At 69.4% G+C, this 112,350-nt stretch carries 106 protein-coding genes (1 of these 106 only partly in view); 62 read left to right on the forward strand and 44 right to left on the reverse strand.

Features of this window, described 5'->3' with window-relative positions:
• Positions 1 to 157 precede the first annotated feature (157 nt).
• Entirely contained in the window at positions 158 to 553 is a 396-nt protein-coding gene (locus ACLJPX_RS00005; protein ID WP_410598098.1) for a DUF5313 domain-containing protein, read from the reverse strand.
• 115 nt (positions 554 to 668) lie between these two features.
• Between ACLJPX_RS00005 and ACLJPX_RS00010 the strand changes: the two genes are divergently transcribed.
• Positions 669 to 1,112 carry a MarR family winged helix-turn-helix transcriptional regulator gene (locus ACLJPX_RS00010; RefSeq protein ID WP_101613097.1) on the forward strand — a complete coding sequence of 148 codons (444 nt, stop codon included), beginning with the start codon at positions 669 to 671 and terminating at the stop codon, positions 1,110 to 1,112.
• Positions 1,113 to 1,212: 100 nt separating this feature from the next.
• On the forward strand, positions 1,213 to 1,644 hold the full coding sequence (locus tag ACLJPX_RS00015; protein WP_101606922.1) for a DUF6292 family protein: 432 nt from the start codon (positions 1,213 to 1,215) through the stop codon (positions 1,642 to 1,644).
• On the opposite strand, the gene ACLJPX_RS00020 is transcribed toward ACLJPX_RS00015, so the two are convergent.
• Both ACLJPX_RS00020 and ACLJPX_RS00025 read right to left on the reverse strand, forming a co-directional pair.
• Positions 1,645 to 2,157 carry a YceI family protein gene (locus ACLJPX_RS00020; RefSeq protein ID WP_410598099.1) on the reverse strand — a complete coding sequence of 171 codons (513 nt, stop codon included), beginning with the start codon at positions 2,155 to 2,157 and terminating at the stop codon, positions 1,645 to 1,647. It lies immediately after the preceding gene.
• Entirely contained in the window at positions 2,154 to 2,750 is a 597-nt protein-coding gene (locus ACLJPX_RS00025; protein ID WP_410598100.1) for a hypothetical protein, read from the reverse strand. The genes ACLJPX_RS00020 and ACLJPX_RS00025 overlap by 4 nt, the downstream gene beginning before the upstream one ends.
• A 113-nt stretch (positions 2,751 to 2,863) precedes the next feature.
• On the opposite strand from ACLJPX_RS00025, the gene ACLJPX_RS00030 reads away from it, so the two are divergent.
• The gene (locus ACLJPX_RS00030) at positions 2,864 to 5,590 is read left to right on the forward strand and encodes an ATP-binding protein (RefSeq protein ID WP_410598101.1); all 2,727 of its coding nucleotides are present in this window, start codon (positions 2,864 to 2,866) and stop codon (positions 5,588 to 5,590) included.
• On the opposite strand, the gene ACLJPX_RS00035 is transcribed toward ACLJPX_RS00030, so the two are convergent.
• Complete coding sequence (locus ACLJPX_RS00035; RefSeq protein ID WP_410598102.1) at positions 5,580 to 6,326, reverse strand: thioesterase II family protein; 747 nt, start codon at positions 6,324 to 6,326, stop codon at positions 5,580 to 5,582. The two genes, ACLJPX_RS00030 and ACLJPX_RS00035, sit on opposite strands and share 11 nt — an antisense overlap.
• Before the next feature lie 159 nt (positions 6,327 to 6,485).
• Between ACLJPX_RS00035 and ACLJPX_RS00040 the strand changes: the two genes are divergently transcribed.
• Complete coding sequence (locus tag ACLJPX_RS00040; RefSeq protein WP_410598103.1) at positions 6,486 to 7,376, forward strand: TIGR03854 family LLM class F420-dependent oxidoreductase; 891 nt, start codon at positions 6,486 to 6,488, stop codon at positions 7,374 to 7,376.
• A gap of 19 nt (positions 7,377 to 7,395) precedes the next feature.
• Here ACLJPX_RS00040 and ACLJPX_RS00045 read toward each other — a convergent pair whose 3' ends face one another.
• Positions 7,396 to 8,916 carry an MDR family MFS transporter gene (locus ACLJPX_RS00045; protein WP_410598104.1) on the reverse strand — a complete coding sequence of 507 codons (1,521 nt, stop codon included), beginning with the start codon at positions 8,914 to 8,916 and terminating at the stop codon, positions 7,396 to 7,398.
• 111 nt (positions 8,917 to 9,027) lie between these two features.
• On the opposite strand from ACLJPX_RS00045, the gene ACLJPX_RS00050 reads away from it, so the two are divergent.
• From ACLJPX_RS00050 to ligD, 3 genes are read left to right on the forward strand one after another with little or no spacing between them, the layout of a single operon-like run.
• On the forward strand, positions 9,028 to 10,179 hold the full coding sequence (locus ACLJPX_RS00050) for a DUF1015 family protein (RefSeq protein WP_410598105.1): 1,152 nt from the start codon (positions 9,028 to 9,030) through the stop codon (positions 10,177 to 10,179).
• Positions 10,180 to 10,218: 39 nt separating this feature from the next.
• Positions 10,219 to 11,298, forward strand: a complete 1,080-nt coding sequence (locus ACLJPX_RS00055) for an ATP-dependent DNA ligase (RefSeq protein WP_410598106.1) — start codon at positions 10,219 to 10,221, stop codon at positions 11,296 to 11,298.
• Positions 11,295 to 12,302 (forward strand): non-homologous end-joining DNA ligase, encoded by a 1,008-nt coding sequence (ligD, locus tag ACLJPX_RS00060; protein ID WP_410598107.1) that lies wholly within the window; start codon positions 11,295 to 11,297, stop codon positions 12,300 to 12,302. Before ACLJPX_RS00055 ends, ligD begins: the two co-directional genes overlap by 4 nt.
• A 57-nt stretch (positions 12,303 to 12,359) precedes the next feature.
• On the opposite strand, the gene ACLJPX_RS00065 is transcribed toward ligD, so the two are convergent.
• Entirely contained in the window at positions 12,360 to 12,626 is a 267-nt protein-coding gene (locus ACLJPX_RS00065) for a hypothetical protein (RefSeq protein WP_101613101.1), read from the reverse strand.
• A gap of 119 nt (positions 12,627 to 12,745) precedes the next feature.
• Positions 12,746 to 13,762, reverse strand: coding sequence for a CobW family GTP-binding protein (locus ACLJPX_RS00070; protein WP_410598108.1), 1,017 nt, complete (start codon positions 13,760 to 13,762; stop codon positions 12,746 to 12,748).
• A 388-nt stretch (positions 13,763 to 14,150) separates the two neighbouring features.
• Between ACLJPX_RS00070 and ACLJPX_RS00075 the strand changes: the two genes are divergently transcribed.
• From ACLJPX_RS00075 to ACLJPX_RS00090, 4 genes are all read left to right on the forward strand, one after another.
• Positions 14,151 to 15,359, forward strand: a complete 1,209-nt coding sequence (locus ACLJPX_RS00075; RefSeq protein ID WP_410598109.1) for a nitric oxide synthase oxygenase — start codon at positions 14,151 to 14,153, stop codon at positions 15,357 to 15,359.
• Positions 15,360 to 15,447: 88 nt separating this feature from the next.
• Positions 15,448 to 15,954, forward strand: coding sequence for a flavodoxin domain-containing protein (locus ACLJPX_RS00080; protein ID WP_168214289.1), 507 nt, complete (start codon positions 15,448 to 15,450; stop codon positions 15,952 to 15,954).
• Between the two features lie 39 nt (positions 15,955 to 15,993).
• Positions 15,994 to 16,263, forward strand: a complete 270-nt coding sequence (locus ACLJPX_RS00085) for a DUF1905 domain-containing protein (RefSeq protein ID WP_101606931.1) — start codon at positions 15,994 to 15,996, stop codon at positions 16,261 to 16,263.
• The gene (locus ACLJPX_RS00090) at positions 16,264 to 16,734 is read left to right on the forward strand and encodes a hypothetical protein (RefSeq protein WP_410598110.1); all 471 of its coding nucleotides are present in this window, start codon (positions 16,264 to 16,266) and stop codon (positions 16,732 to 16,734) included.
• Positions 16,735 to 17,205: 471 nt separating this feature from the next.
• Here ACLJPX_RS00090 and ACLJPX_RS00095 read toward each other — a convergent pair whose 3' ends face one another.
• Entirely contained in the window at positions 17,206 to 18,693 is a 1,488-nt protein-coding gene (locus ACLJPX_RS00095; protein WP_410598111.1) for a sialidase family protein, read from the reverse strand.
• 177 nt (positions 18,694 to 18,870) lie between these two features.
• Here ACLJPX_RS00095 and ACLJPX_RS00100 point away from each other — a divergent pair, with 177 nt between their 5' ends.
• Complete coding sequence (locus ACLJPX_RS00100) at positions 18,871 to 19,464, forward strand: hypothetical protein (RefSeq protein WP_410598112.1); 594 nt, start codon at positions 18,871 to 18,873, stop codon at positions 19,462 to 19,464.
• Positions 19,465 to 19,512: 48 nt separating this feature from the next.
• Positions 19,513 to 20,073 (forward strand): hypothetical protein, encoded by a 561-nt coding sequence (locus ACLJPX_RS00105; RefSeq protein WP_101606935.1) that lies wholly within the window; start codon positions 19,513 to 19,515, stop codon positions 20,071 to 20,073.
• Here the strand turns inward: ACLJPX_RS00105 and ACLJPX_RS00110 are convergent.
• Positions 20,045 to 20,743: a Crp/Fnr family transcriptional regulator gene (locus tag ACLJPX_RS00110; RefSeq protein WP_101606936.1), complete on the reverse strand. Its 699-nt coding sequence runs from the start codon at positions 20,741 to 20,743 to the stop codon at positions 20,045 to 20,047. The two genes, ACLJPX_RS00105 and ACLJPX_RS00110, sit on opposite strands and share 29 nt — an antisense overlap.
• Before the next feature lie 61 nt (positions 20,744 to 20,804).
• A complete protein-coding gene (locus ACLJPX_RS00115) occupies positions 20,805 to 22,229 on the reverse strand; it encodes a PLP-dependent aminotransferase family protein (protein ID WP_410598113.1) in 1,425 nt (474 codons plus the stop codon).
• On the opposite strand from ACLJPX_RS00115, the gene ACLJPX_RS00120 reads away from it, so the two are divergent.
• A complete protein-coding gene (locus tag ACLJPX_RS00120) occupies positions 22,228 to 23,124 on the forward strand; it encodes a DMT family transporter (protein WP_410598114.1) in 897 nt (298 codons plus the stop codon). The genes ACLJPX_RS00115 and ACLJPX_RS00120 overlap by 2 nt on opposite strands.
• A 62-nt stretch (positions 23,125 to 23,186) precedes the next feature.
• Positions 23,187 to 24,362: an MFS transporter gene (locus tag ACLJPX_RS00125; RefSeq protein WP_410598115.1), complete on the forward strand. Its 1,176-nt coding sequence runs from the start codon at positions 23,187 to 23,189 to the stop codon at positions 24,360 to 24,362.
• Here the strand turns inward: ACLJPX_RS00125 and ACLJPX_RS00130 are convergent.
• Entirely contained in the window at positions 24,340 to 25,329 is a 990-nt protein-coding gene (locus ACLJPX_RS00130; RefSeq protein ID WP_101606940.1) for a YeiH family protein, read from the reverse strand. The genes ACLJPX_RS00125 and ACLJPX_RS00130 overlap by 23 nt on opposite strands.
• Before the next feature lie 71 nt (positions 25,330 to 25,400).
• Here ACLJPX_RS00130 and ACLJPX_RS00135 point away from each other — a divergent pair, with 71 nt between their 5' ends.
• From ACLJPX_RS00135 to ACLJPX_RS00165, 7 genes are all read left to right on the forward strand, one after another.
• Positions 25,401 to 26,306 (forward strand): LysR family transcriptional regulator, encoded by a 906-nt coding sequence (locus tag ACLJPX_RS00135; protein ID WP_101606941.1) that lies wholly within the window; start codon positions 25,401 to 25,403, stop codon positions 26,304 to 26,306.
• Between the two features lie 462 nt (positions 26,307 to 26,768).
• On the forward strand, positions 26,769 to 33,233 hold the full coding sequence (locus ACLJPX_RS00140; RefSeq protein ID WP_410598116.1) for an SDR family oxidoreductase: 6,465 nt from the start codon (positions 26,769 to 26,771) through the stop codon (positions 33,231 to 33,233).
• A 36-nt stretch (positions 33,234 to 33,269) separates the two neighbouring features.
• Positions 33,270 to 37,511, forward strand: a complete 4,242-nt coding sequence (locus tag ACLJPX_RS00145; RefSeq protein ID WP_410599068.1) for a beta-ketoacyl synthase N-terminal-like domain-containing protein — start codon at positions 33,270 to 33,272, stop codon at positions 37,509 to 37,511.
• Positions 37,501 to 37,800 (forward strand): acyl carrier protein, encoded by a 300-nt coding sequence (locus ACLJPX_RS00150; RefSeq protein WP_410598117.1) that lies wholly within the window; start codon positions 37,501 to 37,503, stop codon positions 37,798 to 37,800. The genes ACLJPX_RS00145 and ACLJPX_RS00150 overlap by 11 nt, the downstream gene beginning before the upstream one ends.
• Before the next feature lie 2 nt (positions 37,801 to 37,802).
• A complete protein-coding gene (locus tag ACLJPX_RS00155) occupies positions 37,803 to 38,600 on the forward strand; it encodes an alpha/beta fold hydrolase (RefSeq protein ID WP_410598118.1) in 798 nt (265 codons plus the stop codon).
• Positions 38,601 to 39,743, forward strand: a complete 1,143-nt coding sequence (locus tag ACLJPX_RS00160; RefSeq protein ID WP_410598119.1) for a glycosyltransferase — start codon at positions 38,601 to 38,603, stop codon at positions 39,741 to 39,743.
• Between the two features lie 186 nt (positions 39,744 to 39,929).
• On the forward strand, positions 39,930 to 40,475 hold the full coding sequence (locus ACLJPX_RS00165; protein ID WP_101606947.1) for a bifunctional nuclease family protein: 546 nt from the start codon (positions 39,930 to 39,932) through the stop codon (positions 40,473 to 40,475).
• An 80-nt stretch (positions 40,476 to 40,555) separates the two neighbouring features.
• Here ACLJPX_RS00165 and ACLJPX_RS00170 read toward each other — a convergent pair whose 3' ends face one another.
• The 5 genes from ACLJPX_RS00170 to ACLJPX_RS00190 all read right to left on the reverse strand — a co-directional run bounded on the left by ACLJPX_RS00170 (position 40,556) and on the right by ACLJPX_RS00190 (position 52,420).
• Complete coding sequence (locus tag ACLJPX_RS00170; protein ID WP_410598120.1) at positions 40,556 to 46,042, reverse strand: carboxyl transferase domain-containing protein; 5,487 nt, start codon at positions 46,040 to 46,042, stop codon at positions 40,556 to 40,558.
• A 757-nt stretch (positions 46,043 to 46,799) separates the two neighbouring features.
• Positions 46,800 to 47,972 (reverse strand): DUF222 domain-containing protein, encoded by a 1,173-nt coding sequence (locus ACLJPX_RS00175; RefSeq protein WP_410599069.1) that lies wholly within the window; start codon positions 47,970 to 47,972, stop codon positions 46,800 to 46,802.
• A 196-nt stretch (positions 47,973 to 48,168) separates the two neighbouring features.
• A complete protein-coding gene (locus ACLJPX_RS00180) occupies positions 48,169 to 49,611 on the reverse strand; it encodes a glycosyltransferase family 39 protein (protein ID WP_410598121.1) in 1,443 nt (480 codons plus the stop codon).
• A gap of 24 nt (positions 49,612 to 49,635) precedes the next feature.
• On the reverse strand, positions 49,636 to 50,934 hold the full coding sequence (locus ACLJPX_RS00185; RefSeq protein ID WP_369862443.1) for a sensor domain-containing diguanylate cyclase: 1,299 nt from the start codon (positions 50,932 to 50,934) through the stop codon (positions 49,636 to 49,638).
• Positions 50,935 to 51,175: 241 nt separating this feature from the next.
• A complete protein-coding gene (locus ACLJPX_RS00190) occupies positions 51,176 to 52,420 on the reverse strand; it encodes an MFS transporter (protein WP_410598122.1) in 1,245 nt (414 codons plus the stop codon).
• Between the two features lie 127 nt (positions 52,421 to 52,547).
• On the opposite strand from ACLJPX_RS00190, the gene ACLJPX_RS00195 reads away from it, so the two are divergent.
• Positions 52,548 to 52,838: a hypothetical protein gene (locus tag ACLJPX_RS00195; protein WP_101606953.1), complete on the forward strand. Its 291-nt coding sequence runs from the start codon at positions 52,548 to 52,550 to the stop codon at positions 52,836 to 52,838.
• A gap of 18 nt (positions 52,839 to 52,856) precedes the next feature.
• Here the strand turns inward: ACLJPX_RS00195 and ACLJPX_RS00200 are convergent, their stop codons facing one another.
• Positions 52,857 to 53,795: a GlxA family transcriptional regulator gene (locus ACLJPX_RS00200; protein WP_410598123.1), complete on the reverse strand. Its 939-nt coding sequence runs from the start codon at positions 53,793 to 53,795 to the stop codon at positions 52,857 to 52,859.
• Positions 53,796 to 53,887: 92 nt separating this feature from the next.
• Here ACLJPX_RS00200 and ACLJPX_RS00205 point away from each other — a divergent pair, with 92 nt between their 5' ends.
• Positions 53,888 to 54,304, forward strand: a complete 417-nt coding sequence (locus ACLJPX_RS00205; protein ID WP_410598124.1) for a DUF6010 family protein — start codon at positions 53,888 to 53,890, stop codon at positions 54,302 to 54,304.
• Between the two features lie 84 nt (positions 54,305 to 54,388).
• Here ACLJPX_RS00205 and ACLJPX_RS00210 read toward each other — a convergent pair whose 3' ends face one another.
• On the reverse strand, positions 54,389 to 55,273 hold the full coding sequence (locus ACLJPX_RS00210) for an NAD(P)-dependent alcohol dehydrogenase (RefSeq protein ID WP_410598125.1): 885 nt from the start codon (positions 55,271 to 55,273) through the stop codon (positions 54,389 to 54,391).
• Between the two features lie 92 nt (positions 55,274 to 55,365).
• On the opposite strand from ACLJPX_RS00210, the gene ACLJPX_RS00215 reads away from it, so the two are divergent.
• The 3 genes from ACLJPX_RS00215 (at position 55,366) to rnhA (ending at position 57,906) form a co-directional block, all read left to right on the forward strand.
• Positions 55,366 to 56,070, forward strand: coding sequence for a TetR/AcrR family transcriptional regulator (locus ACLJPX_RS00215; RefSeq protein WP_410598126.1), 705 nt, complete (start codon positions 55,366 to 55,368; stop codon positions 56,068 to 56,070).
• Between the two features lie 135 nt (positions 56,071 to 56,205).
• Entirely contained in the window at positions 56,206 to 57,396 is a 1,191-nt protein-coding gene (gene dinB, locus ACLJPX_RS00220) for a DNA polymerase IV (protein ID WP_410598127.1), read from the forward strand.
• 21 nt (positions 57,397 to 57,417) lie between these two features.
• Positions 57,418 to 57,906 carry a ribonuclease HI gene (gene rnhA, locus ACLJPX_RS00225; RefSeq protein WP_410598128.1) on the forward strand — a complete coding sequence of 163 codons (489 nt, stop codon included), beginning with the start codon at positions 57,418 to 57,420 and terminating at the stop codon, positions 57,904 to 57,906.
• Here the strand turns inward: rnhA and ACLJPX_RS00230 are convergent.
• From ACLJPX_RS00230 to ACLJPX_RS00245, 4 genes are all read right to left on the reverse strand, one after another.
• Complete coding sequence (locus ACLJPX_RS00230; RefSeq protein ID WP_410598129.1) at positions 57,903 to 58,577, reverse strand: hypothetical protein; 675 nt, start codon at positions 58,575 to 58,577, stop codon at positions 57,903 to 57,905. The genes rnhA and ACLJPX_RS00230 overlap by 4 nt on opposite strands.
• A 196-nt stretch (positions 58,578 to 58,773) precedes the next feature.
• Positions 58,774 to 59,268 (reverse strand): GerMN domain-containing protein, encoded by a 495-nt coding sequence (locus ACLJPX_RS00235; RefSeq protein WP_410598130.1) that lies wholly within the window; start codon positions 59,266 to 59,268, stop codon positions 58,774 to 58,776.
• Complete coding sequence (locus ACLJPX_RS00240) at positions 59,268 to 60,677, reverse strand: ATP-binding protein (protein ID WP_410598131.1); 1,410 nt, start codon at positions 60,675 to 60,677, stop codon at positions 59,268 to 59,270. The genes ACLJPX_RS00235 and ACLJPX_RS00240 overlap by 1 nt, the downstream gene beginning before the upstream one ends.
• The gene (locus ACLJPX_RS00245; RefSeq protein ID WP_410598132.1) at positions 60,674 to 61,366 is read right to left on the reverse strand and encodes a response regulator; all 693 of its coding nucleotides are present in this window, start codon (positions 61,364 to 61,366) and stop codon (positions 60,674 to 60,676) included. The genes ACLJPX_RS00240 and ACLJPX_RS00245 overlap by 4 nt, the downstream gene beginning before the upstream one ends.
• A 110-nt stretch (positions 61,367 to 61,476) precedes the next feature.
• On the opposite strand from ACLJPX_RS00245, the gene ACLJPX_RS00250 reads away from it, so the two are divergent.
• Complete coding sequence (locus tag ACLJPX_RS00250) at positions 61,477 to 62,424, forward strand: phosphatase PAP2 family protein (protein ID WP_410598133.1); 948 nt, start codon at positions 61,477 to 61,479, stop codon at positions 62,422 to 62,424.
• 75 nt (positions 62,425 to 62,499) lie between these two features.
• Here ACLJPX_RS00250 and ACLJPX_RS00255 read toward each other — a convergent pair whose 3' ends face one another.
• On the reverse strand, positions 62,500 to 63,993 hold the full coding sequence (locus tag ACLJPX_RS00255) for a diguanylate cyclase (protein WP_410598134.1): 1,494 nt from the start codon (positions 63,991 to 63,993) through the stop codon (positions 62,500 to 62,502).
• Positions 63,994 to 64,134: 141 nt separating this feature from the next.
• On the opposite strand from ACLJPX_RS00255, the gene ACLJPX_RS00260 reads away from it, so the two are divergent.
• Positions 64,135 to 65,355, forward strand: coding sequence for a cytochrome P450 family protein (locus tag ACLJPX_RS00260; protein WP_410598135.1), 1,221 nt, complete (start codon positions 64,135 to 64,137; stop codon positions 65,353 to 65,355).
• On the opposite strand, the gene ACLJPX_RS00265 is transcribed toward ACLJPX_RS00260, so the two are convergent.
• Entirely contained in the window at positions 65,352 to 67,634 is a 2,283-nt protein-coding gene (locus ACLJPX_RS00265) for a tetratricopeptide repeat protein (protein ID WP_410598136.1), read from the reverse strand. The two genes, ACLJPX_RS00260 and ACLJPX_RS00265, sit on opposite strands and share 4 nt — an antisense overlap.
• Before the next feature lie 456 nt (positions 67,635 to 68,090).
• On the opposite strand from ACLJPX_RS00265, the gene ACLJPX_RS00270 reads away from it, so the two are divergent.
• Complete coding sequence (locus ACLJPX_RS00270; RefSeq protein WP_410598137.1) at positions 68,091 to 69,026, forward strand: DMT family transporter; 936 nt, start codon at positions 68,091 to 68,093, stop codon at positions 69,024 to 69,026.
• Here ACLJPX_RS00270 and ACLJPX_RS00275 read toward each other — a convergent pair.
• Positions 68,951 to 69,430 (reverse strand): GNAT family N-acetyltransferase, encoded by a 480-nt coding sequence (locus ACLJPX_RS00275; protein ID WP_410598138.1) that lies wholly within the window; start codon positions 69,428 to 69,430, stop codon positions 68,951 to 68,953. The genes ACLJPX_RS00270 and ACLJPX_RS00275 overlap by 76 nt on opposite strands.
• 149 nt (positions 69,431 to 69,579) lie before the next feature.
• Between ACLJPX_RS00275 and ACLJPX_RS00280 the strand changes: the two genes are divergently transcribed.
• A complete protein-coding gene (locus ACLJPX_RS00280; protein WP_410598139.1) occupies positions 69,580 to 69,780 on the forward strand; it encodes a hypothetical protein in 201 nt (66 codons plus the stop codon).
• Between the two features lie 411 nt (positions 69,781 to 70,191).
• On the opposite strand, the gene ACLJPX_RS00285 is transcribed toward ACLJPX_RS00280, so the two are convergent.
• Together ACLJPX_RS00285 and ACLJPX_RS00290 are read right to left on the reverse strand one after the other, a co-directional pair.
• Positions 70,192 to 70,551 carry a VOC family protein gene (locus ACLJPX_RS00285; protein WP_410598140.1) on the reverse strand — a complete coding sequence of 120 codons (360 nt, stop codon included), beginning with the start codon at positions 70,549 to 70,551 and terminating at the stop codon, positions 70,192 to 70,194.
• Positions 70,552 to 70,587: 36 nt separating this feature from the next.
• Entirely contained in the window at positions 70,588 to 71,199 is a 612-nt protein-coding gene (locus ACLJPX_RS00290) for a TetR/AcrR family transcriptional regulator (protein ID WP_101606968.1), read from the reverse strand.
• 109 nt (positions 71,200 to 71,308) lie between these two features.
• Between ACLJPX_RS00290 and ACLJPX_RS00295 the strand changes: the two genes are divergently transcribed.
• The 5 genes from ACLJPX_RS00295 (at position 71,309) to ACLJPX_RS00315 (ending at position 76,432) form a co-directional block, all read left to right on the forward strand.
• Positions 71,309 to 72,532 (forward strand): lipase family protein, encoded by a 1,224-nt coding sequence (locus ACLJPX_RS00295; RefSeq protein ID WP_410598141.1) that lies wholly within the window; start codon positions 71,309 to 71,311, stop codon positions 72,530 to 72,532.
• Between the two features lie 19 nt (positions 72,533 to 72,551).
• The gene (locus ACLJPX_RS00300) at positions 72,552 to 73,079 is read left to right on the forward strand and encodes a hypothetical protein (protein WP_410598142.1); all 528 of its coding nucleotides are present in this window, start codon (positions 72,552 to 72,554) and stop codon (positions 73,077 to 73,079) included.
• Between the two features lie 44 nt (positions 73,080 to 73,123).
• Entirely contained in the window at positions 73,124 to 73,600 is a 477-nt protein-coding gene (locus ACLJPX_RS00305) for a DIP1984 family protein (protein ID WP_410598143.1), read from the forward strand.
• Between the two features lie 355 nt (positions 73,601 to 73,955).
• On the forward strand, positions 73,956 to 74,960 hold the full coding sequence (fgd, locus tag ACLJPX_RS00310) for a glucose-6-phosphate dehydrogenase (coenzyme-F420) (RefSeq protein WP_410598144.1): 1,005 nt from the start codon (positions 73,956 to 73,958) through the stop codon (positions 74,958 to 74,960).
• Positions 74,961 to 75,061: 101 nt separating this feature from the next.
• Positions 75,062 to 76,432, forward strand: a complete 1,371-nt coding sequence (locus ACLJPX_RS00315; RefSeq protein ID WP_410598145.1) for an LLM class flavin-dependent oxidoreductase — start codon at positions 75,062 to 75,064, stop codon at positions 76,430 to 76,432.
• Here ACLJPX_RS00315 and ACLJPX_RS00320 read toward each other — a convergent pair.
• The gene (locus tag ACLJPX_RS00320) at positions 76,429 to 76,959 is read right to left on the reverse strand and encodes an AAA family ATPase (protein WP_410598146.1); all 531 of its coding nucleotides are present in this window, start codon (positions 76,957 to 76,959) and stop codon (positions 76,429 to 76,431) included. The genes ACLJPX_RS00315 and ACLJPX_RS00320 overlap by 4 nt on opposite strands.
• Entirely contained in the window at positions 76,959 to 77,372 is a 414-nt protein-coding gene (locus ACLJPX_RS00325) for an SsgA family sporulation/cell division regulator (protein ID WP_410598147.1), read from the reverse strand. Before ACLJPX_RS00325 ends, ACLJPX_RS00320 begins: the two co-directional genes overlap by 1 nt.
• A 539-nt stretch (positions 77,373 to 77,911) precedes the next feature.
• Here ACLJPX_RS00325 and ACLJPX_RS00330 point away from each other — a divergent pair.
• The 6 genes from ACLJPX_RS00330 to ACLJPX_RS00355 all read left to right on the forward strand — a co-directional run bounded on the left by ACLJPX_RS00330 (position 77,912) and on the right by ACLJPX_RS00355 (position 83,608).
• Entirely contained in the window at positions 77,912 to 78,835 is a 924-nt protein-coding gene (locus ACLJPX_RS00330; RefSeq protein ID WP_410599070.1) for a tetratricopeptide repeat protein, read from the forward strand.
• 60 nt (positions 78,836 to 78,895) lie between these two features.
• Positions 78,896 to 79,411, forward strand: coding sequence for a winged helix-turn-helix transcriptional regulator (locus tag ACLJPX_RS00335; protein WP_410598148.1), 516 nt, complete (start codon positions 78,896 to 78,898; stop codon positions 79,409 to 79,411).
• Between the two features lie 48 nt (positions 79,412 to 79,459).
• A complete protein-coding gene (locus tag ACLJPX_RS00340) occupies positions 79,460 to 79,978 on the forward strand; it encodes an SRPBCC family protein (protein ID WP_410598149.1) in 519 nt (172 codons plus the stop codon).
• Positions 79,978 to 81,015, forward strand: a complete 1,038-nt coding sequence (locus tag ACLJPX_RS00345; protein WP_410598150.1) for an LLM class flavin-dependent oxidoreductase — start codon at positions 79,978 to 79,980, stop codon at positions 81,013 to 81,015. The genes ACLJPX_RS00340 and ACLJPX_RS00345 overlap by 1 nt, the downstream gene beginning before the upstream one ends.
• A 143-nt stretch (positions 81,016 to 81,158) precedes the next feature.
• Positions 81,159 to 82,904, forward strand: a complete 1,746-nt coding sequence (gene kstD / locus ACLJPX_RS00350) for a 3-oxosteroid 1-dehydrogenase (protein ID WP_410598151.1) — start codon at positions 81,159 to 81,161, stop codon at positions 82,902 to 82,904.
• Positions 82,905 to 83,038: 134 nt separating this feature from the next.
• A complete protein-coding gene (locus ACLJPX_RS00355) occupies positions 83,039 to 83,608 on the forward strand; it encodes a TetR/AcrR family transcriptional regulator (protein ID WP_410598152.1) in 570 nt (189 codons plus the stop codon).
• Between the two features lie 70 nt (positions 83,609 to 83,678).
• Here ACLJPX_RS00355 and ACLJPX_RS00360 read toward each other — a convergent pair whose 3' ends face one another.
• The gene (locus ACLJPX_RS00360) at positions 83,679 to 84,386 is read right to left on the reverse strand and encodes an IclR family transcriptional regulator (RefSeq protein WP_410598153.1); all 708 of its coding nucleotides are present in this window, start codon (positions 84,384 to 84,386) and stop codon (positions 83,679 to 83,681) included.
• 229 nt (positions 84,387 to 84,615) lie between these two features.
• Here ACLJPX_RS00360 and ACLJPX_RS00365 point away from each other — a divergent pair, with 229 nt between their 5' ends.
• Entirely contained in the window at positions 84,616 to 86,010 is a 1,395-nt protein-coding gene (locus ACLJPX_RS00365) for a serine/threonine-protein kinase (protein WP_410598154.1), read from the forward strand.
• Here the strand turns inward: ACLJPX_RS00365 and ACLJPX_RS00370 are convergent.
• On the reverse strand, positions 85,991 to 86,848 hold the full coding sequence (locus tag ACLJPX_RS00370) for an LLM class F420-dependent oxidoreductase (protein WP_410598155.1): 858 nt from the start codon (positions 86,846 to 86,848) through the stop codon (positions 85,991 to 85,993). The two genes, ACLJPX_RS00365 and ACLJPX_RS00370, sit on opposite strands and share 20 nt — an antisense overlap.
• Positions 86,849 to 86,874: 26 nt before the next feature.
• Positions 86,875 to 88,065 (reverse strand): cytochrome P450 family protein, encoded by a 1,191-nt coding sequence (locus ACLJPX_RS00375; protein WP_410598156.1) that lies wholly within the window; start codon positions 88,063 to 88,065, stop codon positions 86,875 to 86,877.
• Between the two features lie 96 nt (positions 88,066 to 88,161).
• On the opposite strand from ACLJPX_RS00375, the gene ACLJPX_RS00380 reads away from it, so the two are divergent.
• The gene (locus ACLJPX_RS00380) at positions 88,162 to 89,247 is read left to right on the forward strand and encodes a TetR family transcriptional regulator (RefSeq protein ID WP_410598157.1); all 1,086 of its coding nucleotides are present in this window, start codon (positions 88,162 to 88,164) and stop codon (positions 89,245 to 89,247) included.
• On the opposite strand, the gene ACLJPX_RS00385 is transcribed toward ACLJPX_RS00380, so the two are convergent.
• Positions 89,244 to 89,768: a GNAT family N-acetyltransferase gene (locus ACLJPX_RS00385; protein ID WP_101606986.1), complete on the reverse strand. Its 525-nt coding sequence runs from the start codon at positions 89,766 to 89,768 to the stop codon at positions 89,244 to 89,246. The two genes, ACLJPX_RS00380 and ACLJPX_RS00385, sit on opposite strands and share 4 nt — an antisense overlap.
• A 78-nt stretch (positions 89,769 to 89,846) precedes the next feature.
• Here ACLJPX_RS00385 and ACLJPX_RS00390 point away from each other — a divergent pair, with 78 nt between their 5' ends.
• Genes ACLJPX_RS00390 through ACLJPX_RS00400 form a run of 3 tightly spaced genes read left to right on the forward strand, consistent with a single transcriptional unit; the run spans position 89,847 to position 91,645 of the window.
• Positions 89,847 to 90,212 (forward strand): winged helix-turn-helix transcriptional regulator, encoded by a 366-nt coding sequence (locus ACLJPX_RS00390; RefSeq protein WP_410598158.1) that lies wholly within the window; start codon positions 89,847 to 89,849, stop codon positions 90,210 to 90,212.
• A 41-nt stretch (positions 90,213 to 90,253) separates the two neighbouring features.
• Positions 90,254 to 90,850 (forward strand): TetR/AcrR family transcriptional regulator, encoded by a 597-nt coding sequence (locus ACLJPX_RS00395; protein ID WP_410598159.1) that lies wholly within the window; start codon positions 90,254 to 90,256, stop codon positions 90,848 to 90,850.
• Between the two features lie 24 nt (positions 90,851 to 90,874).
• Positions 90,875 to 91,645 carry an SDR family NAD(P)-dependent oxidoreductase gene (locus tag ACLJPX_RS00400; protein ID WP_410598160.1) on the forward strand — a complete coding sequence of 257 codons (771 nt, stop codon included), beginning with the start codon at positions 90,875 to 90,877 and terminating at the stop codon, positions 91,643 to 91,645.
• 3 nt (positions 91,646 to 91,648) lie between these two features.
• On the opposite strand, the gene ACLJPX_RS00405 is transcribed toward ACLJPX_RS00400, so the two are convergent.
• The 4 genes from ACLJPX_RS00405 to ACLJPX_RS00420 are packed head-to-tail and all read right to left on the reverse strand — an operon-like array spanning position 91,649 to position 93,904.
• Complete coding sequence (locus ACLJPX_RS00405) at positions 91,649 to 92,938, reverse strand: NAD(P)/FAD-dependent oxidoreductase (RefSeq protein WP_410598161.1); 1,290 nt, start codon at positions 92,936 to 92,938, stop codon at positions 91,649 to 91,651.
• 2 nt (positions 92,939 to 92,940) lie between these two features.
• Positions 92,941 to 93,207 (reverse strand): DUF4235 domain-containing protein, encoded by a 267-nt coding sequence (locus ACLJPX_RS00410; RefSeq protein WP_101606991.1) that lies wholly within the window; start codon positions 93,205 to 93,207, stop codon positions 92,941 to 92,943.
• Positions 93,204 to 93,509, reverse strand: coding sequence for a DUF3618 domain-containing protein (locus ACLJPX_RS00415; protein WP_410598162.1), 306 nt, complete (start codon positions 93,507 to 93,509; stop codon positions 93,204 to 93,206). The genes ACLJPX_RS00410 and ACLJPX_RS00415 overlap by 4 nt, the downstream gene beginning before the upstream one ends.
• Positions 93,506 to 93,904: a phage holin family protein gene (locus tag ACLJPX_RS00420; protein ID WP_410598163.1), complete on the reverse strand. Its 399-nt coding sequence runs from the start codon at positions 93,902 to 93,904 to the stop codon at positions 93,506 to 93,508. Before ACLJPX_RS00420 ends, ACLJPX_RS00415 begins: the two co-directional genes overlap by 4 nt.
• A gap of 135 nt (positions 93,905 to 94,039) precedes the next feature.
• On the opposite strand from ACLJPX_RS00420, the gene ACLJPX_RS00425 reads away from it, so the two are divergent.
• A complete protein-coding gene (locus ACLJPX_RS00425; protein WP_101606994.1) occupies positions 94,040 to 94,501 on the forward strand; it encodes an SRPBCC family protein in 462 nt (153 codons plus the stop codon).
• Between the two features lie 97 nt (positions 94,502 to 94,598).
• Positions 94,599 to 95,063 (forward strand): hypothetical protein, encoded by a 465-nt coding sequence (locus ACLJPX_RS00430; protein ID WP_410598164.1) that lies wholly within the window; start codon positions 94,599 to 94,601, stop codon positions 95,061 to 95,063.
• A 562-nt stretch (positions 95,064 to 95,625) separates the two neighbouring features.
• Here the strand turns inward: ACLJPX_RS00430 and ACLJPX_RS00435 are convergent.
• The 3 genes from ACLJPX_RS00435 to ACLJPX_RS00445 form a co-directional block, all read right to left on the reverse strand.
• Positions 95,626 to 96,414, reverse strand: a complete 789-nt coding sequence (locus ACLJPX_RS00435) for a SigB/SigF/SigG family RNA polymerase sigma factor (protein ID WP_101606996.1) — start codon at positions 96,412 to 96,414, stop codon at positions 95,626 to 95,628.
• Positions 96,411 to 96,863 carry an anti-sigma factor gene (locus tag ACLJPX_RS00440; protein ID WP_101606997.1) on the reverse strand — a complete coding sequence of 151 codons (453 nt, stop codon included), beginning with the start codon at positions 96,861 to 96,863 and terminating at the stop codon, positions 96,411 to 96,413. The genes ACLJPX_RS00435 and ACLJPX_RS00440 overlap by 4 nt, the downstream gene beginning before the upstream one ends.
• 64 nt (positions 96,864 to 96,927) lie before the next feature.
• On the reverse strand, positions 96,928 to 97,260 hold the full coding sequence (locus ACLJPX_RS00445) for a plasmid stabilization protein (protein ID WP_410598165.1): 333 nt from the start codon (positions 97,258 to 97,260) through the stop codon (positions 96,928 to 96,930).
• Between the two features lie 110 nt (positions 97,261 to 97,370).
• On the opposite strand from ACLJPX_RS00445, the gene ACLJPX_RS00450 reads away from it, so the two are divergent.
• Positions 97,371 to 98,333 (forward strand): TIGR03557 family F420-dependent LLM class oxidoreductase, encoded by a 963-nt coding sequence (locus ACLJPX_RS00450; protein ID WP_410598166.1) that lies wholly within the window; start codon positions 97,371 to 97,373, stop codon positions 98,331 to 98,333.
• 118 nt (positions 98,334 to 98,451) lie between these two features.
• The gene (locus ACLJPX_RS00455; RefSeq protein ID WP_101607000.1) at positions 98,452 to 98,643 is read left to right on the forward strand and encodes a hypothetical protein; all 192 of its coding nucleotides are present in this window, start codon (positions 98,452 to 98,454) and stop codon (positions 98,641 to 98,643) included.
• A gap of 20 nt (positions 98,644 to 98,663) precedes the next feature.
• Here ACLJPX_RS00455 and ACLJPX_RS00460 read toward each other — a convergent pair whose 3' ends face one another.
• Complete coding sequence (locus tag ACLJPX_RS00460) at positions 98,664 to 100,457, reverse strand: sigma-54-dependent Fis family transcriptional regulator (RefSeq protein ID WP_410598167.1); 1,794 nt, start codon at positions 100,455 to 100,457, stop codon at positions 98,664 to 98,666.
• Positions 100,458 to 100,688: 231 nt separating this feature from the next.
• On the opposite strand from ACLJPX_RS00460, the gene ACLJPX_RS00465 reads away from it, so the two are divergent.
• The 9 genes from ACLJPX_RS00465 to groL all read left to right on the forward strand — a co-directional run bounded on the left by ACLJPX_RS00465 (position 100,689) and on the right by groL (position 109,833).
• Positions 100,689 to 100,934, forward strand: coding sequence for a hypothetical protein (locus ACLJPX_RS00465; RefSeq protein WP_410598168.1), 246 nt, complete (start codon positions 100,689 to 100,691; stop codon positions 100,932 to 100,934).
• A 94-nt stretch (positions 100,935 to 101,028) separates the two neighbouring features.
• Positions 101,029 to 102,678, forward strand: coding sequence for a methane monooxygenase (locus tag ACLJPX_RS00470; RefSeq protein WP_410598169.1), 1,650 nt, complete (start codon positions 101,029 to 101,031; stop codon positions 102,676 to 102,678).
• A 69-nt stretch (positions 102,679 to 102,747) separates the two neighbouring features.
• The gene (locus tag ACLJPX_RS00475) at positions 102,748 to 103,788 is read left to right on the forward strand and encodes an FAD-binding oxidoreductase (protein ID WP_410598170.1); all 1,041 of its coding nucleotides are present in this window, start codon (positions 102,748 to 102,750) and stop codon (positions 103,786 to 103,788) included.
• Positions 103,785 to 104,954 carry a toluene hydroxylase gene (locus ACLJPX_RS00480; RefSeq protein ID WP_410598171.1) on the forward strand — a complete coding sequence of 390 codons (1,170 nt, stop codon included), beginning with the start codon at positions 103,785 to 103,787 and terminating at the stop codon, positions 104,952 to 104,954. The genes ACLJPX_RS00475 and ACLJPX_RS00480 overlap by 4 nt, the downstream gene beginning before the upstream one ends.
• Entirely contained in the window at positions 104,951 to 105,322 is a 372-nt protein-coding gene (mimD, locus tag ACLJPX_RS00485) for a propane 2-monooxygenase effector subunit MimD (protein ID WP_101607005.1), read from the forward strand. Before ACLJPX_RS00480 ends, mimD begins: the two co-directional genes overlap by 4 nt.
• A 33-nt stretch (positions 105,323 to 105,355) precedes the next feature.
• The gene (locus tag ACLJPX_RS00490) at positions 105,356 to 106,393 is read left to right on the forward strand and encodes an amidohydrolase family protein (protein ID WP_101607006.1); all 1,038 of its coding nucleotides are present in this window, start codon (positions 105,356 to 105,358) and stop codon (positions 106,391 to 106,393) included.
• Positions 106,390 to 107,088 carry an iron-sulfur cluster assembly protein gene (locus ACLJPX_RS00495; RefSeq protein WP_410598172.1) on the forward strand — a complete coding sequence of 233 codons (699 nt, stop codon included), beginning with the start codon at positions 106,390 to 106,392 and terminating at the stop codon, positions 107,086 to 107,088. The genes ACLJPX_RS00490 and ACLJPX_RS00495 overlap by 4 nt, the downstream gene beginning before the upstream one ends.
• A complete protein-coding gene (locus tag ACLJPX_RS00500; protein ID WP_410598173.1) occupies positions 107,085 to 108,110 on the forward strand; it encodes an NAD(P)-dependent alcohol dehydrogenase in 1,026 nt (341 codons plus the stop codon). The genes ACLJPX_RS00495 and ACLJPX_RS00500 overlap by 4 nt, the downstream gene beginning before the upstream one ends.
• Before the next feature lie 31 nt (positions 108,111 to 108,141).
• The gene (gene groL, locus ACLJPX_RS00505; RefSeq protein ID WP_410598174.1) at positions 108,142 to 109,833 is read left to right on the forward strand and encodes a chaperonin GroEL; all 1,692 of its coding nucleotides are present in this window, start codon (positions 108,142 to 108,144) and stop codon (positions 109,831 to 109,833) included.
• On the opposite strand, the gene ACLJPX_RS00510 is transcribed toward groL, so the two are convergent.
• Both ACLJPX_RS00510 and ACLJPX_RS00515 read right to left on the reverse strand, forming a co-directional pair.
• Complete coding sequence (locus ACLJPX_RS00510; protein ID WP_101607010.1) at positions 109,830 to 110,042, reverse strand: helix-turn-helix domain-containing protein; 213 nt, start codon at positions 110,040 to 110,042, stop codon at positions 109,830 to 109,832. The genes groL and ACLJPX_RS00510 overlap by 4 nt on opposite strands.
• Positions 110,042 to 110,521, reverse strand: coding sequence for a DUF2975 domain-containing protein (locus ACLJPX_RS00515; protein WP_410598175.1), 480 nt, complete (start codon positions 110,519 to 110,521; stop codon positions 110,042 to 110,044). Before ACLJPX_RS00515 ends, ACLJPX_RS00510 begins: the two co-directional genes overlap by 1 nt.
• 394 nt (positions 110,522 to 110,915) lie before the next feature.
• Between ACLJPX_RS00515 and ACLJPX_RS00520 the strand changes: the two genes are divergently transcribed.
• Together ACLJPX_RS00520 and ACLJPX_RS00525 are read left to right on the forward strand one after the other, a co-directional pair.
• Positions 110,916 to 111,323: a VOC family protein gene (locus ACLJPX_RS00520; protein WP_101607012.1), complete on the forward strand. Its 408-nt coding sequence runs from the start codon at positions 110,916 to 110,918 to the stop codon at positions 111,321 to 111,323.
• 144 nt (positions 111,324 to 111,467) lie between these two features.
• Positions 111,468 to 111,824 carry a hypothetical protein gene (locus ACLJPX_RS00525; protein ID WP_410598176.1) on the forward strand — a complete coding sequence of 119 codons (357 nt, stop codon included), beginning with the start codon at positions 111,468 to 111,470 and terminating at the stop codon, positions 111,822 to 111,824.
• Here the strand turns inward: ACLJPX_RS00525 and ACLJPX_RS00530 are convergent.
• Positions 111,821 to 112,350: the 3' portion of a dihydrofolate reductase family protein gene (locus ACLJPX_RS00530; protein WP_410598177.1), read on the reverse strand. The gene runs 19 nt beyond the window's last position; 530 of the gene's 549 nt are visible here — the last part of the coding sequence; its start codon lies off the right edge, out of view — the gene reads right to left on this strand; it ends in the stop codon at positions 111,821 to 111,823. The genes ACLJPX_RS00525 and ACLJPX_RS00530 overlap by 4 nt on opposite strands.

The following is a 112,350-nucleotide window of genomic DNA, read 5'->3' on the forward strand; positions in this document are numbered from 1 at the left end:
TGATCACGCTGGACAGTTCTTTCACAAGCCAGCAAGGCAGTGGCTTTCTGAGTCACCACGCGACCAAGACCGGACCCTAACCACACAACAAGCGGTCACACCAACCCTGACACTGAGTGGCTTTCGCGACACCGCGACCGGCACGTCGCGAGCGAGGTCAGGAGTTCGGCGAGCGGTAGCGCGCGAGATATCGCTCGGTGATATCCGCCTCCGCGACCGCGATGGCCTCGGCGCGGGTCCGGCGGCCGGTGCCCGGCGGGAAGCCGTTCTTGGCGAGCCGGTGCTCGATGCTCTCCTCCATGTAGGCCATCGAGTAGAAGTACGCCACGAGCGCGGCCATCAGCACGATCGCCAGCCGCAGGGGGAGCGGGCCGGGCAGGAGCAGCCACACCGCGCACAGCGGGGCGATCATCACCGTGCTGCGGGCGACGTGCCGCCAGCGCCAGCTTCCGGTGGTCGCGTCGTGGAGGATCCAGTCGTGGTAGCGCTCGGGCAGCCTGCCGCCGAGTGAGTACCACAGCCAGCGGAACACATCCGGGCGCATGCGGGGCATCGGACGACTCCCTTCCTTCGATGTTCGCCACAGTACACTAACGGTTAGTACGCTAATCATTAGTGTCGTGCACGCCACGGCTAGGATCGGCGGCATGAACTCGGAAGGGCCGGAGATGAAGTCGATCGATCTGGGCGAGGACCCGCTCGCGCTGGAACGTCAGGTGTGTTTCGCGCTGTCGGTCGCGTCGCGCAGTGTCATCGCCATCTACCGTCCGCTGCTGGAGCCGCACGGGCTCACCCATCCGCAGTACCTCGTCATGCTGGCGCTGTGGGAGCGGGGACCACAGGCGGTGAAGGACCTGAGTGTCGCTCTGCGCGCCGAGCCCGCGACGCTGTCACCGCTGCTCAAGCGACTGGAGGCGATCGGTTACGTCACTCGCCGGCGTAGTGCCGAGGACGAGCGGCTGCTGACGGTCGAGCTGACGGAATCGGGTCGCGCGTTGCGCGCGGAGGCCGAGAAGATCCCGTACCGCGTAGTGGAGAAGCTCGGCATGGAGGTCTCCGAGCTGGAGGCGCTGCACAAAGCACTGACCCGCGTCATCGAGGCCACGGCTTGAGCGAACCGAAACCGGGGTGTGACGAAATGAGGGTGTGAAGCCGCGCCCGGGTGGGTAATTCCCGTCACGCCAACTCAAGATGACAGGAAGCTGAGGGACCGTGACCACCTCGACCCCCGCCCCCACGGAAGCAGGTCTGGATCTCATGACCAGGCTGAACGCCTATCTGGAGGACGTGGCATCGGCGCTGGGGATACGGATGGATTCGTGCACGGCCGACCTCACCGGCCCGGTCACCGCCCGGATGAGGCTGAACTGGCGCCTTCCCGGCTTCCCCGAACGTGACGTCGATCTGCTGTGGCACGAGGAGCACGGCTGGTCGGCCGCGGTCGCGACGCACGCCGGCGACGAGCACCACGTCGTCGTCGCCTATCTCGGCGGACGGTCGGCCGCGTCGCCGCCGCGGCTGGTCGCGCGGTTCGCCGAGACCCTGCGCACCGGCGACCACCAGGACTGCTGGCCCGGTCCGCCGACGTTGCGCACCGCCGGCGGACCGTCCGCACTGGCCAAGGAGCTCTCCGCCTGGGCCTGATCAGCCAGGCGGGGCGAGGGCCACGTCGAGCGCGATCGCGATCTCCCGGCCGATCAGGAACCTCGGCGCGCGGAGACCGATCGCCTGCCGGTCGAAGACGCCCCGGGCACGCACCCGCCAGGTGCCGTCGCCGTTGTCTTCCGGCCCGGTCGCGGTCAGCGTGAGCGAGCATGACTCGCCGCGTGCGCCGAGGGTGCCTTCGACCGACCACTCGCCGGGGCCGCCTTCGATCCGGTCCGCCGCGAAGGTCAGCACAGGATGCGCGTCGATCGCGAGCAGACCGGGTTTGCGCAGGTCGGCGTCGCGTTTGGCGTGCCCGGTGTCGATCCGGTCGAGGTTCAGCGCCGCTTCCACCGCGGTGACACCGCTCGCGGAGACCTTCACCGAGCCCAGACTGACCGGGATCGAGCCGTGGACCTCGCGGAATCCGAAGTTCCGGACGGTGAACGCGGCCGAGGTCTTCTCGGCGAGCACGGTCCAGGTACCGGTGCGCGAGGACGTCCCGGCGGTCATCGCGGCTCACCCACCAGGCCGTGTGCGGGCAGGGACGTGTGGAGCACGCGGTGGACGTCGACCCGGTCCGGGCCGGGGAGCAGCGCGGGATCCTCACCGGGCAGCAGCTCCGTGCTCATCACCGCCTTCTGGACGGCTTCCAACGCCTCGATCGACTCGGTGAAGCCGAGCACGAGGCTGGACCGGTCTTCGGCGGTCAGGACGTAGAACCCGCCGACCCCGTCGAGCTTCCGGACGGCGGGCCAGATCCGTTCACGTCCGCCGAAGTCGGCGGCGTCGGCCTCGGCCTGGGTGAGCGGGCGGTCGAACCAGGTCGCCTGCGCGATCCGGGGTTCGGCCGCGCCGCTTTCGACGTCGGAGACCTCGTACACGCGAGCGTCGGACGTGCCGGGAGTGCGGCGGTCGGCGGCGGCGAGCGCGGACCCGCGGTCGCGCCACAGCACGACGACGAGCCCGGTCGTCCCGCCGACCTGGGCGAGGGTGCAGGTGCCCGGAGAACCGGTGCCGGGGTGCAGCTCGGCGGCGAGGGCGTGGCCCCAGCCGTCGGACTCGTCGGCGTGCGAACGCCGGAACTGGTGGACGGTGGCGTACATGGGCTTTCCTTTCCCGTCGGACGCCCTCGACTCTGCGCCGGCGGAGGCCCCCGGACATCAGTGCCAGTACGCAGAGGGATACGGAATCGGGCCCGGAGAGCGATACTCCTTCCGTGAACCGGGAACCGTTCGTGGGCCGGGCGGGCGAACTGGCGACCCTGCGCGGCAGGCTCGCCGACGCCGCCGCGGGCTCCGGCGGGCTCGTGCTCGTCTCCGGGCCGCCCGGGATCGGCAAGACCCGCCTGGTCGAGGAGGCGACGGCCTCGGCGTCCGGAGTCGTCTGGGGGCGGTGCGCCGACGACCCGGGCGCGCCGCCGCTGTGGCCGTGGCGGCGGGTCGTCGAGGCGCTGCCGTCGGTCGATTCGGCCGTGACGGCCGCGTTCGCCGAGACCGAGGGTGCCGCCGACGTCCAAGCGGCACGCTTCCGGCTGGTGGCGGCCGCGGCCGACGCGCTGGTGGCCGCCGCGGAGCCGTCGGGCCTGGTCGTCGTCCTCGAAGACCTCCACTGGGCCGACGAGGCTTCCTTGCGCCTGCTGCGGCATTTGGCGGGCGAGTTGCGGCGCTCGAAGCTGGCCGTGATCGCGACGCATCGGGACACCGGGCACACCCCCGCGCTGGACGCCGCCCTGCCGGATCTCTTGCGCCGCCCTGGCGCGCGGAGCATCTCATTGCCGCCGCTGGCCGAGCCCGACGTCCGGGTGCTGCTCGCCGAACTGGCGGGATCGCCGCCCGCCGAGGGAGACGTCCGCGAGGCGCATCGCCGCTCCGGCGGGAATCCGCTCTATCTCGGTGCGATCGCGCGTTCGGCGGGCAGGTCGGAACTCGGGCACCTCGTGCGCGCCGCGGTGGCGGCTCTGGAGCCCGGAGTGCGGCGGCTGATCGCCATCGCGGCGGTCCTCGGCGAGGACGTCGACGCCCCCGTGCTGGCGGAGGTGTCCGGTCTTCCGCTCGGAGACGTCGTCGATGGACTCGACCAAGCCGTCCAGGCCGGGGTGCTGGGTTCCGGCCGGTTCGCGCACGCCGTCGTCCGTGACGGTGTCTACGCGGATTTGGGCCAAGGTGAGCGGGAAGCGTTGCACGGCCGGGCCGCGGCCGCGCTCGAGGAACGCGCCCGGCGTGATCCCGCCTTGGCCGGGACCGTCGCGGGGCATTGGCTGCGCTCGGCGTCCGCGCCGGAGAAGACGGCGGAGTGGGCGGCGCTCGCGGCCGCCGAAGCGAACCGGGCGCTGGCCTTCGACGAAGCGGCGCGGTTCCTGGCGATCGCGTTGGACGCGCGCGCGAAGGCCGGACTGTCCGAAGTGGACCGTGGCGGGTTGCTGCTCGATCTCGCCGTCGCCGAATACCGGACCGGCCGGTTCGCGCGCAGTCTCGACCACGCCCGGCGTGCCGCCGATGCCGGTCTGGTCGCCCGCGCGGCGCTGGTGGTCCGCGACGTCGCGGCGCCGGATCTCCTGCCGGGCATCCGCGATCTCGCCGCCCGCGCGCTCGCCGCGGACGGGGTCGACAAGGCGACGCGGGCCCGCCTGCTGGCGCACAGCGCGTCGGTGGAAGCCGACTACGGCCGGTTCGCCGAAGCGGGGAAGCTCGCCGACGAGGCTTTCGCGCTCGCTGAAGAGGACGGTGATCCCGAGGCGCTGGTCGACACCGTCCGCGCGCGGATGAAGGTCGCCCCGGAGACCCTGCCGCCGGCCGAGCGGCTGCGCCTCGGGGCACTCGCGGCCGAACTGGGCGCGCGGACCGGGCAGCCGCTGGTTTCCTTGTGGGGCCACAAATGGCGGATCGACGCCGCGCTGGAGGACGGGCGGATGGCGCTCGTCGACGACGAACTCGTCGCGGTGACGACGCTGGCGCGGCTGACCAGGCTGCCGCTGGTCCGCTGGCACGATCTGCGGCTGCGCAGTTCGGTGCTGGCGTTGCGGGGAGATCTGGCCGAGGCGCGCGAACTCGACTTCGAGGCGGAGGAACTGGCGGACACCGAACTCGCGGACGACTTCTCCGCGAAAGGGATGTCCTACGCGTTCCGTACCCAGCTCGTGTTGCTCACGGGGGATCCTCGCGACCTGCGTGGGGACTACGCGGCTTTGCTCGACCGGGCCCCGCATCTGCCGGTCACGCTGGTTTCACGGCCGTTGCTGAGCCTGATCACGGGCAACATCGACGAGGCGAGGGTCCGGTACGAGCAACTGGTGCCCTTGGTGCGGAGCCCGGAGTTCGCACTGCACACGACCGGCGCGCTGCCCAACCTCGTGCCGCTGGTCGAGGCCTTCGGTGACGTCGAGATGGCGGAGTACCTGTTGCGGCGCCTCGAAGAGGTGCGGCCGATCGTGTCTGGCGGCGCCGGCGTCTTCTGCACCGGTTCGACCCTGGAACAGCCCGCGCGGCTCAACGCCCTTCTCGGCCGCCACGACGAGGCGGTGCGGCTGTACGAGCAGACCATCGCCGTCAACGAAAGCATCGGCGCCCGGCCGGGTGTCGCTTCGGCGAGGCTGCTGCTCGCCGAAGTCCTGGTCGCCCAGGGCGATCTCGTTCGTGCGCAAGGGATCGCGCGCGAAGCTCTCGACGAGTTCCGTCGGCTGGTGATGCCGGGCCCACTCGCGCGGGCCACGGCACTGCTCGACCGGATCCGCGCCGGACGCCGCGCCGCCGACCCGCTCACCGGCCGGGAACGCGAGATCGTCGTCCTGCTCGCCGACGCGCTGAGCAACCGCCGGATCGCCGAGAAGCTCGTGCTTTCCGAACGCACGGTGGAAAGCCACGTCCGGAGCATCCTGGCGAAACTGGGGCTGGCGAACCGGACCGAGGTCGTCGCGTGGGCGAACAGGGAAGGCGTCAGGGACTGACGGTCAGCTTGCCGAGGACGCGGGCCACGATGGCGTCCAGATGGTCGTCGAGGAAGAAATGCCCGCCCTCGAACACCTCCGTCTCGAAGGTGCCGGTGGTGTGCTCGCGCCAGTTTTCGAGATCGGGCACGTCCAGGACCGGGTCCGCGTCGCCGGCGAGCGCCACGATCGGGCAGCTCACGTCGGGGCCCGGCCGGTAGCGGTAGGTCTCGACGGCCTTGTAGTCGCCGCGCAGCGCGGGCAACGCGAGGGCGCGGATGTCCGGGTCGTCGAGGATCATCGCGGCCGTGCCGCCGAGACGGCTGACCTCGGCCAGGAACGTGGCGTCGTCGGCGAGATGGTGCATTTTCTCCTTGTGCAGGTCCGGCCCGCGGCGGGCCGAGACGAACAGCGCCGCCGGAACCAGGCCGCGCGCTTCGAGCAGCCGGGCGACCTCGAACGCGACGATGGCGCCCATGCTGTGGCCGAAGAGGGCGAAGGGCTTCGGGAGCGCGGCGACGACGTCCACCAGCTGCTCGGAGAGGGCGTGCAGATCGTCGATGACCGGCTCGCCCATGCGGTCCTGCCGTCCCGGGTACTGGGCGGTGTGCACCTCGAGGGTGGGGGAGAGGGCCGCCGCGAGCGGGCGATACGCGCTCGCCGAGCCACCGGCGTGCGGGAAGACGACGAGCCGCGTCTCGGCCGCCGGTGCCGGGTGGAAGCATCGCGTCCAGCCGCGTAGAGCCTGCCCTGCCATCGAAAAATCCCCCAATCCGTGCGGGAACGGCCCGCACAACACTGGAATGTACGGGGGATTCGCGGGGCGAGTCCATGCTTGTGCGGGGTTGTTCACGCCGGGGCCGGGTGGGAACACTGGACACCGGCCCGCATCCAGGGCCCGCGGAAGGGAGCGAGTGTGGCGGAGGACCTGAAGATCAGGGTCGGCGCGGGATTGGGGACCGGGACGGCGCCCGAGGAGTTCGGTGCCGCTGTCGACCTGCTGGAGCAGGCGGGCATCGATTCGCTCTGGCTGCCCGAGGCGGTGTACTCGCCCAGGATCGACCCGGTCGTCGGGCTGACGCACGCGCTCGCCCGCACCTCGAAACTGAAGGTCGGCACGGGCGTGATGGTGCTGCCCGGCCGCGACCCGGTGCTGGTCGCCAAACAACTCGCCTCCCTCGCCGCGCTCGCACCGAAAAGGGTCCTCCCGGTCTTCGGCCTGAAGCCCGCGCGCGACGCGGAACTGCCGCTGTTCCCGGTGCCGCCCGGCCGCCGCGCCGCGGTGTTCGACGAGTCGTTGCTCCTGATCAAGGCGCTGCTGGAACAGGAAGAGGTGACCTTCGAGGGCGAGTTCTTCCGGGTCGAGGGCGTGGGGCTCGGCATGCGCCCGCTGAAACGGCTCGACCTCTGGCTCGGCGGGAAGGCACCCGGCGCGCTGCGGCGGATCGGCAGGCTCGCGGACGGCTGGCTGGCCAGCTTCCTGACACCGGAGGAGGCGCGCGCGGGCCGCGAGGCGATCCAGGAGGCCGCCGCCGAGGCGGACCGGGAGGTCGAGGCCGACCACTTCGGGATCAGCCTCATCGTCGCCGAGGACGGGATCCCGGACGCGCTCGCGGCCTCGGTCGCGGCACGGTCCGACGCGGATCCGTCGCGGCTGATCGCGGGCAGCTGGAGCGACGCCCGCGACCTGATCGCCGAGTACATCGACGCCGGGCTGAGCAAGTTCGTGCTCTACCCGGCCGGGCCGGAGCCGATCGAGCGGTTCGTGGAGAACTTCGTCGAGCACGCCGTCCCGATGCAGAACTAGCCGGGGGCCTTCACGTACTTCAGTCGAACTTCAGCTCTTCGGTCCGCCGCGGCATCAGCAGCAGCGCGCCGACGCTGAGCACGGCGACCACCAGCATCGCCAGGAAGACGTGGTGCGTGGCGTCCGCGAGGGCGCCGCGCACGAACGTCGTCGTCGGGGTGTCCGGGCCATGGCCCTCCAGGACGACGCTGGTCGCGTCGACGCCCGACGGCAGGCCGACGACCCCGGCGGGCGGGTTCGCGAAGCGGTTCGCGAGGGTGGCGTTCGCGATCGCGCCGAACATCGCCACGCCGACCGCGCTGCCCAGCGAGCGGCTGAACATGTTGGTCGCGGTGACGACCCCGCGGCGTTCCCAGCCGATGGTGGACTGCACGGCGATCAGCGTCGGGCTCGACGCCAGGCCCAGCCCGATCCCTAGGACGAACGCGGCCGCGGCCGCCAGCCAGATCGACGAACCCGACGCCAGGAACACCGTGAGCGCCGCGCCCGCGATGACGATCCCGCTGCCGATCAGCGCGGTGTCCCGGAACCCGATCCGCATGTAGATCCGGCCCGCCAGCGACGCCGAGATCGGCCAGCCGACGGTCAGCGCCGCCAGCGCGAATCCGGCGACGAGCGCGCCGGTGCCGAGCACACCCTGCGAGAAGGTCGGCAGGTACGAGGTGAGGCCCATCAGCAGCATGCCGACGACGACGGCGACCAGGTTCCCGCCGATCAGCGTCCGTTTGGTGAAGATCCACAGCGGCAGGACCGGTTCTTCGGCCTTGCGTTCCACGAACACGAACGACACCAGCAGCACCACCGCGCCGGCGAAGATCCCCAGGCTCGGTGCGGACGCCCAGCCCCAAGCCACCCCGCCTTCCAGCAGGCCGAGGATCAGCAGCGAGCAGCCGAGGGTGAGCAGCGTGGCGCCGAGGTAGTCGATGCGGTGCGAGCGGCGTTCGACGCGCTCGCGGAAGTTCCGGTGCAGCATCCACGCCGCCAGCGCGCCGAGTGGCAGGTTGATGAAGAAGATCCAGCGCCAGTCGAGGTACTCGGCGAACACGCCGCCCAGTGTCGGGCCGATCACCGACGAGATGGCCCACACGCTGGCGAGGTAGCCTTGCACCCTGGCGCGTTCCTCGACGGTGTACATGTCGCCGACCATGGTCAGCGCGATCGGCTGGATGGCGCCCGCGCCGATGCCCTGCACCGCGCGGGCGGCGATCAGCACCGGCATGCTCCAGGCCGCGCCGCAGAGCACCGAGCCCAGCAGGAACGCCGCGATCCCGAAGAACATCACCGGCCGCCTGCCGAGCACGTCGGCGAACTTGCCGTACAGCGGCACGGTGACCGCCTGGGTCAGCAGGTAGATCGAGAACAGCCACGGGAACTGCGAGAACCCGCCCAGGTCCGCGACCACCGACGGAACCGCCGTCGCGATGATGGTCGAGTCCAGGGCGATCAGGCCGGAGCACAGCATCACGGCGATCAGGACGGGGCCGCGTGCGGAGCGGAAACCGACCCCTTCCTTCGCGGTGACCGGGGCCGGGGTGGTCATCTGTGGCGGTCTCCTCGGGCTCATGAAGGGCGTCAACTGCTTCGCATGGGTAAGCATTCCATGGAGACACCCGGTCATGGGATCGATTTGTTCCGTGAGGTTTCCCGCAAAATGGGTCGGATGAGCACTTGGATCCGCCCGATCGACCGTGGCTGGGTTGTCCGCGACACCGTCCCGGGGCCCGACGTCGACGAGTTCGCCGACCCGGACCGGGTCGTCGCCGCGCTCGCGGAGGCGCGAGGTGACACCCTGCTGGCGGTCCAGCATCCGGCCAGAACCCCGGCCGCGCTGGCGGGCGGCCTCTCGATCGAGGCTGCGCTGCCGCAGGCCAGGGCGACGTTCGAGCGTATCCGCGAACGGCACTACCGTCCGGTCACCGCCGTCGTCGCGCCGTACCGCATCGACGGGCCGGACGGCGTCGCGCTGGGTGTGCTGTGCCTGGTCGACCCCGCCGCGGTCCGGGACGACGGGGTGACGCGGGTCCGGCACACCGAGGACGTCTATCCGGACGTCGTCGCGGAGCGTGCCGCGATGCTCGCCGGACTCGGGGTCGCCACGAGCGCCGCCATGCTGGTGCCCGCGACCGGTGGCCGTGAGCTGACCGCGCTGATCGAACGGACCTGCCGGGGGCAGGTGCCCACGCTGTCCACAGTGGACGGCGTGGGCCGCAAACACCAGCTGTGGCTCACCGGTCCCGGCGACGGCCAGTCCGAGCTGCTGGCGGCCCTGGACGAGATGGATCTCCTGGTCGCGGACGGAAACCACCGCGTCGCGGCCGCCGCGGAGTCGGGGCGCGGCGCGCTACTGGCGCTGGTCACCGGGGGACCGGGACTGCGGATCGGGCCCATCCACCGGGCGCTCACCGGCACCGGCCTCGACGCGGGCACGCTGGTCCGGCGATGGACCGAGGCGGGGTTCGACGTGCACCCCGGCAGTCCGGATCCGCCCGCCGAGGCCGGTGAGGTGACCGTGCTGGCGGGAGCGTCGGCATTCCGGGTCGTGCTCGGCAAGGCGGGTCTCGACCACGCCCTGGTCGAGCAGGAGCTGCTCCGCGGGGCGCTCGGCGTCGATCCGGAAGGGCCGAACCTGCGGCCGCTGCTGCCGGGAGCCCCGGTGCCCGAAGACGCGGACGCGGTGTTGCTGCTGGCCCCGGTCCCGTACGCGGAGGTACTTGCCGTGCACGCGGCAGGGGCGCGGATGCCGAGGAAGGCCACTTATTTCACGCCGAAACCACGCAGCGGATTGTTGCTGGCGGAGCTCTGACGTCGCGCTTTTGTCGGTGGACCGGCCTAGGATCACCTCGTGGAACTGCCCGTGATGCCGCCTGTGAAGCCGATGCTGGCCAAGGCCGTGCACGAATTGCCGCGCACGCCGGGGCTGCTGTACGAGCCGAAGTGGGACGGCTTCCGCTGCGTGGTCTTCCGCGACGGTGACGAGGTCGTCCTGGGCTCGCGCAACGACAGGCCACTGACGAGGTACTTCCCCGAGCTGGTCGGCCTGCTCAAGGAGGCGCTGCCCGAGCGCTGCGTCGTCGACGGCGAGATCGTGCTGGTCACCGAGGGCGGGCTCGACTTCGAGGCGCTCCAGCTTCGCCTGCACCCGGCGGCGTCCCGGGTGAACAAACTGGCCGAGGAGACACCGACGAGTTTCGTGGTGTTCGACCTGCTCGCCCTCGAAGACCGGGATCTGACGCCGGAGCCGTTCGGGGAGCGGCGGAAGCTGCTCGAAAGCGTCGTCGACACGAAGTTCGCCCGGGTGCACCTCACCCCGCTGTCCGAGGATCCCGACGTCGCGCAGGACTGGTTCACCCGCTTCGAGGGCGCGGGTTTCGACGGGGTGATGGCCAAACCCGCCGACGCACCGTACGAACAGGACAAGCGGGTGATGTGGAAGGTCAAGCATCAGCGGACCGCGGACTGCGTCGTCGTCGGGTTCCGGTGGCACAAGGACGGGGTGGGCGTCGGTTCGCTGCTGCTCGGGCTCTACAACGACGAGGGCGTCCTGCACCACGTGGGCGTCGCGAGCAGCTTCACCGCCGCGAGGCGTCGTGAACTGGTGGACGAACTCGCGCCACTGCGGGAAAACGCACTGGAGAACCACCCCTGGCGCTCGTGGGCCGAGGCCCACGAGGAGGCGGGCGGCCGCATGCCCGGTGCGGGCAGCCGGTGGGCGCCTCAAAAGGATCTGAGCTGGGAGCCGCTCCGCGTCGAATGGGTCGCCGAGGTCCGCTACGAGCACGTCGAGGGCACGCGGTTCCGCCACGGTGGCAGGCTCGTGCGGTTCCGCCCCGACCGCGAGCCGGAGTCCTGCACGTACGCGCAACTCGAAGAGGTTCCGCCCGCCGAGCTGGCCACGTTGTTCACCGAGCTGGGGGAAACATGAAGTCGGAACCGGTCACGCTGGACCTCGAAGGCGTCGAGTTCACGGTCTCCAATCCCGGCAAGGTCTACTTCCCGGAGAACGGCGAGACCAAATTGGACCTCGTCGAGTACTACCGCGCGGTTTCGGTGCCGCTGCTGGCGCAGCTCGGCGGACGGCCCTTGCTGCTGGAGCGCTATCCCGACGGCGCGGGCGGGAAGTCGTGGTTCCAGAAGCGGGTCCCGAAGAACGCGCCGGACTGGCTGACCACGACGGTGGTGTCCACTCCGAACGGCACCACGTCGGACGCGCTCGTGGCGAAAGACCTCGCGCACGTCATCTGGGCGGTGAACCAGGGCTGCCTCGGGTTCCACGTCTGGCCGAACCGGGCCGACGCGCCGGACATCAGCGACCAGCTGCGCGTCGACCTCGATCCGTCGCCCGGGATCGGGTTCCCCGAACTGAGGCACGGCGCGGTCCTGACGAAGGCGTTGCTCGAAGAGCTCGGCATCACCGCGCAGCTGAAGACGTCGGGCTCGCGCGGCCTGCATCTTTACGTGCCACTGGAGCCGAAGTGGGACGCGTACCAGGTCCGCGCGGCCGCCGTCGCGCTCGCCCGCGAACTCGAGCGCCGTCATCCGGAGGAGATGACGGCGCAGTGGTGGAAGGAAGAGCGCGGCTCCCGGGTGTTCGTCGACTTCAACCAGAACGCGCCGCACAAGACGGTGTTCGGCGCGTGGTGCGTGCGGCCGCGTGTCGGCGGGCAGGTTTCGACGCCGATCGGCTGGGACGAACTGGAGACCGTCGAGCCGGACAAGCTCACGCTGTCCACCGTTCCCGCTCGGTTCGCCGAACGCGGGGACCCTTGGGAGGAAACGAAACCGCAGTCGATCGCGCCACTGCTGGAAATGTCCGAAAAGGACATGGAGAACGGGCTCATGGACGCGCCTTGGCCGCCGGTCTACCCGAAGATGCCGAACGAGCCGCCCCGGGTCGCTCCCAGCAGGGCCAAGAAAGAGAGCAATTAGTCCTCTAGTTGCGGTAATTGCGCGTCGCAAGTACCGCAACTAGAGGACGAAACGCGGTCAGAGCGGTAGGTCGAAGGCGAGTTGCGTGTTCGCGGCCGGCTCGGCCTTGCGGGTGGAGCGGTGGCCCGGCAGCGTCGCGGCGCACCTCGGGCACGGCGCGACGTCGGTGGTGGTGAGATCCACCGGCGTCCACATCCGGGATTCCTTGTCCCCGCAGGCGGAACGCCGGTAGCGAAGGTCTTCGGAGCGGGTCATCAGGTGCGCGGCGGGAGAATCCTCCGGCAGCGCGCCGACCAGGTACCAGCGTCCGGCGGTGTTCGTCATGGAACTGTCCTCCCGATACAGGTGGTCCAGCTCGAGATTCCTTCCGGAAAACAGTGTCAAGCAGACGCGCCGCGATTCCCGGTATTTCGGCCTTCGGCGTGTCTGTCTTGTCGGTCTTGTCAGTCCTGAATGAAACGCAGGACGCGCAGCATGCCCCGCTCGTCCACGACGTCGGAACCCTCCGAGACGCATTCCTCGAGACGCGCGGTGACGGCCTCGGTGTCGATTCCGGAGCCGATCAGCACCAGTTCGCTCCGCCGCGGACCGCCGGACGGCCACGCCGACCGTTCCAGCTGGATGAACGAGCCCACCGTGTGCAGCCCGAACCGGGACCGCGGGCCGTTCGGGCCGAAGTCGAGGAAACCCTTGATCCGGTAGAGCCCGCCGGGGCGCTGTTCGAGGAAGTCCATCAGCCGTCGCGGGTCCAGCGGGCGCTCGGCGGTGAAGGCGAGGCTGTCGTACGCGGTGTGGAAGTGGTGCTCGTGGTCGTGCTCCTCCTCGCGGAGGTCGTCGAACGACATCTGCCCGGCCCGGTCGCGCGGCCGGGCGTCGAAGAAGAGGGTGGGGTCGATCCGGCCGTGGGAGGTCGCGATGACCGGGGTGCCGGGCGCGATCTCGTCGATCGTGCCGCGCAGCTTGGACAGGGCGTCCTCATCGGCGCGGTCGGTCTTGTTGAGCACGACGAGGTCGGCGAACCCGAGGTGCTCGTCCAGTTCCGGGTGCCGCTTCCTGGTCGCCTCGAACTCGGCCGCGTCGACGAGTTCGACCAGGCCGCCGTAGGCGATGGCGGGGTTCTCGCTGGCGATCATCAGGCGGATGAGGTCACGCGGTTCGGCGAGGCCGCTGGCTTCGATCACGATGACGTCGATGCCCGCCTCGGCCTCGGACAGCTTGGCGAGCATGGCGTCGAGACCGCTCGCGTCGACGGCGCAGCACAGGCAGCCGTTCCCGAACGACATCATGGTGTCGACCTGGCCGGAGACGGCCATCGCGTCGACCGCGATGCTCCCGAAGTCGTTGACCACGACACCGATCCGCGCGCCCTGGCGGTTCGCCAGCAGGTGGTTGAGCAGGGTGGTCTTCCCGGAGCCGAGGAAGCCCGCGACCAGGATGACCGGAATCCGCCTGTCCACCACGAGCCTTCCTTTCCACCGGAGATCACCGCACTCTAGCGACGGCGGGCACGGGTCAATACACCGGGACCGGGAAAGAGGAGAAGACCTCGTGAAAGAATACGCTCGAAAGAGTGAAGAATAACTTCTGATAGAACGATCATAAGGTGATCTTGCGACGTGTGATCATTTCTCCGGATCCCATTCCGTGAATATCCCGCGAAGTCGCACTCAATTCCAAATGTTGTCGTCATCAAGCTTTCTACCTGCTGAAATGTCATCCATGGTGGAGCTTCTGCCATTTGGTGGATCGGGCTCGTCTTTCTGTGGGGTATCGTCTTTCGTCTGGTCCGGACCCGGCCGTCTCGCCGCTCAGACGTGATCCTCCGGGCATTTCCGAGTGCAGGAGGAAATGGTGATCGTTCCCGCCGCCGGTGCCGGCGTCGAATTCGGAGAGTGGGAGGCCGAAGTATCGACGGCCTCCATGCGGGTGACGGATATCCCCCGCTTGCCTCCGGAAGTGAGGCCGCGGGGACGGAGCGTGGACCTGGCCGAGGCGGAGGACTTCCTCCGGCTCTTCCACACCGAGACAGAGGCCGGGGAGACGCGGCTGCGCGAACGGCTGGACGGGGTCCGCGCCGAGATCGACGAGACCGGCACGTACCGGCACACCACCGGCGAACTGGAGTTCGGCGCCCGGGTGGCCTGGCGGAACTCCGCGCGCTGTATCGGCAGGCTCTACTGGCAGGGATTGAAGGTGCGGGACCGCCGTGACGTCGCGGGCGCCGCCGCCATCGCCGACGAGTGCGTCACCCATTTGCGCGAGGCGACCCGGGGCGGCCGGATCCGTTCGACCATCACCGTGTTCGCGCCGGACGGCCCCGCCGGGCCCGGTCCGAAGATCCACAACGACCAGCTCATCCGCTACGCGGGCTATCGGCTCAGTGACGGCTCGGTGCTGGGCGATCCGCGCCACGCCGACTTCACCGAGACCGTCCGGGAGCACGGGTGGCGCCCGCCCGAGCGCAAAGGCTCGTTCGACGTCCTCCCGCTGCTCATCGAGTCCGAGCCGGGGGAGCGGCGCCTGTTCCGGCTGCCGTCGGACGCCGTGCTGGAGGTCCCGCTGTCACATCCCGACCACCGCTGGTTCGCCGGGCTCGGGCTGCGCTGGCACGCGGTACCGGCGATCAGCAACATGCGGCTGGTCATCGGCGGGATCACCTACCCCGCGGCCCCGTTCAACGGCTGGTACCTCGCCACCGAGGTCGGCGCGCGCAACCTGGCCGACACCGACCGCTACGACCTGCTGCCGGTGATCGCGGACCTGATGGGCCTGTCGACGGCGTCGGAGCGCACCCTGTGGCGTGACCGCACGCTGGTCGAACTGACGCTGGCCGTCCAGCACTCCTTCGACGCGGCGGGCGTGACCGTCGCCGACCATCACTCCGAATCGCGGCGGTTTCTCACGCATATCGCCAAGGAAGAACACGCGGGCCGCCGTTGTCAGGCTGAGTGGAGCTGGATCGTCCCGCCGCTGTCCGGCGGGCAGACCGCGGTGTTCCACCGCTACTACGACGAACCCGACCCGGCCGCGAGGCCGGCCTTCCTGCCTCCCGGGTAACGCCCCGACGGGTGAAGAGGTGAGCCGAATGCGGCGTGTCGATGTGCCGGACGGTGGCACGGGTTGCGGCCGCGCGGACAATGGAGGCATGACCGCAGTGCTCGTCGCCCATGCCGGCCGGTCCGGCGGGACAAGGGAGATCGCCGAGGTGATCGTCGCCGAGCTGCGCGAGAGCGGTCTGACGGCCGATCTGCTGGACGCCGCCGAGGTCGAGGACGTCGAACCGTACGGCGCGGTGATCTTGGGGAGCGCGCTGCACCACCGGCGATGGCGGCCGGAAGCGGTGCGCCTGCTCACCGAACACGAGGAAGCGCTCCGGAACCGCCCGGTCTGGCTGTTCCACAGCGGGCCCTGCGGACCGCTCGCCGCGGGCAAACGGGTCAGCCTGCCCGCAGGAGTCGCGCTGCTGGCCGCACGGATCGACGCCGAGCGCACGGCCACCTTCGGCGGCAAGCTCACGCCCGCCACCGCGAGCGGTTTGTTCTGGAAGATCATGGCGATGGGCCCCTGGGCCGGAGACTTCCGGGACTGGCCGTCGATCCGGGCCTGGGCACGCGATGTCGGCCGACGCGTGCGTATTCGCGTCACCCTTTGACAGCACAGTTTCATAAGTGTCCTGTTGTAGGGTGTTTGCATGGACAAAAAGTTCACCGCGAAGCTGCTCAAGAGCCCGGAAAAGGGCGGCTGGACGTACGTGATCATGCCCGGCTCCGCCGAGTACTTCGGCACCAAAGGGCTGGTGAAGGTGCGCGGCACCATCGACGGACATCCGTTCCGGAGTTCGTTCATGGCACTCGGCGACGGCACCCACAAACTCCCGGTGAAGGCCGACGTGCGCAAGGCGATCGGCAAGGGAGAGGGTGACACGGTCGACGTCGTCCTGCTCGAACGGTTAGAGGGCTGAGTGGTCGCGGACTGGAAGCCTTCCCCGGTCATCAAGATCTACGAGGCGCTCGGCGCGGTGGCCGACGGGCGGGTCGAGGTCGACGGTGACACGGCGCGTGTCGCGTCGTCGGACAAGGCGAAGACGTACGACGTCCGCCACGATCCGGCCGCGGGCTCGATCACGGCCAACGACAACGGGTCCTACTGGCAGGGATACCTCGGATACCCGGGTATCGCGTACTTGATGGTGCGGGGCGTGCTGACCTACGACAGCGGCCTCGCCGTCGAGCTGGCGGGCGTGCCGTGGAAAGAACTCGCGACCAAGTACCGCAACGACTGGGCGAAGGTCGAGAAGCACGTCCGCGACGACCTGACCGGCCGGGGCGTGGACCTGGACCGGTTCGACGCCGGGCTCGCGGAGATTTCGGAACAGCTGGAAAAGCTGGCGCTCACCAAGCTTTCTCCACGGTTGCGCCCGCCCAAGTCGTGAGTGGTAAGGACGGTTCTGGTGGACCGGTGTTTGCCTACCCACTGGATCCTGATGCCATCTCGGTGAGCTTGTGGGGCTTTGTTCTGGATGCCGGTAGGCGAGTGGGGAAGATTTGAGACGTTCAACGTCCCAAATCCTCCCCACTCGACTGCCGTCCGCGAGGTTGTGGGGTGGCACGGTCTTGATCAACGGAGGATCGGGGACACTCAACGTCCCCGATCCTCCGTTGATCAAGTACCAAGACCGGAGCGACCCCTCGACGATGAAGGAATCGGGACGCTCAACGTCCCAATTCCTTCATCATCAAACATCCTCCACACTCGAACGTGCTGCGGTGAGATTCCGGTGTCATCGAACTCCGAGACCTGAGCGATCCCCTCGACTCCCGCACACCATCTTCGCCCTGGTCACGCGTAGGTAGGCGAATACCGGTCCGCTCTAACCGTCCTTACCACTCACGAGACCCAGTGCTCAGCCGCAGTGTTCCGAAGGGCTGTCGTACTTCGTCCCGCCCGCGGAACCGCCCCACTTCACGCATTTGTCCGCCGCGGCCGCCCGCACCGGACCGGCGAACCACGAGAACGACCCGGAGTCGGTGAGCCGGGCCGACCCCTGGACCTCGAGGTAGGCCGACGTCGCGGTCGCGGTGCCCGCGGACGCGCTCTTCATCGTGCTGACGCAGTTCTGTCCGTTGGAAGCGTTGTAGGACAGGTAAACCGTGCCCGTCGTGCCGAGCGGCGCCGAGTCGATCACGCCGTATCCGCTGCCGCACGCCGGGGCGCCGAGCGTCGCCTCGGTGACGGTCGAGAAGCGGATGGTCTCGTTGGCGTTGCCCGCCGGGCCCGCTTCGTAGAGCACGCCGACCGAACCCGACGACAGCTGGACCATGTCGGAGTACGCGGCATCGCCGCTCCACACCAGCGTTCCGGCGGAGTTGCCCTGCCAGTTCGCGCCTTCGTCGAACGACGAGCGCACGACGAGTTCCTTGCGGCGGTCGCAGACCGACGGCGCGGCGAACAGGATCCGGTTGTACTTGCCCGCCTTGTCGGTCGCGGTCATCCGCGCGGTCGAGGCCTGCACGACCGGGGTGATCAGGTCCTCTTCGAAGGTGAACTTGGTCGAGAAGCTCGCGCCGCCGTCGGAACTGAGGGCGTACGCGCGGTTCTTCGCGCCGCCGCTCAGGCACTTGTCGCCGTTGTTGGCCTGGTTGCGCGCCGCGGCGTAGACCCGGCCGTCGAGCAGTTCGGTGACGCTGATCTCCTGCGGGTTCAAGGTCGCCGCCGGGCTGTCGGTGGCGCCGCGTTTCCAGGTGACACCCTGATCGTCGCTGTAGATGAGCGCGCCGCTGTTCTTGCCGCCGGTGGTGTAGCTCATCCCGGCGACGATCCGGCCGGCGTGCGCGCCGCGTGTCAGCACGATGCCGTGCGACGGGCCGGTCGCGAGCCACTCCGGCGCGGTGGCGAACCCGAGTTGCGTGGTGAGCACCTTGGGCGCGGCCCAGGTCTTGCCGTGGTCGTCGCTGATCGAGACGCGCGGAATCCGGTTGCAGTCGGGGTTCTTGACGCATTCCATCACCGAGAGCAGCACGATCCGCCCGGTGGAGGGGATCACGATCGGCGTCGGGTTTCCTTTGGTGTCACCGAAACCTTCGATGACGACCTTCGAGGCGCTCCAGCTCTTCCCGTTGTCGGCCGAGCGTTTCACGACGAGATCGATGTCGCCGCGGTCGTTGCAGAAGCTGGCACCGCCCTTGCGGGCCTCGGCGAACGCGAGCAGTTCGCCGTTGTTCGCCTTGACGACGGCGGGGATTCTGAAACAGTCGTAACCTTCTGTTTTCTCTTTGTACACCACCGTGTTCCCCACGGCGGCGGTCGCGGCCGGCGCGGCGGGGGAGGCGCCGACCGCCGCGATGGCGACGAGGGCCACGAAAAGGCCCTGTGCGACGCGAGAGATCTTCACGAGAATGCTCCGTCCTGGATCGTGTTCCGGGTGACGGGACATCAGAGTCCTTCCCGGTCGTACAAGGCGCGTACAACCCGGTTTCGCGTTCTGTGTCAGGTGACGCAGAACGAGAGGCCGTTCCCTGTCAAAGTTCCTTCAGCCGGCCACGGCGCGACATCGGAAGGGGAGGGCCGCATGAAGGTGATCGATGCCGAGGGGCGTCAGTGGGAGATCATTCGCCGTTTCGCGCCGTGGCGCCGGTGGGTTCAGCCGTTCGCGTTCCTCAAGGGTGGTTACCGGCATTACAAGATCACCGCGGACTGGACGCTGTATCTCAAGGACCTGCCCAACGACGATCCCGAGGACGGGCCCGTGAACAAGGCGGCCGTCGGACTGCTCGGCGTGCTGGTCTTCCTGGAAGCGCTCGTCGAGATCCCGTTCTATCTGCTCTTCGGGCTGCTGCTGGTGCCGGTCCGGTGGCTGGAGATGCTGGCGCAGGGCGTCGCGGGGTCCGTCGCGCAGGCCGTCCGGTGGTTCCGGAAGGCACCCGAGCGGGTCGATGTCGCCGGTTGGAACAAGGATCGGACCGGCCTGGTCTCGCTGGCGATCCTCAAGGTCCACCGTGACCTCGCCGACCCGTTGGCCACCGAACTGCGCGCCCTGTTCCGTGACCGGATCATGTTCGATCCGGGTGATCCCGCGGTGCGTGCGGTACTCACCCGCTTCGACGTGCGAGTGGAGAAGCACCGCACCCTGCTCCGCCGCCGGACTGCCGCGATCGCCACCTGACGGCGGGCGATCTGTGCCAGGATCCGGTCACCGGTGAGGGGGAACGTGATGCGGGTGACCGATACCGACGGCGGCGAGTGGCTGATCGTGCGCCGGTTCGCGCCCTGGCTTCGCCGGATCCGCCCGCTCGCCATCGTCACCGAGAGCGAGAGCTACCGGGAAGTGTCGTTCACCCGGCTCCGCGGCGGGCCCGCCGCCGGGAAACGACCGGGCTTCGAGGACTGGCTGATGCTGGGGTTCGCCGTCGCGCAGGCGGCCGGGCTGGCGCTGATCCTGTCCCCGGTCATCCTGGCGGAGCTGGTGGCCTGGGCGGCGGTGGGCGCCTTCCTCTGGCTGGCGAGGCTCACCGGTCTCATCCGGGCCCGGATCGATCTCATCGCGCCGCCACCGGCCGTGCGCAGCCTCGCGCCGGTGCGGGTCCTGCTGGTACCGGGGAGCGCCGCGGCCAGGCTCACCCGCGAACTCGGCGAACTGATCGGGACCACGCCGGACTTCGACCCGGAGAACGAGCCGCGCGTGCGGAAACTGTTCTCCGCCACCGGAGCGCGGGTGGAGCGCCATTTCGGCCTGCCGTGGCGGCTCAGCGGTCGTCGGGTGCCAGCTGCCTGAGGTCCTTCAGGCTCCGGACGACGAGCCGCTGGCGCCCGGTGCTGAGCAGCCCGTCGGTGCGCAGGGTCCGCAGCGTCCGCGCGACGGCTTCCCGCGACGCGGACGCGAGTCCCGCCAGATCCTGCTGGCTGATCCGCAGGGCGATCAGGGTGCCGTCGGGGACGGGGACGCCGTACCGCTCGGCGAGATCGACCAGGATCGCGGCGATGCGTTCGGCGGCGGTGCTGTCGCCGAATTCGGTACGGCGAGAGTTGGCGTAGCGCAGCCGGGAGGTGATGATCCGGAGCAGGACGACGGAGATGCCGGCGTGTTCGCGGAGCACGGAGTTGAACGCCCGCGAGGACAGCCACAGCCCGGTGACCGGTTCGACGGCGATCGCCGTCGCCGAGCGCAGGGCGCCGTCCATCGACGCCATCTCGCCGATGATGTCGCCCGGATCGCGGACGGCGAGCACCGCGTCGTAGCCGCCGGTGGACACCGACGTGATCTTGACCCGCCCGGTCATCAGGATCAGCACCCAGTCCGACCGGTCGCCCTCGCGGATGATCACCGTCCCGGCCGGGTACCGACGCAGCTCGGCCTCGGCGCGCAACGCCTTGCGCTGGCCGTCGTCGAGCAGTTCCCAGAGCCTGCCGGGTGAATCGTGCGGCTCCGCCGCCGGCTGTGTCATGCCTGTTCTTCGCCTCCGTGCGCGATGGTACGAGCACGGGCCGCATGCCGCTCGGGCAGGGTTAACCCGAGATCTCTTGGTATGCCTGGGAAAGGCGTTTGATCCCGTCCCGCACCTGCGCGCCGGTCGCGGTGCTGACGTAACTCAGGCGCAGATAGGGCCCCGGAGCCTCGGCCGCGAAGTAGAGCCTGCCGGGCGTGACCGCTACTCCGGCGCGGAAACCGGCGCTGGTCAAAGCGACTTCGTCGACGAAACCGGGCAGAGGCTGCCACAGGTGATATCCACCGGTCGGGACCGGGACCGCGCGCCACGAGGGCAGGAACTCCCGCAGCGCCGAGACGGCGACGTCGCGGCGTTCGCGCAACGCGACGGCGAGGGTCCGCAGATGGCGTGTCCACGCGGGGGAACTCACCAGCTCGAGGGCGGTTTCCTGCAGCGGCCGCGGGACGAAGAAACTCTCGACGGCGTGGAGCCCGCGCAGCCGTTCCAGCGCCGGGCCGCGGGCGGCCAGCGCGCTGATCCGCAAGCTCGGTGACGCCGGTTTCGTGAGCGACCGGATGTGCACCACGACACCGTCGGGGTCGTCGGCCACCAGCGGCGGCGGGGGAGCGGGGCTGCCGGGGTGTGCCATCAGGCGCGCGAAATCGTCCTCGATGACGAAAGCGCCCGCGTCACGGGCGATCCGCAGGACCTCGGCCCGGCGTTCGGCGCACAGCACGGCGCCGGTCGGGTTCTGGAAGGCGGGCTGGCAGACGAACAGGCGGGCGCCGGTGTCGCGGAAGGCGTCGGCGAGCAGTTCGGGCCGGACGCCGTCGCGGTCGATCGGCACCGGTACCGGCCGCAGCCCCGAAGCCCTCGCGATGGCCAGCATCCCCGGGTACGTCGGCGATTCCACCAGCACCGGCGCGCCGGGGGCGCCGAGCGCGCGCAACGCCGTGGTCAGCGCGCTCTGCCCACCCGCGGTGACCAGCACGTTCTCGACGTTCACCGGGCTGCCGATGTCGCGGGCGAACCAGGCTCGCAGTTCGGGCAGGCCGCAGATCGGCGGCCGGGTCCACGCGCCGGGACGGCGTCCGGCGCGGGCCGACGCCGTCGCGAGTTCGCGTTCCGGGTGGAGGCTCGGATGCGTGTAGCCGCCGTTGAGATCGATGACACCCGACGGTGGGTCGCTCAGCGCGGCGAGCACTCCGGTCGCGTCGATCGCGCGGATCCCGGTCTGTGAGCTCAGCGCCACCTCCTGCCACGAGACGTCGCCGGTCACCGCGACCTCGCGTGGGGGCGGGGCGCGGAAGACGCCGGCGCCGGGACGGCTGGTCACCAGGCCTTCCGCGGCCAGCGCGGCGATGGCGCGCGACACCGTCACCGGGCTGACCTTCAGCTGCCGGACGAGCTCCCGGCTGGACGGGAGCTTTCCTTCAATCGGATAGCGCTCAAGCTCGGACCGCAGCTGGGTGACCAGGCTGGTGACACTGCTACCATCGGACATGAGACTGGATGATAGCGCTATCGCGGACCGGGCAGTAGCGGTCCGCTCCGGGACCGCCCTGGCGGCGCTGGGTGTCTTCGCCTTCTCCTTCACGTTCCCCGCCACCGTCTGGGCGCTCAAGGGCTTCGGCCCGTGGACCGCCACCGGTGTGCGGAGTGTCCTGGCCGCGCTGGTCGCGGCCGCCTGTCTCCGCGCCTTCCGGGTCCCGCTGCCGAAGCGCGAGCAGTGGCGCGGCCTCGCCGTGGTCGCCCTCGGTTGTGTCCTCGCGTTCCCGGTACTGACCACGCTCGCCCTGCAGACGTCGTCGACGGCGCATTCGGCGGTGGTGATCGGGCTGCTGCCGATGGCCACCGCCGTCGTCTCGTCGAGACTCACCGGGCACCGGCCGTCCCGCCGGTTCTGGCTCGCAGCCGCGGTGGGCGCGAGCGCCGTCGTGGTGTTCACCGTCGGCCAGAGCGGCGGCGGACTGTCCACAGCGGACCTGTTCCTGTTCGGCGCGCTCGTGCTGTGCGCGTTCGGGTACGCCGAGGGCGGGCGGCTCGCCAGGAAAATGGCGGGCTGGCAGGTGATCGGCTGGGCGCTGGTGCTCGCGCTGCCGGTGACCGCCGCGTTCGCCGTCTTCGGTCTCGTGACCGAGCCGCTGCACGTCACCGGTGAGGGGATCGCCGGTCTGCTGTATGTCGCGCTCATCTCGCAGTTCGGCGGGTTCTTCGCCTGGTACAAGGGAATGGCCGAGATCGGGGTCACGCGGGCGAGCCAGTTGCAGCTGGCCCAGCCGTTGCTGACGCTGGTCTGGGCGGTCCTGCTGCTCGGTGAGCACCTTCCGGCGGCCGCGCCGGTGACGGCGTTGATCGTGGTCGCCTGCATCGTGGTGACCCAGCGGTCCCGGAGTTAGCAACACGGCCACGTCGCGATTCCGCCAGACCGCGGTGTCCGCGCGGTGATGGGCTGGGGCACATGATCACCCCGGCCCTCGACACCACCGCCCGGACCCCGCTGAAGGGATGGCTCGCCGTCCTCGCGGTGACACTGGGGATCTTCTCCCTCGTCACCACGGAGATCCTGCCGATCGGCCTCCTGACCCCGATCGGCGAGGACTTCCGGATCACGCCGGGGACGGCGGGCCTGACCATGACCCTGCCCGGGTTCCTCGCCGCGCTCGCCGCACCGGCCGTCACCGTCGCCGCGGGCCGGATCGACCGGCGCGCCCTGCTGTGCGCGCTGATGGTGGTGCTGGCCCTGGCCGACGTCCTCGCGGCCACCGCGCAGGCCTACTGGGCGGTGCTCGTCTCGCGAGTCCTGGTCGGCCTGGTCATCGGTGCGTTCTGGGCGATCGGTTCCGGGCTCGCCGCGCGGCTCGTCGGTCCCGCACGCGCGGGTACGGCGACCGCGGTGATCTTCTCCGCCGTGCCGCTCGGCTCCGTTCTGGGAGTTCCGGCGGGGACGTTCGTCGGCGAACTCTTCGGCTGGCGGGCGGCCTTCGCCGTGATGGCCGTCTTCACGTTCGGCGTGCTCGCGGCGCTGGCACTCACGCTGCCTCTACTGCCGCCCGCGGGCACCACCCGGCTCGACGTCCTGCGCGAGCTGACCCGCGGCCGGGCGACCCGGCTCGGCCTGCTCGTCACGGTGCTGGTCGTGCTCGCCCACTTCGGGACCTACACCTACGTCACGCCGCTCCTGCGCCAGGTGACGCAGGTGAGCCCGGAGCTGATCACCGTCTTCCTGCTCGCCTACGGAACCGCCGGGATCGCGGGCAACTTCGTCGCGGGCGTGGCGATCGCCCGCGATCTGCGGCTCACTTTCCTCGCCGCCGCGGGCCTGATCGGTCTCGCGACACTCGCGTTGCCGTTCCTCGGCGACTCGAAAGCAGCCGCGCTCGTCTTGCTGGTCGTCTGGGGCTTCGCCTACGGTGCGGTCCCGGTCTGTTCGGGAACGTGGTTCGCGAAGGCGGCACCGCGGGCGCCCGAAGCCGCGTCGGTGCTGTTCACCTCGTCGTTCCAGGCGACCCTCTCGGCGGGCGCGCTCCTCGGCGGGATCGTCGTCGACTCGGTCTCCGTCCCGGCCGTGATGGTCGCCGGCGGGGTGGTCGCGCTGCTCGCCGTGGCCGTTCTCAGCCGAGCACGGACAGCGTGACCAGGGCGGTGGTGCCGACCAGCAGGGTGGAGAGCAGGCCGAGCACCAGGGCGCGGCCCCCGGTGCGGACGAGCGTGCCGATCCGCACCGCGCAGCCGAGCCCGAACAGCGCTCCGGCCAGCAACAGTGTGCAGGCGACCTTGGCGACGTCGAGCGCGAAACCCGGCACGATCCCGGTGCTGCGCACGGCGGCCATCGCCAGGAAACCGAGGACGAACAGCGGGACCAGCGGCGGTCGCTTCCCGTCGGCGGGACGGTGGCGTTCGGCCACGCCGACCGCGGCGACCATCGGGGCCAGCAGGACCACCCGGCTGAGCTTGATCACGATGGCGACCGCGATGGCCGCGCTGCCCGCGGGGGTGGCCGCGGCGACGACCTGCGCGACCTCGTGCACGCTGAGCCCGGCCCATTCGCCGATCCGGGCCGCGTCGAGGCGCAGCCAGCCGCCGAGCAGCGGGACGGCCGCGATGGCGAGCCCGCCGTAGAAGGTGACCAGCGCGACCGCGGTCGCGACGTCGGAGTCCTCCCGTTTGACGACGCCTTCCATCGCGGCGATGGCGGACGCGCCGCAGATCGAGAACCCGGTGGCGACCAGCATCGCCAGTCCCCGCGGCACCCCGAGGAGCCTGCCGAGGCCGATCGTGCCGAGGAACGTGATGCCGACCGTGAGCACCACGGCGAGCAGGGTGCCGGGGCCCAGCGCGAGGACCGACGGGAGCGAAAGCTGCAGGCCCAGCAGCACGACACCGGCGCGAAGCAGCTTCTTGGTGACTCCGGAGATCGCTTTCCGGGTCTCGTCCGGCAACGACGGCAGCGAGCCGGCGAGGATGCCGAGCACGACGGCGATGGTGAGCGCGCTGACGACCGGGACCGCGGTGCCGACCAGGTACGCGGCGGCCACTCCGGCGCCGGTGATGGTCAGCGCGGTCAAGTAGGGCTTCGCCGGTCTCACGTGCGTCTTGCTCATGGTTCGAGCCTCGCCCGGCCGGGGCGGCCTCGGTAGCCGGGAGTACCAGGGGTAGGTCATAGACTTGGGCTATGACCACACCCGATCTGGACTCGCTGCGCCTGCTGGTCCTCGTGGACGAACTCGGCAGCATCGGGCAGGCCGCGACCAGGCTCGGGATCGCGCAGCCGTCGGCGAGCAAACGACTGTCCACAGTCGAGCGACGGCTCGGACTGGTGCTGGTCGACCGGACGCGGCGGGGTTCCGTGCTGACCCCCGACGGCCAGGTCATCGCGGGCTGGGCGCGTCGTGTGCTGTCCGAAGTCGACGGCCTGCTCGACGGTGCCGAAGCGCTGCGCACCCAGCACGAGGCGCAACTGCGGGTCGCCGCGAGCATGACCCTGGCCGAGTATCTGGTGCCGGGCTGGATCGGCGAGCTCAAACGCGGCGACCCCGGGCTGTACCTCGGCCTGGAGGTCACCAATTCCGATCAGGCCGCCGAACTGGCGAGGGAGGGCAAGGTCGACCTCGGGTTCGTCGAGTCGCCCGGCTCGTTACCCGGCCTTTCGTCGAAGCGGGTGGCCACCGATCGACTGGTCCTCGTCGTGCCCGGAAACCATCCATGGGCCCGCAAGCGACGGCCCGTGACCGCGGCCGAACTGGCGATCACGCCACTCGTGGTCCGCGAACCGGGTTCCGGGACCAGGGAGACCGTGGACACCGCGCTGCGCAAGGCCGGTGTCGGACCGGCGAAACCGTTGCTGGAACTGGGTTCGGCCTCCGCGGTCGGCAACGCCGTGATCGCGGGTGCCGGTCCGGCGGTGATCAGTGAACTCGCCATCGTCCGGGACGTCGCCGAAGGCAGGCTCGTCCCGGTCGCCGTCGAGGGCGTCGACTTCGGCCGGGAACTACGGGCGGTCTGGCCCGCCGGGCGGCGGCTGGCCGGTCCGGCCGCCGCGCTGCTGGCCATCGCGGTGCGGAATGCGAAATCCCGCTGAGTCCTTTCACGTTTCTCTGTGAACGGTCCGTTAATCGCGCGTGATACCGAAAGCCCCGCCGGGGTGATACCGACGATAGGGCGAATCGTCGGCAATTCCCCGGAATGGCGGTGGACCACCATTTCCGGTGGTACTGGCTAAAGCGGAATGGTGAACTCCGGGTAACAGGCCGGATGGCGTATCGGGTGTTGGGACACCTGGTCGTTGACGGTTCTTCCCTGCTACTGCGGGAAAACCGCGCGTCGTGGATGTCCGCCCTGTATCCGGAACGCTAATTTTTCGCGACGATCCTCGCGTTTCGCAGGTCGGCGTACCGCCATCCGGTTCCTGTGACCGGAAACCCTACTGTCGAGTATTGACGTGAAGCCCCGCCTGCGTTTAAGTACGCCCGGTAACCAAATCACTCTTCCGTGTGCTCGGAGGCTTCCCGTGGGTAAGTCGCTTCGTGGCGCCGATGCCTCAATGTCGACCGGTACGGCGGATCTGCTCATCGCGGTGCATCCCTTCGGTGTGCCCTCCGCTCGGTTCGCCGCGGCGGCGACGCGTGCCGGTGCGCTCGGTGTCCTGGACCTGACCAGCGGAAACCGGGCCGCGCGCGAAGAACTGGACTTGGCGGAGAGTCTGCTCGAAACCGGCTTCGGCGTCCGCGTCGCGAGACCGGCGGAGCTTCCCCTGGCGGTGCACACGGTTCTACTCGCCGCGGGCACCACACTGTCCACTATGGACTTCGGTGACCGGCGGGTACTCACCGAAGTCACCAGCCGGGACGAAGCCGTACGAGCCGTCGCCGCCGGGGCGGACGGTCTCGTCGCCCGAGGTCACGAGGCGGGCGGCAGGATCGGCGAACTCGGCACCTTCGTCTTCCTGCAGCAGTTGCTGGCCGACCCGGCGATCGGCGTCCCGGTCTGGGCGTACGGCGGGATAGGCGTGCATACGGCGGCCGCCGCGGTCGCCGGTGGCGCCGCCGGTGTCGTGCTCGACACCGCGTTCGCGCTGCTCCCCGAAGCGGAACTCCCGTCGGACGTCACGATGGCCCTGGAAGGTCTCGACGGTTCCGAGACCATTGTGGACGGCGGAATACGGGGCCTCCGCCGGCGCCCGGACCTGGAAGTGGGGCAGGACGCGTTCCTGCCCCAGCGTTTCCGTGACACCTGGGGAACGCTCCCGGCCGTCCACGCGTCGATCACCGGTGGCCTCACCGCTTCGGGCGGTGTCCTGCCGCTCGCGCAGGGTCCGATGACGCGGGTCAGCGATCAACCCGAGTTCGCCGGAGCCGTCGCCGCCGGGGGAGCGCTGCCGTTCCTGGCACTGGCGTTGTCCGGGCCCGCGCAGACTCGCGAGATGCTCGAAAAGACCAAGGCGACGCTGGGTGACGCGCCTTGGGGTGTCGGCGTCCTCGGGTTCGCCGCGGAGGAGGTCCGAGCCGCGCAACTGGAGGTGATCCGCGAGGTCCGGCCGAGTCACGCGATCATCGCCGGAGGCCGCCCGGCGCAGGCGAAGGCGCTGGAAGACGCCGGTATCTCGACGTTCCTGCACGTCCCGTCACCGGGACTGCTACGCCAGTTCCTCGAAGCGGGGGCGCGCAAATTCGTCTTCGAGGGTGCCGAATGCGGCGGGCACGTCGGCCCGAGGGCCAGTTTTCCGTTGTGGGAAGCCCAGATCGGTGTGCTTCTCGAGTACGCGGGCGAGGTCGAGGTGTACTTCGCGGGTGGAGTGCACGACGAGCGGTCGGCCGCGATGGTCGCCGCGGCCGCGGCGCCGCTGACCCGGCTCGGCGCGACCGTCGGCCTCCTGATGGGGACGGCGTACCTGTTCACCGAAGAGGCCGTCCGCGCGGGCGCGATCCTGCCGTTGTTCCAGCGCCAGGTCGTCCAAGCCACGCGCACCGACCTGCTGGAGACTGCTCCGGGCCACGCGACGCGGTGCGTGCGTTCGGCCTTCACGACCGAGTACGCGGAGCTCAAACGCGAGTTGAAAGACCGGGAAGTGCCGGATCGTGCGGCGTGGGAGCGGCTGGAGAAGCTCAACGTCGGACGGCTTCGCCTGGCCAGCAAGGGAATCGAGCGGATCGGGGACGCGCTGAGCCCGGTCGCCGAAGACCGGCAGCTCGCCGAAGGCATGTTCATGGCGGGTGACGTCGCGGTCCTCCGCTCCGAGGTCACCACGATCGCCCGGTTGCACGAGGCCGTCGGTCCCGGGGCGCTGGCGTTCCGCGAAGCCCGCGCGGCCGAACTGCTCGGCGAGCGGGACGACGAGCCCGCCCCGGAACCGCTCGACATCGCCATCGTGGGGATGGCCTGCGTGTTCCCGCAGGCGGGCGATCTCCCGTCGTTCTGGTCGAACATCCTGTCCGGAGTGGACTCGGTCACCGAGGTCCCGCCCCAGCGCTGGGATCCGTCGCTCTACTACGCGCCCGATGGTGACGGCGAGAAGACACCGTCGCGGTGGGGCGGCTTCCTGCCGGAGATCCCGTTCGACCCGCTCGACCACGGCATCCCGCCCGCGTCGCTCGCGAGCATCGAACCCGTCCAGCTGCTGGCACTGGAAGTGTCGAGGCGGGCGCTCGCCGACGCCGGCTACGCCGAACGTGCCTTCGACCGGTCCCGCACGTCGGTGATCTTCGGCGCGGAGGCCGGGAGCGACCTGTCCAACGCGATGACCCTGCGGACCGTGCTCCCGTCCTACCTCGGCGAACTCCCGGCCGACCTCGACCGCCAGCTGCCGCGCCTCACCGAGGACTCGTTCCCCGGCGTACTCGCCAACGTCATCGCGGGCCGGATCGCGAACCGCCTCGACCTCGGCGGCGCGAACTACACGGTCGACGCGGCTTGCGCGTCTTCGCTGACCGCCGTCGACGCCGCCTGCAAGGAACTCGTCACCGGTACCAGCGACCTCGTCCTGTGCGGCGGCGCCGACCTGCACAACGGCATCAACGACTACCTGCTGTTCTCCTCGGTGCACGCACTCTCCCCGTCCGGCCGCTCGGCCACCTTCGACGGCGCCGCCGACGGGATCGCGCTGGGCGAGGGTGTCGGATGCGTCGTCCTGAAGCGGCTCGCGGACGCCGAACGCGACGGCGACCGGGTCTACGCCGTCATCAAGGGCGTCGGCAGCGCCAGCGACGGCCGGGCGCTCGGGCTCACCGCGCCCCGGCCCGAGGGCCAGCACAACGCGCTGACCAGGGCGTACCGCAACGCCGGGATCTCGCCGTCGCGCGTCGGGCTCGTCGAAGCGCACGGCACCGGCACCGTCGTCGGCGACCGCACCGAACTCGGCACCCTCACCCAGGTCTTCACCGAGGCGGGCGCCGAACCCGGCCGGTGCGCGCTCGGTTCGGTGAAATCCCAGATCGGCCACACGAAATGCGCCGCCGGGCTGGCCGGGCTGATCAAGGCGAGCCTCGCGCTGCACACCGGCGTCAAACCGCCGACGCTGCACCTGGAGCGGCCGAATCCCGCGTGGGATCCGGCGAGCAGCCCGTTCGCGTTCCACACCGAAGCGCGGCCGTGGGCCGAGGACGAGCGCGTCGCCGGGGTGAGCGCCTTCGGCTTCGGCGGCACCAACTTCCACGTGGTCCTCACCGCCCACGAAGGCGCCGTTCCGCCCGCGAAGACCCTCGACGACTGGCCCGCGGAACTCTTCCTGTTCGCGGGCGAGGACGACGCGGCCGCGATCAAGGCCGCGCAGGATCTTCTCGCCGCCACCGGCGAAGGCTGGCACCTGCGCGATCTGGCGCTCGCCGCGTCCCGCCGGGCGGAAGGGCGGGGTGGCCGTTCGAGGTTCGCGGTCCTCGCGTCCACTGTGGACGAACTGGCCGCCCTGCTCCGCCGGGTCATCGCGGGGGAGCGGGACGAGAACGCGGGGATCTTCACCGCCGACGGTGAACCGGCGGGCGAGATCGCGTTCCTCTTCCCCGGGCAGGGCAGCCAGCGTCCCGGGATGTTCGCGGACCTGTTCGTCGCGTTCCCCGAACTGCGGCGGTACCTCGCGCGCGCAGGGAACACCGTCGACGCCCTGTTCCCGCCCGCCGCGTTCGACGAGGCCGGACGCGAGGCTCAGCTCGCCCGGCTGACCGACACCCGGGCCGCGCAACCCGCGCTCGGGATCGTGGGCCTCGCTGCGCACCATCTGCTGGAGAAGGCAGGGGTGCGGCCCTCGATGGTCGCGGGCCACAGTTACGGCGAACTGGTCGCGCTGACCGCCGCGGGCGCGTTGAGTTCGGCGTCGCTGCTCGCGTGCAGCGAGGCACGGGCGGAGGCGATCCTCGGCGCGACCGGCGGCGGCGACCCGGGAGCGATGGCGGCCGTCGCCGCGAGCGCCGACGACGTCACCGCCGCGCTCGTCGCCGAGGGCCTCGACGAGACCGTCGTCCTCGCCAACCGGAATTCGCCGAAGCAGACGGTGATCTCCGGTCCGACCGCCGCCGTCGGCGTCGCCGTGGAACGGTTGCGGGAGCGCGGGGCCGGGGTCAAGACGCTCCCGGTCGCCTGCGCGTTCCACAGCCCGCTGGTCGCCCCGGCGGAGACGGAGTTCGCCCGCGTGCTCGACACCGTCCCGGTGACCGGACCGGAGATCCCGGTGTGGGCCAACCGGACGGCAGGCACCTACCCGTCGTCGCCGGACGGGATCCGTGCCGAACTGGCCGCGCAGCTCGGCGCGCCGGTGCGGTTCGCGGACCAGATCGAAGCCATGTACGAGGCAGGCGCCCGGACGTTCGTCGAAGCGGGTCCAGGATCCGTCCTCACCCGGCTCGCCGCCGCCGTTCTCGACGGCCGTCCACATCGGACGGTCACCTTCGAGAGCGGCCGCCGCACCGGGATCCCCGGATTCCTCGCCGCCCTGGCCAGGCTGGCGGTGGCGGGCGTGGACGTCCGCACCGGCAGGCTGTTCACCGGGCGCGCGTGCACGGACGCGCTGTCCGCGCGGCCGGTGAACAAGGCGGGCTGGACCGTCGACGGACAGCTCGTCCGCACCGCCGACGGCCGGATCCCCGCCGCGGCACTGCATCCAGCCCAGCGAATCCCCACGGAGGCGATCGTGACATCCCGGCCCGGCACCGACGGCGGTGAGGCGCTCGTTTCGGAGTTCCTCCGCACCAGTCGTGAGATGATCGCCGCGCAACGGGACGTCCTGCTCGGCTATTTCGGCACGGACCCCGGCGTCCGCCCGCCCGCGCCCGCTGCCCTCCCCGCTCTCGTCACGTCGCCCGAGCCGGTACCCGAGCCCGTTCGCGCCGCGGTCGCTCCCGAACGTTCGGTGTTCGACGTCGTCGTCGAGGTGATCGGGGAGCGGACCGGCTATCCGGTCGACATGATCGAGCCCGATCTGGATCTGGAAGCCGACCTGAGCGTCGACTCGATCAAACGCGCCGAGATCGCCGGCGAGCTGGCGACCCGGCTGGGCCTCACCGGCGGCGATCCCGAGGAACTGGCCAAGGCCAGGACCGCCGCCGCCCTCGCGGACCTGATCACCGGCGGCGGCGCCGAAGCCGCCCCGCCCGCTGTCGAGACCGATGCCGTCGTGGTGGCGCCCAAGCGTTATCTGATGCGGGAATTCGACCTCGCCGACGCCGTCCCCGCCGACGAAGAACTCGCCGGGCTCCGCTTCGCCGTCGTCGGCGAAGGCCAGGTCGCCGAGATGCTCGTCGCCCGCCTCACCGGATACGGCGCAGAGACCGAACTGGTCCATGGTGTGCCGGAGCATGGCGCGGACGGGGTGTTCCACCTCGCACCGTCGTTTCCCGACGACTTCCCGCTGTACCAAGCCGTTCTGGCGCGCGGACCGCGCTGGCTCATCGCGAACGGCCCCGTCGACGGAGCCCGGGGCTTCTTCCGCACGGTGGCCAAGGAGTACCCGGACACGGTCGCCCGCGTGGTCGAGCAGCACCCTGAATCCACTGTGGACGAACAGGTCGAGACCCTGCTCGCGGAGTTGTCCGCCGGTGATTGGGAACCGGTCGTCGTCCGCCGTGACGGCGCGCGGCGCGGGTTGCGGATGACCGAGGAAGGTCTCGGCCTGCTCGGCAGCACGGGTGCCGGTCCGGCGGGCGACGGGACCGCCGAAGCCGAAGCGCTCGGCCTGGACCGGGATTCGGTCGTGCTCCTCGTCGGCGGGGCGAAGGGCATCACCGCCAGGCTGGCCACCACGCTCGCCTCGGTGTCGCGATGCCGGATCGAGCTGTTCGGCCGCACGGCCGTGCCCATCGAGGGCGAGGAACCGGACATCGCCACGGCGAAGACGACGGCGGAACTGCGCGCGGCCCTGATCGGGAGCGGGCTGGCCAAACCGGCCGAGATCGAGCGAACCATCCGGATCATCGAGGCCGAACGGGAGGTCCGCGGCACCCTGCGGCGGATCGGCGCCCTCGGCAGCCCGGTGCGCTACCACTCGGTGGACATGCTCGACGCGGAGGCCGTGCACCGCGCGGTCAAGGAGATCCACGCCGAGCACGGCCGGATCGACGGCATCGTCTACGCGGCGGGCGTCATCGAGGACAAGCTGATCGCGGACAAGGATCCCGCGTCGTTCGACCGCGTCTTCGGCACCAAGGTCGAAGGGGCGAGCACCCTGCTCGCGGCAGCAGGCGAACTGCCGGAGGCCCCGAAGTTCGCCGTCCTGTTCGGCAGCGTCGCCGCGACGCTGGGCAACCGGGGACAGTCCGACTACGCGGCCGCGAACGACGCGCTGGAGGCGCTCGGGCACCGGTGGGCCACCGTGTACGGCCGCCGCGGGCTCACCGTCCACTGGGGACCATGGGCGCCGACCGGGGTCAACAACGGGATGGTCACCCCGGAACTGATGCGGGACTACGCCCGGCGCGGGATCGAACTGATCGACCCCGAAGAAGGCACGCTGAGCCTGCTGCGCGAACTGGCGTGGGGCGACGAGGACCTCACGGCCGTCACCTACACCGCGTCGGGGTGGTGACCGGTGGCCGAAACACCGCCGATCGCGATCGTCGGGATGTCGGTGCTGTTCCCGGGCGCCCCCGATCTCGAGACCTACTGGCGCAACATCGTCGGCGGGGTCGACGCGATCACCGAGGTACCGGCGGACCGCTGGGATCCCGGCTACTACCAGCCCGACGCGGAACCGCGGGCGGACCGGATCTACTGCCGTCGCGGTGGTTTCGTCGGTGAACTGGCCGAAGTGGACGTCACCGGCTTCGGCGTGATGCCGTCGTCGGTCCCGGGTACCGAACCCGATCAGCTGATCGCGCTGCGGGTGGCCGCGCAGGCCATCGCCGACGCCGGTGGCGAGCACCGGCTGCCCGCCGACCGGCAGCGAGCCGGTGTCATCCTCGGCCGCGGCGGCTATCTCACTCCCGGCCTGGTACGGCTCGACCAGCGGGTCCGGACGGCCACCCAGGTCGTCCGCACCCTCGGCGAACTGATGCCCGAACTCGGCGGCGAGCGGCTGGAGGAACTGCGCCGGGCCTTCACCGACCGGCTCGGCCCCGAAGCTCCTGACGCCGCGATCGGGCTCGTGCCCAACCTCGCCGCCTCCCGCCTGGCGAACCGGCTCGACCTGCGCGGACCCGCGTACACGGTGGACGCCGCCTGCGCCTCCTCGCTCGTCGCGGTCGACCACGCCGTGCGCGAACTGGCGACCGGGCGCTGCGACGTGGTGCTGGCGGGCGGCGTGCACCATTGCCACGACGTCACCTTCTGGAGTGTGTTCTCCCAGCTCGGCGCGTTGTCCCGGAGCCAGCGGATCCGGCCGTTCCACCGGGACGCGGACGGGGTGCTGATCGGGGAGGGCACCGGTGTCGTGGTGCTGAAGCGGCTCGCGGACGCCGAACGGGACGGTGACCGGGTCTACGCCGTCATCACCGGTACCGGCGTGGCCAGTGACGGCAGGACCGCCGGACTGTCCAATCCGGACTCCGCCGGTCAGGTCCGCGCGGTCCGGCAGGCCTGGACCGCGGCTGGAGTCGATCCCGCCACGGTCGGGCTCCTGGAAGCGCACGGGACCGCCACGCCCGCGGGCGACGTCGCCGAACTGGCGACGATCGCGGAGGTCTTCGGGCAGGCCGACGAGCCGACGGCGGTGCTCGGTTCGGTCAAGTCGATGATCGGGCACACCATGCCCGCGGCGGGCGTCGCCGGACTGGTCAAGGCCGCGTTGGCCGTGTACCACGGTGTTCTCCCGCCGACCTTGCACTGCGAGCGGCCGCATCCGGCGCTGGCCGCGACCCGGTTCGAGACGCTCGGCACCGCGAAGGCATGGGAGACCGACGACCGGCGGCCGGTGCGGCGGGCCGGGGTCAACGCGTTCGGGTTCGGCGGGATCAACGCCCACGTCGTCCTGGAACAGGCCGCGACGCGGGCGGTGGCCGAGGTCCGAGAACCCGAACGGGTCCTGCGGCTGTCCGCGCCGACCATCGCCGAGATGGGCTGCCTGCTGGAGCGGGACGACCTCTTGACCAGCGGTGACACCGGCCGCGGTCGATGCAGGCTCGGTCTCGTCGACCCGACGCCCAAGCGGCTCACCCTGGCCAGGAAGGTGGTCGCGAAGGGCAGACCCTGGCGCGGCCGCAACGACCTCTGGTTCGTTCCACGACCGCTGCTCGGCGCGGGCCGCGGCAAACTCGCGTTCGTCTTTCCCGGTCTGGAGAACGAATTCGAGGCCGACGCCGACGATCTCGCGCGGCATTTCGGCATTCCCTGGGAAACGCCGGACGTCCTCGTCGGCGATGTCGGCAGGCACGGCAAAGGCGTTTTCCAGCTGGGCAGGCTCCTCGACAAGGCGCTACGCGGGCTGCGCGTGACCCCGGACGCGCTCGCCGGGCACAGCCTGGGGGAGTGGACCGCGATGGCCGTCGCCGGGATCCACGCCGGCGACGAGGTCGACGCGTTCCTGGCCGCCTTCGACCCGGACACGCTCAAGGTGCCAGGACTGGCCTTCGCGGTGATCGGCGCGGGCGCGCCCGCGGTCTCCGAAGTCCTCGAAGGACAGTCCGAAGTGGTCCTTTCCCACGACAACGCGCCTAACCAGGCGATGATCTGCGGCCCGTCGGAAGTCGTCGAACGCTTCGTGCGCGGCTTTCGTGCCGAGGGAGTGATCTCCCAGGTCCTGCCGTTCCGGTCCGGGTTCCACACCCCGATGCTCGCGCCGTATCTCGGCCCGATCCGTGAGGCGGCCGAACGCTATACCCTGCACCCGGCGAAACTCCCGGTCTGGTCGGCCACGACGGGAAGGCCCTATCCGGCGGCTGCCGGGGAGGTCCGCGAGCTGTTCGTCCGGCATCTGCTGGAACCGGTGCGGTTCCGCGGTCTCGTCGAGAACATGTACGCGGCCGGGTTCCGCGCGTTCGTGCAGACGGGCGCCGGTCAGCTCGGCTCGCTGATCGGGAACACCCTGCACGACCGCGAACACCTCGTCGTCGCCGCCCATTCCGCGCACCGGCCCGGCCTTCCGCAACTGCTGCGGGTCGCCACCGCCCTGTGGGCCGACGGTGCCGATCCGGCTTTCGAACTCCTGCCAGGTCAAAGCGGCGGGAAACGCGGCCGGGCGATCCGGCTCGACCTCGGGGGCGCGCTGGTCTCACTCGACGAGAGCGTCAGGCGCGGCTTCCGGCCCGGCGCGGCCAAGACGTCCACTTTGGACAAACTCGGGGAACGGAACCCGCTGGCAGCCGAGTTTTCCGGGCTGCTGGCCGACACCGCCGGTCTGGCGGCGGAACTGTTCGCCGCCAGGCCGGTGCCCCGGATCCGGCCGTTGCGCACCGAACTCCGGGTCTCGGTCGAGACGATGCCGTATCTGCTCGACCACTGCTTCTTCAAGCAGCCACCGGGGGCGGATCCCGCCGACTCGTGGCCGGTCGTCCCTGCCACGACGGTGATCGGGCACCTGATGGACTTCGCCGAACAGGCGGCGCTGGGCAGGCGCGCGGTCGCGCTGGAGGACGTCCGGCTGAACCAGTGGATCGCCGCGACACCCGCGCTGGACGTGCCGGTGACCGTGGTGCCCGAGAGCCGGTCCCGGGTCAGCGTGTCCTTGGGCGAGTACTCGCGGGCCGTCATCGAGCTGGACGACGGATTTCCCGCCGGCCCGCCCGCGCCGTGGACGTTCCCCGCCGAGGACGAACGGACGCCGGACCTGCGCGCCGAACAGCTCTACACCGATCGCTGGATGTTCCACGGCCCGAAGTTCCAGGGTGTCGCGGAACTGGTCGCGGTGGGGGAGCGGCACGTGCGCGGAACTCTGCGGACGCCGGAGGCGCCGGGGGCGCTTCTGGACAACGCCGGTCAGCTGCTCGGGTACTGGATCATGTCGAGGCTTCCCAGCCGCACCACGGTGTTCCCGGTGGGGATGCGGCGGATCCGGTTCTACGGCGAGCATCCGGTGCCGGGGGAGTGGCTCGACTGCGTCGTTCGCATCGTCTCGGTCACCGACGCGGAACTCGAAGCGGACGTCCAGCTGATCCGCGGCGGCCGGGTCTGGGCGGAGGTCGAGGGCTGGCGCGATCGCCGGTTCGACAGCAATCCGGCGATCCGCGCGATGGACCGGCGACCGGAGCGCGCCACGCTGTCGGAAGACCGGCCCGGTGGCTGGGCGCTGGTCCGCGAGCAGTGGCCGGATCTGGCGACGCGGGACCTGATCATGCGCAACGTGCTGGCCGGTGGGGAACGGAAGGACTACGCCGTCCAGCAGCCGCGCGGCAAACGGGCGTGGCTGCTCGGGCGGATCGCGGCGAAGGACGCCGTGCGCCGGATGCTCTGGCGGGACGGCGAAGGCGACATCTTCCCCGCCGAACTCCGGGTCGGGAACGATCCCTCCGGAGCGCCTGTCGTCTCGGGCGCCTATGGCCGCGAGCTGCCCGGCCTCACCGTCTCGATCGCCCATCGGGACGCGCTCGGTGTCGCCATCGCGCGCCCCGGGCCGTGCGGGATCGACGTCGAGGCCGTGGAAGACCGGACTGAGAGCACGGTCGACGCCGCGCTCGGCGAGGCGGAACGAGCGCTGCTGCGTGCGCCGGAAGCCTTGTGGTTCACCAGGTTCTGGGCCGCGAAGGAGGCCGTCGCGAAACGGCTCCGCACCGGCCTGCGCGGCGACCCGCGCGCTTTCGCCGTCGTCGGCGCGGACGGCGGGCGGCTCACCGTGGAGGTGGGCGGTACCCGGTATCCGGTGTGGCACACCACGATCGCCACGCCCGCGAAGGACTACGTCGTGGCTTGGACGGAGAACGAAGATGACCACTGAAACCGTGCCGGCCGAGACGGTCTTGGCCGACATCGCCGTGATGCTGCGTGAACTGCTCGAGGAATACGGGCTGGACGACGCGGAGATCGGCCGGGACACGAAGTTCCACGACGACCTCGAACTGGAGAGCATCGACCTCGTCACGCTGTCCGGCAGGCTGCGGGACCACTACGGCGACAAGGTCAACTTCGCCGAATTCATCGCGGACCGTGAACTGGACGAGATCATCGCGCTGACCGTGGGCGAACTCGTCGACCACGTGGTCGCGTCCCTGACCGGGAGGGCTTGAGCATGGCGAAGGTCAAGGTCGGAGACCTCGACGTCCATGTCCAGCGCCTCGGGCCCTCGGACGGCGAAGCGCCGGTCGTGGTGTTCGTCCACGGCCTCCTCACCGACAGCCTGGCGAGCTACTACTTCACCCTCGGGCATACCTTCGCCGAGCAAGGGATCGACGTCGTCATGTACGACCTTCGCGGGCACGGGCGCACCACGCGGCCCGCCACCGGTTACCGGCTGGAGGACTTCGTCGGCGACCTCGACGGCCTGCTCACCGCGCTCGGGATCGACCGGCCGGTGCACGTGGCCGGGAACTCGTTCGGCGGCTCCGTTGCCTTCGGGCTCGCGGCTTCACGTCCCGAACGTGTCGCGAGCGTCATCGCCATCGAGGCGGAACCACCGGTGCGGGCCTGGCTCGGGCATATGGCCGAAGGGCTGGCCGACGCCAAGAACCGGCTCGCGCACGACGAGGTGATCGGCTGGATCGCCGAGAACCACGGCGCGCACACCGCCCGGCTGTCGAAAGCGGCGTACAAGATCCTGGCGGCCACCACGCTGGCCGAAGACATCCCGCTGAGCCGGACCATCGACGACGACCTCGCGGCGGTGCGCTGCCCGGTGTTCGCGCTGTTCGGCGACCTGTCCGGGCTCGCGGCGCAGGTCCCCGACCTGGAGGCGAACCTCGGCACCTGTCTCACGGTCGTGCTGCCGGACCAGGGACATTCGGTACTCGTCGAGCGCACCGAGGAGACGTCGGAGCTGATCCTGGGCTGGCTCCGGAAGCACACGCGCGAAACGGTGAGGGCCGAGTAGGTGGGCAGATTCCTCTTCGTCACGCCGCCGCTGACCGGGCACGTCAACCCGGCGGTGGGGGTCGCGGCGGCGCTGACCGCGCGCGGGCATCAGGTCGCCTGGGCCGGGCAGCCGGAGGTCATCCGATCGCTCGCGGGCGACGGTGCCGAGGTGTTCCCCTGCGCCGTCCCGCGTTGCCTGCCCGAGCGCGACGCGAGCCTCAAAGGTCCGGCGGCGTTCCGGTTCCTGTGGGAGGAGTTCCTGATCCCGCTGGCCGAGGCGATGGCGCCCGGCGTCCGCGCCGCGATCGGCCGGTTCCGCCCGCAGGTGGTGATCGCCGACCAGCAGGCCATCGCGGGCGGTCTCGTCGCCGACGGGCTCGGCCTGCCGTGGGTCACCTCCGCGACGACGTCCGCGGAGCTCGTCGACCCCCTGGCCGGGATGCCGAAGGTGGCGGCCTGGCTCGACGACCTCCTCGACGGCCTGCGCACGCGGATCGACGGCGGCCCCGCCGACCCCAGGATGTCCCCGCACGGCGTACTCGCCTTCACCACCCGGGAACTGCTGGGCCCGGCCACGCTGCCGAAGCGGGTCCGGCTGGTCGGGCCGTCGATCGGCGGTCGCGCGGCCATCGGCGACTTCCCGTGGGACCGGCTCGACCCGTCGGTGCCGACGGTGTTCGTCACCCTCGGGACCGCGAACGCCGACGCCGCCGGGGACTTCCTCGGCGCGGCCGCCCGGGGACTTTCCCGGGTCGGCGGGATCCGGACCGTCATCGCCGATCCCGGTGGTGCCGTGGGGCGTACGGGGGACACGGTGCTCGTGGTGCCGCAGGTGCCCCAGATGGCGCTGCTGGCGCGCGTGGACGCCGTCGTCTGCCACGGCGGGCACAACACCGTCTGCGAAAGCCTGTGGCACGGGGTGCCGCTCGTGGTCGCGCCGATCCGGGACGACCAGCCGATCGTCGCCGGGCAGGTCGTCGACGCGGGCGCGGGCGTCCGGGTGCGGTTCGGCCGCGCGAAACCCGAACGGATCGCGACCGCCGTGACCAGGGTGCTGGACGATCCGGCCTACCGTTCGGCCGCCGAGAAGGTGGGTGCCTCGTTCCGGGAGGCGGGCGGCGCCGCGACGGCCGCCGACCACCTGGAGGCTCTACTCCTCTAGCTCTTGAAAAGCGGGCGTGTAGGGACTCTCCTGGAGGGGTACCAGCTTTCCGAAGGTGTGTCCTCGTGCTGGGAGTCGTCGTGACCACAGTGAAGACATCGCCCCGCGCCGCCAAGGGCTTGGCGCTGCCGTACGCGACCCCGGCCGGTGTTCGAACTCCGCGACCGAGGGAATGAGGTACCGCGCATGATCCCGATGGACGTCGAAGGGATGGCAGTGCTGGCTCCGGAAGCGGCACCGGTGATGCTGCTGCGGGAGCGGGAGGGCGAACGCCGCTGGCTGGCGATCACGATCGGCGGACCCGAGGCGAGCGCGGTGGCGCTCGCGCAGGAGAAGATCCGGCTGCCCCGTCCCGGCACGATCGAACTGATCGGCCAGGTGGTCGAGTCCTTCGGGCACCGGGTCACCGGGGTCGAGGTCACCGCGCTGCGGGACGGCATCTTCTTCGCCGACCTGGTGCTCGATTCCGGCATCCGCGTCTCGGCCCGGCCGAGCGACGCGGTCGCGATCGGCCTGCGCGCCGGGGTGGGGATCAAGGTGGCGGACTCGGTGCTGGAGGTCGCTTCGGTGCGGGTCGAGATCGTGGGGTCCGGACCCGACGCGGAACTGCCGTCGGTGCCCTCGGATCCGGTCGAGCAGGAACGTGAGGTGGAGGAGTTCCGGGCGGCTTTGGACAGGATCGCGCCGGAGGACTTCGGGGAGCCGCCGCCCGATCCTCCCGCTGATTCTTAGGTCCAGGGACGCTATGAAAGGCCCGTTACTTGCAAAATTTGCAAGTAACGGGCCTTTCATAGCACTTGGGGAGCGGGAAGTTACTGCTTCGCCAGGCCCTGCTCGATCGCCTCGATGATGCGCGGCCGCATCTCGGCCGCGCTGATGATCGCGTCCACCGAACCGACCTTCACCGCGCGCTCGATGCTGTGCACGCCGTCGAACTCCGCCGCGACCGCGCCCAGCTTCTCGGCTCGCACCGATGACCGGACCTCGGCGAGTTCCGCGGCCAGCGCGGCGCGTTCGGCACCGGTCGCGCCGCTGAGCTTCTCCGACAGCGACCGCACCCGCTGATCCGCCGCGGTCCGCGCGTTGACCTCACCGGCGAACACGACCGCCGCGGCGGGCGCGCCGCCGAGCACGGAGGCGAACGAGCCTTCCAGCGCCAGCACGGTCATGTTCGGGTTCAGCGCCTTCGAGAAGACCACGAACGCGCCGCCGTGGTACCGCGAGATCACGGTGAACACGATCGGGCCTTCGAAGTTGACGATCGCCCTGCCGATCTCCGCGCCGTACTCCAGCTGCAGTTTCCGCATCGACTCCGGCGAACCGTCGAAGCCGGACAGGTTCGCCAGCACCACCAGCGGCCGGTTGCCGCTGGCCGCGTTGATCGCCCGGGCCGCCTTCTTCGACGAACGCGGGAACAGCGTGCCCGCGGTGTAGGTGTCCGGGCCGTCGGTGGGCGGGAAGCCGCGGCGCGGCACCGAACGCGACTCGATCCCGAGCAGGCACACCGGTCGCCCGCCGAGGTGCACGTCCTGCACGGCCGCGGTCTCCGCGTCGGCCATGCCCGGCCAGCGCTCCAGCACCGGGTGGTCCTGGTCCGACAGCGCGCGCATCACGGTGCGGATGTCGAACGGCTTCTTGCGGTCCGGGTTGGCTTCCCGCGAGAAGATCTGGCCGACCGTGGTGAAGTCGCTGTCGACGGCCGCGTGCGGGAACGGCGAGATGTCCCGCTCGATCGGGTCGTTCGTGACCGCCTTGCGCGGGCCGGTCTCGTCCGGTGCCACGTAAGTGTGGTCGTAGTGCGACATCAGCACGTCGCGGGCCGCGGCGAGGTTCGGCGCCCAGTACTGCGCCTGGCCGTTCGGGCCCATGACGCGGTCGTAGCCGCCGATGCCGAAGTTGTCCTCGGCCGAGACGCCACCGGAGAAGTCGAGCGACTGCTTGCCGGTCAGCACCATCGCGGAATCCGGCGTCATCACCAGGATTCCCTTGGTGTGCATGAGCATCGTCGCTTCGGCGTTCCAGTACGGCTGGGCGCCGACGTTGATCCCGGCCACGACGATGTTGATCTCGCCGCCGTCCTGGGTGAAGTGCACGATCCGCTTGAGCGCGGCCGCGACCCAGTCCATGTTCTCGGTGCCGGACTCCATCGAGATCCGGGCGCCCGCCGAGAGCGCGTACCACTCCAGCGGAACCCTCAGCCGCTCGGCGAGGTCCAGCGCCGCGATCACCCGCGAGCACTCCGGCTCCGAGAGCGCGCCGAGCGCCTTCGTCGGGTCTCCCAGCAGCACGACGCGCTTGACGCCCTCCGGGTGACGCTCGGTCGGCGTGGTGACCACACCGGCGACGATCGCCGCCGTGTTGCGGCCCTTCTTCCGGTCGACCGGAACCAGCGTCTTGCTGTCGTCCATGTCGTACTCGGTGAACGAACCGAGCATCTTGGTCAGCTCGTACGGGTACACCGTGTCGCGGCGGCGGGCCCGCAGGACGTTCTGGCGGTAGTCGTCGAGCGGGAGGATCGGCTCGGTCGTGGGCTCGGACAGCGACATCTGCACGCCGCCGCTGACGTCGTAACCGATCCGCACGGCGACCTCGCCGACCTCGCCGGTCGCGCGATCGCGCTGCCTGCCGAGGAACTGGACCTCCTCGAGACCCGCGCCCGCCGTCGACGGCTGCACGCGCTGCGCGACCGTGTCCAGTTCCTCGCCGGTGAGTTCACTGGTCGGCCACACGTACAGCATGATCCGGTTGGTGTCGAAGCGCTTCTTCGGCGGAAGTTTCGCCTGCACTTCGCGGATCGCGTCGAGGCAGCCCGCGAGGGTGCCTTCGACCGCGGGCAGGGCCAGCAGCTTGCCGTCGTTGTCCCGCAACGGGGTCAGGTCACGGACCTGGGCGAGTGCGACCAACCGCTGGTCCGACGGGTTCATCGGCGCGACGCACTTGAACAGGTACACGTCCTCGTCGCCGGACGGCAGCCGCGTCAGGTCGAAGTTCGCCAGCCGCTGCAGCTGCATCCGCTGGGCGATCAGCGGGTGGAGGCCGCGGATCAGCCTTTCCTCGCTGAAGCCGGTCGAGGACGGGCGGAAGGTGAAGTGGTGGTGCATCACGGCGCCGCTGTGCCCGGCGACCGTGGTGGTGATGCGCCGGATCCGGCTCGGCAGCGACTCGGCCGTGAGGATCTCGCGCAGCCCCGCGGCCATCGCGTCGTCGTCGGCCGATTCGTCGTCCCAGGTCAGGTAGAGATCCGCTTCGACGTCGGTGTCGGCGGGCAGCCCGGCGGCGAGATCGGCGACCGCCTTGATCGCCCCGGGCAGCCCGGCGCGGTCGACGGCGGTGGTGGCCATGTGGAACCGCTCGTCCTCGTCGGTGTAGTCACCGGTGACGAAGGTGCAGCCGCCGACGGTGACCTGCTGGACCCCGGTCAGCGCGCGGTTGCCGTAGTAGCGGCGGCTCAGCACCTCGAGCAGCGGGGTGTGGTCGGTGCCGGGACGCCCGATCCGCTGTCCGAGCAGGCGCACCAGCGGTTGCGCGCTGGCCAGCATGCTCGCGATCCGCTCGGCGCGGTCCGGCGAATCCGGGTGCTGGTCGAGGTGACGCAGATGCTTGCGGACCTCGCTGTACACCTCGGCGCGGGTGCGGCGGAGCAGCGGCTGGGCGAACCAGCGGAACACCACGCTGCGCGCGAGGTCGCTGACCACCGGGAAGCGGAGCTGGGTCGCGGCGATCAGCTGCTCCAGCGCCTTGCCCGCCGGTTCGCGCATCGCCTCGAACGGCTGCGCCTCGGTGAGCCACTGCCGCAGCAGCGCGGTGACGACCGTGACGTCCGAAGCGGTCCGCTGCTGGGCGAGGAAGATGCGGAAGACCGCCTCCTCCAGTTCCGGCGTCCGCTCCAGGTCCTTGATGCCGTAGTGCGCCAGCACCTTCTTGAGCTTGTTCTGGAACGACTCCGACAGCCCGGCGCGTTCGACGTCGAGGCTCTGCAGGTAGGTGTGGAAGAACTCGCGGGCGCTGTGCACCCGGGTGTCCGTCTTGGCCTCCTCGCGCGCCGGCTTGTTGCGGATCAGCTCGGACAGGTCGGCGAACACGGTCAGCAGTTCGACCTCGCCCTCGAGCGGGCGGTCGCCGTTGGCCTCGAGTTCGGCACGGGCGGCCAGGTACGCGCTGAGCGTGCGGCGGTCGTCGTGCGGGTCGACGTCGAAGCCGAGCAGGAGGCTGCGCAGGTCCTGCTGCCCCCGCGTGATCCGCTGCGCCGTCGAAGCGCCGTCCGGTTCCACGGGCAGCTCGATCTCGACGCTGCCGGCGTCCTCGGCGACCTCTTCGCCCTCCTCCGCCAGCGGTTCGAGCCGCAGCAGGGGCGCGCCGGTCTCGACCTGGCTGCCGACCGAGACGACGCACTCGCGCAGCTTCGCGCGGAACGGCGCGCGAAGCACCGTCTCCATCTTCATGCTTTCCAGCACCAGCACGGGTGCGCCGGCCTCGACCTCCGCGCCGACCTCGAGCGGCGTCGCGACGACGAGCGCGGGCGCGGGGGAGCGGACGACGCCGCCCTCGTCACGGCTGATGCGGTGGGTGACGCCGTCGACCTCGACCAGGTGGATCGGCCCGTGCGTGCCGGTGACCAGGCGGAAGCGGGTGCCGTTGACGGTGATCTGGCCGGTGTGCTCGTCGAACCGGTCGACCTCGACGTCGGCGGGGTGGATGTCGCCGCCCGCGGAGACGCCGACGCGGAACCGGCGGTGACCGATCCTGGCCACGCTCACGCGGTACGCGGCGCCGCGCAGCTTCAGGTCGAGCGGACGGCCGCTTTCGTGCTGAACCTGCGGGCGGCCACCGTGCGCGGTGGAGAGAAGTCGTTGGCGCTCAACGGCTTCCTCGTCTTCGTAGGCCTCGATCGCGGCGGCCGCGAGCGCGATCGCCGAGTGCCGGTGGGTGACCAGCTTGCCCTCGCCGCGGACCCGGTCGATCCAGCCGGTGTCGGCGCTGCCGTCGATCACCTCGGGCTGGTCGAGCAGGTCGAGGACGAAACTCTTGTTGGTCGCGCCGCCCTCGATGATGACCGTGGTCTGCGCCATCGCGCGGCGCAGACGGCCGAGCGCCTCGTCGCGGTCGCGGCCGTAGGCGATGATCTTCGCGATCATCGAGTCGAAGTCGGCCGGGATCGTGTCGCCTTCGCTGACCCCGGTGTCGACGCGGATACCGGGTCCGGCGGGCAGGTCCAGGCGCGCGATGCGGCCGGGCGACGGTGCGAAGTCGCGATCCGGGTCTTCGGCGTTGAGTCGCGCCTCGACGGCGTGACCGAACTCGGCGGGCTGGGGGCCTTCGAGCTTGCCGCCGGAAGCGACGTGCAGCTGGGCCTTGACCAGGTCCATGCCGGTGGTCAGCTCGGTGATCGGGTGCTCGACCTGCAGGCGGGTGTTGACCTCGAGGAAGGCGAACAGCTTGTCGCCGGGGTGATAGAGGAACTCGACCGTGCCGGCGCCGCGGTAGTCGACAGCGAGCGCGAGCCGCTCGGCGGACCGCTTGAGCTCGTCGGCCTGCTCGGGGCTCAGCACCGGGGAAGCGGACTCCTCGATGATCTTCTGGTTGCGGCGCTGCACCGAACAGTCGCGGACGCCGAGCGCCCACGCGGTGCCCTGGCCGTCGGCGATGACCTGGACCTCGACGTGCCGGGCGCCGGTGACCAGGCGCTCCAGGAACACGACGCCGCTGCCGAAGGCCCGCTCGGCCTCCATGCTGGTGCGCTCGTAGGCGTCCTCGAGCTCGTCAGCGGAGGTGATGACACGGATACCGCGCCCGCCGCCGCCGGCGGTCGCCTTGAGCATCAGCGGATAGCCGATCTCCTCGGCCGCCTTGATGGCCGCGTCGAGGTCCGCGACGGCGCCTCGGCTCCACGGCGCCACGGGCACGCCGACCTCTTCGGCGATCAGCTTCGCGCCGATCTTGTCGCCGAGCTGGCGCATCGCGTCCGCGCTCGGGCCGATGAAGGTGATGCCCAGCCGCTCACACAGCTCGGCGAAGGCCGGATCCTCGGCCACGAAGCCCCAACCGACCCAGGCCGCGTCGGCCCCGGTCTCGGTCAGCGCCCGCTCCAGCACGGCGAAGTCCAGATACGGACGCGCCGACGCGGGACCCAGGTTGTGACTGAGGTCGGCTTCCCGCACGAACGTCGCCGACCGGTCGGAATCCGTGTAGAGAGCGACGGTCTCGATCCGCTGTCCGGTCTCCGCCGAAAGCTCGCGGACGGCGTGGATGAGCCGCATCGCGGCTTCTCCGCGGTTGACGATGGCGACACGACTGAACACCGACTGAGCCTCCCAAGTACACAGCACATCAGGTGACATCCCGCCGGATCACGCGCGGGACAGTCCCCTCTATCTGCCTACAGCCTGCCTCTTACCGGCCGGTACGAGAATGTCGTCGGTGACGCATGCCGAGGGCCGGGGCTTGTAGGAACCCGCCAAAAAGTGTCCTGGAACACCTAGTCGAGGGGGCGAATGACGTCATGAAGTGGACAATCGGGGGCTGGAGCGGGTAGCCGGGTCGGACGGGTGTCACCAGGTGTTCACGCCGGTTTCATCGGGGTTGGCGGGTAGGTCGCGGGCTGTGAGCCTCGGCTGGTTGGAAGTGAGCTTCGGGGGTCTCGCGCGGAGGGTGCGTTGCCGTTTTCCGGCGACGGGCGGGTGTGGACGCCTGTTGCCGCGATCGGGTCGTGGCCGTTTCCCGGCAATGGCGCAGGGCGGTGGCTGCTCTTCGGACTTGGGGTGCGGGGGTGCCGTGGTGATGGTGGCTGTTGTGGGGCTGGTGGCCGCGATCGGGCCGTGGCCGTTTTCCGGTAACGGCTCTGGACGGGGCGGCTCCCCATGTTCGGGTCCGGGGTTGCCGTGCCGCAGTGACGACGACTGCTTGGGGTGCTGGTGTCGTTGGCTGGTTACAGGACAGGCCGGTGGCCGATTTTCGGCAACGTTGGCGGCTCCTCACTGGAGTTGCCGTGACGTAGCGACGGTAGTGGTCGCGGGGTCTGGTTCTTGACGAGGGCCGTGGCCGTTTTGCGGCAACGGTTCAGAACGGTGGTGGTTTCTCAGCTGGGCGGGGTTCGTGTAGCGGCGGCGGCGTGCTGTCATAGGACTGCCCAGTAGGCGTGGTGATGGTAAGAGTCCCATCAGCCGCGAGTCGGTAGACCCACCCAGGTTCATCCTTCAAGCGATGATCACGACGGCAGAGGTCGATCAGCTCGTCAGCATCGGTATGGCCCCCGAATTCCCACGGCACCGAGTGGTCGAGATCGCAGGCCTGCGCCGGCCGGCGACAGCCCGGTCTTCGGCACTCACGATCCCGCACCCGAACAAACTCGCCTTGGCCCGCCGACGGCCGATACCGACCCCGGCCCAGATCCAGGACCTGCCCGGACAGCGGGTCGGTGATGATCCGCCGCAACACCGTCTCCGACCCCGTCGCGATCCGGCGGGCCAACGACGCCGGGATATGACCGTGTCCGGCCAGCTCCGCCGGATCCTCGTTCACCCCGAGATAGGTGAACAAATCCATATAGAGGAACACCTCGGCGCGTTCGCCCTTGCCACCCTGACCACCGAGCAGGAGATCGAGTGCGACGTCGGCCCGTAACTGGTCGAGCGTGCGGGTCTCGTCGCCGGTCTTCAACGCTCGTGCTTCACGGTCGATCCGGACATATGCGGCGGTGACCTTTTCGACCGGGCCGTCCTCGACCTCGATCGACGCCACCCCCGTCTCACCCTGCCGCACCGCCAACCGGCGGCCTTCACGATGGTGCTCGACCCGCCGAGCAGCGCCCTCACGATCCACCGTCAACGCCGCATGACTCGCCGCCTTGCGGATCTGCTCGGAATTCCTTTCCTCCAAACGATCCTCCAACAGGGCGTCAGCGGCCAGAGCGTTCTCGTCCGACAGCCACGCGGTGGCAGCGGCGACCTTCATCGCCCCGAAACCACTCACCCTCCCCTGCTCCATCAACCCCAGCGTGCGGGGCAGGCGGGTGGTCAACGCCTCGGCCGCCGAGACCATCGTACCCGCGTGACTGTCCACAAGAGACAACGCGAACGCGACCTCCTGCACCACGCTCCGCGCACCTTCGCGATGCCGCGACAACTGCGCCAGCGCCCGGAACCGCACCGCCTCCAACCGCGCGATATCCGCCGACACCGCCTGCGCCAAAACGACACATTCCTCGGCACCCAAAGCGCGAGGATCAGGCATTTCCTTTAATAGAGCCGAAAAGGCTTCAGTGGTATCCACACCAAGAACCTACAACCGGCCACCGACACTTTTGGCACTCAAGAACGCCGTCGCCGGAATTCGGCAACACTTGTTGAGGGAAAGTCAAACGTGGCGCGGTCACGCCTCCCGACACGAGCACGGTCGCCTTACCTCTCAATAGGAACCCGGCCTCGGATCAGTAGAAGCGTCGCAGCTCGGGCCACAACGAAGACCACTGCCGAGAAGGCCTGGTACACAAGGAAATCTTCACTCCCTGCTCCTCGTTGTCCACCCCGAGACCGCTGTCGTGAACCGCCCTCTCACGACATCCGGCGAACCACTCCGGACGATACTGTCCCACCACGACGACCGGGCCGAAGGAGCTGTTCGGCGGCGGCCCCCAGTCCGCATAGGACATATGTCCCGAGTACACCGAGGGAAGGCCGTAGTACTGCAAAGCGCCTGCCTGCCCGTAATTCCGCGTGAAGATCACCGAGATCGAACGTCGCTCCGCGGGGATTTCCGACCAGGCCCGGCTGACCGTCGTGGCCAGCTCGGGCCAGCCCGCCTGCTCGCCTTGTTCCTTGTTCACCGCCAGAATCGGCCCCAGCGCCGAGACCGGCAGCAGCGGTAGCCCGACCAGGAGTGACACGGCCGCGCCTTCGACAGCCAAGAGGATGGCCACTACGCGGCGCCAGGTCCGGTCGAGCCAGTGCAGGCACGGTTCCGCGCCCGCGGCCGCGAGCAGCAGCAGGAACGGCGCCGAGTAGTAAGGTTTTCCGCCCAGTAGCAACAAAAGTACGCACAACACCGGATAGGCCACGGCGAAGGAGCGTGCCCAGCGCAGCTCGGGATCACGCCAGAGCCGGAGGGCGCCGGCGATCCAGACCGGCACGACGACGGGGGAGAGGTAGAGCAGTTGCATCGGCACGAACAGGATCCGGTTCTCCGCGCCGTCGTCCACGCTGATCCCGTGAGCGACGCTCAGCATCGGGAGATCGTGGGCCATTTGCCAGACGAACCCGGGTGCGGCCAGCGCCAGCGCGAGGAGGACCCCGACGGGGAGCCAGTCACTGCCGAGCACCGTCCGCGGGCCGACGGCGAGTACCGCGAGGCCGATCGAGGCGATCATCAGCAGGACGAGCCACTTGCTCTCCATCCCGATCCCGGCGACGGCGCCGATCGCGAGCCACCACCGTCCGTCGCCGGTGCGGAACAGGCGCAGGAAGACCAGGCCCAGCGCGCTCCAGACCAGCATGTCGACGGTGGCCGTCGACAGCATGTGCCCGTCGACCACGACGAACGCCGCCAGTGCCGTGATCGCGGCGGTGAGTACCTGGGGTCCGCGTCCGCCGCCGAATTCGCGGGCGACCAGGGCCAGGGTGACCACCGTCGCGGCCGCGCACAAGGTCGCGGCCACGCGCAGGCCGGCAGGGGTCTCGCCGAAGATTTCGGTGGAGATCCGCGCGAGCAAGGGCGTCAGCGGTGGTTGATCGGTGTAGCCCCAGGCAAGCCGCTTTCCGGCGGCGAGGAAGTACAACTCGTCCCGGTGGAAGCCGTACCTTCCTGACAGCAGGGTCAGCACCACCACCTGCGCAGCGACGACCAGACCGACCGGAACCCGAGCGAATCGCTTCATGGCGCCTCCCCAGAGGAGGGAACCTTACTGCGTCGGCTGAGCCAGTTCGACCCTGTTGCGGCCACCTTGCTTCGCGCGGTAGAGCGCGGTATCGGTGGCCACGAGGAGGTCGTCGACGCTGCTGATGTTGGCCGCCGGGTACAGCGCCCCGCCGATCGACACGGTCAGATCGGTCAGCACCGTGTCGCGATCGGGCAGCGCGACCGAGACCACCGCCACCTGGTGCCGGATCCGTTCGGCCACCTGGCGCAGGTTCTCCTCGCTGTGGACGTCCGGGATGACGATCGCGAACTCCTCGCCGCCCCACCGCCCGCAGACGTCCTGTTCGCGGATCTCGGCGCGCAGCGCGTCACCGACGGCGCGCAGGACGAGGTCGCCGTTGGGGTGGCCGTAGGTGTCGTTGATCGTCTTGAAGTTGTCGAGGTCGAGGAACAGCACGCCGAGTTTGCGCCCGGCGCGTGTCCGGCCGAGGAGCTCTTCGGCCAGCTGACGCCAGCGGCGTTTCGTGACGAGCCCGGTGGTGGCGTCGGTGTGCGCGTCGCGCCGGTACTGGGTCAGCAGCAGCCCGCGGTGCAGCGCGACCAGCGCGATGACGACCCCGACCAATACCAGCGGGTTGGCCTGGACGAGGACGACGGCCGTCACCAGGCCGAGGCCGAGCGCGCCCGCTTCGAGGATCTGGTCGCCGAAGCCGGAGAACAGTTCGCCGATCGACTTCGGCGGCGAAGACAGCGCGATCGCGATCATCACCAGCACGGTGTTGATCGCCCAGCGCAGGGCCGCGGCCACGATGATGACGGCGAGGTCGCCCAGCCCGGCGAGCAGTCCGGAGTCGGGCGAACCGGGGTAGTGGCGCATGCCGAGGCTGAGGACGACGACGGCGGCCTGCGTGCCGCAGAGCACCGTCGCGGCGGAAAAGATCCACCGATGGGGGAGAACCGGCCGTTGGTGTGGCCAGATCCGCAGCCATGCGATGGTGTAGGTCACCACGACCATCGCGGCGGCGAGCACCGGCGGCAGCGCGATGACGGCGGCGACGCTCCAGACCGCCTTGGTGTCGACGTAGGCGACCGACGGGGCCCTGTCGTACTCCCGTTGGCGTTCGATCTGCCGGGTGCCCTCGATCGCGATGGCCGCGCACAGCGTCAGCACGCCGAACCGGACCAGGTCGGTGCCGGTGACCGGGATCAACCGGGCCGTGGCGGCGGTCGAGAGGACTGCGATGAGATTCACGACCAGGACGTAGGAACGCACAGGTCGCGGCAGGCTCCACAGGTGCCAGGCCTTGAGCCGCCGTCGCGCGCCGCCTAGTCGTCCGTTCACGCACCCTCTTCCGTCGGTGATCTACACCGTAATCGAACCGGGACGGCGACGACCGTCGTTGCCCGGACGATAAGAAGCGCGGCCGGGAATTCCCCCGGACAGCCCAACCAAAACCAAGGAGGTGCACCGATGCAGGACAACAACTGGTGAACGTTTTGCCGGATAGATCGCAATTTCGAAGGAGGTGAACGGCATGCGGGACAACAACTGGACCACTCGGCGTGACAACAACTGGACGTGATCAGGAACCGTGCTCACCCACGGGTGTCGTCCCGCCGACCGGATCCACCGGATCCCCCTGGCGGGACGACACCGCCCGTGACCAGCCCGCCCCGGCGACGCAGGCGACCACCACGCCCGCGACCGCCGCGACGGTGATCACGGTGGTCGGCGCGAAGATCTGCGCCATCAGCCCGGCCGCCGCGATACCGGCCGCCTGCGCCGCCCGCAACGCCGCGATCGCGACCCCGATCACCTGGCCTCGCCGGTCCGGCGGCGCGGCGAGGCTGTACTGCGTCTGGGTGATCATGTCGTGCGCGGAGAACACGCCCGAGATCGTCCACAGCACGACGATCGTGACCAGGCCCGGCGCCCAGGTGGTGGGGATCAGCACCAGGCTGCTCGCCACCGCGAGCGCGCCCAGTACCCGGACCTGCCGTTCCCGCGGGATCCGGCTCAGCAGGATCCCGCCGAGCACCGAGCCGACCGGGTTCGCGGCCAGCAGCCAGGGCAGCGCGCCCGTGCCGCCCAGTTCGGCGGCGACCGGGACGGCGAGGCCCTCGGGTACGACGTAGAAACCGCAGCAGCAGGCGATGAGCAGCAGCCACCGCAGTTTGCGGTCCCGGGCGACCAGACGGCAGCCCGCGATCAGCGACGGACGCCGGTGGTGGCTTGGCGCCGAGGGCGGATATCGCTCGATGCCGAAGCGGAGCATGAGCGCCGACAGGGCGAAAGTCCCCGCGTCGATCAGCAAGGCACCGGGTACGCCGAGGCCGGTGACGACGGCGGCGCCCGCGCCGAAGCCCACCACCAGTCCGGCCTGGTACGTCGACGAGATGATGGCCTGGCCGACGACCAGCCGGTCCGGGTCGAGCAGATCCGGCAGCATCGCCTGGCGTGCCGCGTGGAACGGGCCCGCCATGAGCTGCACGAGGAACAACAGCGCGGCCGCGGCGGGCAGCGGCAGGCCGGGGACGGCCATCAGCGCGATCAGGACCGCGCGGGCGACGTCGGTCACCACCATCACGGTGCGCCGTGAGAACCGGTCCGCGATGCCACCGAGCGCTCCGCCGAGGAGATCGGGCACGAACGTCAGCGCGTACGCCGCCGAAGCCCACCCCGCCGACGACGTCCGGTCGAACACCAGCACCGTGAGGGCGACCCTGGCCAGCTGGTCGCCGGCGACCGAGAGCAGATGCGCGAGCCAGATCCGGCGGAACCCGGCGACCGCGAACACGCTGCGGAACGACGCCGCCCGGGCTGGCATGCGCTTCAGGCTGTCGTGAAGCGGCCACTTTGCGCAACCCCCGAAGAAGTTCGAAAAATATCCGTGGCCGTGTCGAACCGCGGGGTACCCGTTCGACGTGTCAGTAAGAGAAGGAACGGAGAATCCGATGTCGCATTCACTGGGGCCGCTGGCGAACAACCTGGCCGCCTATGCCATCTACTCGACCGCGCAGACCGAGATGCGTCACGCCTACAAGCTGATCGAGGCCGGTGACTACCTCGGCGCCGCCACGGAGATCGATTCCGCCGCGCACGCCGCCGAGGTGCTCGCCCGCGCCACCTCCGATCTGGACGCGGAGCGCTCCGAACGATGGCTCAGAGTCGTCGCCGCCCGGAGGCGGTTCGCCGAACAGGCCAGGGTCCGGGCCTCGGACCTCGCGTTGCCGCTCGCCGCCTGACCCGGGCACCTCGCCGTATCAACGGAAAGCGCGCCGGTAGGTGACGGGGCTGACGCCGGTCGTGCGTTTGAACCGGTCGCGGAACGACGTGGGCGAACCGAAACCGACTTCGGCACCGATCCGCTCGACGGCGTCCTGGGTGGTCTCCAGCAGATGCTGCGCCTGCCGGACACGCGCCCGGTGCAACCACTGCAACGGTGTCGTCCCGGTCTGTTCGCGGAAATGCCGGATCAGGGTGCGCGTGCTCATCCTGGCGTGCGCGGCGATGTCTGCCAGGCTGAGGTCGCGCGCCAGGTTTTCCTGCATCCACAGCAAAGTGGGTTCCAGCGCCGAGCCGCGAGGAGCCGGGGGATGCCGCAACGCGATGAACTGCGCCTGGCCGCCCTCGCGTTCCAGCGCCATCACCGAAAGGCGGGCCGCGTCGGCCGCGATCGCTGAGCCGTGGTCGCGGCGGATCAGGTGCAGGCACAGATCCAGCCCCGCGGCGGCACCCGCCGACGTCAAGATCTGCCCGTTGTCGACGTAGAGCACGTCCGGATCGACCTCGACGTCCGGGTAGGTCTCGGCGAGCAGGCCCGCCGCGACCCAGTGGGTGGTGGCACGGAGGCCGTCGAGCAGCCCCGCGGCGGCGAGGACGAAGGTGCCGGAGCAGATCGAGGCGATCCGCTTGCCTTTCGCGGCGGCCGAGGTGAGCGCGTCGTGGACGGCTTCCGGCAACGGCCGGTCCGGTTCGGCGGTGCCGGGCACGATGATCGTGTCGGCCTCACGCAGCGCTTCGAGCCCCCACGGCGCGCGCAAGGTGAAGTGCCCGGCGTCGACTTCCGGATGTTCGGCGCAGACGAGCAGCCGGTAACCCGCGCTCCCGTCCGCCAGCCGTGTCCTGGTGAACACCTCGATGGGCGTCGACAGATCGAACGGGATCACCTGGTCGAGGGCGAGCACGGCGACGGTGTGCATGACCGCACGCTAGCGCGCGCGTGGCGAGATCCCGTCGGAAGGCGTCGTTCACGCCACTGGGAGCGGACGTGGCGCGGTTCTAGCGTCGGACCATGATGATCATCGCGCCGATTCTGGTCGGCCTCACCTACGTCGTGCTGATGTCGCTGATCCACGAACCGCATCGCCGCCGCTTCAACGCGATCATGGTGGCGGGCGCCGGAGCCGCGTATCTGAGCGGCGGCGGGCTCGGGATCTGGGAGCTGGTCTTCACCGCGGTGATGGCCTACGTGGCGTACCGCGGCCTCGAGTCCTGGACGTTCATCGGCGTCGCCTGGCTGCTGCACACCGCTTGGGACGTCGTGCACCATCTCAAGGGCGCCCCGATCATCCCGTTCCTGGGCGACTCCTCGTTCGGCTGCGCGATCTGCGATCCGGTGATCGCCGTCTGGTGTTTCGCCGGCGGTGGTGGTCGAGCCTGGGCTGGTGTGGTCGCACGCGTGCAGCTGGGCGGATTTGGCGTGGAGTGAGTCGTCGTTCGTCGGTGGCTCCGCGCGGCTGCCGCCTGGAGCGCTAGCTCGTCGGGATCGTCGTGTGTGCTTATTCCTGCAGGTTCAGGCGATCTGCACGACGATCTTGCCCTGCACGCCTCCCTGCTCCAGCGCACGATGCGCGGCAGCGATGTCGGCCAGTGGGAACACCCGGTCGACCTGCGGGCGGATCGCCCCGGCATCGACCCACCGGCCCAGTTCGGCCAATAGCGAGGCGGTCGGGTTGCCACTGAAGCCCCGAACCCACCGTCCGCGGCGCATCGCGTGGGCCGCGATATAGCCCAGTGAGCGGACCGGGCGGTCGAGGTCGAACGCGATCGCCACCATCCGCCCGTGCCGGGTGAGCAGCCGGCGGAAGGTGGGCAGGCCGGTGCCGACGGTGTCGAAGATGACGTCGAAGGAACCCAGGTCTCCGGGCGCGCGGTAGTCGATCGCCTCGTGCGCGCCGAGTTCGGTCACCAGGTCCAGGTTGTTCGCGCTGGCCAACCCGGTGACGTGCGCGCCCATCGCTTTCCCGAGTTGTACGGCGATGTAGCCGACGCCGCCGGTTGCTCCCCTAACGAGCAGCCGCTCGCCGGGCGCGAGCGCGGCCATGTCGCGCAGCGCGGTGATCGCCGTGGTTCCGACGGGCAGCGCGGCAGCCTGCACCGCGTCGAGCCCGGCGGGGACGTGGTCAAGTCGCTCGGCCGGCACGGCGACGTACTCCGCGGCTGATCCCAGCCGCCGGGGCAGCCCACCCCAGACCAGGTCACCCGCCGCGAACCTGCTGTTCTCCGGCGCGACGACCTCGCCGACCAGATCGATACCCATGCGTTTAGGGAACCGCTTACCGCTGAACGGGCGTAGTCGCCCGGCACGGATCGCGAGTTCGCCACCATTGACCGACACCGCCCGTACCTGGACCAGGACCTCGCCGGGGCGGGGCTGCGGAACGGGCCCTGTGGTCACGGACAGAACCTCAGGAGGCCCGTAGCTGTCGTAGGTCGCAAGCCGCATCGAAGTGGAAAGCATGCTCCAACTTCTAGCGCCAGAACCGGACGATGTCATCCACTTCGCTTAAAGTGAGAGCGGTGTCGACGACATCGCCTCGCTTGCGTACGGACGCGGCCGCCAACCGGACCAAGATCCTCGATACGGCACGAGAGGTGTTCGCGGCGGAAGGACTAGGGGTCCCGATGAGCGAGATCGCGCGCCGCGCCGGGCTCGGCGTCGCGACCCTCTACCGCCGGTTCCCGACGAAGGAGGACCTGGTCGCAGAGGCCTTCGCCGAGCAGATGGGCGAGTGTGTCGGCTTGCTTGACACCGCCCTCGCCGACCCTGATCCGTGGCACGCGTTCTGCAAGGTGATCGCGCAGGTGTGCGCGATGCAGGCCCGAGACCGAGGGTTCTCCAGGGCATTCGTCACGGCCTTCCCGCACGTAGCGGAGTTCAGGGTGCTACGCGAGAAGGCCGAACGGGGGTTCGCGGAACTGGTGGATCGCGCACAGGCGACTGGCGCACTGCGCCGCGACTTCGACCCGGCCGACCTCGCACTCATCCTGCTAGCCAACGGCGGGATCCGAGCCAGCACACCCGAAGCGACCATGGACGCCTCCCGCCGGCTCGTGGCCTACCTGCTGCAGGCGTTCCGGGCCGACAGCGCCACCCCGCTTCCTCGACCCGCCACCATCCCACTCGACGCGGCACTCCCGCTGAGCGCTTCGCCGGTCAACCTTCGAACTCGACCGGCCAACTGCGGCGCTTGAGCACACTTGGTCGGTCACACATGACCAACGGCATGCCAACAAACGCTGGGAGATGCCAACTATCGCCTGTTGTCACACCGGCGGGCGCTCGCCGGGAGCTTGGTCCTCGGGCCGATCGATGCGAACATATGTTCTATGACGACCGAGGGTCCCATCCTGCACGCCGACCTGGACGCGTTCTACGCGTCGGTCGAGCAGCGTGACGACCCTCGCCTGCGCGGGCGGCCGGTCATCGTCGGCGGCGGTGTCGTCCTGGCGGCCAGCTACGAGGCCAAGGCGTACGGCGTCCGCACGGCGATGGGCGGTGGCCAGGCGCGGCGGCTGTGCCCGGACGCGATCGTGGTCCCGCCCCGGATGCGCGCGTACTCGGAGGCGAGCAAGGCGGTCTTCGAGGTCTTCGGCAACACGACACCGCTGGTGGAAGGCATCTCGATCGACGAGGCCTTCCTCGACGTCGGCGGGCTGCTGAAGATCGCGGGCACGCCGAGCCGGATCGCCGCGAAGCTGCGGAAGGACGTCCTGGAGCAGGTCGGCCTCCCGATCACCGTCGGCGTGGCCAGGACGAAGTTCCTCGCGAAGGTGGCCAGCGGCGTCGCGAAACCCGACGGCCTGCTCGTCGTGCCGCACGACGGGGAGCTGGAGTTCCTGCACCCGCTGCCGGTCGAGCGGCTGTGGGGCGTGGGCAAGGTGACCGCCCAGAAGCTCCGCGAGCGCGGCGTGACGACGGTCGGGCAGATGGAAGGGTTCGGGGAGAAGGAACTCGTCCGGATGCTCGGCCGGGGCGTCGGCACCCACCTGCACGCCCTGTCCCACAACGACGACCCGCGGCGAGTGCAGACAGGCCGTCGTCGCCGGTCGATCGGGGCGCAGCGCGCGCTCGGCAGCAGGCCGCGCTCACCCGCCGAGCTCGACGCGATGCTGCTGACCCTGGCCGATCGGCTCGCCCGGCGGCTGCGCGCGGCGCACCGGGTGTGCCGGACCGTCGTGCTGCGGATGCGGTTCGCCGACTTCACCAAGGCGACGCGTTCGCACACCCTGCTGGAGGCGACCGAACAGACCGGCGCGATCGTCGCGGCGGCACGCCACCTGCTCGCGGCGGCGAGACCACTGATCGACGAACGCGGGCTCACGCTGATCGGCCTCGCGCTCACGAACCTGTCGAAGGACGACGCGATCCAGCTGGCGTTGCCGTTCGAGGCGAAGCCGAGGGACGCGCTCGATTCGACGCTCGACACCGTTCGGGACCGCTTCGGTTCGAAGTCCATCACCCGGGCGGTGCACCTCGGGCAGGCCGAGGAGCCGTGGGTGCCACTGCTGCCGGACTGAACCCGTCGCTAGGGTGTCCCGGTGGCGGAAGCATCAGTCGAGATCTACACCGATGGCGCGTGCAGCGGGAATCCCGGCCCCGGCGGCTGGGGAGCGGTGCTGCGGTACGGCGACGTCGAGAAGGAGATCTACGGCGGGGACGCCGGGCCGACCACGAACAACCGGATGGAGCTGATGGCGCCCATCGAGGCGCTCGAAAGCCTCAAGCGCCGGGTCACGGTGAACCTCTACACCGACAGCACGTACGTCCGGAACGGCATCACCAGCTGGGTGCGGAACTGGAAGAACAACGGCTGGATGACCTCGGCCAAGACGCCGGTCAAGAACGCCGACCTGTGGCGCCGCCTCGACGAGGCCGCTTCACAGCACGACGTCGAATGGCACTGGGTCAAGGGCCACGCCGGGCATCCGGAGAACGAGCGAGCGGACCGGCTCGCCGTCAAAGGCGTGGAAGAGGTCATGGGGCGACCCGTGATCCAGCCCGGCGAACGGTCCGCTCGGCGTCGTTAGCAGCTGACGCTGACCTTGGCGCTCTTGGAGAACGACACGTGGACGTGGTCCATGTGGTTGGCGGTCGCGCCGCCGCGGTCCTCCATGGTGTCCCAGCCGCTGCCGTCGTTGTAGCGCTGGCGCCAGATGACGTAGCTGACGCCGAAGTCCTTCTGGTTCGCCAGGATGTAGTCGGCGATGGCGTTACCGGTGGCGGCGTCCACCATGAAGTCCAGCGCGAGGCCGGAGGGGTGGTCGCTGGCGTTCGCACGCCCGGCGACGCCGCCGACGTTCTTGACGCCGAACTTCGCCTTGATGTGGTTGCCGACCTGGGCGACGTGCGGCTTGGTGCCGGCGAGGCTGGTCGAACACGAAGCCGTCGCGGCGGGCACGGTCTTCTTCACCGGTGCGGGGGCCTTGGTCGACGTCGTCGGCTTCGGGGGAGCGGCGGTGGTCGACGGGGGCGGGGTGGTCGTCGAGCTGGGGGGCGGGGTGCTGCTGGTCGACGGCGGGGGAGTCACGCTGGAGACCGGGGGAGCCTGCAGCGCGAGCGCGGCACTGGCCGCTTCGACGTCGGGGGAACCCGCGGTGGTCAGCCACATCGACGCCGGGAGCGCCGTGGCGACCGCTGCCGCGATACCCGCGGGGAGCTTCCACTTCGGGGCTTTGGTCTTGCGATGTCTGCCGGCCATTTCTCTGATCACTCACCAATTCGGGGACGGGAGCTCGCGTCGGGGGCCGCGAGCTCCGGGCAACATTACGAAAAGGACACGGCAATGTCACGCCCGAGTGTGCTCGCCCACAGTTACCTTGATCGTTGAACCGAACAGGGCTCACGTCCGTACAGACACAAGAAGTGCTTTTATATGAGCACTGTGAGTGATCGGTTCAGCCGGATTTGCAGGCTTGGTAGTACATTTCCCCGGCCGGCGAGGTCACGTTCATCCCCGGAGCGGCCGGAGCCCGCCCCGTCGACGCCGAGGCCGCCGTCGCGGTGCAAACCAGCTGGTTGAGGGCTTGGCTCGACAGTTTTCGCGTGGTGTACGGCAGCACCATGGTCCCCGGTTCGCCCGAGTACACCTCGACCCGCCCCACCTCGGGGGGAACGAACGTGGTGAGCCCCTGCGCGGCTTCCCGTTCCGTCGGTCCCTTCATCAGCAACGTGATCGCGCCCTCGGGGGAGAGGAACCCTTCGGCGGGCCGTGTCACCGGGATGACCCGGTCGTCGGAGACGAAGTACAGCGTCACCCCGCCCATGACGGACGTCCCCTCGGTGGCGCGGATCGACGGCCCCGGTCCGGCCGGGACGACACCGGTGGGCTGGACGCCGCAGGCCGCCACCAGCGCCGTCGCGGAGAGGACGGCCAGCAGGGTCTTCCTCATCACGCCGTCCCTTCGGCCCGGTTCGGCAGGCGCAGGACGAACCGGGCGCCGGTCCCGCTGTTGGCCGCCGTGATGTCACCGCCGTGCAGCCGGGCGTTCTCCAGCGCGATCGCCAGGCCCAGCCCGCTGCCTTCGGACCGGGCGCGGGAGCTGTCCGCCTTGGTGAACCGGTCGAACACATGCGGCAGGATCTCGGGGTCGATGCCCGGACCGTGGTCGTCGACCTCCACGGTGACGCCGTTGCCGTCGGCGCGCAGGCGGACCTCGACCGGGGCGGAGCCGTGCCGGAACGCGTTGCCGACGAGGTTGGCGACGATCAGGTCGAGCCGCCGCCGGTCGACCCGTGCGGTGACGCCCTCGGGCAGGTCGGTGACCAGGTCTTCGCCGTCCCGCCAGCCCCGGGCGTCGAGGCTGTCGCGGATCGCCGTCGCGAGATCCCATTCGTCGAGCACGAGTTCGGCGCGGCCCGCGTCGAACCGGGAGATCTCGACCAGGTCCTGGACGAGCCGGGTCAGCCTGCGAGTTTCGCCCGAGACCAGCCGTGCCGCGACGGCCGTGTCCGGCGGCAGCGTTTCGGCGTCCTCGTCCAGCACGTCGGTGACCGCGTTCATCGCTGCGAGCGGGGTGCGGAGTTCGTGCGAGACGTCGGCCACGAACCGGCGCGCGTCGGCCTCCATGGCCCGCAGCTCGCCGACCGTGCGTTCCAGCTCGGCGGCCGTGTTGTTGAAGGTCGTGACCAGTTCGGCCAGTTCGTCGGATCCCTTGGCGGGCAGCCGGACATCGAGCCTGCCCTCGCCGAGCTGGGCGGCGGCGGTGTTGAGCGCCCGGACCGGCCGTAGCACCTGCCTCGCCGCGAGCAGGGCCAGCGCGGCGGCCAGCGGCAACGCGAGCGCGGCCATCTGCCAGGCTTTTTTCGCGAGTTCCTCGATGGCTTGCTGCTGCTGGACGAGCGAGGTGAGCGAGTACACCTCGACGCCGCTGGCCCCCATCGCCCCGTCCGGTTGCCGCGCCAGCACGGGCATGCCGACCAGGAGCTGGGGATTGGCGTTGCGGTCCAGCCGCTGGAACTGGATCCGGATGTCGGCGGCGACGGTCCGCCGCAGTTCGGGCGAGAAGATGGTCAGATCCGGGCCGTTGACCGACCGCGTGTCGCGGTAGACCGCGACGGCGGTCAACCGCAGGCTGCCCGCGAAGTCGTTGAGCTGTTCCTGGGTCGGTGGAGTGGACAGCGGGCGGCCGTAGGCGCTGACCCGGTCCTTCAACTGGTTCATCGCCGCGTTCTGGACCGCTTCGAGGATCGCGTTGCGGGCCGAAACGTAACTGGCGCCCGCCGCGGCCGCCGCCCCGATGATCGTCATCGCCGCGAAGGCCAGGATGAGCCGGGGCCGGAGCCCGGAGAGCAGCCTCATGAACGGCCGAACCGGTACCCGAAGCCCCGGACGGTCTGGACGTGGTCGGGTTTCGCGGGCACGTCTTCGATCTTCGCACGCAACCGCTGGACACAGGCGTCGACCAGCCTGGAGTCGCCGAGGTAGTCGTGGTCCCAGACGGCGGAGAGGATCTGCTGGCGGCTGTAGACCTGCCCCGGCGTGCGCGACAGTTCCAGCAGCAGTTTCAACTCGGTCGGGGTGAGCGAGACCGGCTCGCCGTTCTTCGTGACCACCAGCCCGGCCCTGTCGATGACCAGGCGGCCGTGCCGTTCTTCGGCCGGGTCCTCCTCGCTCGCGGGCTTCTCGCTCACCGCGCGCCGCAGCACCGCCCGGATCCGGGCGTCGAGCACCCGGGGTTCGATCGGCTTGGTCACGTAGTCGTCGGCGCCCGCCTCCAGCCCGGCGACGATGTCGAAGTCGTCGCTGCGGGCGGTGAGCATGATGATCGGCACCTCGCCGGCCGAGCGGATCCGGCGGCAGGTCTCGAAGCCGTCGATCCCGGGCAGCATCAGGTCCAGCACGACGATGTCGGGCTGGTAGACCCGCAGTTTCTCCAGCCCGAGCTCACCGCTCTCGGCGGTGTGGACGGTGTGCGCCTGACGGCGCAGCGCGAGTTCCAGACCCTCCCGGACGGACGCGTCGTCTTCGATCAAAAGGACACTTGCCACGCCGCCATTATTCGGATATCGCCGCGCGTGTGCGACTCGGCTCGATCTTGTAGCAGAACCATGACATTGTCCGGACCTCACGGCGAAACAGCGTGGGGACAGTGGGACACATGGCCGTACTCACCCACGAAGCGAAGCCGACCCCCGCCCACCGTCCGCTGCCGGGACGGCACGCGGAGACCAGGCGCACCCTGTCCAGGGCCGTGTTCCAGCTCGCCACCGGACTGGGACTGGCCACCGCGTTCATCGTGACCTACGTGCTGTTCGTGCACACGTCGGCCGGGCAGCTCGCCGAGAACGGCGTCGTCCGCAGCGCGCAGTCCGGCCGGTGGTCCACAATGGACTGGGCGGGGCCGCTGCGAGAGCAGGACATGGTGCTCGTGATCGGAGCCGCCGCGATCCTGCTGATCGGCCTGGCGCTCATCCGGCGCAAACCGGGTCTTCTCGTCCCCGCGCTGAGTGTCCTCGTGCTCCCGCTCATCGCCGCGCAGCTGCTCAAGCTGTACGTCCTCGAACGCCCCGAACTGCCTGACGGTGGTTACGGACCCGGGCACAACAGTTTCCCGAGCGGACACGTCAGCGCCGCCATGGCGATCCTGATGGCCTTCGCTTTCGTTCTGCCCCAACGATTCCGCCCAGTGATCATCGGGATCGGCGGGGTCGCCGTGGCCTGGGTCGCGTCGTCGACCATCGCGCTGGGCTGGCACCGGCTGAGCGACACGGCGGGCGCCTGCCTGCTGGGAGCGTCGTTCGCCTGCCTTCTCGCCGCCTGGCTGACCACCCGGCGCCGGGACCTGCGCCGCACGCCCGCCGCCCTGGTGGCGCTGGCCGCGGTACTGCCGACCGGGATCGTGCTGATCGGGTTCGCGGTACTGCACACGGCGACCGAGGGCGCCGCCCAGTTCGTCGCCGCGCTGGTGCTGGCCGCGCTGGCCGCGGTGGGGGTGGTGCTGGTCGCGCTGTGGCCGTTGAGCGGATCCGCGTTCGAACGGCGGGCCGGTGTGGAGACCCGCGTGGTCGACGACCTGCTCGAGACTCGCCTCGTGACCCGCCGCTGACGCGGGTTTCCCGAGGTGCCCCGAATGTCACGTATGGGACGTTTCCCGTCTCATACGTGACATCGGTGCTTCAGCTCAGGACGTGAGTCCCCTGCTCATCGGCGACGTGGGAGCCCGGGGCGCAGGAGGACCCGCGGCCAGCGAAGGCGCCAGGACCACCCGGTTCCGTCCGCTCCGCTTCGCTTGGTACATCGCCGAGTCCGCCGCGCGGAAGAGCTCGCCGTAATCCGTCGAGTGCTCGGGGGAGAGCCCGACGCCGATCGACACGGTGCATCCGTGGATCGGCCCGACCGCGCGGGGTTCGTTGGTGGCGTGGCCGCTGGCGAGTTCCGTCAGCCCGGTGATGGCGGTCTTCGCGACCGCCTCCCGGATCCGTTCGGCGACCCGCACGGCCTCCTCGCGGGTGGTGTCCGGCAGCAGCACCGCGAACTCCTCGCCACCCCACCGCCCGACGACGTCGCGAGACCGCGTGTTCTGCCGGAGCACCGCGCTGACACAGCCGAGCACGATGTCGCCGCCGGAGTGCCCGTACTTGTCGTTCCACTGCTTGAAGTGGTCGAGATCCAGCATCAGGAACGCGGTCGGCCGACGGTCGGTCTGGTCTTCGAGCAGGCGCAAGGCGGCCGGGGCGTGGAAGGAGTCCTCGGTGAGCAGGCCGGTCTTCCGGTCTCGCTGGCTGCGCGCGATCGTGTCCGCCAGCGCCTGCGAGAGCCGGGTCGAGCGCAGGGCGACACCGATCATCACCAGCGGTACCAGCGCGATGTTGACCGCGCCGAGGATCGTGGTGCACGCCGCGAGTTGCAGCGCGTAGACGAAGTCCGCGTTGTCCGCCCAGCTGCCGATCAGCTTTTGCCGCCGCCAGCCGCCCCAGGCCAGGCCGCGCGCGATGCTGATCAGGAGCGTTTGCGACGCGAAGTACCAGAGCGCGGCGCCCACCAGCGCGGCGGCGGCGAGCGCGATGTCGCCCGTGCCCTGCGGGAGCATGCCCGATTCGAGCCAGGTGTGCAGTGACGTCAGTTCCGTCAGCGTGTGCACGCCGAGGATGGACGCGGCGTGCGCGGCGGTGGTGAAGAGGAACGTCGTCATCGCCTTGTGCGCGATGGAGTAGCGCTGCACGCGCACCATCAGCAACAGCGCGAGCGAGAGGGTGGGCGGCAGCAGGACGGCCGCGCTGCCCAGCCAGACGGCGGTCTGGTCGATGTGCTCGCCGCGCCGGTCGTCGGCACGGCGCTGTTCCTCGGGATGCTGCGTCTGGACGAGATACCAGATGGTGCAGCCCGCGATCACGCCGAAGCGGACGAGGTCCGTGGTCGTGACAGTGACCTTGAAGGCGTTGTAGAGGGCCCAGATCGCGACCGCGATCTCGGTGCCGAGCATCCAGAAGACCGCCGCGGGCGGAAGGCGCCACAGTTCCCACCCCGCCGGATGCCGCAGGGTGTTCCAGGCACGACCACGCAGCCGCCAGACGCGGGCGGAGGCGAGGCCGACGGTGTCGGCGAAACCCCGGAGCGAACCGGCAGGCCGCTCGGAGTCCTGTTTACCCAACTCGCTGACGAGGGTCACCTCCATCCGTTACGCACCGCACCCGCTTCGATCTTGCTGGGTAACCGCAAGGGGGTGACAGGGGGACCGCGTTGACGATCGCGTGAGACAGGCCAATGCCTGCGTTCGCCGGACGCGATACCGCCACAAGCTGGCAGGGTGGCTCGTATGCCTGACGCCGCATACGACGACGCCGCGGTCCCCGTGATGTTCGGCCCGGAATTCGACAGGAATCCTTCGCCCGCTTACGAATGGCTTCGTGCGAACGCCCCGGCGTTCCGGCTTCCGTTACCCGGCGACACCTGGACCTGGCTGCTGACCCGGCACGCGGACGTCGTTTCCGCGATGGCCGACCCCCGGTTGTCGAAATGCCCGTCCGTGGCCGCGGACCACTGGCGCAAGGCCAATCTCGGCCTGCCCGCCGACCATCGCCCGACCCTCATCGGGCATATGAACAACGTCGAGGGCGACGAACACGCGCGGCTGCGCAAGGCCTGCGCCGGCGCGTTCGGCCCGCGGCGGCTCCAGCACATGCGCGACCGCACGCATCAGCTGGCGAACGAACTGCTCGACCCGATCCTCGACCGCGGCGAAGGCGATCTCGTCGAGGATTTCGCCTACCCGCTGGGAATCCGGTCGATCTGCGAGCTGATCGGCATCCCGGACACGCTGCTGGACGAGGTCCGCCCGCCCGCGCTGGTGGTCGCCGCCGGCGACGTCACCGACATGGCGTCGATGCTCAAGGCGACCGACGATCTGGACAAACTGCTCGCCGACGTCGTCGCCCGGAAACGGGCCGAACCGGGGGCGGATCTGATCAGCGACCTGCTCGCGCAGGAGGCCGACGGAAAGCTCACCGACGAAGAGGTCGCGGCGACGGCCTTCCTGTCGCTGATCGCCGGGCACGAGACGACGATCAGTCTCATCGCCTCGACCGCGCTGACTCTCATCACGCATCCGGAGGAAGCCGCCCGCACCCGCGCCGACGGTGCGCATCTGACCCTCGTCATCGAGGAGGTCCTGCGCCGCGACACCCCGCTGCAGAACACCAGCTGGCGCTTCGTCACCGAACCGATGGAACTCGCCGGGCAGCCGATGGAGGCGGGCGACCCGATCCTCTTGTCGTTGCTGGCCGCCAATCGCGACCCCGAAGTCCACCCCGAACCGCTCGCTTTCCGCCCGGGCGAGCGGCCGGTGCGGCATCTGGCCTTCGGGGTCGGCCCGCATATCTGCATCGGTGCCGCGCTCGCGCGGATGCAGGCGTCCGCGGCCCTGGAGACGTTGTTCGACCGCGCGCCGTCGATGACGCTGACCGTGCCCGAGGACAGGCTCGTGTGGTGGCCGAGCGCGATCACCCGCGGCCTGCACAACCTCCCCGTGAAGCTCTAGACGGCGCCTTCGAGCCTGCCGCGCAGCACGCTCGCTTTGCGGTCGTCGAGATCCATGACGAGCTGGAGCGCGTCGCGCCAGACCGTCATGGCCTCTTCACGGTGACCTTGGGCGGCCAGCGCACAGCCGCGTTCGTCGAGCGCGTCGGCCTGGCCCCAGACGTCGCCGCAGTTCCGGTACGCGGTCAGCGCCTGCTCGCAATAGTCGAGCGCGTGCTCCGGATCGCCGAACCGGCGGCAGGTCCGCGCGAGCGGCACCAGCGCGAAGCCCATGCCGTGCTGGTCGGCGTCCTTCGCGTAGGTGTCGAACGCGCGCAGGCCGTGTTCGAGCGCCAGATCGCGTTCGCCGAGATCGCGGTAGGCGCGGCCGAGGTGGACCCGCGCGGTCGCTTCGCCGAGCTGATATCCGATCCGCGTGTTCACCTCCACGCTCTGCTCGACGAGCCGCACGGCCTCGGCGTAGTCCTCCCGCTCGTGCGCGATGTTGCCGAGCCCGACCAGTGCCCAGCCCAGGCTCGGGTTCTCGCCGATCTCGCCGGAGATCTCGACGGCCTGGCCGAACAGCTCGTGCGCGCGGTCGAGGTCGCCGCGCCGCCGGTGCGCCTCGGCGAGGTTGATCGCCGACCACGCCAGCCCGCCGAGGTCGCCGCCCGCCTTCGCGGACTCGATCGCCACGTCGTGGCTGGAGATCCACGTCTGCCACGGCCTGCCGAGCAGGTGGTAGTCGAACAACTCCACCGGCAGCCGCCAGCCGATCTCGTACAGCCCGTGATCCAGCGCCAGCCGTGCGACACCGGTGATGCTCGGCATCTCCGACGCGCACCAGATGTAGGCCTCGTCGAAGGTGGCGAACCCGAGCGGCTCGACACCTTCGGGGGCGGGACCGAGGTCGATGTGGTGGTCGCGGGCGGGCGTCAGTGTCCAGCTCGCGGCGTTGGCCGCGTAGAGATACCAGTGGGTGAGCCGGGAAACCGCCGCCTGCCGCTCATCGCGCCATTGCTCGGCGGCGGCCTCTTCGGCGGCGTAGACACGGAGGAGGTCATGGAACCGGTAGTACCGGGCGCCGACCTGCTGGACGAGATGCGCCTGCACGAGCTTGTCGACGAGCCGTCGCGCGTCGTGTTCGGACAACCCGGCGAGCGCGGCCGCCGCGCCCGCGGTGAAGCGCGGGCCGGGGTGGAGGCCGATCAGCCGGAACATGCGGGCGGTGTCGGCATCGAGCGCGCGATAGGACCAGCTGAAGGCTGCCCGGACCCCGACGGCGTCGTCGTCGACGGCGAGCAGCTCCAGCCGTCGGCCCTCGGCGACGAGCTCGCGGGCGAGGTCGCCGACACTCTGATGGGGATGCGTGGCGACCCGCTCGGCGGCGATGTTCACCGCCAGCGGCAGCGCCGCGCACAACTGGACGAGCCTGCCGACGCCTTCGGGATCGCCCGCCGCGCGTTCGTCGCCGATGAGGTCCGCCATGAGCCGGGTCGCTTCGAGATCTTCCAGTGGCTCCAAGGAAACCTGGACCGCGCCACTGCCGACGACCAGTCCGGAGAGCCGTCGCCTGCTGGTGATCAGCACGGTGGTGTCCGGGGTGCCGGGCAGTACCGGCCGCACCTGATGCGAATCGAGGGCGTTGTCCAGCACGACGAGCGTGCGCTGACCGCGCAGCAGGCCACGCAGGAGCGCGAGTCGCATGTGCTCTTCGGCGGGAACGCGGTCGGGCCGGACGCCGACGCACCGGAGAAGGTCGTCGAGGATGTCGGCGGGTTGCGCGGGGGAGCCCGCCGCGTAGCCGCGCAGATCCGACCAAAGAACGCTGTCGAACTCTTCCTGCCGCCGGTTCGCCCATTTCAGCACCAGCGCGGTCTTCCCGACCCCGGGCGGCCCGGCCACGAAGACCACTTGGGCCGGTCCGCCGAGCACCTTTTCGTCCAGCAGGGCGAAGTGTTCTTCGCGGCCGACGAAATGCGCCGGTGGCGAGGGAAGGTGGACATACGGTTCCGCGCGGGCGGCTTCGGCGAGCACGATCAGCGTCCCGCCCGCCTCCAGCGCGCGATCGCAGGCTTCGGCGAATTCCGCACTCGGCGGGGTGAGGCCGCGTTCGGCACGGCTGATGAGACTCTTGTCGACATAGGCGAGTTTCTGGAGTTCGCGCAGTGCCAGTCCTTTGGCCTGCCGCCGCTGCCGCAGGGCGCGCCCGAAAGCCAGTGCGGCCGTCGAAACCGGCTTCGGTTCCGCGCGTGCTTTCCCGGTCTCCCCGGATCTGGCCGAGCCGGAATTCTCGGTCACCAGAAGCACCTTTCTCCCTGCTCCGCGGCAGATCGTGCCACAACGGCGCGACGGCGGGCAGGGCCATCTGCCGATTCGCCGCTGGGCGGAATGGCTCCGCGTGCGACAACCTTCCCATTACATGGGTCACAACACGGCCACCGGGTGTGCGGACGTGCGAAGACAGCCCCCAAACTGTGCGAGAACGCGCCCGTTCCCCACCGGTGCGCCAGTCGAAAGGGAGGTGGATCATGCGCGACCGCGAAATGTGAGCAGGCCCTTGTTCCGCCTTGCGAGCAACCGGGCGAGTACTGATCTCCTCGCAAGCCGGTCGTGGCCGTCTTTCCCGGCGGCCACGGCCGTGACCTTGTGGAACATGTAGAACCGCTTAACGTCGGTGTAGATCTTTTCACTTGTCCTGATGAGTCGTCCGAGGCAGCTTGGAGAGGTATCGAGCAGCCCGGCGAAAGGATCGAAGTGAGCATCGGCGCGCCAGGAACCCTGGTCCGGATGGGCGTTCTCGCTCTGCTGTGGGGATCGGGGTTCCTGTGGATCAAGCTTGCGCTGACCGGGCTGCCGCCCGTTCAGGTCACCGTCATCCGCTGCGCGCTCGGCGCGGTGATCCTTCTCGTCCTGAGCCGCTGGGCCGGGCAACGCCTCCCGCGTGACCGCCGGATCTGGGGCAGGCTCCTCGTCGCCGCCTTCTTCTGCAACGCCTTGCCGTTCGCGTTGTTCAGCATCGGCGAACTGACCGTGGACTCCGGTATCGCCGGGGTCATGAACGCGACGACCCCGTTGTGGTCGCTGCTGATCGGCATCGGGATCGGCACCGAACGCCGGATCACCGTGATCCGGGTGGGCGGGCTGGTCCTCGGCTTCGCCGGCATCCTGCTGATCTTCGCGCCATGGCAGAAGAGCGGCCTGCTCGGCTGGGGGACGCTGGCCCTGCTCGGCGCCGGAGTCAGCTACGCCATCGCTTTCGCTTATATGGGAAGGAAACTCGTCGGCCAGGGCGGTCCGATCGCGATTTCCGCCGCCCAGTTGCTGACCGCCACCGGGCTGAGCGCGCTCGCCCTGCCGTTCGACGCGGCGCCGTCCGGACCGCTGAACGTGACCGCGCTGATCGCCGTCGTCGTCCTCGGGATCTTCGGCACCGGCATCACCTTCTACCTCAACTACCGGCTCATCGAGGACGAAGGCGCGACGTCGGCGGCGACCGTGGGCTACCTGCTGCCGGTCGTGTCGGTGGCGCTGGGCGCGATCGTGCTCGGGGAGGAACTCGGCCCGCGGGTGCTCGCCGGGATGGCGGTGGTGCTGCTCGGAGTCGCCCTGACGCGCTACGTGAGGTCTTCGGCGAGCAAGTCCATCAGCAGCCCGTCGTGCCAGCCGTCGCCCACGGTGTCGCGTTCGTAGCCGCGCATCACCCCGACCTCCCGGAAACCGACGGCCTTGTAGCAGCGGATCGCGGCCTCGTTGTCCACGGCCGGATCGATCACCAGCCGGTGATGCCCGCGATCGTGCACCAGATGGCGGGCTATCGCGCGGACGGTGTCCGTGCCCAGCCCCCGGCCGTGCGCCGCCGGGTCGAGGAAGAGGTCGACCGACGCGTGCCGGTACATGGGATCCTCCTCCTCGCCGTACTGGACGAAGCCCCGGACGACTCCGTCCTCCAGGACGGTGAAGCGGGTCGTCGTCGGATCGTCGAACGGCCAGGTGGGGGAGTCTTCGACCGAACCCCAGCGCGCCCTGACCTCGGCCGTGCCGCGAATCCGCCGCAGGTCCGGGACGTGGGCTTCGGTGACCGGGGTCAGGATCACGATCTCCCCGTGCAACTCGGTGGTCAGTTCCCGCTCCGTCCGCTCGTTCGAGTGGCGCCAGTCTAGGGAGGCGCGGCCAGGACCGCACGAAGACAGGCGGACATCTCAGCCGGGATCGGGTATCACTAAAGGGAAGGTGGAGGTGGGTCATGGGGAACCTGTACGAGGAACTGCGCCCGGCCACGGAACTGGTCGACGGCGGGGCGACCGCCGTGCGCGCGGCGGTGCTGCGCAAGGCGACCGAGGCGGTCGTCGCGAACGCCCGGGACGCGACGGACTGCCGGATGCTGCTGGAGATGCTGGGGCTGCACTCCGAGCCCGCGGCCCGGTCCGAGGACGAAGCCGCCTGAGGCTTCGGTACCGAGGGTCGTGAGTGGGGATTCGGGCGGGATGGGCGTTCACGCGTGATCAGAGACGGATCACGTGTGCTTGGAGTCGGATCTCGCGTGATCGGGAGACGATCACGGAGTTCGCCTTCTGATCACGCGAGATCCGGCTCCGATCACGCGAGTCACGCCTTCGCTCACCTTGAGTTCAGCCACAACGCCACCGTGAGGGCCGCACCAGCCTTTCCGGGGCGTCGCGAAAGCCACTTTCGGGACATCAGGCGTCCCGAAAGTGGCTTTCGCGATACGGCCGCTCGGCATCGGACGCGGCGAAGGACGCCTTCATCCCGTCGCCGCCACGCCCGCGAACACGTCACCTTTGCCCTGCCACTCAATAACCCGATACGCCACTCACGACCACCCGGCCGAAGCGTCTCAGTGCCGGGGCAGCACGCAGAACTCGTTGCCTTCCGGATCGGCCAGGACGACCCAGGGATCCGACTCGGGATCGTCGACGACCTTGGCGCCGAGCGAAACGAGCCGGGCGACCTCTTCGCGTTGCTCGAGTTCGTTGGAGGCGAGGTCGAGGTGCAGCCGGTTCTTGCCCGACTTCTCCTCGGGCACCGGCTGGAAGAGCAGACTCAGGACGTCCGGGCCCTTCAGTTCGACGTAGGTCACCCCGTGCCCGTCCGTCCACCGGGACGTTTCGGGGTAACCGAGCGCTTCCTTCCAGAACGCGGCCAGCGCTTCGGCCTCGCGGCAGTCGACGGTGACGGCGAGCATCCGGGTTCGCATGAAACCACGGTGCCACGGGAAAGCGAGATTCGCCGATCAGGTGGGGCGAGGCGTGATCAACAGTCGCAGGACGTCGGTGAAGAGTGTTTCGGGGACCGCGCCGGCGTCCACTCCACGCTCGACGGCGAGGCCGTTCGACAGCGCGAGGATCACCACCGCGAGTTGTTCGGCCGGGATCGGCAGTTCCACCGAGTGCGCCCCGGCGGCTTTGCGGATCGCGCGGGTGATGGCCTCCCGCAGCCGGGCCCGGCGTTCCGCGAAACCCGCGTGGATCGCCGGATCCCGCATCGCCAGGCCCCAGTACTCCAGCAGCAGCCGATGCCAGGTGGCGTCGGTGCCGATTCCGCTCAGCAACCGGGCACCCGCCTCGGCCGTCGCCTCCTCCAGATCGGCGATCTCGTCGAAGACCGCGGTGGCGGCGCCCATCCGCTCGACGATGTGCTCTTCCATGATGGTCAGCACCAGATCGTCGCGGCCACTGAAGTTGGAGTACACGGCGCCCTTGGTGAGCCCGGCTTCGGCCGCGATGTCGTTGAGCGAAGTTCCCGCGATGCCTTGACGCGCGAACACGGCGGTCGCCGCGTCGAGCACGCGCCGCCGGGTTTCGGCCCGGCTCGGGCGGGTGCGGGGAGGACGGGAAGCGGCCATGGATCCGGAGGGTACAACCCGCTGAACTCGGGTTCTGAACATTGACTGTGATCTGGCTCATATGGTACGCAGACAACTCGATACCGCTCGGTATTGAGTTGGAGGTCCCGTGTTCGCAGTCACCGTCGACGTGCGCCGCGCCATGGCCGTCCTGGCCGCAGCCTTCGTCGCCCTCGCCACCCTGGTGGTCGCCGCACCACCCGTCCGTGCCGCCGATTTCCCGCAGAATCCCCGGAACGATCCCTTCTACGCCCAGCCGTCGCCGTTCCCCGACGTCGCGCCGGGCACCGTGCTCGACTCCCGGCCGGTCACCGTCCGGGCGCTCGCCCTGCCGCTCCCGATCCGGGCCTGGCAGGTCAAGTACAAGTCCACCGACACCCGGGGCAGGCCGATCGCCGACGTCGCGACCGTCCTGCAGCCGCTCGTCCCACCGCCGGGGCCGCGCAAACTCGTCTCGTACCAGACCGCGCAGGACGGTCTCACCACCGATTGCGCGCCGTCGTACGTGCTCCGGACCGGGCTGGCCCTGCCCGCCGAGGAACTCGCCCTGATGGTGCCGCTGCTCGCGGCCGGGCACACCGTCGTCACCGCGGATTACCAGGGACCCGATTCACAATGGACGGCCGGGCTCAACACCGCGCACGGCGTCCTCGACGGAATCCGTGCGGCACAACGGTTCGCGCCCGCGCGACTGAACGGCGCGGCCACGCCGACCGCGTTGATGGGCTATTCCGGTGGCGCGCTGGCGAGCCAGTGGGCCAACGAGATCCAGCCGTCGTACGCGCCGGAACTGAAGTTCGCCGGTGTCGCGGCGGGCGGGGTCCCGGCCGACATGGGCTACATCGCGCGGCAGATCGACGGCGGGCCGCTGTCGGGTGTCTACATCGGAGCGGCCGTCGGACTCAGCCGGGCATATCCGGAGATCGACCTCGCCACCCTGCTCAACGCGCGCGGCAAGGCGGCGTTCGCCGAGGTCGGGAAGCAGTGCATCAACCAGTTCAGTGTCGGGCAGGCGTTCCGTCGCATGGCCGACTACGTGACCGTGCCGGAACTGCTCGACGTCCCGGCGGTGAAGCAGGTGATCGCCGAGAACGTCATGGGCGGGCACGAACCGGGTTCGCCGACGTACTTCTACCAAGGGATCTTCGACGAACTGACGCCGATCCCGCCGGTCGACAAGCTGGTCGCGAAGTACTGCGCGGCGGGCGTGAAGATCAAGTACGACCGGATCCCCGTCGGTGAGCACGTCACCGTGGCGGTGCAGGGCGCACCCGGGGCGCTGGCCTACGTCAACGACCGGCTCGCCGGAAAACCGGTGCCGAGTTCCTGCTGATCACCGGCATACTCACCTGGTGGCATTCTTCGACATCGAGGGTTACGAACCCGTGTGGCTCTCCGGACTCAAAGCGGTCCGGAGCGCCCACGGGGACCGGTTGCGCGCACTGGTGGGCAAGCGGCTCCAGCACGTCCACCTGACCTGGTACGTCGAGTACGGCGAATGGCTCCAGGACGCGCCGGTCGTGCTGGACTTCGGCGACGAACGGCTCGAGATCACGCACTGGAAGTTCGACGAGCTTTCCCTCACCTGGAACACGATCGACCCGTTCGGCAAGGCGGAATGGAACTGGGGCGACCCGGACGAACCGAGTCCGCTCCGGTGGCGGCAGGACATCTACCCCGAACTGTCCGCTTTGGAGGGTCAGGTGCTCCAGGACGTCGAACTGCTCGAATCCATGTACAAGGGCGTGGGTGGGAGCATGGTGGCGCTCGGCTTCGTGTTCCTGGGCGGGCGGTTCACCGTCTTCAACGCCATGGACGAGAACGGGCTCGAGTACACCGAGCCCGGCGCGGACTACCGGAAGCATTCCCTGGCCGGCTGAAAAACCGGATGCCCCGGCCGTCGATCTTCGTGATACTTCCCGGCATGTCCCGGATCAAACTGGCCGAAGCGCTCGCACTGCGCGCCGACGCGACGAAGAAGGTGGAGGCGCTGCGCTCCCGGATCGTCGACAACGCGCGCCACCAGGAGGGCGAGGAACCGGCGGAGGACGCGTCCGCGCTCCTCGTCGACGTCGAAACCGCGCTGGGCGACCTGGAATCGCTGATCCAGCGGATCAACCGGACCAACGCCGCGACCCCGCTCGGGGAAGGCACGATCACCGACGCGATCGCGCACCGCGATGTCCTCCGGCTCAGGCACGGCGTCCTCACCGCGGCCGCCGACGCCGCGGCCGGCCGCAACCAAGGCGGCTACGGCCGTCAGCTCCGCTCGGAACTCCGGTATCTCTCCGCGCTTCCGGTCGCGGAGCTGCGGTCCCGCGCGGACCGGGTGGCCGGCGAGATCCGGGTGGTCGACGTCGAGATCCAGCGCACCAACTGGGAGACCGACCTCCTGGACTGAACGTGGAAAGCAGGTAGCCCTCCGGGAAGCGGGCACAAGCCGAGAGCCGGCGGTACACCGGCTCACCTCCTGGTACGTGGCGGGCAGCGTGGGGTTCGACTCCCCGATCACAACTCAGCCCAGCACGGCGCACAGGTGACGGCGCAAACGGCACAGTTCATCACCACGTGCCGGTCCCGGAAGGCGAGGGCGGGTTCGGGGTCTTTCCACGTCCGGACGAGGTGCTCGGCACCGCATTCCCGTTGCCCGAGTGGCGTTCCCGACACAGCGGCGAAGCCGATCCATGGGCGGACCCGATCGACTCTGTGCCAAGGTGAAAAGCGGAACAACCCAAGAGCCCAGGTGGTGACCCCGGATGGCACTGAAGATCGGTTACAAGGCGTCGGCCGAGCAGTTCGGCCCGCGCGACCTCGTCGAGTACTCCGTGCTCGCCGAGCAGGTCGGGCTGGACAGCGTGATGGTCAGCGACCATTTCCAGCCCTGGCGGCACCAGGGCGGGCACGCGCCGTTCTCGTTCGCGTGGATGGCGGCGGTCGGCGAGCGCACCGAGCGGGTGGTTCTCGGCACCAGTGTGCTGACGGCGACCTTCCGCTACAACCCGGCCGTGGTGGCGCAGGCGTTCGGCACCCTCGGCAGCCTGTATCCCGGCCGGGTACTGCTCGGGGTCGGCAGCGGTGAGGCGCTCAACGAGGTCGCGGTCGCGCGGATCGAGTGGCCCGCGTTCAAGGAGCGGTTCGCGCGGCTGCGCGAGGCGATCGAGCTGATGCGCAAACTGTGGTCCGAAGAGCGCGTCACGTTCGAGGGCGAGTACTACCAGACCACCGACGCCACCGTGTACGACCGTCCCGAGGGCGGCGTGCCGATCTACATCGCGGCGGGCGGTCCGGTGATGGCGAAGTACGTCGGCAAGCAGGGCGACGGTTTCATCTGCACCAGCGGCAAGGGGATGGACCTCTACACCGACAAGCTGCTGCCCGCGGTCGCGGAAGGCGCGGAGCAGGTCGGCCGGAGCACCGGCGACATCGACAAGATGATCGAGATCAAACTGTCCTACGACCCGGATCCGGCGCAGGCGCTGGAGAACACCCGGTTCTGGGCGCCGCTCTCGCTGACGCCGGAGCAGAAGGCGGGCATCGAGGACCCGGCCGAAATGGAGAAGGCCGCGGACGCGCTGCCGATCGAGCAGGTCGCGAAGCGCTGGATCGTCACCTCCGACCCGGCCGACGCCGTCGAGCAGATCAAGCCGTACGTCGAAGCGGGCTTCAACCACCTCGTCTTCCACGGCCCCGGCCACGACCAGGAGCGTTTCCTGCGCTCGTTCTCCGAGCAGGTCGTCCCGGGTCTCCGCGAACTCGGCTGACCGGCTCGGGTGGCGGCATCGCGCGGGCGGTGCCGCCACCCGGCTCCCGGCTGGTGAGACCTCGTTGACCGGTCCGGCCGCCGCTGGGTTTCCTTTCGTCCATGCCCGCGAAACGAATTCGTCTCAACGCTTTCGACATGGCCGTCACGGGCCATCTCGCCCCCGGCGTGTGGACCCATCCCGACGATCAGGCCCATCGGTACAAGGATCTCGAATACTGGACCGAACTGGCGAAACTGCTGGAGCGCGGTAAATTCGACGGCCTTTTCCTCGCCGACGTCCTCGGGGTCTACGACGTCTACCGCGATTCGCGGGATCCCGCGGTGGGCACGGGCACGCAGGTCCCGGTGAACGATCCGCTGCTGTCGGTTTCGGCGATGGCCGCGGTCACGAAGCACCTCGGGTTCGGCGTCACGGTTTCCCTCACCTACGAACAGCCGTATGCCCTCGCGCGCAAGTTCACCACCCTCGACCACCTGACCAAGGGCCGGGTCGCCTGGAACATCGTGACGTCCTATTTGGACAGCGCGGCGGTGAACCTCGGCCTCGACCAGCAGATCACCCACGACAACCGGTACGACATCGGCGAGGAGTTCCTCGAGGTCACCTACAAACTGTGGGAGTCCTCCTGGGAGGACGACGCCGTGATCGCGGACAAGTCCACCGGCCGGTACGCCGACCCGGACAAGGTCCACCCCATCGAACACAAGGGGGAGTACTACTCGGTTCCCGGCGTGTTCCTCGCCGAGCCGTCGCCACAGCGGACACCGGTGCTCTATCAGGCCGGGACGTCGACCAAGGGGCGCTCCTTCGCCGCCAAGCACGCCGAAGCGGTGTTCATCATGGGCCATTCGACCGACGTCGTCGGCCGGAACGTGGCCGACGTCCGCCGTCAGGCCGCGGAGTTCGGCCGGGATCCGGAGAGCGTCAAGTTCTTCGCGCTGGTGACCCCGATCGTCGCCGAGACCGACGAAGCCGCGCAGGAGAAGTTCCGCGACTACCTCGGCAGGGCGAGTTACGAAGGGGCGCTCACCCTGTTCGGCGGCTGGACCGGCATCGACCTCTCCGGCTACTCGCCGACCGAAATCCTCGAACACGTGCACAGCGAGGCGATCCAGTCGGTGGTGGAGAACTTCTCCAAGGCCGATCCGACGCGGACCTGGACGCCGGAGGAGATCGGGAAGTTCCTCGGCATCGGCGGACTCGGCCCGGTGATCGTCGGCTCGCCCGCGACCGTGGCCGACGAACTCGAGCGCTGGATCGAAGAGGCCGACGTCGACGGCTTCAACGTCGCCTACGCGACAACGCCGGGCACCTTCGCCGACTTCATCGACCTCGTGGTGCCGGAGCTGCGGCGGCGCGGGCTGGTTTGGGAGGACTACGAGGGCGACACCCTGCGGGAGAGCATCTACGAACCAGGCCAGGTGCGGCTGCGTGACGACCACCCCGGCGCCCGGTACCGGCGCGTTTAGTCCTCTGGTCGCGGTCCGTGCACCATCGCGTACAGCGTCTTCGCGTTCTCGGCCGCGGTCCGGCGCGCGGTGTCGATGACGACGCGGTCGCGGTTCCACGGCTCGTACTCGTGGCCGAGGATCGACTGCCAGTCCGGTGGTTCGAGGCCGGCGACGTCGACGGTGCGGGTCTCGGCCCGGCGGCGGTGTTCCTCCGGGTTCGAGCACACCACTTCGACCTCGAGCGCCCGCGCGCCGTGCCGGGCCGCGACAGTCCGCCACGCCTCGCGCGTGATCCCGAGCGGGTTCACGCAGTCGGCGATCACGCTGACGCCGTGCCTCAGCTGGTCGGCCGCGAGGTCGTAGCCGACGATGTAGCCGACCGGACCCAGCGGCTGCCTCAGCGCTGTCGAGCGGATGACGGCCTGCTCGATGCTGTCGATCCGGAGATAGGTGAAGCCGGTGCGGCGAGCCAGTTCCGTCGCCACGGTGGACTTCCCGGTCGCGGGCAGGCCGCCGAGGACGATCAGGAGCGGGTCTCCGGCCATCAGGACTCGGTGACGAGCTTGCCGATCTCCAGGTCGAAGTCGAACCACTCCGGCTCGGAACCGGCGGGCACGACGTCGTAGGTGCGGTCGAGGAACTCGGCCAGTTCCTGCGCCTGCGCTTCGAGGACCGCGCAGCCGTCGGGTGCGCTGAGGGCGAAGATCACGATCGAGGTGTCGTCGGCCGGGCTGATGATCACGTCGCCCTCACCCGATGGAGTGAGGAGGCCGTCCGCGAGCAGGTCACGGCCGAACATCCAGCGGACCGTGCCGCCGCCCGAGTGGTAGGCCACCACGACGGCGTAAGGATCTTCGGGGTCGTACTCGAGGTCAGCGTTGACGGGGAGGGGGTCCGCACCGAAAGTGCGCAGGCCGAAGACGATCGTCCCCCGGATGAGGTCGTTTTCCTTGTCCAACGCTTCAGCCCCTTACGTTCGGTTGCTGTTGATCTTCAGCTATTGATAACGCAATGTGAAGCCTTTTCGTGACCCGAGTCGACAACTTTCACACGTTCGGCTGAGAGCTGTGTCTCATGTGCTCACGGACGGTTCCGGCCGTGCACGTGCGGTGAGCAAGCGGGAAATGTGATCATTCGTGCAAAAGAAAGAGATTCCGCACGTGCATATTCCGGTGAATGAAAGTAGCCAACCATTCGGCGGAGTGAATCGGTAATTCTCGCGGTTAACATCGTCCTGCGTCGTTCAAGTATTTCTCGGAGACCGGCGTGGATCCGTCCTGGACCTCGGCGAATTGGATCGTTGCGGATCGGGGAGGGGACTGACAATGGGCGTACGAATCACCGTCGCCATTCCAAGAGAAGAGCCGGTGCGGCGTGACGCGGTTTACGGGCCGCGACGGCGAGCCGTTCCGGGACGCGTGACGGCCCCGTCCGGCGCCGGTACCGAACCGGCGGTGCCGCGCGTCCAGGGGCGCCGCCGTGATTGACCGGCTCCCGATGCGTGTCGGGCGGGCCGACATCGATCGGCTGGAGGGCGTCATCGCCGCACTCCGGGCGCGCGACTATCGGGAAGGCGGCGGGTCCTGCCGGGAACTGCTGCGGGTGCTGGAGCCCTACGGAGCCGCTCTGCGGCGGGGAATGATGTCCGAGGCGCAGGCCCGGCGCCTGGCGGGCGTGGTCGCGGACCTGCACAACCTGCAGGGCTGGACGGAATTCGACTCCGGCCGTCCGATCAGGGCGGAGCGGCACTTCCGCCGCGCGCTCGAACTGGCGGCGGAGGCGGGCAACGACGACCTCACCGCCAACATCCACTACCGGCTCGGCCGGATGTACCTGCATCACCGCTCGCCGGTTGAGGCGCTCGAACAGTTCGGTCAGGGGCAGCTCGCCGCACGCCGGGCGGGAAGGCCGCTTTCGCAGGCGATCCTTTCGGCGAACGAGGCATGGGCCTACGCGCTCCTCGGTGACGTCCGCCAGGCGCTGGACAAGCTTTCCCTTGCCCCGGAACAGTTCGCCAGTTCCCTCGGGGACACCGTCCCGTCGTGGTCCGCCTTCTTCGCGGCCAACGACCTTGCCGCGATGATCGGCACCGTGCGCACCGAACTCGCCAGGCTCGTCGACGTCCGCCACAGCCGGGAGGCCATCCCCGCGCTCACCGAGGCCATCGAGGGCTACGGCCCGGACATGGTCCGCAGCCGGTCGCTGACGATGATCTGGCTCGCCGTCGACCACGCCCTGGAAGGCGACCTCGATCGCGCGGCCGAGGTCGGCCTGTCCGCGATGGAGATCGCCGGCGGAATCCGTTCCGCGCGGACGCGGGACCGTTTACGTCCGCTGTCGGAATGCGTGCGGAAGCGGGTCGGTGATATCAATGCGCGGGATCTCCTTGACCGGATCGCAACATTTCGCGCCAGCGCCTGAGCGCCGGGGAATAGGTGGAGGAATGACCGGATCAATTTCACCGGGCGTAGGCTCGCCGACATGAAACGGACTTCGTTCGCGCAGTGGCCGTGCTCGATCGCGCGCACCATGGACCTGCTCGGCGACTGGTGGACGCCGCTGGTCCTGCGGGAGGCGTTCTACGGGATCCGCAGGTTCGACGAGTTCCAGCAGGAACTCGGCATCGCGCGGAACACCCTCGCCGACCGGTTGCGCCGCCTGGTCGGCGAGGGGTTGCTGGAGAAGCGCGCCTACCAGGCCGACCCGGTCCGTTACGACTACGTGCTGACCGAGAAGGGCGCGGATTTCTACGGCGTCCTCGCCGCGATGTCGCGCTGGGGCGACCGCTGGCTCGCCGAGGAAAGCGGGCCGCCGATCACCCTCCACCACGACACCTGCGGGCACGACACGCACGCGGAGGTCGTCTGCGCGCACTGTGCCGGGCCGCTCACCGCCGAGAACACGCGGGCACGGCTCGGGTCCGGCTACCCGCCGAAGCTCGCGAACCGCCCCGACGTGGTGCGCCGCTTCGCCGCGCAGGAGGGTTTGACAAGGTAAGTCCATCTACGCAACTATCGAGGTCATGAGCACGGGAGGGCGACCACGATGGAGTGGACGGGCGCCAAGTACGCCGACAAACCGACGGTCGAGGTCGAGGCCTGGGTCGACGCCGGCCCGGAGCGGGTCTGGTCGATCGTTTCCGACGTCCGGCTGATGCCGGAGATGAGCGGGGAACTCCAGTCGGTCGAATGGTGCGACGGCGCGGACGGTGACGCCGCGGTCGGCAGGCGGTTCGTCGGCCGCAGCAGGCACGACGCGCTCGGCGAATGGGAGACGACGTCGCACGTCGTCGAATGCGACGAACCGCGCGTCTTCACCTGGGCGGTGCACGACCCCGAGACGCCGACGGCGTTGTGGCGCTTCACGCTGGAGTCCGAGAACGGCGGTACGAAGCTCCGGCAGTGGATGCAGCTGGGGCCGGGGCGGTCCGGCCTGTCGCTGGCCATCGACCAGATGCCGGACAAGGAGGAGAAGATCGTCTTCGTCCGGCTGCGTGAATTCGAGAACGCGATGACCGGGACCCTCGCCGCGATCAAGGAGCGGGCCGAGGCGGCGCGCGCGTGATGCGGACGGCGACCACGGTCGAGGCCTCGCGCGGCTGGCGGGAGACGCTGGATTTCGTGCTGGAGGCGGAGAAGCTCGGTCTCGACGACTGCTGGGTCGCCGAAGCGTGGGGTTCGGACGCGCCTTCGGTGCTCGGGTATCTCGCCGCGCGGACCGAGCGGATCCGGCTCGGCTCCGGGATCATCCAGCTCGGCACGCGGAGCCCGGTCGCGATCGCGCAGGCCGCGCTGACCCTCTCGATGCTGTCCGACGGCCGGTTCGCCCTCGGGCTCGGCGCCTCGGGGCCGCAGGTGATCGAGGGCCTCCATGGCGTTTCGTTCGGCCGGCCGCTGACGCGGATGCGGGAGACGGTCGCGATCATCCGTCAGGCGTTCGCAGGGGAGAAGATCTCGCACTCCGGCAAGGAGTTCGAGATCCCGCTGCCGGGGGAGACCAAGCCGATGCGGCTGTCGACGACGCCGAATCCGGACATCCCGATCCACTTGGCCACGCTCTCGCCGAAGCTGCTGGAGCTGACCGGTGAGATCGCGGACGGCTGGCTGGGCACCAGTTTCGTCCCGGAAGGGGCTCAGGCCTACTTCTCACATCTCGACGCAGGTCTCGCGAAGGCGGGCCGGACGCGGGCGGACCTGGAGGTCTGCCAAGGCGCCGAGGTCGCCTTCGCTCGCGACGAGGACGAGTTGCGAGGGATGGTCGCGGGCCGCAAGGCCGAACTGGCGTTCAGTCTCGGCGGGATGGGTTCGGCGAAAACGAACTTCTACAACAACGCCTACAGCAGGCAGGGCTGGGCCGAGGTCGCGGCGGCGGTGCGCGAGCGCTGGCAGTCGGGCGACCGCGAAGGCGCCGCCGCGCTGGTGACCGACGAGATGGTGCTCGGCACGACGCTGATCGGCACCGAACCGATGGTGGCGGAGCGGCTGCGCGTCTGGCGTGACGCGGGGGTCGACACGGTCCGGCTGTACCCGGCGGGGGAGACGGTCGCCGACCGGCTCACCACCCTCGGCCGCGCGCTGGACCTGGTCCGCGCTCTGGGGTGAGAAGTTGGCCCGAATGCCCGCGCCGGTTGAGGTGACCGGCCGAGCGCGGACGGCCGCGCCTGCTCCAAGCGGGTAGAACTTGTTTCACTTTTGCCTCCGGCTGGAGAACATGACCTCGCTCGATCGCCACGCGAGGAGGCCCCATGAAGCCCGACCCCCGACTTTCCCGGCGCCAGGTTCTGCGCGGCAGCGCCGGACTCGCGCTCGCTTCGGGCCTGCCGTTCGCCGGGACGGCCACGGCGAGCGCCGCGGTGATCGGCGAGTACGACGTCGTCGTGGTCGGCGCGGGTGCGGCCGGGATGACCGCCGCGCTGACGGCCGCCAAACGCGGGCTCAGCTGCGTCGTACTGGAGAAGGCGGCGAAGTTCGGCGGTTCGGCTGCCCGCTCGGGGGCGGGGATCTGGATTCCGTGCAATTCGGTGCTGGCCGCGGCCGGCGTGCGCGACACTCCGGAACAGGCCGCGCGGTACCTGGCCGCCGTGGTCGGCCCGTCGATCCCCGCCTCTCGGCAGCAGGCGTTCCTCGCCAACGGCCCGGCGATGCTCTCGTTCGTGATGGCCAACAGCCCGCTGCGGTTCCGGTGGATGGAGGGCTACAGCGACTACTACCCGGAACTGCCCGGCGGGATGCCGGACGGCCGCTCGATCGAACCCGACCAGCTCGACGGGAACGTGCTCGGCGCCGAACTGGCCAACCTGAACCCGCCCTATCTGGCCACGCCCGCGGGGATGGTCGTCTTCAGCGCCGACTACAAATGGCTCGCGCTGGCCGCGGTCAACCCGAAGGGTGCCGCGGTGGCCGCCGCCTGCCTCGCCCGCGGCACCGCCGCCGCGCTCGCCGGGCAGAAACCGCTCACCATGGGCCAGTCGCTGGCCGCGGGACTGCGGGCCGGGCTGCAGCGCGCCGGTGTCCCGGTCCTGCTGAACACGCCGTTGACCGATCTCGTCATCGAGAACGGGAAGGTCACCGGAGTGACCGTCGCGAGCGGCGTCGTCAAGGCCCGGCGCGGTGTCATCGTCGGCTCCGGCGGGTTCGAGCACAACGCCGCCATGCGGGCGGAATACCAGCGCCAGCCGATCGGTACACAGTGGACGGTCGGTGCCCGGTCGAACACCGGAGACGGGATCCTGGCAGGAAAGCGGGCAGGCGCGGCACTGGACCTGATGGACGACGCCTGGTGGGGCCCGGCGATCCCGCTGCCCGGCGAGCCGTACTTCTGCCTCGCCGAGCGGACCCTGCCCGGCGGGCTGATGGTGGACGCTGCGGGCAAACGGTTCGTCAACGAAGCGGCGCCGTACAGCGACGTCGTGCACACGATGTACGACCGGAACCCGACTTCGCCGACCATCCCGGCGTGGCTGGTCGTCGACCAGCATTACCGCAACCGGTATCTCTTCCGCGACGTCGCGCCGCTGCTGCCGCTTCCCGACGAGTGGTACTCGGCGGGCGCGGTCAAGAAGGCGTGGACCGTCGAGGCGCTCGGCAGCGCGATCGGTGTCCCGTCGAAGGCGTTGCGCGCCACGGTGAACCGGTTCAACGGCCAGGCACTGTCCGGTGTGGACAGTGACTTCCGGCGGGGTGTCAGCGCCTACGACCACTACTACACCGATCCCTACGTCCTGCCGAACTCGTGCCTCGCCCCGCTCTGGGAACCGCCGTTCTACGCGTTCAAGATCGTCCCGGGCGACCTCGGCACCAAGGGCGGGATGCGCACCGACGCGCGGGCGCGGGTCCTGCGTGCGGACGGCTCGGTCATCTCCGGCCTGTACGCCGCCGGGAACGCCAGCGCGGCGGTGATGGGCCCCAGTTACGCGGGCGCCGGGTCGACGATCGGCCCGGCGATGACGTTCGGGTACGTCGCGGCGAACGACCTCGCCGATCACCCGTGAGCTGAAGGGGCCTTTTACCGCATGTCACGCGGTGAAAGGCCCCTTCGTCGCGTCAGATGCGGGTATGGCGTCCTTCGGCTCCCCCTCCGCTAAGGTGAGACGTTCGCGTGGCATCAAGGGCTGGGGGGTCCGCCATGGTCGTCAAACGTTCCTATCACCATGGGGACCTTCGTCGTGCGCTCGTCATGGCCGCGCGTGAGGTGCTCGTCGAGCGGGGTCCCGAGGGGGTGAGCCTGCGCGGCGCGGTCGCGAAGGTAGGCGCTTCCACTGCGGCGCCGTACCGCCATTTCCGCGACAAGGACGCGCTGCTGGTGGCCGTCGCGCTGGAGGGGCACGCCGAATTGCAGGCCGCTTTGCGCGGCTGCGGCGCCGGGACGGTGACCGCGCTCGGACATTCCTACCTCGCCTTCGCGCTGGAGAATCCCGCGTTGTACCGGTTGATGGCGGGGGCCGGGATCGGCGACCGCGCCGCGCATCCGGAACTCGCCGAGGCGCACCGGGAGACGTGCGCGGTGCTGGCCGGGCGAGTGGGGGAGCGGAGCGATCCGGGCGGCTTCGCCGTCACCCTGTGGTGCTTGCTCCACGGGCTGGCCACGCTCGTGATCGACGGTCACGTCGAGCGCGGCTCCGCCGTCGCGGAGGCCGACCGCAGTCTCGCGTTGCTGAGCGGCGGCGCGGTCGGGACCGCGGACCCGCGTCCGTAGACGACCTTCCCCAAGTACAGGAAGGACCCCTTCACTGCGCTAGACGCAAGGAAGGGGGCCATCACGTACTTCAGGTGGGTAGGGCAGTGCCGGAACGCGTGGGCCGCGAGTACTCGGCGAGCGCGGCACTGAAGGAACGCGCGGTGCTCGCCAGTCCGGCGACCGCCGAAAGCGGGTCGCGCCGGGCGGGCAGGACGGCGGCGAGTGCCGCGCCGACCCGGCCGTCCGGAGTCCTGATGCCGACGGCGGCACAGCCCAGCCCCGCCGTGATGGTCTCCGATTCGGCCGCGTACCCGGCCGACCGGATCTCCAGCGCGTCGGCGTCCGGTTCCGCGAGCGCGGGGTGATGGGCGGCGAGGAGCCGTCCGGCGGCGGTCCCGGGCGGCAGCGGGCTGCCCGGCCACACGGGGACGTCGTCGGACGGCAGGACGGCCCCTGCCGCGACCAGCGCGCGGCCCTCCCGCGGGACCACGAGCACGAGGCTGACGCGCATCCGCGCCGAAAGCACCGGCAGCCACTCCTTGGCCAGGTCCCGCAGCTCGGGCTGCCAGAACCGGCCGAGCCGGAACACCCGCGAGCCGATCCGGTAGCTGCGGTCCGCCCGCTCGACCGCGCCGAGGTCGGCGAGCTGTTCGAGGAGCCGGTGCACGGTGGTCTTCGGGAGCCCGGTGGCCCGCACGAGCTGGGTCAGCCCGGCCTGCCCGCCGTGCTCGTTGAGCGCTTCGAGCAAGGCGAAGGCGCCTTCGAGCACTCCGCGTCCGCCAAGGGGTTCTCGCATCGCCGCCCTTTCTCGAGATCAGGCCACACCGAAGAAGTAAAGTGCGTCCTCAGCCGTCCGGGATACGAACTTTCGGGCAGCCGATGGGGTGGGGTTCCGCTGAACGGCCCAGCCCCCGACGTGACCGACACCGCGACGGAAACGACCGTGCCGGGTCCTGCGTCCCGGCGCGTTCCTGGCATGCTGGCAAGGTTCGCGCGAACACCACAGCTCCAGGGGGACGTCGATAATGGAGGAGATCCGCCGCCTCGCCGACCGGTTCGATCTCATCGAGCCCGTCGGTGGTGGCTCGATGGGCACCGTGTGGCGGGCGCGCGACGACAACCTGGAGCGCACGGTCGCGGTCAAGGAACTCCTTCTGCCGCACGGACAAGGGGAGCAGAAGGCCGACGAGGCCAAGAACCGAGCGCTGCGCGAGGCCAGGATCGCCGCCCGGCTGGTGCATCCGCACGCCATCACCGTCTTCGGCGTGATCGACGAGCAGGACCGCCCGTGGATCATCATGGAGTATCTCCCCTCGATCAGCCTCGCGGACAAACTGCGCGAAGGGCCGATGGAGGTCGACGACGTCATCCGCCTCGCCATCCAGTTGTGCTCGGCGCTGGCGGCCGCGCACCGGGCGGGCATCGTGCACCGCGACATCAAGCCCGGCAACGTCCTGCTCGGCGAGGACGACACCGTCAAGATCACCGACTTCGGGATCTCACGGGCGATGGGCGACGTCCAGCTCACCGCGACCGGCGAGATCTCCGGGACGCCGGCGTTCCTGGCGCCCGAGGTCGCCCGCGGTGAGGACGCCACTTCCGCTTCCGACGTGTTCTCGCTCGGCGCGACGCTGTACACCGCGCTCGAAGGCGGCACGCCCTACGGCACGGCGGAGAACCCGATCGCGCTGCTGTACCGCGCGTCGAGCGGGGAGATCACCCCGCCGGTCAAGTCCGGCATCCTGACGCCGTTGCTGACCCGTCTCCTCGACGTCCGGCCGGACAGCAGGCCGACGATGACCGAGACCGAGCGGGAGCTGCGGGCCTTGGCGGCAGGGGATCCGACGACGCTCGTCGCCGAGGAGCCGCCACCGAAGGCGCGCAAGGGCATGCTGATCGGCGTACTCGCCGGGTTCCTGGTGCTCGCCGCCATCGCCGCGGCCGTGGTCGTCATGCTCACGCGCGGCGAGGACATGCCGTCGGACGCCGCTCCGCCGCCGGCCTCGCAGTCGCAGGCCGTCACCCCGCCGCCGTCGACCTCCGCCGAACCGCCGCCGTCCTCTTCGGCGCCCCCGTCGTCGTCACCGCCCCCGGCCACGTCGTCTTCGGCTCCGCCGCCTCCGGCGCAGACGCCCGGCCAGGCGCTTTCGGCGTACTACTCGCTCATCCCGGGGAATCTCCAGGCCGGTTTCGCGACGCTGACCGACAACTTCAAGCGCACCAAGAACCAGAGCTTCGAGCGCTACTCGAACTTCTGGAAGGACTACCGCGGGGTGGCGGTGTCGAACATCGTCGAATCCGGGAACACGGTGTCGGTGACGCTCACCTACACCAGGGCCGCGGGCGGGACCATGACGGAGAAGGCGACCTTCGTCATGGTGCAGCAGGACGGGCGCTACCTCATCGATTCCCAGCGCTGAGGCCGAGCTTCCCGGCGAGGCGCTGAAGCCAGGCTTCGACCTCCTCGGGGGACCGGTCCGGGAGGCCGAAGATCGTCTCGGTGACCCCGGCCGCCTCCAGTTTGGCCAGGTTCTCCGGGTCCGGGCGGACGCCGAGCGCCGAGATCTCCGGCTCGCCGGCGCGGCCCTCTTCGCGCCAGATCTCGCGCAGGCGCCGCGCCTTGTCCTCGATGTCCGTGTCGCCCGGGGTGGTGAGCCAGCCGTCGGCGGACTTCGCGATCCAGCGGAACGTCTTCTCCGTGCCGCCCGCGCCGACGATCACCGGGATGTGGGCTTGGGCCGGTTTCGGCCACGCCCAGCTCGCGCCGAAGGAGACGAACTCACCCGCGTACGAGGCTTCGTCGTCCGTCCAGAGCGCGCGCATCGCCTCCAGGTATTCGCGCAGGACCGTCCGCCGCTTGCCGCCGGGGACGCCATGATCGGCCAGTTCGTCGACGTTCCAGCCGAAGCCGACGCCGAGGGTGACCCGCCCGGCCGAGAGGTGATCGAGGCTGGCGATCGTCTTCGCCAGCGTGATCGGATCGCTCTCGACCGGGAGGGCGACCGCCGTCGCGAGCCGGATCCGCGTGGTCACCGAGGCCGCCGTGGCCAGCGCGACCCACGGGTCCAGCGTGCGCAGGTAGCGATCGTCGGGCAGCGACGCATCGCCGGTGCGCGGATGCGGGGCCTCCCGTTTGACCGGGATGTGCGTGTGCTCGGGCACGTGGAAGGCGTCGAAGCCCGCGGCCTCCGCGGCCTGCGCGGCGGCCGACGGGGTGATGCCCCGGTCACTGGTGAACAGCACTATCCCGTGTCTCACAGCCGGTCACATTATTAGAACGTGTTTCAGTTTGCAACCGTCGCATGCAGCGTGACCGGCAGTGCGTTCAACCGCCAGGTGCCCGGATCCGGGATCCGCAGCAGGCCGTCGGCGAGCGCGAGATCGGGGAAACTGCGCAGTAGCGCGGTGAGTGCGACTTCGGTCTGGACCCTGGCCAGCGAGGCGCCGAGACAGAAATGCGGTCCGTGTGCGAACGCGAGGTGCCAGGCGGGCCCCGCCGCGCGCCGGATGTCGAAGACGTCCGGTTCGGGGAACGCCCTCGGATCCCGGTTCACCGCGGCGATCGCGACGGTGACCGGTGCTCCTTCGGGGATCGCGACGTCGCCGATCCGGACGTCCGTGGTGGTGATGCGGGGGACCGTCAGGAGTTGCGGGCTGCACCAGCGCATCAGTTCCTCGACCGCGCCGGGCATGAGAGCCGGGTCTTCGCGGAGCTCAGCCAGCTGCGCGGGGTGGGAGAGCAGGATCTCGACGGCGTTGGCGATGAGGTTGCCGGGCACCTGACCGCCCAGGACCAGTTGCCAGACCAGGGCGACCAGTTCGGTTTCGCTGAGCCTGTCGCCGTCTTCGGCCTGGATCTGGAGAAGCTGCGAGACGACGTCTTCGGCGGGTTCGAGCTTCCGTTTCTCGATGGCGGCGAGCGAGTCCTCGACGATCGCCGGGACCGCCTTCGAGAGTCCCGGGCCGTCGCCCGCCGCGACCATCGTCCCGTATTCGCGCCAGCGTGGGCGGTCCGCTTCGGCGATGCCGACCAACGCGCAGATCACGTCGACCGGAAGTGGGCGCGCGAAGGCCGTGACCAGGTCGATCCGCTCTTCTCCGGCGAGGCTGTCGAGGAGGTCGTCCACGAGCCGCTCGATCCCCGGACGGAGCGCGGCGGCCTTGCGCGGGGTGAACGCGGGGGCCACGAGTCGCCGGAGCCGGACGTGTTCCGGGCCTTCGACCTCCTGCATGCTCCGCATGTACGGACGGCAGTGCTCGGGGATCTCCATCCGCTGGTAGCTGGCCGGGCTCAGCGCGAAGCGCGGGTCGCTCAGCATCTTCCGCGCCTCTTCGTGGCGCAGGATCGCCCACATTTCGAACCCCGGCGCGACGAGCTTGGCGATCGGGGAGCGCTCGCGGACCGGGCTGTACGCGGTGAACGGATCGCGCAGGACCTCAGGGTCGGTCAGGTGGATCTCGGGAACGTCGGACAAGAGGCTCTCCCAGTTCGGATGTTCGATTCAGATGTTCTCATCATCTGAATGCCCAAGGTATCTTGATCCGGGTCCGCAGGCAACGACGGGGGAGTGATGGTCCGGCTGAGCAGGGCGGAGACGCAGGAGCGCAATCGCGCGAAGGTGCTGGCCGCCGCGCGCGACGAGTTCGCGGAGCAGGGCTTCCGCGACGCCAAGATCGACGTCATCGCCGAGCGGGCGGAGCTCACCCGTGGCGCCGTCTACTCGAACTTCCCCGGGAAACGCGCGCTGTACTTCGCCGTCCTCGCCGAGCTTGCGGAACACTCCGCCGGAGCGCCGCACGCCGTGCCGGGCGAGACGCTCCAGGACGCGCTGGGGGCGCTGGCCAGGGCGAGAATGGCGGCGTTTCCCCTGGGTGAGGACCAGGCGGGCCTCGCGCGCGACCTGATGCCGGAGGTACTCGCGGACGAGCGGATCCGGCGCCCGTTCGCGCAGCTGGTCAAGCTCAACGGGCTGTTGCTCGGGCTCGCGCTGGAGCGGCTCGACCCGCCGGAACGCCCGGAGGGCGCGCCGGTCCCACGTCGTGTCCGGCTCGCGGAGACCGTGCTGACCGTGCTGCACGGGGCGGGCCAGCTGGCGGCCGCCGATCCAGGTCTCGTCGAACCTTTCGACGTCGTGAGCGCCGGCGAACGGCTGGCGGGGCTGGCCTTCAACGACTGGTGGGCGCCGCCGGTGATCGCGCCCGCCGCGCAGGCCGCCGATCGGCCGTGGTCACCGCCCGGGGCCGTGGACCTCGTCCGTGCCGAACCGTTCGTGCCCGCCGACGGCGTGGTCGTCGTGCTCGGCACCCATCGGATCTCCGCGGCCGAGGAGGCCGTCCGGGCCCACGATGGCGACGTCACCGTCGCCGTCGTGACCAGCGAGCCCGACGAACTCGTCCCGCTGACCCGGCTGATCGTCGCGGAGTTGTGCGGCGGTCTGCGGCAGGCCTTCCCGGAGCGGGCGTGGCCGGGCGTGCGCGTGGTGTGCGACGTGACCGGGACGCTGGCCGCGTCGGCGGGGGTGCTCGCGGTCAGCGACGAGACCGAAGCCGCGGTCCGCGTCGAGCAGGGCCGGATCGTCGCCATGGCGGACGGGCGCGGCGCGGGGCACGCCGTCTCGACGACGGGCGAAGTGTCCCGTGTGGACGATCGACGCTAGAGGACGTCGGTGTGCCGGATCCGGTACACCTGCAGGCGAAGCCCGTAGTACTTCTCGGTTTCGCCGACCCAGACCATTCCGAGCCGTTTCGCGGTCGCGATGGCGCGCACGTTGTTCGGCCGCGCGACGGCGAAGAACTCGTCCGTGTCCTGGGTGAACGCCCAGCCGAGCAGCGCACGGGCGGCCTCGGAGGCGTAACCCTCGCCCCAGGCGTCCGGATGCAGCTGCCAGCTGATCTCCAGGTCCTCTTCGTACGGCGGCAGCAGATGGATGCCCAGTCCGCCGACGACGGCGCCGTCTTCCTTGCGCTGCACCGCCCATCTTCCGCGCGGGGGCACGAGATTGGGCTGCGCCTGCTGCCAGGCCTGCAGAACCGAACGCATGGCCGCGGCGTCGGTGACCCGGTCCATCGCCGGGGTGAGCCAGCGGGTCACGTCAGTGGTGCCGTAGATCGCCAGAGCGGCTTCGGCGTCGTCCTCGGACCACTCGCGGACGACGAGCCTTTCGGTGGTCAAGTCCATAACAGAACGTTACGCGCATAGGTGGGTTGATGGGGTGTCTCGATCATGACAACTCGGCAAACCGCGTACCGTGGCCCCATGCGCGCCGACGCTTCGACCACCCCGGAACAGGCCTGTCCGATCGCCCCGGTGGTCGACCTCGTGTTCAGTCGCTGGACGACGCCAATCCTGTGGGCGCTCAACGAATTCGGCAGGCAGCGGTTCGTCGAACTCGAGCGCCGGATCGGGACGATCACGCCGAAGGTGCTGACCCAGCGGCTGCGACAACTGGAACGCGACGGACTCCTCACGCGGACCTATCACGCGGAGGTGCCACCCCGGGTCGAGTACGAGATCAGCGACCTGGGCCGGAGCCTGGCGCCGCTGTTCGCGACCCTCGCGGACTGGTCGGCGGAGAACCTGCCGAAGGTGGAGAAGGCCCGGTCGGCCTACGACTCCGACTAGCTTTCTTGACCGATCGGTCCAGATGTGGCTAAGCTTCTCTCGTGTCCCGGGTGAAGGAATTCGACGTCGACGCGGCCTGCGATGCCGCGCTGGAACTGTTCTGGCGGCAGGGGTACGAGGCCACCTCGGTCAGTGATCTCGTCGCCGGACTCGGCATCGGCAAGGCCAGCCTCTACGCGACGTTCGGTACCAAGCATCAGCTGTACCTGACAGCCTTGAACCGCTACATCGCCCGGGGCAACGAGCGGTTCGTCGCGGACTTCGCCGGACCGGGGCCCGCCCTCGACGGCGTGCGGCGGCTCATCGAACGCTATGTCGCCGAGATCCTCGACGAATCGGGCCGCAAAGGCTGTTTCGTGGTCAACGCCGCGATGGAAATGCTGCCGAAGGATCCCGAGGTCGCGCGTGTGGTCGAACGCAGCTGGGACGCGCTCGAACTAGCGTTGCGGATGGCGTTGAGCCGGGCGAAGGCACAGGACGAAATCGGCGCCGGTGCCGATCCGGAAGCGCTCGCCGGCTTCCTGCTCACCGTCCTGCAGGGGATGCGGGTCCTGGGCAAGGGGCTGGATCACGCGGCACGCGTCCGGGCGACGGCGAAGCAGGCCATCGCGGTCCTCGAAGCCGCCCGTCAGCACTGATAATAGAACGATCGGACCAGAAAGATGGGTACTGTGGGGAAGCGATTCAGCGGCAAGGTCGTCCTGGTCACCGGGGGAGGTTCCGGGATCGGCCGCGCCACGGCGGCCGCCTTCGCTCGCGAAGGCGCTCAGGTCGTCGTCTCGGGCCGGGACGACGAGAAACTGCGCCAGACGGTGAAGGAGATCGAGGCCGAAGGCGGCGCGGCCGACGCGGTGACCGCCGACGTGAGTGTCGGCAGCGAAGTCGAACGTCTCGTCACCGAGACCGTTCGGCGGCACGGGAAACTCGACGTCGCGTTCAACAACGCGGGCATCCTCGGCAGCCCCGCGCCGACCGCGGACCTCGACGAAGACGGCTTCGACGCCGTCGTGCGGACCAACCTCACGGGCACCTGGCTGTCCATGAAGCACGAGATCGCGCAGATGCGGGAGGGCGGCGGGGGAGTCATCGTCAACATGGCGTCCAACATCGGCTCGCACATCCGCCTCCCCGGAATGGCCGCCTACGCCGCTTCGAAGGCCGCCGTGGACGTGCTGACCCGGACCGCCGCCCGCGACCACATCGCCGAGGGGATCCGGATCAACGCGGTGAGCCCCGGCGCCACCGACACCGGCATGTCGTTGCGGCCCGGTGAAACCGAGGCCGACCGCGCCGAACGGCTCGGCGCGGTCATCCCGCTCGGCCGGATCGGCGCGGTCGAGGAGATCGCCGCGGCGGTGCTGTGGCTGGCCTCCGAGGAATCCGCGTATGTCGTGGGGCAGGACATCGTCCTCGACGGTGGCGTGAGCGCCTGATCTTCAGTTGCGGGGCGGTTCCGGGGAGCCGGTGTCGAGCGGTACCGCCGCCGACCTGACAAGTCCTAATTGGACAGTCTGTCGTTTCGTCACCGCTTCCAGCGCCCAGTCGGTGGCGGTGCGCAGCCGGTTTCCCGGCATGGCCAGCAGGTGGTACCCCCGCGTGACCGCCTTGGCGGCGAGCCCGGAAAGGGGGATGTGCAAGGGATTCGCCGCGGCCTGATGACCGCCGAGGTCGACGACGAAGCCGAGATCGTGGTGCCGGTAGGTGCCGTGCGAGCCGTGCCCCAGTGACGCGGCGACGTTCCGCCCGGCGAGCCTTCCTTGCCGCTCGGCGTGCTGGGCCGTCATCGGCGTGTATTCGCCCGGCCTGGTCAGATCCGGGACGGCGGCCGCGTCGCCGCACGCGTAGACGTCGCGTCGTCCGGGGACGTTGAGTTGCGTGGTGACGACGAGCCTGCCCTTGGCCGTCTCCAGTCCCAGGTCCTCGATCAGCGGATCCGGCCGGACCCCGACGCACCAGACGAGGGTGCGGGTCGGCACGGATTCGCCGGAGGTCAACGTGACGCCTTTCGCGTCGGCGTTGTCGACCGACGTCTTCATCAGCACCTCGACGCCGCGCGCCCGCAACACCTCGTCCGCGGTGGTCCCGAGCCTGCGGTCGAGTTCCGGCAGGACACGTCCGGCCACGTCCAGCAGCAGCCAGCGGATCTTCTGGCCGTCCAGTTCTGGATGCCGGGCGGCGAGCGCGGCGGTGAACGCCGGCCCCTGGGCGGCGACTTCGGTTCCGGTGTAGCCGGCGCCGACCACGACGAACGTGCAGCGCGCGTCGCGTTCGGCCGGATCTTCGGCGGAGGCCGCGAGCTCTATCTGCCGGGTGACGTGATCCCGCAGGTAGAGCGCCTCGGCGAGTCCGCGGAAGCCATGGGCGTACTCGGGCACGCCGGGGATCGGCAACAACTTGTTGACGCTGCCCGCGGCGAGCACGAGGCGGTCGTAGCCGATTTCGTGCTCGCGATCCTCGGGGTCGGTGTAGCGCACGCTGCGGCCGTCGAAATCGACCGAGGTCGCGGTGCCGAGCACGAGGCGCACGCCCCGCAGGGTGCCGGGGATGGAGACCGAAATCCGCCGCGGTTCCAGGATCCCGGCGGCGACTTCGGGCAGCAGGGGAAGGTAGAGGAAGTAGTCGGTCGGGTTCAGCACGACGATCTCGGTGTCGTCGCCGACCGACTTGAGCAGGGTTTTGGCGGCGTTGTAACCGGCGAACCCGCCTCCGATGATGACTACGCGCATCGTCAGTCCTCGGTGGGCCAGTCGCCGGTCGCCTTGCGGTAGCCGATCGCGCCCGCCCGTTCGGTGGCCGCCTTCACCGCCCCGAAGATCGCGCCCTGCGCAGCGGCCGCGACGAGTACCTGGGTCCAGGTGAAGTCCCGGTCCGTGGCGTTCGGCGCGTCTTCCTCGCCGCTCACGCGTTTCCAGATCTGCTTGAACGCGATCCCGGCGAGCACACCGCCCGCTGCGCTCACGACCATGTTCAGTGGCTTGTAAAGGACCTTGTTCACGAGGAAGACCTCTTTCGCATGATCAGCCGGATCGTCACGAGCAGTGCGAAAACACCGACGAAGATCGGCAGGGGGTTGTCGCGGACGATTTCGGTGCCCTGACGGAACTTGTCCGCCGCGGGCTCGGAGACCTTTTCGGAGATCTTGGCGCTGGCCTGGTCGACCTTGGCGTCGAGGTTGTCGTTGACCCGGGTCTTGACGTCGAGCTTCCGGCCCAAGGCGTCGAGGGTCTCGGTGAGCTCCTCACGCGTCACATCGCGATCGGCGCGGGCTTCTTCCGCGTTCTTGGGAAAATCGGTCATGAGCGCACTCCCTGCTTGACGGTGTCGACATCCTTACGGACGCCTTCGATGGCCTCTTCCGGCACCGGCGGTGTCGCGCTCGCGATCTCCTTCTTACCGACGATGGCCGAAAGTCCGCCGATCAGCAGCAGTGCCGCGCCGGTCACCACGGCGGCCAGCCAGGCGGGCATGACCAGGGCGAGTGCCAGCACCACCGCGGCGATGAGAGTGGCCAGGCCGAACAGCGCGAACAACCCGGCGACGCCGAACAACCCGGCGCCAAGTCCCATCCGCTTTCCCTTGCCCTGCAATTCGACGACGGCGAGCCGCATCTCGTCGCGGACGAGACGTTTGACCTCGTCACTCAGGTCGGAGAGCAATTCGCCGACCGACCGGTCTTCGGTCTTTTCGATCATGGAGCACCTCCTCGGGGCGTTCTGCCCGCCGGGTACCCGGGAGTAAGCGCGATCAATCACGGCGCGTTTCGGCCCTCGGGGTGCCGGGTAGCCGAGGAGTGCCGGCTCGAAAGCACCCAACAATCAGGAGGATGCATGAGCACGATCACCGAAATGGTCGACGTCGACGTACCGGTCAAGACCGCGTACAACCAGTGGACCCAGTTCGAGTCCTTCCCGCAGTTCATGGAAGGTGTCGAGGAGATCCGCCAGGTCGACGCGACCCACACCCACTGGGTGACCAAGTTCGGTGGTGTGAGCCGGGAATTCGACGCGACCATCACCGAACAGCATCCCGACGAGCGCGTCGCGTGGACGTCGGACTCCGGTCCCGACCACGCGGGCGTCATCACCTTCCATCGCCTGGACGACAACAAGACGCGGGTCACGGCGCAGATGGAGATCGATCCGGAGGGCTTCGCCGAGAACGTCGCCGACAAGCTCGGCATCCTCGACCGCCGCGTCAAGGGCGACATGAAGCGGTTCAAGGAGTTCATCGAGAGCCGCGGTCATGAGTCCGGCGCGTGGCGCGGTGACGTGGATCGTCCCGGCAGCTGACCCCCACCCGGTGATCTCCCCCTGGAAAACGCCGTTTTCCAGGGGGAGATCCCGGGTATTTCACGGGTGAGGTCCACAACGAAGGGAGCGTCCCGGCATGACTACCAACGCATACGTAGCCTTCCTCGTCATCGGGGTTGCGCTGGTCATGCTCGACGGCCTGATCATCTACCAGAGCGGCAAGCGCTACCTGCGAGGTTCCTACGGCGATCCGGCGGCCGGGGCGTCCATGACCTGGCTGGTCACGGTGCTGTTCCACCTCGCGACGCTGGGCGTCCTGGCACTGCTGTCGACGATCGACATCGGGGGCAGCGACCTTCCGGGTGTGGTCGGCAGGCTGGGTGTCCTGTTGCTGGTCCTGGCCATCGCCCACGCGATCACGCTCGGCGTGCTTTCGCGGATCCGCGGCGAGCAGGAGGCCGAAGCGGTCATCAACCGCCCCAGGCAGCGCGTCGAACCCGAGCAGCAGGGCACCACGGTGACGCCGGTGCCCGGGCAGGGAGGCCGGTACCCGACCGCGAGCCCGTCGATCGAGCAGCAGGCGCCGTACACGACGCCGTAACGCTCGCAGGGTGGTCGGCCTTCGTGAGTGGCGATTCGGATTGCCAGCGCCGTGGTCGCTTGAAGTACGTGATGGCCCCCTTCCTTGCGCTAGACGCAAGGAAGGGGGCCATCACGTACTTGGGGAAGGTGTGAGCGTCGAGTTTCTTCGGCTGAGCCGAGGGAACGGAGGCATTCACGCGCGGCCGCTGTGGCTGTTGGTGCGGGTGGGGTGAAAGTGGCGGCCGTGGCGATCACGAAGTCCGTGAAGGCCTCCATCACTACGGTCAAGGTAGGCAAGGGGCCCTTCACGGCCCGGACTCGTGAACGGCCGCGGCCAGAGGCCGTAGGTAACCAAGACACCCTTAGCCCTAACCCGAATCGCCACTCACGGCTGAGGAGTCGCCGATCCGGGCAACCGTGAGGCCACACCAGCCGGTTCGGGTGTCGCGAAAGCCACTTCCGGGACATCAGAACGTCGCGAAAGTGGCTTTCGCAACACTCCCGCTGGGCATGACGAAGTCCGTGAAGGCCTCCTTAACTACCGTCAGGGTAAGTAAGGAGGCCTTCACGGACAGGCCGCTCTACTCCGAGAGCTTCCCTCGCAACTGTTCCAGCGTCTGCGAAAGAAGCCGCGAGACGTGCATCTGCGAAATGCCGATCCGTTCCGCGATCTGCGTCTGGGTGTAGCCGCCGAAGAACCGCATCACGAGGATCGCGCGTTCGCGCTTCGGGAGTTCCCGCAGCAGCGGTTGCAGCGCCTCGTGGTTCTCCACCAAGGCCATCTCGTGGTCCTCCTCGCCGATCGTGTCGGCGAGTGAAAGAGCCTCGGTGGCGTCGTCGTGAACCGGCTTGTCGACCGACAACGTCTGGTACGCCTGGCCGGCGAGCAGTCCTTCACGCACTTCGTTGACCTCGAGCCCGAGGTACTCGGCGAGTTCGGTCGGCGTCGGCGCGCGGCCGAGGCGCTGGGACAGCGCGGCCGTGCCCTGGCTGAGCGAAACGTGGAGTTCCTTGAGCCGCCGCGGTACCCGGACCGACCAGCCGGTGTCCCGGAAGTGCCGCCGGACCTCGCCCATCACCGTGGGGACGGCGAAGGAGAGGAAGTCGTGGCCCCGTTCGGGATCGAAGCGGTCGACCGCGTTGATCAGGCCGATCCGTGCCACCTGCACCAGATCCTCGCGGGGCTCGCCCCGGCCGGAGAACCGGGTGGCGATGTGCTCGGCGAGCGGGAGCAGTTCGGTGACCAGGCGGGCTCGCACCTCTTGGCGGCGAGGGGAGTCCTCCGGGAGGGCGGACAGCTCTTCGAAGAGGGGTTCGCAATGGGCGTAGTCATCCGCCTGGCGGGCGGTCGACCTGCGCTCGGCGTTCACCCGTCGCTCGTTCCCGGTGTCAGGACGAGGTCGATCGTCGTCGTGCTCCCCGTTTCGCCGGGAATCGGCTCGCAACGAGCCGCCACCGACCGGGTCAGGGTCGTCAGCACGTGCCATCCGAACGTCGTTTCGCTCGGGAGATGGGCTTTGGCCGTCCGAGTGGAGATCGAAACGGCTATCCCTTCCGGGATCTCGTGAAAGACGCAACACAGGGTCGCTCCCAGTTCTGCGGGCTGGACCAGTTGGGAACAGGCTTCGTCGACGGCCATCTTCGCGTCTGAAATGGCGTCCAAGCCGAAGTCCGCACGTGCCACCACTCCGTGGGTGAGCGTGCGGACGAGGGGGATCTGTTCCGCCTCGGCGGGGAGACGGAGTTCCACTCGATCGAGAAATCCGTCCTCTTCATGGCGGGTTTCAGGGGTGAGGCTGCCCCGTGCGTGTGAATCCATTACGTGACCTATCCGTCCATGGCCGTGGGGCAACCGCGGTGGGGACCCGCCGCGGGACAGGCGATCAACGGCCAAGGGCGCGCTGAAGCTCCTTTTTGGACATCTTCGACCTGCCCTCGATATCGCGCTTCTTCGCTTCGTTGTAGAGCTGGTCCTTGGTGGGGCCGTTCGGGCCCAGCCGATTGCCGGACCGCAGACCGCCTCGCCTCTGCGGGGACATGTCCTCGGTGGAGGTCTTGCTCGCCTCGCGCGACTCGCCCGATTGCGCGCGGTTCTTGTTCACCGTGCGTGCGGCGATCTCCTCCGCGCGGTCCGTGCTCGCTCCACGGTCCTTCGCCGAGTCCTTGATGTGTTCGTACTGTCGTTCGCGTTTGTCGCTCCAACTCCGCTGAGGCATGACTGCTCCCTTCTCCTCAGCTCAGGTACCCCGATCGTTTCGCTGGATAAACCTCCGGTTGACCGCCGGAGCGGGCGGGTACGCGGAGGTCAGACGCGAAGGAGGCTTCAATGCGCATCGGCTACACGCTCATGACCGAGCAGACCGGGCCGAAGGACCTGGTGGGGTACGCCGCCGCGGCCGAGCGGGCGGGATTCGACTTCGAGGTGATGAGCGACCATTACTCGCCTTGGCTGGACGAGCAGGGCCATTCGCCGTACGCGTGGAGTGTGCTGGGCGCGGTCACCCAGAGTACTGAACGGGTCGAACTGATGACCTTCGTGACGTGCCCGACCATGCGCTACCACCCGGCGGTGGTGGCGCAGAAGGCGGCGACCGTCCAGGAGCTCTCGGACGGCCGGTTCACCCTCGGGCTCGGAGCGGGAGAGAACCTCAACGAACACGTCGTCGGACGCGGCTGGCCACCGGCGAACGTCCGCCACGAGATGCTCGCCGAAGCGATCCAGATCATCGGCGGGCTGTTCGACGGCGGGTACTTCAACTACGCGGGTGACCACTTCCGGGTGGACTCGGCCAAGCTGTGGGACCTGCCGGAGCAGCGTGTCCCGATCGCCGTCGCGGTGTCCGGGTCGCAGTCGGTCACCCGGTTCGCGCCGATCGCCGACGCGATGATCGCGGTGGAGGCGGACGAGTCGCTGGGCCGGGAGTGGGACGCCGTCAAACCCGGCCCGCCGACCAGGAAGATCGCCCAGCTGCCGGTGTCCTGGGGCGAAGACCGCGACGCGGCGATCCAGCGGGCGCACGAGCAGTTCCGGTGGTTCGCCGGTGGCTGGAAGGTCAACGCCGAACTGCCGGGGCCCGCCGGGTTCGCCGGGGCCACCCAGTTCGTCAAACCGGAGGACGTCGCCGCGGCCATCCCGTGCGGGCCGGACGTGGATCGGATCGTGAAGCAGGCAGGCGAGTTCGAGGCGGCCGGGTTCACCGATCTCGCCCTGATCCAGATCGGCGGCGACCAGCAGGAAGGCTTCCTGCGCTTCGCCGAAGAGACGTTGCTCCCGGCGTTGCGAGGCTGATTCACACGGACGGAGTAAGGCCGCCGTGTCTCTGCGCACCCGAACGGGGACACCTGTGTTCAAGCCCGCGATCGTGGGTACTAGAGCGACACGTCGGCCTTCATCCAAGGGGGAATTGATGAGAAACGAACTCGGACTGCACCCGGTACCCGACCTGCTGTCGGACGGCCTGGACTCGCCACAGCAGGAGGAGATGCGCCGCAAGGCGGCCCTCACCGTGGCGTCTCGGGCGACGAGTGCCGATGACTGCGCGACCCTGCTGGACATGCTCGGCCTGCACGACGGCGGCCGCAGCTTCGAAGTGGCCTGATCCGGCGGGGCGGCGGCCGCTCAGGAGGTCCGCGCCGGCGCGACGATGCCGTACTCGTGGATCTTCCGGTAGATCGTCGCCCGGGAGATGCCGAGAAGCTGGGCCGCGCGCATCTTGTTGCCGTCGGCGTCTTCGAGACCCCGCACGATCGCGTCGCGTTCGATCACCTCGAACCGGTTGAGCGGGCGTCGCGTCACGGCGTGGAACTCGGCGGGAAGGTCGCCGGGGACGATGGTCCCCGAACGGCGGCGTTGCGCGACCTTCCGCAGCACCTGGTAGAGCTGGCCCGCGTTCCCCGGCCACTCGGCCCGCATGAGCAGGTGCAGCGCGGCGGCCGAGCAGGTGAGCCGCCCGCCGTAGCCGAGTTTGCTCAGGAACAAGGGGATGAGCTCGGTGAGGTCCTCGGCGTGGTGACGCAGGGGCGGGACCTGGACGGTGCGAGGGAAGAACTTCAGCGGCTCCGCCAGCTCGGGCACGGTTTCGGTGCCGGGGGCGAGGGTCAGCACCACCCATGGCCCGCCCTCGTCCCGCAGGTCCCGCAGCAAGCGGACGAACGGCTCCGCGGCGGCGGCCGAGAGGCGGTGCGCGTGCCGGACGACGAGGGTGGCCGGGGGATGGGTGCGGAGTTCGTGGCGCAGGTCGTCGGCCCAAGCCGCGTCGACCGCCCCCGATGCGTCCACTGTGCACAGTCGTGCCGCCGGGCTGCGCCGCATGTGCATCCCTTTGGCCAGAGCGTGCTTTCCCGTTCCTGGGCCACCTTCGAGGACGACCCATTCCTTGCGGCTGAACCCGGTTTCCAGCTCGTGCCCGCACCGCAGCCACAGCGGCGCGGAGCCGACGACGCCGGGGAGGTACATCGGCAGCAGCGGAACGGTCCCGGCGGTGGTCTCGCCGGTTTCGAGAAGCTTGACCGACAGCACCCCGCCCGCGACGTCGCCGTCCCGCCGTCCGGGGACGCGACGGCAGAACACGCGGACCCGCTGGCCACTCGACAGCGCGAGTTCCGCGGTCGTCCTGCCGCCCGACTCCAGCGCTTCGGCGGCGAAGCCGAGCAACACCGACTGGTCGGACGGGTCGAGCAACTGCCGCGCCCGGTCGTTCATCATCACGATGTCCTCGTTGAACGCCAGCACGATCCCGGTCCAGCGGCGGCAGGTCTGCAGATAAGCCTGGAACAGCATCATTTCGTGCAGGTCGCTGTGCCGCAGCATCGCCTGGCGGATCTGCTCGGCCGTCGAGCGGGCCAGCGCCAGCAGCAGCCCGCCCGCGTCCTTGTACCAGCAGGTGAGGTCGACGGCGCCGATCTTCTTGCCGGAGAGGGGATGGAGGATCGGGACGCCGGCGCAGGCCAGGTTCTCCAGGTGCTCGGCGTAGTGCTCGTGTCCGAACACCTGCGTGGCGCGGCCGTCTTCGAGCGCCGTGCCGATGCCGTTGGTGCCGACGGACTGCTCCCCGTAACTGAACCCGGGGACCAGTTCGACCCTTTCGAGATGGCGGCGCAGTTCGTTGTCGCCGGTGCTCTGGGTCAGGACGACCCCGTTCGGGTCGGTGAGGATGAGGCTGATCGGCTGCCCGTCGAACTGTTCGCCGAGTTTGGCCAGCACCGGTTCGGCCCCGCGGATCAGCGGGATGTCGAGGTTCTGGTCGCCGAGATACCGCGGGTCGATCCGGTCCGCCTGCACCCGGAGGTCCCGCGACCGGCGCCAGGACGCCAGGATCGGCTGCCGTACGCAGCCTGATTCGATCGGTTCCTCGGTGAGGAACCGGACCCTCGTCCGTGCGAGTCGTTCGTCGGCGACGACCATGCCGTCCACGTGACCTCCCGCGAGTCCCGCGGCCCGCGTGGGTGCGGGCACACCCTTGTGCCGCTTCGTCCAGGGTAGAGGCGGGCGGCCTCGGGTGGTGTCTCAAATTGAGACGGCCACCTGTTCGCCGTCGTGGGTGAAGGGGACTTTCCCGCCTGCCCTTCGTCTCAAATTGAGACTCACGGTCACGCGCGCCGGAGGTGCGATGAGGGGTCAGCCCCCGACAGCGAGGAGCGCCCGATGTCCCCGGCCACCCCGTCCGCGGAGACCTACAACCCGTGGACGATCGTCGACCTCGTCTTCCGTCATCTGGCCGACCAGGGCCTGCATCCGGTGCTCGGCGCCGACGGCCATCCGGGTCGGCCCGCGGCGGAACTCCTGCGCGCCTTCGGGATCACTCCCACGGTCGAGGGCGACGCGCGGATCCAGCGCGGCGTCCACGACGAACTGGCCGAACTCCGCGCCCGGATGCTCGGCGAGCGCTAGGCGGGTGTCTCACATTGAGACCCGCGAGGGTCGCGAGCCGCCCTCTAATGGTGAGCGGGAGCCGTCGGAGGGTGCCACGGAGAAGGAGTGATCCATGAGCCGCCAGAGTGTGGCGAAAGCCCACCAGAAGATCCAGGAACTGTCGTGGGAACCGGCGTACCACACACCGGTGTCGCATTACGGGACCGACTACACCTTCCGCAAGGCCAAGAAGAAGGACCCGCTCAAGCAGGTGTTGCGGTCCTATTTCCCGATGCAGGAGGAAAAGGACCACCGCGTGTACGGCGCCGAGGACGGCGCGATCCGCGGCAACATGTTCCGCCAGGTCCAGGAACGCTGGCTGGAATGGCAGAAACTGTTCCTGAGTATCATCCCGCTGCCCGAGATCTCCGCCGCGCGGGCGATGCCGCTGCTGTTCCGCACGGTGCCGAACCCGGAACTGCACAACGGCCAGGCGATCCAGATGATCGACGAGGTCCGGCATTCGACGATCCAGCAGAACCTCAAACGCCTGTACATGCAGAACTACATCGACCCGGCGGGCTTCAACTCGAGTCTGCGCAATTTCCAGAACGACTACTGCGGCACGATCGGCCGTCAGTTCGCCGAGGGGTTCATCACCGGGGACGCCATCACCGCGGCGAGCGTCTACCTCACCATCGTGGCGGAGACCGCGTTCACGAACACATTGTTCGTCGCGATGCCCGCCGAAGCCGCCGCCAACGGTGACTATCTGCTCCCGACGGTGTTCCACTCGGTGCAATCCGACGAATCCCGCCACATCAGCAACGGATACGCGACCCTGCTGATGGCGCTGTCCGACGAGAGCAACCACCAGTTGCTCGAACGCGACCTGCGGTACGCGTGGTGGAACAACCACGCCGTCGTCGACGCGGCGATCGGCACGTTCATCGAATACGGCACCAAGGACCGCCGCAAGGACCGCGAGAGCTACGCGGAGATGTGGCGCCGCTGGATCTACGACGACTACTACCGCAGCTACCTCGTCCCGTTGGAGAAGTACGGTCTCGTCATCCCGCACGACCTCATCGAAGAGGCGTGGAACCGGATCTGGAACAAGGGCTACGTGCACGAGGTCGCCCAGTTCTTCGCCACCGGCTGGCTCGCCAACTACTGGCGGATCGACCCGATGACGGACAAGGACTTCGAGTGGTTCGAGTACAAGTATCCGGGCTGGTACGACAAGTACGGCAAGTGGTGGGAGAACTACAACCGCCTCGCCACCCCGAACGGGCACCACCCGATCGTCGCCGAGGACGTCGACTACGTGTACCCGCACCGGTGCTGGACCTGCATGGTCCCGTGCCTCATCCGCGAGGACATGGTCACCGACAAGGTCGAGGGGCAGTGGCGCACCTACTGCTCGGAGACCTGCCGCTGGACCGACGCCGACGCTTTCCAGCCCATCTACCAGGGCCGCAACACGCCGAACATGGGCAAGCTCGTCGGCGCCCGCGAATGGGAAACGCTGTACCACGGCTGGAACTGGGCCGACGTCGTCTCCGACATGGGTTTCGTGCGTGACGACGGCAAGACCATGGTCGCCCAGCCGCATCTGGACCTCGACCCGAAGAAGATGTGGACGCTCGACCACCTCCGCCGGATGCCCGAGGTGCAGTCGCCGAACGTGCTGCTGAACCAGATGACCGACGAGCAGCGGGCCGCGTTCCAGGCCGACTACAACCGCCAGGGCCCGGCAGGCCGCCCGGCGCCGCGCGCCTAGAGACCAAGTGGGAGGGCGGACCCCTCCGCGACACAACGCCCTCCCACCCTCTCCGCCGGACGAGGAGCCATGGACAAACACCGCGTGCGGTTCGAGCCCGTCGGCATCGAGATCGACGCCCACGAGGATCAGACGATCCTGCGCGCCGCCGCCGAGCAGGGCGTCATGCTCATGCACGGCTGCAAGGAAGGGCAGTGCGCGTCCTGCAAGTCCTTCATCCTCGACGGCGACGACGTCGAACACGACCGGTACTCCACGTTCGCGCTGCCCGACTACGAAAAGGAGGAGGGCTTCACGCTGCTGTGCCGCGCGCACGCCTACGAGGACCTCACGATCGAACTCCTCAACTACGACGAGGAAATGATCCAGGCCGGGCTGCCCATCACCGACGCGGTCGTGGAGGTGGTCTCGAACGAGAACGTCACCCACGACCTGCGGCATCTGGTCGTGCGGCTCGTCGAACCGGAGACGCTGAAGTTCTTTCCCGGCCAGTACCTGGACTTCAAGATCCCCGGCACGGAAGAGACACGGTCGTTCTCGATGGCCAACACCTCCGCGCGGGACGGGTTGCTGGAGTTCGTGGTCAAGATCTATCCCGGTGGCCTGTTCTCGGAATTCCTCGACAGCAAGGTCAAAGCGGGCGACCGGCTGGAGGTCACCGGACCGTTCGGGGTCTTCACACTGCGGGACGCGCCCGGCGCCGAGGTGGTGTTCGTCGGCGGCGGCGCCGGGATGGCGCCGATCCTGGCGTTGCTGCGGTCGATGGCCGAACGCGGGATCGACCGCAAGGCCACCTTCTACTACGGCGCCCGACGGCGGCACGACCTCTGCTTCGAGGACGAGCTCGGGGCACTCGCCGGAACTCTGGAGAACTTCCGTTACCTGCCCGCACTTTCCGAAGCCGGGGACGAGGGCTGGGACGGCGAGACCGGGTTCGTCACCGAGGTGCTCAAGCGTGCCGGACACGATCTCTCCGGCGCCGACGCCTACGTCTGCGGGCCACCGCCGATGGTGGAGGCGGCCCTGGAGCTGTTGCCTTCCCTCGGAGTCGCGGAGAAACGCGTGTTCTACGACAAGTTCACCACTACCGGTGAGGAAACGAACCCATGACAGCCACCGAAGAACGCAGTGTGCCGAAGCCGGTCTTCACCGATGCCGAAGCCGGAGCCAAGGTGTTCCCGGACTCGGACGCGCGCCGCTTCAACTACTACAACTCGGCCAAACGCAAGCAGAGCCACTACGAGGACGTGACCGTCGAAGTCCAGCCGGACCCGCGGCACTATCTCTCGCAAGGCTGGCTGTACGCCTTCGCCGACGGCAAGGGCGGCTACCCGCTCGAGTGGACGGCCTTGAAGGCGTGGGGTTCGGACCGGCCGGAACCGGAACGCGGTCCCGGCTCGGGCGGCAAGGGCTACGACTGGCCCGCGCACGGCTGGCACGAATTCCGCGATCCCAACGAGGAATGGGAACTGACCCTCTACCGCTACAACGCGAACGTCGTCCGCCAGCTGAACCAGAACGTCGACGCGGCGCGGCAGGCCAAGGCATTCGAGCAGTGGAACCCCAACTGGGTCGACTTCGTGGCCAAGCACGTCGGCGCGTGGATGCACGTCGATCACGGCCTCGGGCTGTACCTGTTCGCCAACGCCAACCGCCGCGCGCCGACCAACATGCACAACAACGCGATCTCGGTGAACAGCATGCACCGTATCCGCGCCGCGCAGGACCTCGCCCTGTACAACTTCACGCTCACCGAGGAGATCGAGGGCTTCGACGGGACCGCGCATCTGGAGACGTGGAACTCCGATCCGGCGTGGCAGGGTGTCCGCGAGACGGCCGAGCAGCTCACCGGGATCTGGGACTGGTGCGAGGCCGTCTTCGCCGCGAACGTGGTCTTCGAGCCGCTCGTCGGTGAACTGTTCCGCAGCAACCTGGTGCAGCAGGCCGCGCCCGCCAACGGCGACTTCGTCACCCCGACCCTCGTCGGCGCCGGGGAATTCGACTACTCCGAGCGGGATCTCCGCTACACCAAGGCGATGTTCGACCTGCTCGTCAACGATCGCCAGTACGCCGAGCACAACAAGGGCATCCTCCAGGGCTGGCTGGAGGACTGGGTTCCCCGGTGCATCGCCGCGGCCCGCACGCTGCAGCCGTTGTGGTCGCAGCCCGACGCCAAGCCGACCCGGTTCGAGGACGGTCTCGACCGGGCGAAGAGCCGGTTCGTCGGCATCCTGTCCGATCTGGGTCTCAAAGCACCGAAGGAGCTGGGCCAGTGACCTCGTTCAAGACGTCGGAAAGCCCGTTCAAGGCCAACAACACCGCGTCCAACAGGTGCGGTTTCACCCTGATGAACAACCAGGTCGGCGCGATCATCGCGGAGGTCATGGGCCAGGCGGACAACGTGACCATCACGCCGTTGCCCTCGATGATCCGCGTCGACGCCACCGGCCGGACGGATCTCGTGTACGCCGACGTCGACGAAGCCGCCGGCGAGGAGGAAGGGTGGTTCACCGCGGCGGAGTTCGAGGAGAGCATGTCCACCCACTACGGCCGGATGGTGCATCTCGACGACCGCACGATCATGTTCGCCAACCCCGAGGACGCGGCCGAGTACCTCGACTTCGACCTCAAGCCCATCCGCTGACGCTCCGCCCACCACCCAGCCGGAGGCACGCTCATGTACACAAAGGACGGAGAGCAGTACTTCGTCGTCGACGCCCACACCCACTTCTGGGACGCGAGCCCGGAAAACTGGGTCGAAGGCCAGGAGGAGTTCGCCAAGGGCTGGATCGAATGCTTCCACGCCTACCAGGGACTCGGCCCCAAGGAGACCCACTGGCCGATCGACCGGTTCCAGAAGTACTCCGAAGAGCTGATGATGCACGACCTGTTCGAGGCCGGGCACGTCGACAAGGCGATCTTCCAGCCGACGAACCTGCGGCAGTGGTACAAGAACGGGTTCAACACCACCGAGGCCGACGGCGCCTTGGCCGAACGGCACCCCGGCAAGTTCCTCGTCAACACCACATTCGACCCGCGTGAGGGTGAGGAGGGACTGAAGGCGTTCGAGGAACGGGTCAAGCGCTACGGCGCGAAGGGCGTCAAGCTCTACACCGCCGAGTGGCGCGGTGACTCGCGCGGCTGGAGCCTGAAGGACCCGGAAGCCGCGCGGTATCTGGAGAAGTGCGAGGAACTGGGCGTCAAGAACGTGCACGTCCACAAGGGACCGACGATCTGGCCACTGGACAAGGACGCCTTCGACGTCTCCGACATCGACCACGTGGCGACGAACTTCCAAGGCCTGAACTTCATCGTCGAACACGTCGGCCTGCCGCGGATCGAAGACTTCTGCTTCATGGCGACGCAGGAACGCAATGTCTACGCGGGACTCGCGGTCGTGGTCGGCGGGCTGATGCACGCCAGGCCGAAGTTCTTCGCGAAGGTCATGGGCGAGCTGATGTTCTGGATCGGCGAGGACAAGCTGATCTTCGGCGCCGACTACGCGATCTGGGAACCGAAGTGGCAGGTCGAGGGATTCGTCGACTGGAACATGCCCGAGGACGCCGAGCTTTCGGACTTCGCCCCGCTCACCGTCGCGCAAAAGAAGAAGATCCTCGGCCTCAACGCGGCCCGGCTCTACGACATCGAGGTCCCGCCCGAGCTGCGGCTGGAGCAGGAGACCGAGGTCGAACCGGTCGGCGTGCAGCAACCATGACCGTCGTGGCGGCCGTCTGGTCCGCTTTGCGCACCGTCCGTGATCCGGAACTGGACGAGCCGTTGCCGGAGCTCGGTTTCGTGGCCCGGTGCGAGGTCGATCCGGCGGGCGGGGCGCGGGTGGAACTGCGGCTGCCCACGTACTTCTGCGCGCCCAATTTCGCCTTCCTCATGGTCGCCGACGCCTACGACGCGGTGGCCGGGGTCAGGGGAGTGGCCAGGGTGGAGGTGGTGCTGCTCGACCACTTCGCCGCCGACGTCATCAATCGGGGAGTGGCGGCGCGCGAGGGTTTCGTGGCTTCGTTCGACGGGGAAGCGGCCGGCGAACTCGATGGATTGCGGGCCGATTTCGTCCGTAAGGCCGTCCTCGCCGGAACCGACCGGGTATGCCGGGCGCTGCTCGCCGAAGGCGTCGATGCCGCCCGGCTGCCCGGGCTCACGCTGGGCGACGTCCCGGCCGGGCCGGATCTCGACAGGTTGCGACGGCGGCGGAACGAACTGTGCCTGCCCGCCGGTGACGAGGACGCGCTCTTGCTCGACCCGGTGACGGCGCTGCCGATCACGCCGTCTGAGGCGAAGCGGCATCTCGCTTTCGCCCGGCTCACCCGGACGAGCATGGAGGCCAATTCCGGCGTGTGCCGCGGCATGCTGCGCGTGCGGTACCCGCGAATCCAGGAAGAGGAGAACACGGGATGAAAGCGGTCCGCCTGCACTCGTACCACCGGCAACCCGTCGTCGAGGAGGTCCCGGAACCCCGCGCCACCGGCCCGTTCGACGTGGTGGTGAAGATCGGCGGGGCCGGCGTGTGCCGCACCGATCTGCACATCATCGAGGAACAGTGGGCGGAGAAGTCCGGTGTCACGCTGCCTTACACGATCGGGCACGAGAACGCGGGCTGGGTGCACGAGGTCGGCCCGGCGGTGTCCAATGTGGAGGTCGGGGACACGGTCATCCTGCATCCGACACCGACCTGCGGACTGTGCCACGCCTGCCGGGCGGGTGACGACATGCACTGTCCAAACGGGACTTTCCCCGGGATCGACACCAACGGCGGGATGGCGGAGTACCTGCTGACGTCGGCGAGGGCCTGCATCAAACTCGATCCGGAGACCCGGCCCGAGGACGTCGCGGCACTGGCCGACGCGGGGATCACCGCCTATCACGCCGTGCGCAAGGCTGTCCCGCTGCTGCCGCCGGGCACGGTGTGCGTGGTGAACGGCGCCGGCGGGCTGGGGCACATCGGCATCCAGTCGTTGCGCGCGCTGACCGCCGCGACCGTCGTCGTGGTGGACCGCAACGCCGATGCCCTCGGCCTGGCGGCGAAACTCGGCGCCGATCACACGGTGCTCGCCGACGGGAAACAGGTCGAAGCCGTGCTGGACCTCACCGGCGGCAACGGCGCCGAGGTCGTCCTCGACTTCGTGGCCGAACAGGGTGCGCAGCAGGACGCGTTCGCGATGACGCGCCGGGCCGGTTCGCAGTTCGTGATCGGCTACGGCAGCAACATCGACATTCCGACCATCGACCTGATCTCCACCGAACGCAACGTGATCGGCAATCTGGTCGGCACCTACAACGACCTCGTCGAACTGATGGTGCTGGCCCAGACCGGCCGCGTCACGCTGCACACCAGGAAGTACCCATTGGACGCGGCGCTCGACGCCCTCGCCGATCTCGACGCCGGCCGGGTCCGCGGCCGCGCGATCCTCACCCCCTGAACCCGCCCGAACCGATCGAGGAGCACGCACGATGGCCAAGGAACTGCGTTTCGGCTCGGACGCCCGCGACCTCCTCCTCGCGGGGGTCGACAAGCTGGCGGAGGCGGTGAAGTCGACGCTGGGACCCAAGGGGCGCAACGTGATCATCGAGAAGATCACCGGTTCGCCCGTGGTGACCAACGACGGCGTCACCATCGCGCGGGAGATCCACCTCAAGAACCAGTTCGAGAACATGGGCGCGCAACTGGTCAAGGAGGCGGCGATCAAGACCAACGACGTGGTCGGCGACGGGACCACCACGGCGACGGTGCTGGCACAGGCGATCATCCGCGCGGGGATGCAGGCCATCGGCCGCGGCGGGAATCCCGTCCTGGTCAAACGCGGGATCGACCTCGCCGTCGGAAGGCTCGTCGACCATCTGGAGAAGCAGGCGCGCCCGGTGGTGTCCGAACAGGACTTCGCGCGGGTCGCGGCCATTTCGGCCAATGACGACGACGCCGTCGGCGAGGTCATCGCGAAGGCGCTGCACACGGTCGGCGAGAGTGGCGTGGTGACCGTCGAGGAGTCGGCGTCGCTCGGGATGAGCGTCGATTTCGTCGAGGGCTTCGAATTCGACAACGGCTATCTCTCGCCGTACCTGGTCACCGACCCGGGACGGCTGGAGGCGGTGCTCGACGATCCGTACATCCTCATGTGCAGCGAGAAGATCACCCAGGTCCAGCAGCTGATGCCGTTGCTGGACAAGGTGATGCGGGCGCCGAGGCCCCTGGTCGTGATCGGGGAGACGGTCGAGGGGACCGCGCTGTCGATGCTGGTGCACAACCACGTCAACGGCACCTTCCAGTCGGTGGCCGTGCGCGCCCCGGGCTTCGGTGACCGGCGGTTGCACAAGCTGGAGGACCTCGCGGCCGTCGTCGGTGGTGCGGTGCTTTCGCGGCAGGCCGGGTTCTCGCTGGAGACGATGACGCTCGAACACCTGGGCCGCGCCAGGCAGGTCCGGGTCACCGAGAACAAGACGACCATCGTGGGCGGGGCCGGTTCCGCCGAGGCGATCGACTTCCGGGTCGGGCAGCTGCGGTCCGAACTCGAGCGGGCGCAGTTCGGCGTGGACGAAGAGGTGCTGACGGAACGGATCGGCGCGCTGACCGGCAAGGTCGCCGTCGTCCGCGTCGGCGCGGCCACCCCGGCCGAACTCAAGGAACTCCAGCACCGGGTGGAGGACGCGCTGTCGGCGACCCGGGCCGCGATGGCCGAAGGCATCGTCGCGGGCGGCGGCGCGGCGCTGCTGCACGCGGAGAAGGCGCTGGACGACCTCGGGCTGGACGGTGACTACGCGATCGGCGCCGAGATCGTGCGCCAGGCGCTGAGCGAACCGGCGTACCTCATCGCGTTCAACGCCGGGCATCCCGCGCACGAGATCGTCGCCAGGACCAGAGAATTGGGCGACGACGAAGGTTTCGACGCCCTGAACGACCGCTACGGCGACATGATCGAACTGGGCGTCGTCGATCCGTTGCGGGTCTGCCGGTCGGCGGTGCAGAACGGTGCCTCGGTGGCGGGGCTGCTGCTGACGACGAACTCGCTGATCGCCGAGGAACAGACACCGTGGGGCGGGAGCGCGGCACTGATGACCGAATTCGGGCCGCTGGACGGCGGGTTGCACCAGCCGTCGCCGGATGCCAGCACGCCACAGTCGCTGGGGATGGGGCCGTCGGTGGGCTAAGGCTCCTCGTCCACCCATTCGAGCAGGTCGCCGGGCTGGCATTCGAGGACCCGGCACATGGCTTCCAGCGTGCTGAACCGGACGGCCTTGGCGCGGCCGTTCTTCAGCACCGCCACGTTCGCCGGGGTGAGCCCGACGAGCTCGGCGAACTCGCCGACACTCATCTTGCGCTTGGCCAGCTCGACGTCGATGCGGACGACGATCGGCATCAGATCACCTGTTCCAGATCGGAGCGCAGCGTGGTGGCCTGCCGCAGCAACGTGCGCAGCACGATCATGAGGAGGCCCAGCACGGCGACGCCGACCAACGCCAGGAACAACAGCAGCGGCAGAGCCGGATCACCGGCGTTGAAGCCGACGTAGAGGAACACGCTCGCCAGCACCACCCAGCCGGCGAGGATCGCCCACACGATGGCGTCCACCCACCTCAGGGACGCTTCGGTGAAGATCCGGTCCTTCTTGACCAGAGTGAGCAGCTGCCAGGTGGCGACGACCACGACCTGGACGCAGAGCACCCAGAAGACGGAGACGGCCGTCGCGGGCCAGCGCAGATACGCCATGTCCGGGTCATGCCGGGCCATGTGCGCGAACTGGCCGGGCAGGGACATGGTCTGGAACAGGACCAGGATCCCGAACAACACCACGAGGAACACTCTGAGGGGCGCGACCGCCCGCTGCGCTGTCAGCATGGATCGAGTTTCGCGCGTTATCTATCGAAAGTCAATCGTTAGCTATCGAGGTTCGAGTAGCGGTGGGGCGTCGGCAGGTGTTGCGAACGTAGCCTTCGCGGCGTCCGCGGCGGCACCCGTCAGGAGTCCGCTGTCCGTGAAGGCCTCCTTCCCTACTCTCACGGTAGGCAAGGAGGCCTTCACGGACGGATGCAGTGCGTGTGCGACGCCTGAAGTGGCGTTCAGGACAAGGCCCCGCCCACCGTCGGAGCGCATTGGGGAAATCGCTCACCGCATTCGGTGAACGGGGTTGAATTTCCGTCGCGTGCAGGAATTCACCCGGCCGTAGTTCCGCCATTGTCGCGTCCGGTGTGGTCTGTCAGGATGCTCGTGACTCGACCCGAAGGAGTGTCCAGTGGCTTCCCGTCTCAACCCTTACATCAGCTTCGCCGGCGATGCCCGGCAGGCGATGGAATTCTACAAGTCGGTGTTCGGCGGAGAACTGACGCTGAACACGTTCGGCGAGTCCGGTATGGCGGGTTCGCCCGTGGAGGACCAGATCATGCACAGCCAGCTCGATTCCCCTGGCGGCTACACGATCATGGCGTCGGACACGCCGCCGGGGATGGAACACAAGCCGGGCACCAACCTGTCGGTCAGTCTCAGCGGCGATGACGGGGAGGAATTGCGCGGATACTGGGAGAAACTCTCCGCCGACGGCACCGTTTCGGTCCCGTTCGAAAAGCAGATGTGGGGTGACGAATTCGGTGCCTGCACCGACAAGTTCGGTATCTCGTGGATGGTGAACGTGATTCAGGGCTAGGGCATTCCGGCCCGGTGCGATCGGTGCCGAAGTTCCCGACTTCCGGGGACTTGCGGCTCCGATCGCGCGAAACCTGTTATGCCGCCGGTGAAATCGCCGTTCTCCTCTCGTGGGGATTCGGCGGTTCCATCGGGAGGCAGGGATATGAACAGAATGGTCGCGGCACTGCTGGTTTCGGCGGGTGCCGCCGCGGTACTGGGTGGTTGCGGGGCGGCAGGGGCCGGCTCGCCACCGGTCACCGTGGTGCGGGAGATCGTGCCGCCGTCGACGACCACTGCCGTCGTCGCACCGCCCGCGACGTCGGTGGTCGTGGTGGAGCCGCCGGTGACGGTCACGCGGGTGCCCGTGGCGCCGAGTCTCACCTCGTGTCAGCGCCTCCTCGCCGAGGGGTTCTCCTACACGTACGCGTTCAACGCCTGGGTGAACGCGGGCCGTCCGCTGAGCTGGGACGCCGATCGCGACGGGTATCCCTGCGAGCAGTCCTACGGCAACCGGAACTAGACCGGCTCGCACCGGACATCGATGGTGCCGCGCGGGTCTTCTCGGCCGAGTGCCCGTAAGTGGATCGGTATCCCGCCGGGATTGTCGTACAGCCGGATGCCGTCACCGAGCAGGACCGGCGCGATGTGCAGGTCGATCTCGTCGATCAGCCGCAGTTCCAGCAGTTGACGGCCGATGTCCGGAGAGAACACTTCGAGGTTCTTCCCGTTCGCCGCCTCCAGCCCGATCCGGACCGCTTCGGCCGGGTCGCAGTCCAGGAACGTGACGCCCTCCGTGGGAGTCGCGTCCTCGGGATGGTGGGTGAGGACGAAGAGCGGTCCTTTCCAAGCGCCGCCGTAGATGCCGCTCGGGTCGGGGTAGGCGTCCCAGCCGTCGCGCCCGCCGAGGACGGCGCCGGTGGTCGTGGCGTACTCGTCGGTCAGGGACGGCCGGGGCGTGATGCCCGCCATCCAGTCCATGCCGTGGCCCGGCCCCGCGACGAAGCCGTCGAGGGACATCGTGAAGTGCCAGAGCACTTTCCCGCCCG

Source organism: Amycolatopsis sp. lyj-90, assembly GCF_046549035.1.
Taxonomy (GTDB): Bacteria; Actinomycetota; Actinomycetes; order Mycobacteriales; family Pseudonocardiaceae; genus Amycolatopsis.

Coding starts and splice junctions, on each gene's coding strand:
- ACLJPX_RS00465 (WP_410598168.1), top strand. CDS start 100,689: ATGTCCCCGGCCACCCCGTCCGCGGAGACCTACAACCCGTGGACGATC.
- ACLJPX_RS00025 (WP_410598100.1), bottom strand. CDS start 2,750: ATGTACGCCACCGTCCACCAGTTCCGGCGTTCGCACGCCGACGAGTCC.
- ACLJPX_RS00420 (WP_410598163.1), bottom strand. CDS start 93,904: ATGATCGAAAAGACCGAAGACCGGTCGGTCGGCGAATTGCTCTCCGAC.
- ACLJPX_RS00020 (WP_410598099.1), bottom strand. CDS start 2,157: ATGACCGCCGGGACGTCCTCGCGCACCGGTACCTGGACCGTGCTCGCC.
- ACLJPX_RS00380 (WP_410598157.1), top strand. CDS start 88,162: ATGGTCCGGCTGAGCAGGGCGGAGACGCAGGAGCGCAATCGCGCGAAG.
- ACLJPX_RS00475 (WP_410598170.1), top strand. CDS start 102,748: ATGGACAAACACCGCGTGCGGTTCGAGCCCGTCGGCATCGAGATCGAC.
- ACLJPX_RS00115 (WP_410598113.1), bottom strand. CDS start 22,229: ATGTCCGATGGTAGCAGTGTCACCAGCCTGGTCACCCAGCTGCGGTCC.
- ACLJPX_RS00390 (WP_410598158.1), top strand. CDS start 89,847: ATGCGCGCCGACGCTTCGACCACCCCGGAACAGGCCTGTCCGATCGCC.
- ligD (WP_410598107.1), top strand. CDS start 11,295: ATGAAGTCGGAACCGGTCACGCTGGACCTCGAAGGCGTCGAGTTCACG.
- ACLJPX_RS00415 (WP_410598162.1), bottom strand. CDS start 93,509: ATGACCGATTTTCCCAAGAACGCGGAAGAAGCCCGCGCCGATCGCGAT.
- ACLJPX_RS00445 (WP_410598165.1), bottom strand. CDS start 97,260: ATGCCTCAGCGGAGTTGGAGCGACAAACGCGAACGACAGTACGAACAC.
- fgd (WP_410598144.1), top strand. CDS start 73,956: ATGGCACTGAAGATCGGTTACAAGGCGTCGGCCGAGCAGTTCGGCCCG.
- kstD (WP_410598151.1), top strand. CDS start 81,159: ATGAAGCCCGACCCCCGACTTTCCCGGCGCCAGGTTCTGCGCGGCAGC.
- ACLJPX_RS00510 (WP_101607010.1), bottom strand. CDS start 110,042: ATGCCGATCGTCGTCCGCATCGACGTCGAGCTGGCCAAGCGCAAGATG.
- ACLJPX_RS00385 (WP_101606986.1), bottom strand. CDS start 89,768: ATGGACTTGACCACCGAAAGGCTCGTCGTCCGCGAGTGGTCCGAGGAC.
- ACLJPX_RS00180 (WP_410598121.1), bottom strand. CDS start 49,611: ATGAAGCGATTCGCTCGGGTTCCGGTCGGTCTGGTCGTCGCTGCGCAG.
- ACLJPX_RS00240 (WP_410598131.1), bottom strand. CDS start 60,677: ATGAGGCTGCTCTCCGGGCTCCGGCCCCGGCTCATCCTGGCCTTCGCG.
- ACLJPX_RS00430 (WP_410598164.1), top strand. CDS start 94,599: ATGACTACCAACGCATACGTAGCCTTCCTCGTCATCGGGGTTGCGCTG.
- ACLJPX_RS00290 (WP_101606968.1), bottom strand. CDS start 71,199: ATGGCCGCTTCCCGTCCTCCCCGCACCCGCCCGAGCCGGGCCGAAACC.
- ACLJPX_RS00405 (WP_410598161.1), bottom strand. CDS start 92,938: ATGCGCGTAGTCATCATCGGAGGCGGGTTCGCCGGTTACAACGCCGCC.
- ACLJPX_RS00195 (WP_101606953.1), top strand. CDS start 52,548: ATGTCGCATTCACTGGGGCCGCTGGCGAACAACCTGGCCGCCTATGCC.
- ACLJPX_RS00215 (WP_410598126.1), top strand. CDS start 55,366: ATGTCATCCACTTCGCTTAAAGTGAGAGCGGTGTCGACGACATCGCCT.
- ACLJPX_RS00075 (WP_410598109.1), top strand. CDS start 14,151: ATGGTGATCGTTCCCGCCGCCGGTGCCGGCGTCGAATTCGGAGAGTGG.
- ACLJPX_RS00135 (WP_101606941.1), top strand. CDS start 25,401: ATGACCACACCCGATCTGGACTCGCTGCGCCTGCTGGTCCTCGTGGAC.
- dinB (WP_410598127.1), top strand. CDS start 56,206: ATGACGACCGAGGGTCCCATCCTGCACGCCGACCTGGACGCGTTCTAC.
- ACLJPX_RS00255 (WP_410598134.1), bottom strand. CDS start 63,993: ATGGAGGTGACCCTCGTCAGCGAGTTGGGTAAACAGGACTCCGAGCGG.
- ACLJPX_RS00105 (WP_101606935.1), top strand. CDS start 19,513: ATGCGGGTGACCGATACCGACGGCGGCGAGTGGCTGATCGTGCGCCGG.
- ACLJPX_RS00305 (WP_410598143.1), top strand. CDS start 73,124: ATGTCCCGGATCAAACTGGCCGAAGCGCTCGCACTGCGCGCCGACGCG.
- ACLJPX_RS00345 (WP_410598150.1), top strand. CDS start 79,978: ATGCGGACGGCGACCACGGTCGAGGCCTCGCGCGGCTGGCGGGAGACG.
- ACLJPX_RS00035 (WP_410598102.1), bottom strand. CDS start 6,326: ATGGCAGGGCAGGCTCTACGCGGCTGGACGCGATGCTTCCACCCGGCA.
- ACLJPX_RS00400 (WP_410598160.1), top strand. CDS start 90,875: ATGGGTACTGTGGGGAAGCGATTCAGCGGCAAGGTCGTCCTGGTCACC.
- ACLJPX_RS00165 (WP_101606947.1), top strand. CDS start 39,930: ATGATCCCGATGGACGTCGAAGGGATGGCAGTGCTGGCTCCGGAAGCG.
- ACLJPX_RS00490 (WP_101607006.1), top strand. CDS start 105,356: ATGTACACAAAGGACGGAGAGCAGTACTTCGTCGTCGACGCCCACACC.
- ACLJPX_RS00355 (WP_410598152.1), top strand. CDS start 83,039: ATGGTCGTCAAACGTTCCTATCACCATGGGGACCTTCGTCGTGCGCTC.
- ACLJPX_RS00330 (WP_410599070.1), top strand. CDS start 77,912: ATGCGTGTCGGGCGGGCCGACATCGATCGGCTGGAGGGCGTCATCGCC.
- ACLJPX_RS00080 (WP_168214289.1), top strand. CDS start 15,448: ATGACCGCAGTGCTCGTCGCCCATGCCGGCCGGTCCGGCGGGACAAGG.
- ACLJPX_RS00200 (WP_410598123.1), bottom strand. CDS start 53,795: ATGCACACCGTCGCCGTGCTCGCCCTCGACCAGGTGATCCCGTTCGAT.
- ACLJPX_RS00150 (WP_410598117.1), top strand. CDS start 37,501: ATGACCACTGAAACCGTGCCGGCCGAGACGGTCTTGGCCGACATCGCC.
- ACLJPX_RS00045 (WP_410598104.1), bottom strand. CDS start 8,916: ATGACCACCCCGGCCCCGGTCACCGCGAAGGAAGGGGTCGGTTTCCGC.
- ACLJPX_RS00230 (WP_410598129.1), bottom strand. CDS start 58,577: ATGGCCGGCAGACATCGCAAGACCAAAGCCCCGAAGTGGAAGCTCCCC.
- ACLJPX_RS00145 (WP_410599068.1), top strand. CDS start 33,270: ATGTCGGTGCTGTTCCCGGGCGCCCCCGATCTCGAGACCTACTGGCGC.
- ACLJPX_RS00515 (WP_410598175.1), bottom strand. CDS start 110,521: ATGCTGACAGCGCAGCGGGCGGTCGCGCCCCTCAGAGTGTTCCTCGTG.
- ACLJPX_RS00500 (WP_410598173.1), top strand. CDS start 107,085: ATGAAAGCGGTCCGCCTGCACTCGTACCACCGGCAACCCGTCGTCGAG.
- ACLJPX_RS00525 (WP_410598176.1), top strand. CDS start 111,468: ATGAACAGAATGGTCGCGGCACTGCTGGTTTCGGCGGGTGCCGCCGCG.
- ACLJPX_RS00205 (WP_410598124.1), top strand. CDS start 53,888: ATGATGATCATCGCGCCGATTCTGGTCGGCCTCACCTACGTCGTGCTG.
- ACLJPX_RS00010 (WP_101613097.1), top strand. CDS start 669: ATGAAGTCGATCGATCTGGGCGAGGACCCGCTCGCGCTGGAACGTCAG.
- ACLJPX_RS00050 (WP_410598105.1), top strand. CDS start 9,028: ATGGGTCGGATGAGCACTTGGATCCGCCCGATCGACCGTGGCTGGGTT.
- ACLJPX_RS00425 (WP_101606994.1), top strand. CDS start 94,040: ATGAGCACGATCACCGAAATGGTCGACGTCGACGTACCGGTCAAGACC.
- ACLJPX_RS00315 (WP_410598145.1), top strand. CDS start 75,062: ATGCCCGCGAAACGAATTCGTCTCAACGCTTTCGACATGGCCGTCACG.
- ACLJPX_RS00320 (WP_410598146.1), bottom strand. CDS start 76,959: ATGGCCGGAGACCCGCTCCTGATCGTCCTCGGCGGCCTGCCCGCGACC.
- ACLJPX_RS00280 (WP_410598139.1), top strand. CDS start 69,580: ATGGGGAACCTGTACGAGGAACTGCGCCCGGCCACGGAACTGGTCGAC.
- ACLJPX_RS00235 (WP_410598130.1), bottom strand. CDS start 59,268: ATGAGGAAGACCCTGCTGGCCGTCCTCTCCGCGACGGCGCTGGTGGCG.
- ACLJPX_RS00260 (WP_410598135.1), top strand. CDS start 64,135: ATGCCTGACGCCGCATACGACGACGCCGCGGTCCCCGTGATGTTCGGC.
- ACLJPX_RS00495 (WP_410598172.1), top strand. CDS start 106,390: ATGACCGTCGTGGCGGCCGTCTGGTCCGCTTTGCGCACCGTCCGTGAT.
- ACLJPX_RS00285 (WP_410598140.1), bottom strand. CDS start 70,551: ATGCGAACCCGGATGCTCGCCGTCACCGTCGACTGCCGCGAGGCCGAA.
- ACLJPX_RS00065 (WP_101613101.1), bottom strand. CDS start 12,626: ATGACGAACACCGCCGGACGCTGGTACCTGGTCGGCGCGCTGCCGGAG.
- ACLJPX_RS00365 (WP_410598154.1), top strand. CDS start 84,616: ATGGAGGAGATCCGCCGCCTCGCCGACCGGTTCGATCTCATCGAGCCC.
- ACLJPX_RS00455 (WP_101607000.1), top strand. CDS start 98,452: ATGAGAAACGAACTCGGACTGCACCCGGTACCCGACCTGCTGTCGGAC.
- ACLJPX_RS00175 (WP_410599069.1), bottom strand. CDS start 47,972: ATGCCTGATCCTCGCGCTTTGGGTGCCGAGGAATGTGTCGTTTTGGCG.
- ACLJPX_RS00100 (WP_410598112.1), top strand. CDS start 18,871: ATGAAGGTGATCGATGCCGAGGGGCGTCAGTGGGAGATCATTCGCCGT.
- ACLJPX_RS00125 (WP_410598115.1), top strand. CDS start 23,187: ATGATCACCCCGGCCCTCGACACCACCGCCCGGACCCCGCTGAAGGGA.
- ACLJPX_RS00130 (WP_101606940.1), bottom strand. CDS start 25,329: ATGAGCAAGACGCACGTGAGACCGGCGAAGCCCTACTTGACCGCGCTG.
- ACLJPX_RS00335 (WP_410598148.1), top strand. CDS start 78,896: ATGAAACGGACTTCGTTCGCGCAGTGGCCGTGCTCGATCGCGCGCACC.
- ACLJPX_RS00360 (WP_410598153.1), bottom strand. CDS start 84,386: ATGCGAGAACCCCTTGGCGGACGCGGAGTGCTCGAAGGCGCCTTCGCC.
- ACLJPX_RS00470 (WP_410598169.1), top strand. CDS start 101,029: ATGAGCCGCCAGAGTGTGGCGAAAGCCCACCAGAAGATCCAGGAACTG.
- ACLJPX_RS00140 (WP_410598116.1), top strand. CDS start 26,769: ATGTCGACCGGTACGGCGGATCTGCTCATCGCGGTGCATCCCTTCGGT.
- ACLJPX_RS00440 (WP_101606997.1), bottom strand. CDS start 96,863: ATGGATTCACACGCACGGGGCAGCCTCACCCCTGAAACCCGCCATGAA.
- ACLJPX_RS00005 (WP_410598098.1), bottom strand. CDS start 553: ATGCCCCGCATGCGCCCGGATGTGTTCCGCTGGCTGTGGTACTCACTC.
- ACLJPX_RS00110 (WP_101606936.1), bottom strand. CDS start 20,743: ATGACACAGCCGGCGGCGGAGCCGCACGATTCACCCGGCAGGCTCTGG.
- ACLJPX_RS00120 (WP_410598114.1), top strand. CDS start 22,228: ATGAGACTGGATGATAGCGCTATCGCGGACCGGGCAGTAGCGGTCCGC.
- ACLJPX_RS00155 (WP_410598118.1), top strand. CDS start 37,803: ATGGCGAAGGTCAAGGTCGGAGACCTCGACGTCCATGTCCAGCGCCTC.
- ACLJPX_RS00085 (WP_101606931.1), top strand. CDS start 15,994: ATGGACAAAAAGTTCACCGCGAAGCTGCTCAAGAGCCCGGAAAAGGGC.
- groL (WP_410598174.1), top strand. CDS start 108,142: ATGGCCAAGGAACTGCGTTTCGGCTCGGACGCCCGCGACCTCCTCCTC.
- ACLJPX_RS00190 (WP_410598122.1), bottom strand. CDS start 52,420: ATGCCAGCCCGGGCGGCGTCGTTCCGCAGCGTGTTCGCGGTCGCCGGG.
- ACLJPX_RS00480 (WP_410598171.1), top strand. CDS start 103,785: ATGACAGCCACCGAAGAACGCAGTGTGCCGAAGCCGGTCTTCACCGAT.
- ACLJPX_RS00340 (WP_410598149.1), top strand. CDS start 79,460: ATGGAGTGGACGGGCGCCAAGTACGCCGACAAACCGACGGTCGAGGTC.
- ACLJPX_RS00250 (WP_410598133.1), top strand. CDS start 61,477: ATGGCCGTACTCACCCACGAAGCGAAGCCGACCCCCGCCCACCGTCCG.
- ACLJPX_RS00450 (WP_410598166.1), top strand. CDS start 97,371: ATGCGCATCGGCTACACGCTCATGACCGAGCAGACCGGGCCGAAGGAC.